At 62.9% G+C, this 110,181-nt stretch carries 115 protein-coding genes, 4 tRNA genes and 3 pseudogenes (2 of these 122 running past the window's edge); 27 read left to right on the forward strand and 95 right to left on the reverse strand.

The features are described 5' to 3' along the window. The 13 genes from lpdA to EJ078_RS30630 form a co-directional block, all read right to left on the reverse strand. Window positions 1–909, reverse strand: partial view of a dihydrolipoyl dehydrogenase gene (lpdA, locus tag EJ078_RS00305; RefSeq protein WP_095825431.1) — the 5' portion only. Its footprint begins 537 nt before the window's first position; 909 of the gene's 1,446 nt are visible here — the first part of the coding sequence; its start codon is at window positions 907–909; the stop codon falls past the left edge of the window. Window positions 910–935: 26 nt separating this feature from the next. Next, window positions 936–1,574: an SGNH/GDSL hydrolase family protein gene (locus EJ078_RS00310; protein WP_127217039.1), complete on the reverse strand. Its 639-nt coding sequence runs from the start codon at window positions 1,572–1,574 to the stop codon at window positions 936–938. Next, window positions 1,571–1,996 (reverse strand): hypothetical protein, encoded by a 426-nt coding sequence (locus tag EJ078_RS00315; protein ID WP_127217038.1) that lies wholly within the window; start codon window positions 1,994–1,996, stop codon window positions 1,571–1,573. Before EJ078_RS00315 ends, EJ078_RS00310 begins: the two co-directional genes overlap by 4 nt. A gap of 15 nt (window positions 1,997–2,011) precedes the next feature. After that, complete coding sequence (locus EJ078_RS00320) at window positions 2,012–3,376, reverse strand: pyruvate dehydrogenase complex dihydrolipoamide acetyltransferase (protein WP_067321380.1); 1,365 nt, start codon at window positions 3,374–3,376, stop codon at window positions 2,012–2,014. A gap of 18 nt (window positions 3,377–3,394) precedes the next feature. Continuing rightward, window positions 3,395–4,786, reverse strand: coding sequence for a pyruvate dehydrogenase complex E1 component subunit beta (locus tag EJ078_RS00325; protein WP_208721044.1), 1,392 nt, complete (start codon window positions 4,784–4,786; stop codon window positions 3,395–3,397). Window positions 4,787–4,799: 13 nt separating this feature from the next. After that, window positions 4,800–5,846: a pyruvate dehydrogenase (acetyl-transferring) E1 component subunit alpha gene (pdhA, locus tag EJ078_RS00330; RefSeq protein WP_067321386.1), complete on the reverse strand. Its 1,047-nt coding sequence runs from the start codon at window positions 5,844–5,846 to the stop codon at window positions 4,800–4,802. A 178-nt stretch (window positions 5,847–6,024) separates the two neighbouring features. Continuing rightward, window positions 6,025–6,348 (reverse strand): septum formation initiator family protein, encoded by a 324-nt coding sequence (locus tag EJ078_RS00335; RefSeq protein ID WP_066989670.1) that lies wholly within the window; start codon window positions 6,346–6,348, stop codon window positions 6,025–6,027. A gap of 167 nt (window positions 6,349–6,515) precedes the next feature. Next, on the reverse strand, window positions 6,516–7,790 hold the full coding sequence (gene eno / locus EJ078_RS00340; RefSeq protein ID WP_066989668.1) for a phosphopyruvate hydratase: 1,275 nt from the start codon (window positions 7,788–7,790) through the stop codon (window positions 6,516–6,518). 391 nt (window positions 7,791–8,181) lie between these two features. Further along, on the reverse strand, window positions 8,182–8,547 hold the full coding sequence (locus EJ078_RS00345; RefSeq protein WP_066989666.1) for a PRC-barrel domain-containing protein: 366 nt from the start codon (window positions 8,545–8,547) through the stop codon (window positions 8,182–8,184). Between the two features lie 79 nt (window positions 8,548–8,626). Continuing rightward, the gene (gene kdsA / locus EJ078_RS00350) at window positions 8,627–9,469 is read right to left on the reverse strand and encodes a 3-deoxy-8-phosphooctulonate synthase (protein ID WP_067321392.1); all 843 of its coding nucleotides are present in this window, start codon (window positions 9,467–9,469) and stop codon (window positions 8,627–8,629) included. Continuing rightward, window positions 9,466–10,341, reverse strand: coding sequence for a VOC family protein (locus EJ078_RS00355; RefSeq protein WP_067321395.1), 876 nt, complete (start codon window positions 10,339–10,341; stop codon window positions 9,466–9,468). Before EJ078_RS00355 ends, kdsA begins: the two co-directional genes overlap by 4 nt. 70 nt (window positions 10,342–10,411) lie before the next feature. Beyond that, window positions 10,412–10,702 carry a Dabb family protein gene (locus EJ078_RS00360; RefSeq protein ID WP_066989660.1) on the reverse strand — a complete coding sequence of 97 codons (291 nt, stop codon included), beginning with the start codon at window positions 10,700–10,702 and terminating at the stop codon, window positions 10,412–10,414. A gap of 105 nt (window positions 10,703–10,807) precedes the next feature. Beyond that, window positions 10,808–10,942: a hypothetical protein gene (locus tag EJ078_RS30630; RefSeq protein WP_259979787.1), complete on the reverse strand. Its 135-nt coding sequence runs from the start codon at window positions 10,940–10,942 to the stop codon at window positions 10,808–10,810. Between the two features lie 244 nt (window positions 10,943–11,186). Between EJ078_RS30630 and EJ078_RS00365 the strand changes: the two genes are divergently transcribed. Continuing rightward, window positions 11,187–11,522 (forward strand): hypothetical protein, encoded by a 336-nt coding sequence (locus EJ078_RS00365; protein ID WP_127217529.1) that lies wholly within the window; start codon window positions 11,187–11,189, stop codon window positions 11,520–11,522. On the opposite strand, the gene EJ078_RS00370 is transcribed toward EJ078_RS00365, so the two are convergent. Both EJ078_RS00370 and EJ078_RS00375 read right to left on the reverse strand, forming a co-directional pair. Continuing rightward, complete coding sequence (locus EJ078_RS00370; protein WP_127240739.1) at window positions 11,512–13,485, reverse strand: bifunctional 2',3'-cyclic-nucleotide 2'-phosphodiesterase/3'-nucleotidase; 1,974 nt, start codon at window positions 13,483–13,485, stop codon at window positions 11,512–11,514. The genes EJ078_RS00365 and EJ078_RS00370 overlap by 11 nt on opposite strands. A 129-nt stretch (window positions 13,486–13,614) precedes the next feature. Beyond that, window positions 13,615–14,880 carry an NAD(P)/FAD-dependent oxidoreductase gene (locus EJ078_RS00375; protein WP_127216617.1) on the reverse strand — a complete coding sequence of 422 codons (1,266 nt, stop codon included), beginning with the start codon at window positions 14,878–14,880 and terminating at the stop codon, window positions 13,615–13,617. 175 nt (window positions 14,881–15,055) lie between these two features. Here EJ078_RS00375 and EJ078_RS00380 point away from each other — a divergent pair, with 175 nt between their 5' ends. Next, on the forward strand, window positions 15,056–15,715 hold the full coding sequence (locus EJ078_RS00380) for a 5-formyltetrahydrofolate cyclo-ligase (protein WP_095800688.1): 660 nt from the start codon (window positions 15,056–15,058) through the stop codon (window positions 15,713–15,715). Between the two features lie 106 nt (window positions 15,716–15,821). On the opposite strand, the gene EJ078_RS00385 is transcribed toward EJ078_RS00380, so the two are convergent. Beyond that, a complete protein-coding gene (locus tag EJ078_RS00385) occupies window positions 15,822–16,295 on the reverse strand; it encodes an Lrp/AsnC family transcriptional regulator (RefSeq protein ID WP_059188527.1) in 474 nt (157 codons plus the stop codon). 213 nt (window positions 16,296–16,508) lie between these two features. On the opposite strand from EJ078_RS00385, the gene ald reads away from it, so the two are divergent. Further along, window positions 16,509–17,624 (forward strand): alanine dehydrogenase, encoded by a 1,116-nt coding sequence (gene ald, locus EJ078_RS00390; protein ID WP_095800687.1) that lies wholly within the window; start codon window positions 16,509–16,511, stop codon window positions 17,622–17,624. A gap of 508 nt (window positions 17,625–18,132) precedes the next feature. Here the strand turns inward: ald and EJ078_RS00395 are convergent. The 5 genes from EJ078_RS00395 to EJ078_RS00415 form a co-directional block, all read right to left on the reverse strand. After that, complete coding sequence (locus tag EJ078_RS00395; RefSeq protein WP_127216616.1) at window positions 18,133–18,600, reverse strand: DUF1203 domain-containing protein; 468 nt, start codon at window positions 18,598–18,600, stop codon at window positions 18,133–18,135. A 366-nt stretch (window positions 18,601–18,966) separates the two neighbouring features. Next, on the reverse strand, window positions 18,967–19,530 hold the full coding sequence (locus EJ078_RS00400) for a GNAT family N-acetyltransferase (protein WP_067321624.1): 564 nt from the start codon (window positions 19,528–19,530) through the stop codon (window positions 18,967–18,969). Window positions 19,531–19,535: 5 nt separating this feature from the next. Continuing rightward, entirely contained in the window at window positions 19,536–20,387 is an 852-nt protein-coding gene (gene sseA / locus EJ078_RS00405; RefSeq protein ID WP_127239787.1) for a 3-mercaptopyruvate sulfurtransferase, read from the reverse strand. A gap of 45 nt (window positions 20,388–20,432) precedes the next feature. Continuing rightward, window positions 20,433–21,176, reverse strand: a complete 744-nt coding sequence (locus EJ078_RS00410; protein ID WP_127239786.1) for an alanyl-tRNA editing protein — start codon at window positions 21,174–21,176, stop codon at window positions 20,433–20,435. Then, window positions 21,176–22,210: a cysteine synthase A gene (locus EJ078_RS00415; RefSeq protein ID WP_127403584.1), complete on the reverse strand. Its 1,035-nt coding sequence runs from the start codon at window positions 22,208–22,210 to the stop codon at window positions 21,176–21,178. The genes EJ078_RS00410 and EJ078_RS00415 overlap by 1 nt, the downstream gene beginning before the upstream one ends. A gap of 194 nt (window positions 22,211–22,404) precedes the next feature. On the opposite strand from EJ078_RS00415, the gene EJ078_RS00420 reads away from it, so the two are divergent. Further along, window positions 22,405–23,250, forward strand: a complete 846-nt coding sequence (locus tag EJ078_RS00420) for an SDR family oxidoreductase (RefSeq protein ID WP_066989643.1) — start codon at window positions 22,405–22,407, stop codon at window positions 23,248–23,250. A 163-nt stretch (window positions 23,251–23,413) separates the two neighbouring features. Further along, a complete protein-coding gene (locus EJ078_RS00425; protein WP_127403585.1) occupies window positions 23,414–24,403 on the forward strand; it encodes an alpha/beta fold hydrolase in 990 nt (329 codons plus the stop codon). 65 nt (window positions 24,404–24,468) lie between these two features. Here EJ078_RS00425 and EJ078_RS00430 read toward each other — a convergent pair whose 3' ends face one another. After that, entirely contained in the window at window positions 24,469–25,917 is a 1,449-nt protein-coding gene (locus EJ078_RS00430; protein WP_127403586.1) for a DEAD/DEAH box helicase, read from the reverse strand. A 398-nt stretch (window positions 25,918–26,315) separates the two neighbouring features. Between EJ078_RS00430 and EJ078_RS00435 the strand changes: the two genes are divergently transcribed. From EJ078_RS00435 to waaF, 3 genes are all read left to right on the forward strand, one after another. Further along, on the forward strand, window positions 26,316–27,848 hold the full coding sequence (locus tag EJ078_RS00435; protein ID WP_127403587.1) for an acyl-CoA carboxylase subunit beta: 1,533 nt from the start codon (window positions 26,316–26,318) through the stop codon (window positions 27,846–27,848). A 410-nt stretch (window positions 27,849–28,258) separates the two neighbouring features. Next, window positions 28,259–29,035, forward strand: a complete 777-nt coding sequence (locus EJ078_RS00440; protein ID WP_245322435.1) for a glycosyltransferase — start codon at window positions 28,259–28,261, stop codon at window positions 29,033–29,035. 12 nt (window positions 29,036–29,047) lie between these two features. Beyond that, on the forward strand, window positions 29,048–30,115 hold the full coding sequence (waaF, locus tag EJ078_RS00445; RefSeq protein WP_245459033.1) for a lipopolysaccharide heptosyltransferase II: 1,068 nt from the start codon (window positions 29,048–29,050) through the stop codon (window positions 30,113–30,115). 4 nt (window positions 30,116–30,119) lie between these two features. Here the strand turns inward: waaF and EJ078_RS30050 are convergent, their stop codons facing one another. From EJ078_RS30050 to EJ078_RS00455, 3 genes are read right to left on the reverse strand one after another with little or no spacing between them, the layout of a single operon-like run. Continuing rightward, window positions 30,120–30,290: a hypothetical protein gene (locus EJ078_RS30050; protein WP_245459035.1), complete on the reverse strand. Its 171-nt coding sequence runs from the start codon at window positions 30,288–30,290 to the stop codon at window positions 30,120–30,122. A gap of 52 nt (window positions 30,291–30,342) precedes the next feature. Continuing rightward, window positions 30,343–32,118 carry a hypothetical protein gene (locus EJ078_RS00450; RefSeq protein WP_245459038.1) on the reverse strand — a complete coding sequence of 592 codons (1,776 nt, stop codon included), beginning with the start codon at window positions 32,116–32,118 and terminating at the stop codon, window positions 30,343–30,345. Next, window positions 32,115–33,641: an NAD(P)H-hydrate dehydratase gene (locus EJ078_RS00455; RefSeq protein ID WP_127403589.1), complete on the reverse strand. Its 1,527-nt coding sequence runs from the start codon at window positions 33,639–33,641 to the stop codon at window positions 32,115–32,117. Before EJ078_RS00455 ends, EJ078_RS00450 begins: the two co-directional genes overlap by 4 nt. 345 nt (window positions 33,642–33,986) lie before the next feature. On the opposite strand from EJ078_RS00455, the gene EJ078_RS00460 reads away from it, so the two are divergent. Further along, window positions 33,987–34,325 (forward strand): P-II family nitrogen regulator, encoded by a 339-nt coding sequence (locus tag EJ078_RS00460; protein WP_006205430.1) that lies wholly within the window; start codon window positions 33,987–33,989, stop codon window positions 34,323–34,325. 60 nt (window positions 34,326–34,385) lie between these two features. Beyond that, entirely contained in the window at window positions 34,386–35,795 is a 1,410-nt protein-coding gene (gene glnA / locus EJ078_RS00465; RefSeq protein WP_066989632.1) for a type I glutamate--ammonia ligase, read from the forward strand. Between the two features lie 239 nt (window positions 35,796–36,034). Here glnA and EJ078_RS00470 read toward each other — a convergent pair whose 3' ends face one another. Next, complete coding sequence (locus EJ078_RS00470; protein ID WP_066989630.1) at window positions 36,035–37,075, reverse strand: glutamine synthetase beta-grasp domain-containing protein; 1,041 nt, start codon at window positions 37,073–37,075, stop codon at window positions 36,035–36,037. Window positions 37,076–37,383: 308 nt separating this feature from the next. On the opposite strand from EJ078_RS00470, the gene EJ078_RS00475 reads away from it, so the two are divergent. Then, a complete protein-coding gene (locus EJ078_RS00475; RefSeq protein WP_067321438.1) occupies window positions 37,384–37,578 on the forward strand; it encodes a DUF2735 domain-containing protein in 195 nt (64 codons plus the stop codon). Between the two features lie 77 nt (window positions 37,579–37,655). Here the strand turns inward: EJ078_RS00475 and EJ078_RS00480 are convergent, their stop codons facing one another. From EJ078_RS00480 to rpsL, 38 genes and pseudogenes are all read right to left on the reverse strand, one after another. Beyond that, window positions 37,656–39,545: an MFS transporter gene (locus EJ078_RS00480; protein WP_067321442.1), complete on the reverse strand. Its 1,890-nt coding sequence runs from the start codon at window positions 39,543–39,545 to the stop codon at window positions 37,656–37,658. A gap of 179 nt (window positions 39,546–39,724) precedes the next feature. Continuing rightward, the gene (locus tag EJ078_RS00485; protein WP_127216120.1) at window positions 39,725–40,516 is read right to left on the reverse strand and encodes an ATP12 family chaperone protein; all 792 of its coding nucleotides are present in this window, start codon (window positions 40,514–40,516) and stop codon (window positions 39,725–39,727) included. A 10-nt stretch (window positions 40,517–40,526) separates the two neighbouring features. After that, a complete protein-coding gene (locus EJ078_RS00490; protein WP_067321630.1) occupies window positions 40,527–41,402 on the reverse strand; it encodes a DMT family transporter in 876 nt (291 codons plus the stop codon). Between the two features lie 41 nt (window positions 41,403–41,443). Next, window positions 41,444–42,430 carry an RluA family pseudouridine synthase gene (locus tag EJ078_RS00495; protein ID WP_095830132.1) on the reverse strand — a complete coding sequence of 329 codons (987 nt, stop codon included), beginning with the start codon at window positions 42,428–42,430 and terminating at the stop codon, window positions 41,444–41,446. A gap of 122 nt (window positions 42,431–42,552) precedes the next feature. After that, complete coding sequence (locus EJ078_RS00500) at window positions 42,553–43,383, reverse strand: aspartyl/asparaginyl beta-hydroxylase domain-containing protein (protein WP_095780448.1); 831 nt, start codon at window positions 43,381–43,383, stop codon at window positions 42,553–42,555. Window positions 43,384–43,589: 206 nt separating this feature from the next. Then, window positions 43,590–44,897: a replication-associated recombination protein A gene (locus EJ078_RS00505; protein ID WP_066989617.1), complete on the reverse strand. Its 1,308-nt coding sequence runs from the start codon at window positions 44,895–44,897 to the stop codon at window positions 43,590–43,592. A 44-nt stretch (window positions 44,898–44,941) separates the two neighbouring features. Beyond that, a pseudogene (locus EJ078_RS00510) lies at window positions 44,942–46,434 on the reverse strand (DegQ family serine endoprotease). 190 nt (window positions 46,435–46,624) lie between these two features. Next, window positions 46,625–47,056 (reverse strand): 50S ribosomal protein L17, encoded by a 432-nt coding sequence (gene rplQ / locus EJ078_RS00515; RefSeq protein WP_066989613.1) that lies wholly within the window; start codon window positions 47,054–47,056, stop codon window positions 46,625–46,627. Window positions 47,057–47,160: 104 nt separating this feature from the next. Next, window positions 47,161–48,171 carry a DNA-directed RNA polymerase subunit alpha gene (locus EJ078_RS00520; protein ID WP_059188661.1) on the reverse strand — a complete coding sequence of 337 codons (1,011 nt, stop codon included), beginning with the start codon at window positions 48,169–48,171 and terminating at the stop codon, window positions 47,161–47,163. 99 nt (window positions 48,172–48,270) lie between these two features. Further along, on the reverse strand, window positions 48,271–48,660 hold the full coding sequence (gene rpsK, locus EJ078_RS00525) for a 30S ribosomal protein S11 (protein WP_006205444.1): 390 nt from the start codon (window positions 48,658–48,660) through the stop codon (window positions 48,271–48,273). 146 nt (window positions 48,661–48,806) lie between these two features. Continuing rightward, window positions 48,807–49,175 carry a 30S ribosomal protein S13 gene (gene rpsM, locus EJ078_RS00530; RefSeq protein ID WP_027170351.1) on the reverse strand — a complete coding sequence of 123 codons (369 nt, stop codon included), beginning with the start codon at window positions 49,173–49,175 and terminating at the stop codon, window positions 48,807–48,809. 223 nt (window positions 49,176–49,398) lie between these two features. Beyond that, window positions 49,399–49,989, reverse strand: coding sequence for an adenylate kinase (locus EJ078_RS00535; protein ID WP_208721045.1), 591 nt, complete (start codon window positions 49,987–49,989; stop codon window positions 49,399–49,401). Window positions 49,990–50,002: 13 nt separating this feature from the next. Further along, window positions 50,003–51,325, reverse strand: a pseudogene (gene secY, locus EJ078_RS00540) (preprotein translocase subunit SecY); the annotation flags it as partial. A 278-nt stretch (window positions 51,326–51,603) separates the two neighbouring features. Then, window positions 51,604–52,077: a 50S ribosomal protein L15 gene (gene rplO, locus EJ078_RS00545; protein ID WP_067321465.1), complete on the reverse strand. Its 474-nt coding sequence runs from the start codon at window positions 52,075–52,077 to the stop codon at window positions 51,604–51,606. 23 nt (window positions 52,078–52,100) lie between these two features. Further along, entirely contained in the window at window positions 52,101–52,298 is a 198-nt protein-coding gene (gene rpmD / locus EJ078_RS00550) for a 50S ribosomal protein L30 (protein WP_127216491.1), read from the reverse strand. Window positions 52,299–52,323: 25 nt separating this feature from the next. After that, window positions 52,324–52,893, reverse strand: a complete 570-nt coding sequence (rpsE, locus tag EJ078_RS00555; RefSeq protein ID WP_027046810.1) for a 30S ribosomal protein S5 — start codon at window positions 52,891–52,893, stop codon at window positions 52,324–52,326. A 127-nt stretch (window positions 52,894–53,020) separates the two neighbouring features. Continuing rightward, the gene (gene rplR, locus EJ078_RS00560) at window positions 53,021–53,383 is read right to left on the reverse strand and encodes a 50S ribosomal protein L18 (RefSeq protein WP_066989604.1); all 363 of its coding nucleotides are present in this window, start codon (window positions 53,381–53,383) and stop codon (window positions 53,021–53,023) included. An 88-nt stretch (window positions 53,384–53,471) separates the two neighbouring features. Further along, window positions 53,472–54,005: a 50S ribosomal protein L6 gene (gene rplF, locus EJ078_RS00565; protein WP_067321468.1), complete on the reverse strand. Its 534-nt coding sequence runs from the start codon at window positions 54,003–54,005 to the stop codon at window positions 53,472–53,474. 113 nt (window positions 54,006–54,118) lie between these two features. After that, window positions 54,119–54,517 (reverse strand): 30S ribosomal protein S8, encoded by a 399-nt coding sequence (gene rpsH, locus EJ078_RS00570; RefSeq protein WP_127404301.1) that lies wholly within the window; start codon window positions 54,515–54,517, stop codon window positions 54,119–54,121. A gap of 12 nt (window positions 54,518–54,529) precedes the next feature. Continuing rightward, on the reverse strand, window positions 54,530–54,835 hold the full coding sequence (gene rpsN / locus EJ078_RS00575; protein ID WP_059188495.1) for a 30S ribosomal protein S14: 306 nt from the start codon (window positions 54,833–54,835) through the stop codon (window positions 54,530–54,532). Between the two features lie 26 nt (window positions 54,836–54,861). Then, on the reverse strand, window positions 54,862–55,440 hold the full coding sequence (gene rplE, locus EJ078_RS00580; RefSeq protein WP_095777622.1) for a 50S ribosomal protein L5: 579 nt from the start codon (window positions 55,438–55,440) through the stop codon (window positions 54,862–54,864). Continuing rightward, on the reverse strand, window positions 55,433–55,747 hold the full coding sequence (gene rplX, locus EJ078_RS00585; protein ID WP_059188493.1) for a 50S ribosomal protein L24: 315 nt from the start codon (window positions 55,745–55,747) through the stop codon (window positions 55,433–55,435). Before rplX ends, rplE begins: the two co-directional genes overlap by 8 nt. A 12-nt stretch (window positions 55,748–55,759) precedes the next feature. Beyond that, window positions 55,760–56,128, reverse strand: coding sequence for a 50S ribosomal protein L14 (gene rplN / locus EJ078_RS00590; protein ID WP_006205457.1), 369 nt, complete (start codon window positions 56,126–56,128; stop codon window positions 55,760–55,762). A gap of 81 nt (window positions 56,129–56,209) precedes the next feature. Continuing rightward, entirely contained in the window at window positions 56,210–56,449 is a 240-nt protein-coding gene (rpsQ, locus tag EJ078_RS00595; protein WP_040970380.1) for a 30S ribosomal protein S17, read from the reverse strand. An 11-nt stretch (window positions 56,450–56,460) separates the two neighbouring features. Further along, window positions 56,461–56,661: a 50S ribosomal protein L29 gene (gene rpmC / locus EJ078_RS00600; protein ID WP_040970379.1), complete on the reverse strand. Its 201-nt coding sequence runs from the start codon at window positions 56,659–56,661 to the stop codon at window positions 56,461–56,463. Between the two features lie 12 nt (window positions 56,662–56,673). Then, window positions 56,674–57,087 (reverse strand): 50S ribosomal protein L16, encoded by a 414-nt coding sequence (gene rplP / locus EJ078_RS00605; RefSeq protein WP_027170364.1) that lies wholly within the window; start codon window positions 57,085–57,087, stop codon window positions 56,674–56,676. 27 nt (window positions 57,088–57,114) lie between these two features. Then, window positions 57,115–57,837, reverse strand: coding sequence for a 30S ribosomal protein S3 (rpsC, locus tag EJ078_RS00610; RefSeq protein ID WP_066989596.1), 723 nt, complete (start codon window positions 57,835–57,837; stop codon window positions 57,115–57,117). Then, the gene (gene rplV, locus EJ078_RS00615) at window positions 57,837–58,226 is read right to left on the reverse strand and encodes a 50S ribosomal protein L22 (RefSeq protein ID WP_066989594.1); all 390 of its coding nucleotides are present in this window, start codon (window positions 58,224–58,226) and stop codon (window positions 57,837–57,839) included. Before rplV ends, rpsC begins: the two co-directional genes overlap by 1 nt. Window positions 58,227–58,228: 2 nt before the next feature. Then, window positions 58,229–58,507, reverse strand: coding sequence for a 30S ribosomal protein S19 (gene rpsS, locus EJ078_RS00620; RefSeq protein WP_006205463.1), 279 nt, complete (start codon window positions 58,505–58,507; stop codon window positions 58,229–58,231). A gap of 16 nt (window positions 58,508–58,523) precedes the next feature. Then, window positions 58,524–59,357, reverse strand: a complete 834-nt coding sequence (rplB, locus tag EJ078_RS00625; protein ID WP_040970375.1) for a 50S ribosomal protein L2 — start codon at window positions 59,355–59,357, stop codon at window positions 58,524–58,526. A 22-nt stretch (window positions 59,358–59,379) separates the two neighbouring features. Further along, window positions 59,380–59,673, reverse strand: coding sequence for a 50S ribosomal protein L23 (locus EJ078_RS00630; protein ID WP_040983033.1), 294 nt, complete (start codon window positions 59,671–59,673; stop codon window positions 59,380–59,382). After that, window positions 59,670–60,290, reverse strand: a complete 621-nt coding sequence (rplD, locus tag EJ078_RS00635) for a 50S ribosomal protein L4 (protein WP_127217150.1) — start codon at window positions 60,288–60,290, stop codon at window positions 59,670–59,672. Before rplD ends, EJ078_RS00630 begins: the two co-directional genes overlap by 4 nt. Further along, window positions 60,290–61,006, reverse strand: coding sequence for a 50S ribosomal protein L3 (gene rplC, locus EJ078_RS00640; protein WP_067321479.1), 717 nt, complete (start codon window positions 61,004–61,006; stop codon window positions 60,290–60,292). Before rplC ends, rplD begins: the two co-directional genes overlap by 1 nt. 94 nt (window positions 61,007–61,100) lie before the next feature. Then, window positions 61,101–61,409, reverse strand: coding sequence for a 30S ribosomal protein S10 (gene rpsJ / locus EJ078_RS00645; RefSeq protein ID WP_006205468.1), 309 nt, complete (start codon window positions 61,407–61,409; stop codon window positions 61,101–61,103). A 66-nt stretch (window positions 61,410–61,475) separates the two neighbouring features. Next, the gene (gene tuf / locus EJ078_RS00650) at window positions 61,476–62,651 is read right to left on the reverse strand and encodes an elongation factor Tu (protein ID WP_066989565.1); all 1,176 of its coding nucleotides are present in this window, start codon (window positions 62,649–62,651) and stop codon (window positions 61,476–61,478) included. A gap of 100 nt (window positions 62,652–62,751) precedes the next feature. Further along, complete coding sequence (gene fusA, locus EJ078_RS00655) at window positions 62,752–64,842, reverse strand: elongation factor G (protein ID WP_067321482.1); 2,091 nt, start codon at window positions 64,840–64,842, stop codon at window positions 62,752–62,754. Between the two features lie 29 nt (window positions 64,843–64,871). Next, a complete protein-coding gene (gene rpsG / locus EJ078_RS00660) occupies window positions 64,872–65,342 on the reverse strand; it encodes a 30S ribosomal protein S7 (RefSeq protein ID WP_041003106.1) in 471 nt (156 codons plus the stop codon). 62 nt (window positions 65,343–65,404) lie between these two features. Further along, window positions 65,405–65,776, reverse strand: a complete 372-nt coding sequence (rpsL, locus tag EJ078_RS00665) for a 30S ribosomal protein S12 (RefSeq protein WP_006202128.1) — start codon at window positions 65,774–65,776, stop codon at window positions 65,405–65,407. A gap of 463 nt (window positions 65,777–66,239) precedes the next feature. On the opposite strand from rpsL, the gene EJ078_RS00670 reads away from it, so the two are divergent. Beyond that, window positions 66,240–66,521: a transcriptional regulator gene (locus EJ078_RS00670; protein ID WP_066989908.1), complete on the forward strand. Its 282-nt coding sequence runs from the start codon at window positions 66,240–66,242 to the stop codon at window positions 66,519–66,521. 98 nt (window positions 66,522–66,619) lie between these two features. Next, window positions 66,620–67,549 carry a Gfo/Idh/MocA family oxidoreductase gene (locus EJ078_RS00675; protein ID WP_127217324.1) on the forward strand — a complete coding sequence of 310 codons (930 nt, stop codon included), beginning with the start codon at window positions 66,620–66,622 and terminating at the stop codon, window positions 67,547–67,549. A 25-nt stretch (window positions 67,550–67,574) separates the two neighbouring features. On the opposite strand, the gene EJ078_RS00680 is transcribed toward EJ078_RS00675, so the two are convergent. The 15 genes from EJ078_RS00680 to tuf (EJ078_RS00750) all read right to left on the reverse strand — a co-directional run bounded on the left by EJ078_RS00680 (window position 67,575) and on the right by tuf (EJ078_RS00750) (window position 87,006). Then, complete coding sequence (locus tag EJ078_RS00680) at window positions 67,575–68,240, reverse strand: O-methyltransferase (protein ID WP_127217323.1); 666 nt, start codon at window positions 68,238–68,240, stop codon at window positions 67,575–67,577. Between the two features lie 75 nt (window positions 68,241–68,315). Next, the gene (gene rpoC, locus EJ078_RS00685) at window positions 68,316–72,512 is read right to left on the reverse strand and encodes a DNA-directed RNA polymerase subunit beta' (RefSeq protein WP_066989905.1); all 4,197 of its coding nucleotides are present in this window, start codon (window positions 72,510–72,512) and stop codon (window positions 68,316–68,318) included. Between the two features lie 145 nt (window positions 72,513–72,657). Continuing rightward, window positions 72,658–76,794 carry a DNA-directed RNA polymerase subunit beta gene (gene rpoB, locus EJ078_RS00690; RefSeq protein ID WP_066989583.1) on the reverse strand — a complete coding sequence of 1,379 codons (4,137 nt, stop codon included), beginning with the start codon at window positions 76,792–76,794 and terminating at the stop codon, window positions 72,658–72,660. A 265-nt stretch (window positions 76,795–77,059) separates the two neighbouring features. Further along, window positions 77,060–77,440 carry a 50S ribosomal protein L7/L12 gene (gene rplL, locus EJ078_RS00695; protein ID WP_066989581.1) on the reverse strand — a complete coding sequence of 127 codons (381 nt, stop codon included), beginning with the start codon at window positions 77,438–77,440 and terminating at the stop codon, window positions 77,060–77,062. Window positions 77,441–77,494: 54 nt separating this feature from the next. Beyond that, window positions 77,495–78,013, reverse strand: a complete 519-nt coding sequence (gene rplJ, locus EJ078_RS00700) for a 50S ribosomal protein L10 (protein WP_041003118.1) — start codon at window positions 78,011–78,013, stop codon at window positions 77,495–77,497. Between the two features lie 418 nt (window positions 78,014–78,431). Further along, a complete protein-coding gene (rplA, locus tag EJ078_RS00705) occupies window positions 78,432–79,130 on the reverse strand; it encodes a 50S ribosomal protein L1 (RefSeq protein WP_066989577.1) in 699 nt (232 codons plus the stop codon). Between the two features lie 4 nt (window positions 79,131–79,134). After that, the gene (rplK, locus tag EJ078_RS00710; protein WP_059189557.1) at window positions 79,135–79,563 is read right to left on the reverse strand and encodes a 50S ribosomal protein L11; all 429 of its coding nucleotides are present in this window, start codon (window positions 79,561–79,563) and stop codon (window positions 79,135–79,137) included. Window positions 79,564–79,722: 159 nt separating this feature from the next. After that, the gene (nusG, locus tag EJ078_RS00715) at window positions 79,723–80,247 is read right to left on the reverse strand and encodes a transcription termination/antitermination protein NusG (RefSeq protein ID WP_066989575.1); all 525 of its coding nucleotides are present in this window, start codon (window positions 80,245–80,247) and stop codon (window positions 79,723–79,725) included. Between the two features lie 27 nt (window positions 80,248–80,274). After that, window positions 80,275–80,478: a preprotein translocase subunit SecE gene (gene secE / locus EJ078_RS00720; protein WP_066989573.1), complete on the reverse strand. Its 204-nt coding sequence runs from the start codon at window positions 80,476–80,478 to the stop codon at window positions 80,275–80,277. 357 nt (window positions 80,479–80,835) lie between these two features. Beyond that, window positions 80,836–80,911, reverse strand: a tRNA-Trp gene (locus EJ078_RS00725). Between the two features lie 36 nt (window positions 80,912–80,947). Next, window positions 80,948–81,457, reverse strand: a complete 510-nt coding sequence (locus tag EJ078_RS00730; protein ID WP_127216766.1) for a metal-dependent hydrolase — start codon at window positions 81,455–81,457, stop codon at window positions 80,948–80,950. Between the two features lie 88 nt (window positions 81,458–81,545). Continuing rightward, complete coding sequence (locus EJ078_RS00735; RefSeq protein WP_127404133.1) at window positions 81,546–82,031, reverse strand: group II truncated hemoglobin; 486 nt, start codon at window positions 82,029–82,031, stop codon at window positions 81,546–81,548. A gap of 98 nt (window positions 82,032–82,129) precedes the next feature. Beyond that, window positions 82,130–83,674 (reverse strand): hypothetical protein, encoded by a 1,545-nt coding sequence (locus EJ078_RS00740; protein WP_127404134.1) that lies wholly within the window; start codon window positions 83,672–83,674, stop codon window positions 82,130–82,132. Window positions 83,675–83,925: 251 nt separating this feature from the next. Further along, window positions 83,926–85,719: a hypothetical protein gene (locus tag EJ078_RS00745; RefSeq protein WP_245457209.1), complete on the reverse strand. Its 1,794-nt coding sequence runs from the start codon at window positions 85,717–85,719 to the stop codon at window positions 83,926–83,928. A gap of 111 nt (window positions 85,720–85,830) precedes the next feature. Further along, complete coding sequence (gene tuf / locus EJ078_RS00750) at window positions 85,831–87,006, reverse strand: elongation factor Tu (RefSeq protein WP_066989565.1); 1,176 nt, start codon at window positions 87,004–87,006, stop codon at window positions 85,831–85,833. Window positions 87,007–87,289: 283 nt separating this feature from the next. On the opposite strand from tuf (EJ078_RS00750), the gene EJ078_RS00755 reads away from it, so the two are divergent. Beyond that, window positions 87,290–88,177, forward strand: a complete 888-nt coding sequence (locus tag EJ078_RS00755; RefSeq protein WP_095824693.1) for a DMT family transporter — start codon at window positions 87,290–87,292, stop codon at window positions 88,175–88,177. Window positions 88,178–88,203: 26 nt separating this feature from the next. On the opposite strand, the gene EJ078_RS00760 is transcribed toward EJ078_RS00755, so the two are convergent. Both EJ078_RS00760 and EJ078_RS00765 read right to left on the reverse strand, forming a co-directional pair. Next, window positions 88,204–89,010: a sulfotransferase family 2 domain-containing protein gene (locus tag EJ078_RS00760; protein ID WP_164757444.1), complete on the reverse strand. Its 807-nt coding sequence runs from the start codon at window positions 89,008–89,010 to the stop codon at window positions 88,204–88,206. Between the two features lie 120 nt (window positions 89,011–89,130). After that, on the reverse strand, window positions 89,131–89,388 hold the full coding sequence (locus EJ078_RS00765) for a GlsB/YeaQ/YmgE family stress response membrane protein (protein ID WP_067321514.1): 258 nt from the start codon (window positions 89,386–89,388) through the stop codon (window positions 89,131–89,133). Window positions 89,389–89,513: 125 nt separating this feature from the next. On the opposite strand from EJ078_RS00765, the gene EJ078_RS00770 reads away from it, so the two are divergent. Continuing rightward, window positions 89,514–89,966 (forward strand): YidB family protein, encoded by a 453-nt coding sequence (locus EJ078_RS00770; RefSeq protein ID WP_067321636.1) that lies wholly within the window; start codon window positions 89,514–89,516, stop codon window positions 89,964–89,966. A gap of 76 nt (window positions 89,967–90,042) precedes the next feature. Here the strand turns inward: EJ078_RS00770 and EJ078_RS00775 are convergent. Together EJ078_RS00775 and EJ078_RS00780 are read right to left on the reverse strand one after the other, a co-directional pair. Further along, window positions 90,043–90,116, reverse strand: a tRNA-Gly gene (locus EJ078_RS00775). Window positions 90,117–90,184: 68 nt separating this feature from the next. Then, window positions 90,185–90,269 (reverse strand) — tRNA-Tyr (locus EJ078_RS00780). Window positions 90,270–90,469: 200 nt separating this feature from the next. On the opposite strand from EJ078_RS00780, the gene EJ078_RS00785 reads away from it, so the two are divergent. Beyond that, window positions 90,470–91,333 (forward strand): RNA methyltransferase, encoded by an 864-nt coding sequence (locus tag EJ078_RS00785; RefSeq protein WP_095824695.1) that lies wholly within the window; start codon window positions 90,470–90,472, stop codon window positions 91,331–91,333. A 77-nt stretch (window positions 91,334–91,410) separates the two neighbouring features. Here the strand turns inward: EJ078_RS00785 and EJ078_RS00790 are convergent, their stop codons facing one another. The 3 genes from EJ078_RS00790 to gcl all read right to left on the reverse strand — a co-directional run bounded on the left by EJ078_RS00790 (window position 91,411) and on the right by gcl (window position 95,098). Then, window positions 91,411–92,295, reverse strand: coding sequence for a 2-hydroxy-3-oxopropionate reductase (locus tag EJ078_RS00790; RefSeq protein ID WP_095801329.1), 885 nt, complete (start codon window positions 92,293–92,295; stop codon window positions 91,411–91,413). A 195-nt stretch (window positions 92,296–92,490) separates the two neighbouring features. Continuing rightward, window positions 92,491–93,288 carry a 2-oxo-tetronate isomerase gene (otnI, locus tag EJ078_RS00795; protein WP_127217397.1) on the reverse strand — a complete coding sequence of 266 codons (798 nt, stop codon included), beginning with the start codon at window positions 93,286–93,288 and terminating at the stop codon, window positions 92,491–92,493. A gap of 28 nt (window positions 93,289–93,316) precedes the next feature. Beyond that, a complete protein-coding gene (gcl, locus tag EJ078_RS00800) occupies window positions 93,317–95,098 on the reverse strand; it encodes a glyoxylate carboligase (protein WP_127217398.1) in 1,782 nt (593 codons plus the stop codon). Window positions 95,099–95,300: 202 nt separating this feature from the next. Between gcl and bhcR the strand changes: the two genes are divergently transcribed. Continuing rightward, on the forward strand, window positions 95,301–96,122 hold the full coding sequence (gene bhcR / locus EJ078_RS00805; RefSeq protein WP_127404176.1) for an HTH-type transcriptional regulator BhcR: 822 nt from the start codon (window positions 95,301–95,303) through the stop codon (window positions 96,120–96,122). 163 nt (window positions 96,123–96,285) lie between these two features. Then, window positions 96,286–96,708: a hypothetical protein gene (locus tag EJ078_RS00810; RefSeq protein WP_127217555.1), complete on the forward strand. Its 423-nt coding sequence runs from the start codon at window positions 96,286–96,288 to the stop codon at window positions 96,706–96,708. Between the two features lie 116 nt (window positions 96,709–96,824). On the opposite strand, the gene EJ078_RS00815 is transcribed toward EJ078_RS00810, so the two are convergent. Next, window positions 96,825–97,187 (reverse strand): BA14K family protein, encoded by a 363-nt coding sequence (locus EJ078_RS00815; RefSeq protein ID WP_245457353.1) that lies wholly within the window; start codon window positions 97,185–97,187, stop codon window positions 96,825–96,827. A 233-nt stretch (window positions 97,188–97,420) separates the two neighbouring features. Next, entirely contained in the window at window positions 97,421–97,588 is a 168-nt protein-coding gene (locus EJ078_RS00820; protein ID WP_127217504.1) for a hypothetical protein, read from the reverse strand. 151 nt (window positions 97,589–97,739) lie between these two features. Here EJ078_RS00820 and EJ078_RS00825 point away from each other — a divergent pair. Continuing rightward, window positions 97,740–97,815, forward strand: a tRNA-Thr gene (locus EJ078_RS00825). Window positions 97,816–97,883: 68 nt separating this feature from the next. Continuing rightward, on the forward strand, window positions 97,884–98,087 hold the full coding sequence (locus EJ078_RS00830; protein ID WP_127217505.1) for a DUF2905 domain-containing protein: 204 nt from the start codon (window positions 97,884–97,886) through the stop codon (window positions 98,085–98,087). 56 nt (window positions 98,088–98,143) lie between these two features. On the opposite strand, the gene EJ078_RS00835 is transcribed toward EJ078_RS00830, so the two are convergent. Next, window positions 98,144–98,758 carry a TetR/AcrR family transcriptional regulator gene (locus EJ078_RS00835; protein WP_066989542.1) on the reverse strand — a complete coding sequence of 205 codons (615 nt, stop codon included), beginning with the start codon at window positions 98,756–98,758 and terminating at the stop codon, window positions 98,144–98,146. Between the two features lie 92 nt (window positions 98,759–98,850). Here EJ078_RS00835 and EJ078_RS00840 point away from each other — a divergent pair, with 92 nt between their 5' ends. The 7 genes from EJ078_RS00840 (at window position 98,851) to EJ078_RS00870 (ending at window position 106,342) form a co-directional block, all read left to right on the forward strand. After that, window positions 98,851–99,930, forward strand: a complete 1,080-nt coding sequence (locus EJ078_RS00840) for a spermidine/putrescine ABC transporter substrate-binding protein (protein WP_127217497.1) — start codon at window positions 98,851–98,853, stop codon at window positions 99,928–99,930. 7 nt (window positions 99,931–99,937) lie between these two features. Beyond that, complete coding sequence (locus EJ078_RS00845) at window positions 99,938–100,783, forward strand: ABC transporter permease (protein ID WP_208721046.1); 846 nt, start codon at window positions 99,938–99,940, stop codon at window positions 100,781–100,783. Between the two features lie 2 nt (window positions 100,784–100,785). Continuing rightward, the gene (locus EJ078_RS00850; RefSeq protein WP_095783289.1) at window positions 100,786–101,568 is read left to right on the forward strand and encodes an ABC transporter permease; all 783 of its coding nucleotides are present in this window, start codon (window positions 100,786–100,788) and stop codon (window positions 101,566–101,568) included. Next, window positions 101,565–102,629: an ABC transporter ATP-binding protein gene (locus tag EJ078_RS00855; RefSeq protein ID WP_127217312.1), complete on the forward strand. Its 1,065-nt coding sequence runs from the start codon at window positions 101,565–101,567 to the stop codon at window positions 102,627–102,629. Before EJ078_RS00850 ends, EJ078_RS00855 begins: the two co-directional genes overlap by 4 nt. 4 nt (window positions 102,630–102,633) lie before the next feature. After that, the gene (locus EJ078_RS00860; protein ID WP_127217311.1) at window positions 102,634–103,395 is read left to right on the forward strand and encodes an MBL fold metallo-hydrolase; all 762 of its coding nucleotides are present in this window, start codon (window positions 102,634–102,636) and stop codon (window positions 103,393–103,395) included. Window positions 103,396–103,817: 422 nt separating this feature from the next. Next, window positions 103,818–104,591: an NAD kinase gene (locus EJ078_RS00865; RefSeq protein WP_095801318.1), complete on the forward strand. Its 774-nt coding sequence runs from the start codon at window positions 103,818–103,820 to the stop codon at window positions 104,589–104,591. A gap of 191 nt (window positions 104,592–104,782) precedes the next feature. After that, window positions 104,783–106,342, forward strand: coding sequence for a DEAD/DEAH box helicase (locus EJ078_RS00870; RefSeq protein WP_164750574.1), 1,560 nt, complete (start codon window positions 104,783–104,785; stop codon window positions 106,340–106,342). A 108-nt stretch (window positions 106,343–106,450) separates the two neighbouring features. Here the strand turns inward: EJ078_RS00870 and EJ078_RS00875 are convergent, their stop codons facing one another. From EJ078_RS00875 to prfB, 6 genes and pseudogenes are all read right to left on the reverse strand, one after another. After that, window positions 106,451–107,059 carry a hypothetical protein gene (locus EJ078_RS00875; RefSeq protein WP_067321556.1) on the reverse strand — a complete coding sequence of 203 codons (609 nt, stop codon included), beginning with the start codon at window positions 107,057–107,059 and terminating at the stop codon, window positions 106,451–106,453. Between the two features lie 246 nt (window positions 107,060–107,305). After that, the gene (locus EJ078_RS00880) at window positions 107,306–107,956 is read right to left on the reverse strand and encodes an OmpA family protein (protein ID WP_095783284.1); all 651 of its coding nucleotides are present in this window, start codon (window positions 107,954–107,956) and stop codon (window positions 107,306–107,308) included. A 100-nt stretch (window positions 107,957–108,056) separates the two neighbouring features. Beyond that, window positions 108,057–108,425 carry a GFA family protein gene (locus EJ078_RS00885; protein WP_095801315.1) on the reverse strand — a complete coding sequence of 123 codons (369 nt, stop codon included), beginning with the start codon at window positions 108,423–108,425 and terminating at the stop codon, window positions 108,057–108,059. A gap of 172 nt (window positions 108,426–108,597) precedes the next feature. Further along, a complete protein-coding gene (locus tag EJ078_RS00890; protein ID WP_095801362.1) occupies window positions 108,598–108,975 on the reverse strand; it encodes a hypothetical protein in 378 nt (125 codons plus the stop codon). A 299-nt stretch (window positions 108,976–109,274) separates the two neighbouring features. After that, window positions 109,275–109,699 (reverse strand): annotated as a pseudogene (locus EJ078_RS00895) (GFA family protein). A 48-nt stretch (window positions 109,700–109,747) separates the two neighbouring features. Beyond that, window positions 109,748–110,181, reverse strand: a protein-coding gene (gene prfB / locus EJ078_RS00900; protein ID WP_127216475.1) for a peptide chain release factor 2; it runs 698 nt beyond the window's last position. Within the gene, window positions 109,748–110,181 belong to an annotated coding region that runs on past the window's edge; the region does not span the whole gene.

Raw genomic sequence — 110,181 nt, forward strand, 5'->3', positions numbered from 1 at the left:
CGTCTTGACGCCGAGCGCCTCGAGGCCGAGGCCCTCGATATTGCCTTGTACGCCGACGGCCGAGATCATGCGGTCGGCGGTGATCTTCTCGACCTTGCCGTCCTTCATCTCGACATGCGCGGTGACCGAGTTGGCGCCCTTCTCGACCTTGGTCACCTTGGCCTCGAGCAGGATCTTCATGCCCTGCTTCTCGAACTGTTTCTGCGCGAATTTCGAGACCTCGGCATCCTCGACCGGCATCACCGCCGGCAAAAGCTCGACCACGGTCACATCGGCGCCCATGGTGCGGTAGAAGGAGGCGAACTCGATGCCGATGGCGCCCGAGCCCATCACCAGCAGCGACTTCGGCATCTCCTTCGGAACCATGGCCTCGAAATAGGTCCAGATCAGCTTGCCGTCCGGCTCGATGCCAGGCAGCGCGCGCGGCCGCGCGCCGGTTGCGAGGATGATGTGCTTGGCGGTGTAGGTGCCCTCGCCCTTGACGCCTTTCGGCACCGGCGGCTGCGGCTCCATCGGCTTCTTGGCGGTCTTGGCGACGACGACCTCACCAGGCTTGGAAAGCTTAGCCTCACCCCAGATGACGTCGACCTTGTTCTTCTTCATCAGGAAGGCGACACCGCCATTCAGCCTGAGAGACACCTTTCGCGAGCGGTCGACGACGGCTGCGGTGTCGGGGCTGACCTTGCCGTCGAGCTTAAGGCCGTAATCCTTGAGGTGGTTCGAATAGTGCATGATCTCCGCCGAGCGCAGCAGCGCCTTGGTCGGGATGCAACCCCAGTTGAGGCAGATGCCGCCGAGATGCTCGCGCTCGACGATCGCCGTCTTGAAGCCGAGCTGGGCGGAACGCACAGCGGTGACATAGCCGCCGGGGCCTGAGCCGATGATAATGACGTCGTAGTTCTCAGCCACGGGTTTCTCCCTGATTTTTCTCGGAGTTAGAAGGAAAGCATCACACGCACGAGGGGCGCCAGCGCCTGACCGATCCGCCGCGTGTTTTCGGCATCGAGATGGACGCCGTCGAGCGGCGTGGTGACGGCGACGGAGCCGGCGTCGAAGAAGCCGCAGCCGGCCTCGTCGGCAAGCGAGGAATATTGCGGCGCCAGCCGCTTCGAGGCGTCATCGCCGCCGGCGAACATTTCCTTGAATTCGGCATTCTCGGTGCGCGTCACCGCGGGCGGCGCGACAATGAGGATCTGCGGAGCCGGCCAGTCGAACGGATAGTCGTGGCCGCGCACGATATCGATCAGGCGCTGCATACCCTGCTTTGCGGCTACGGGATTGCCGTGGATCCACGGCTTCATGTCGTTTGCGCCCAGCATGATGATGATCAGGTCGAGCGGCGCGTGCGTCGTGAGGATCGTCGGCAGCATTCTCGCGCCGTTGCGGTCGGCACCGGCGAGGTGATCGTCAAAGGCAGTGGTGCGGCCGTTCAGCCCTTCGGCGATGACCTCGATGCCGTCGCCCAGCGCCGTCTTGAGAACGCTCGGCCAGCGGTCCTCCAGCGCAAGGCGCCCGAGGCTGCCAGCGTCGTAGCCCCAGGTCACCGAGTCGCCGTAACAGAGAATTGTCTTCATGCGCTTGCCCCACCCCTGCCGAACGCTGCCGCCGCACGCTTGAGCCGCCAGCGCACGAATAGCCATTGCACGATGATGGTCACCAAACTCGGCAAGCCAAGGCCGGCGACTATCGGCATATCTTCTTTCGCAGCTGCCGGACTTTCTTCCCAGAAGCCTATCACTGCGACCAGCGCCACAAGAAGCACGGTGAACGCGATCAGTGTCCATTTCCCCACTTTGCCAACTGCAGCAAGCGGCTCTGTCATCAGCTGCGCTACAAAGAAGAGGATCGTGACGATAACTGTCGTCAGCACCACCAACATAAATACAAGGATATACTCATCGGTCGCGCCGGTGATGGCGGCCAGTTGCTGTGCAACCAAGCCGCCAGCCACACCGGAAAGAATGAAGGCGAAAAGGCTGGTGAAGAATTTCCGCACCGCCCTTTTCCTGTCCTAGACCAGCATGCCCATCGGGTTTTCGATCATGCGCTTGAAGGCGCCGAGCAGCTCCGCACCGAGCGCGCCGTCGACGGCGCGGTGATCGGTCGACAGCGTCACCGACATCATGGTCGCGATCTTGATCTCGCCTTTCTTCACGATGGCGCGCTCCTCGCCGGCGCCGACCGCAAGGATCGTGGCGTGCGGCGGGTTGATAACGGCGGCAAAATCCTTGACGCCGAACATGCCGAGATTGGACACGGCCGTGGTGCCGCCCTGGTATTCCTCGGGCTTCAGCTTGCGGCTGCGGGCACGGCTTGCCAGATCTTTCATCTCATTGGAGATGACGGACAGCGTCTTTTCGTCTGCGTGGCGGATGATCGGCGTGATCAGGCCGCCGGGTATCGACACGGCGACGCCGACATCGGCGTGCTTGTGCTTGACCATGGCGTTTTCGGTCCAGGAGGCGTTGGCGTCCGGCACCGCCATCAGCGCCATCGCCATCGCCTTGATCACCATGTCATTGACCGAGAGCTTGTAGGCCGGGACCTCGCCCTTCTCGGTTTTCCGCATCGGGGCCGCGGCGTTGAGCTGCGTGCGCAGCGCGAGCAGCGCATCGAGCTCGCAATCGAGCGTCAGATAGAAATGCGGAATGGTGCTCTTGGCTTCGACCAGGCGGCGCGCGATGGTCTTGCGCATATTGTCGTGCGGGACGAGCTCGTAGGAGCCTTCGGCGAAGAGTTTCAGCACCTGATCGTCCGACATCGGCTTCGGCGCGGGGGCAGGAGCGCCTGCAGGCGCACCGGCAGGAGCCTTGCCGGCAGGCGCAGCCTTGGCGCCGCCGGAAGCGATCGCCGCCTCGACATCGGCCTTCACCACGCGGCCATGCGGACCGGAGCCACTAAGCCCCTTCACGTCGACACCGGCATCCTTGGCGATGCGGCGGGCGAGCGGGGAGGCGAACACGCGCTCGCCGCCGGCGTGGCCGTTGGCGACCGGTGCAGGCTCGGCCTTCGCCGGCGCGGCCGCCGGCTTCGGCGCTTCCTTGGGGGCCTCGGCCTTCGCAGGGTCCGCTTTCGGAGCCTCCGCCTTGGGCGCCGCACCGCCATCGCTCTTTGCGGCAGCACCGGCGTCCTCGCCTTCGCCTGCCAGAATGGCGATCACCGCATTGACCTTGACGCCTTCGGTGCCTGCCGGAACGACCAGCTTAGCGACTGTGCCCTCATCGACGGCTTCGACTTCCATGGTCGCCTTGTCGGTCTCGATCTCCGCGATCACGTCACCGGGCGCAACATGATCGCCTTCCTTGACCAGCCACTTGGCGAGATTGCCCTCTTCCATGGTGGGCGAGAGAGCCGGCATGGTGATGTTGATTGGCATGTTGTCCTCCCGACCGGCTCAGCGATAGGTGACGGCTTTGACCGCCTCGACGACCTCGCCGACATTGGGCAACGCCAGCTTTTCGAGGTTCGCCGCGTAAGGCATCGGCACATCCTTGCCGGCGATGGTGATGACCGGCGCATCGAGGAAGTCGAAGGCGCGCTGCGAGACCTGGCTGGCGATGTGGTCGCCGACCGAGCTCTGCGGGAAGCCTTCCTCCACCACGACCAGCCGGTTGGTCTTCTTGACCGAGGCGATGATGGTATCGAAGTCGAGCGGACGGACGGTTCTCAAATCGATGATCTCGGCGTCAAGGCCCATGCCGCGCAGTTCGGCCTCGGCCTTGACCGCATAGGTCATGCCCATGCCGAAGGAGACGAGGGTGACGTCCCTGCCCTGCTTGTGCACACGCGCCTTGCCGATCGGCAGCACGAAATCGTCGAGCTTCGGCACGTCGAAGGACTGGCCGTAGAGAATCTCGTTCTCGAGGAAGATGACCGGGTTCGGATCGCGGATCGCGGCCTTGAGCAGGCCCTTGGCGTCGGCGGCCGTGTAAGGCATCACCACTTTCAGGCCGGGGATGTGGCTGTACCAGGCGGCGTAGCACTGCGAGTGCTGGGCGGCGACACGGGCCGCGGCGCCGTTCGGGCCGCGGAAGACGATCGGCGCGCCCATCTGGCCGCCGGACATATAGAGTGTCTTGGCGGCCGAATTGATGATCTGATCGATCGCCTGCATGGCGAAGTTGAAGGTCATGAACTCGACGATCGGCTTCAGGCCTGCCATCGCCGCGCCCACACCGACGCCGGCAAAGCCATGCTCGGTGATCGGGGTATCGACGACGCGGCGCGGCCCGAACTCCTGCAGCAGGCCTTGCGTGATCTTGTAGGCGCCCTGGTATTCGGCAACTTCCTCGCCCATGACGAAGACATCGCCGTCGCGGCGCATTTCCTCGGCCATCGCGTCACGCAGCGCCTCGCGCACCGTGGTCGAGACCATTTCGGTGCCGGCAGGGATGTCCGGATCGGCCGCGACTTCCGCCTTCGGCGCGGCGGCGACAGGCGCAGCCGCCTCGCTTTTGGCCGCGGCGGGCGCCGGTGCCGGCGCGGCCGCTTCAGCCTTGGGCTCTTCTTCGCCGATGCCTTCGCCGGCCTTGTCGACGTCTTCGCCGTCGACCGCAAGCACGGCGATCAACGCGTTGACCTTGACGCCTTCGGTGCCGGCCGGAACCACGATCTTGGCGAGCGTGCCTTCATCGACGGCTTCGACCTCCATCGTCGCCTTGTCGGTCTCGATCTCGGCGATGACGTCGCCGGCGACGACCTTGTCGCCTTCGTTCTTCAACCACTTGGAAAGATTGCCCTCTTCCATCGTCGGCGAGAGAGCGGGCATGAGAATTTCGATCGGCATGTCCGTGCCCTCCTTAGAGTACGATGTCGGTCCAGAGCTCGGACGGATCCGGCTCGGCGTCGTGCTGGGCAAATTCGGCGGCGTCGGCGACGATGTCGCGGACCTCCTTGTCGATGGCCTTGAGATCGTCTTCGCTCGCCCACCTCTTATCGATCAGGCGCGCCTTGACCTGTTCGATCGGGTCGTGCTCCGAGCGCATCTTCTGCACTTCTTCCTTGGAGCGATACTTCGCCGGGTCGGACATCGAATGCCCGCGATAGCGATAGGTCTGCATCTCGAGGATCAGCGGGCCGTTGCCGGCGCGGCACCATTCGGCGGCGACGTCGCCGGCTGCCTTGACCGCGCGAACGTCCATGCCGTCGACCTGCATGCCGGGAATCTTGAAGGAAGCGCCGCGGTTGGAGAAGTCGGTCTCGGCGGATGAGCGCGACACCGATGTGCCCATGGCGTAGCGATTGTTCTCGATGATGTAGATTACCGGCAGCTTCCACAGCGAGGCCATGTTGAAGCTTTCATAGACCTGGCCCTGGTTGGCGGCGCCGTCGCCGAAATAGGTCAGCGAGACATTCTTGTTGTCGCGGTAGCGGTTGGCGAAGGCCAGGCCTGTGCCCAGCGACACCTGCGCGCCCACGATGCCGTGGCCGCCATAGAAATGCTTCTCCTTGGAGAACATGTGCATGGAGCCGCCCTTGCCTTTCGACAGGCCGCCACGGCGCCCGGTGAGCTCGGCCATGACGCCGCGCGGCGACAGATCCATAGCCAGCATGTGGCCATGGTCGCGATAGGCGGTGATCATCTGGTCGCCCTCGATCAGCGCCATCTTCATGCCGGTAACGACGGCCTCCTGGCCGATATAGAGGTGGCAGAAGCCGCCGATAAAGCCCATGCCGTAAAGCTGGCCCGCCTTCTCCTCGAAGCGGCGAATAAGCAGCATGTGCCGGTAGGCGGAGAGCTCTTCTTCTTTGGTGAAGTCGGCTGGCTTGGGGGTGGAAAGGGCCGACGATTTGCCGTCGGATCTGGATTTGGACTTGGCAGGCGCTTTTCTGGCGGCGGTGGCCATACATCACTCCCTGTTGGCGTCTCTTCGCGGACATTCAAGGGAGAGCGACCCGTCTCCCCACCGATTTGAGCGAGGCTAACACGCAAGAATGCAATGCGCCATGCTGAAAAATGCATGGCTGACATGCATCCTAAGCGATTAGAATCATTGCTAATAAGTTTGATTAACCGAAATTCGGTTATTTTGCCGAAGCCGGCAGCATGATGGTGATTTCGTCCGGATGGGACAGATTGAGCGCCTTTCGGGCCTGCTCGTCAAGCATGTCCTTTTCCAGCGTGCCTTCATGCATGAGCTGGACACGACGTTCGAAGTCGATCCGGCGCGCCTTGACCGCGTCGAGCTGAGTCTGGAGTTCGGCCGCCTGTGCCTGCAGCCGATATTTGGAGTAGATGCCGAACTCACCGTGATAGGCATGGAAGCCGAAATAGGCGAGAAACAGCACGCAGAGCGACGGAACGATCAGCTTGCCGGTGTTTCTCTGCTTGTGCTGACGTGTCCACATGACCCGACCCCTTTCGGCCGCGAGCGCAAGCGGCTGTTCGAGTCTTTTTTCGCCCGATTGTGCTTAATGGACGGTTACGGCTGGCTGGACTGAGACCTGCCGAAACAAAAAGAGGCGGGGAAACCCGCCTCTCCGCCTCTTTCAACAACCAAGACAGTTTGTCCGGATCAGCCCTTGACCACCGACTTGCCGGCGTAGCGCGCCTGCCGGCCGAGCTCTTCCTCGATCCGGATGAGCTGGTTGTACTTGGCCATGCGGTCTGAGCGCGACAGCGAGCCGGTCTTGATCTGCCCGCAGTTGGTGGCGACGGCGAGGTCGGCAATGGTCGAATCCTCGGTCTCGCCCGAGCGGTGCGACATGACGGCGGTGTAGCCGGCCTTGTGCGCGGTCTCGACCGCGTCGAGCGTTTCGGTGAGCGAGCCGATCTGGTTGACCTTGACCAGGATCGAGTTGGCGACGCCCATGCGGATACCGTCGCGCAGTCGCGCCGTGTTGGTGACGAACAGATCGTCGCCGACCAATTGGGTCTTCTTGCCGATCAGATCGGTCAGGTATTTCCAGCCCTCCCAATCGTCCTCGGCAAGGCCGTCCTCGATGGTGACGATCGGATAATCGGAAGCGAGCTTGGCGAGGTATTTGGCCTGCGCCTTCGGATCGCGGGTCTTCTTCTCGCCCTCATAGACGTAGTTGCCGTCCTTGAAGAACTCGGTCGCCGCGCAGTCGAGGCCGAGCGCCACGTCCTCGCCCGGCTTGAAGCCGGCCTTCTCGATCGATTCCATGATGAAATCGAGGGCCGACGGCGCGCTCTTCAGGTTGGGGGCGAAACCGCCCTCGTCGCCGACATTGGTGTTGTGGCCGGCATCCTTCAGCTTCTTCCTCAGCGTATGGAAGATTTCAGAGCCCCAACGCACGCCGTCGCGCAGCGTCGGCGCGCCGACCGGCAGGATCATGAATTCCTGAAAGTCGATCGGGTTGTCGGCATGAGCGCCGCCATTGATGATGTTCATCATCGGCACCGGCAGGATGTGCGCCTTGGCGCCGCCGACATAGCGGTAGAGCGGCAGCCCGGCGGCCTCGGCGGCGGCCTTGGCCACCGCCAGCGACACGCCGAGGATGGCGTTGGCGCCGAGCCGGCTCTTGTTCGGAGTGCCGTCGAGCTCGATCATCGTCTGGTCGATATGGATCTGGTTCTCGGCTTCCATGCCGCCGATCGCCTCGAACAACTCGCCGTTCACGGCCTCGACGGCGCCCTGGACTCCCTTGCCGAGATAGCGCGGCCCGCCGTCGCGCAGCTCGACCGCCTCATGCGCGCCGGTCGAGGCGCCCGACGGAACGGCGGCGCGGCCCATCGAGCCGTCTTCCAGCACCACGTCGACCTCGACGGTCGGATTTCCACGGCTGTCCAGGATTTCACGCCCGACAATGTCGATGATGGCGGTCATTGCGATGTCCCCGATTGATCGATTGAAGCGTCGCGCCCCTCTTAGCCAAAGCCCGGCAAAAGGCAATTGGGCGGTCCGCAATAATTGCAGGCGACAAGATTCACGAAGCGCAAATCTTTGTCATCATTAGTCATGCGCGCGACTCGCCCTTCTGATTTATGGTCGTGTTTGCGCGGGGCGAAACACGAGGAGTTTCGCCATGTCTCAGTTGAGCGGTATCGTGAGTTTGTTCCTGATCGCGGCGGCGTTCCTAACGTCCTGCGACACCCAGAAGCCTCAGCAGAACTCCACGGAGCTATCCACCCTTCGGACCGCTGAATAGGTTCCTCAACGCTCGAAGGCCCCCGGACCCGGGGGCCTTCTCGATTCTGGAAGCAGCCGCTCAGGCCGATCAGTGCCAGTAAGGCTTCACGTGGTAGTATTCGAAGGATGCGTCGCGGGCCGCTTCACCATCGGCGCCGGTCAATTCCTCGATCGAGTAGGCCGGTGCCGCCTTGAGCTGTTCCTTGGTGAAAGGCACGACGTAGCCGCCCATGTTTTCATCATAGTCGAGGCTTGCCCACGGAATGGCGTGATACTTCTCGCCCATGCCGAGGAAGCCGCCGAAGCCGATAACCGCGAACATGATCCCGTTCGACATCTTGTCGAGCATCACGTCCTCAATGCTGCCGATGCTGTCGCCGGCGGTGTTGTAGACCGAGGTGCCGATGACGCGTGAGGCGGCGATGGCTTCGGTGTGGCCAGACGGAGTGGTCATTGCTGTGCTCCTCTCATTTGATTGTCCGTTGTGGACAATGAGGGGAGCGGGCGAAGGTTCCAGATTTTCGGCTGCCCTGCTACGGCCTCTTGGCGATCCGATCGAACGCCATCAGCCTTTCCAGCAATGCGGGAAGATTCTTCAAGGGCACCATGTTGGGGCCGTCCGAGGGGGCGTTGTCCGGATCCTGGTGGGTTTCGATGAACACGCCGGCAACGCCGATCGCCACGGCGGCGCGCGCGAGGGTCTCGACAAAGCGTCGTTCGCCACCGGTCGAGCCGCCCTGCCCGCCCGGCTGCTGCACGGAATGGGTGGCGTCGAAGATCACCGGCGCGCCGATCTCGGCCATGATCGGCAGCGCTCGCATGTCCGACACCAGTGTGTTGTAGCCGAAGGAGGCGCCGCGCTCGGTGACCAGCACGTTGGCGTTGCCGGAACCGGTGACCTTGGCGACGACATTCTTCATGTCCCATGGCGCCAGGAACTGACCCTTCTTGACGTTCACCACCTTGCCGGTGCGCGCCGCCGCAATCAGCAGATCCGTCTGCCGGCTGAGAAAGGCCGGTATCTGCAGCACATCCACATGCGGCGCGACCAATGCGCATTGCTCCTCGGTGTGGACGTCGGTCAGCACCGGCAGTCCGAACTCCTTGCGCAGGTCGTCGAAGATCGGCATCGCCGCCTCGATCCCGGCACCGCGCGCGCCGCCGAGCGAGGTGCGGTTGGCCTTATCGTAGCTCGTCTTGTACACCAGCCCGATACCGAGCCTTGTGGTTAGTTCCTTCAGTGCGCCGGCCATGTCGAAGGCGTGCTGGCGCGACTCGAGTTGACAGGGGCCTGCGATCAGCGACAAGGGCGCATTGTTGGCGAAAACCACCTTGCCGACGCTTACCGCGGCATTGGGCGCAAGGGGCTCGCTCATGGGATCTCCCGAAAGATGAAGGCCGCGCCCTGACCGGGTGCCGGCGGCACGACGACATCGTCGTCGCTCATGTTGTGCTCTATCGCGTTTGCCGCAAGTAGCTGGGTAGCTGCGGCGACGCTGCGAACCGCAAAGATGACGGCCGCAAATCGCAGGTCCGAAGGCTGCCTTGCCGAAGCACCGAACCGTGCGGCAAAAGCGTCGGGCGTCAGAACGGCCAGGGTCGCGTTTGGCAGGTCAGTCCTGTCGCCGTCGCTCGCGTCCTGGCCGGCAGCGATCGATATCAGTCCCCTCTGGCTCGAAGGCTCGTCGCTCACCGCCACGATCTCAACGATGCCGGTCACGCCATTGGCATGTGCCTGCAGTGCGGTGCGGTCGATCTGCGGCGCGTTGATGCGCTGGCAGGCGAACAGGAAGGCGTCCGGTGCTTTTCTATCGGCCGCGAATGCCAGTTTGAACGATGCCGTGTCGCTTTTGCCCGTGGTGTCGGTGAAGGCGCGCGAAAAGCTCAACATGTTGCCAGCCGACAGCCCCGCTTCGACATAGCGCGCGTGGTCGGCATCTGCATCGGCGGTCCCGAAGACGACCGCGGAGAAGCCCTCGTCGTCAAGCCTGCTGCGGTAAAGGCGGTCGCGCGCGACGAAGACGTTGCCTTCGCCCATCGCCCGATCGGCCGTTTTGTCATCGCCGACGGCCAGCGGTTCCAGATAGGTGCCGTCGGTGAAGAAGACACAAGCGTTCTCGGTCCCGAAAGGATGGACGCCGGTCGGGGCGACGACGAAGCCGAGCGACGAGAGGCGCTGCCTTGCAATGTGGAGGCTCCGCGTGGGCAGAACGAGATGGTCGAGCGGATGGGGCGGAGTTTTCGTCATGCCGGCGCGGTGTGCACCATTGCGGAAATCGGTTCAAGGCCTGGCGTCCAAGGCGAGCGGACGGCGCGGCTCAGGCGGCGGCCACGACGTCGGCCGAATAACGCAGCTCGCGCAACGGTTTAACCCTGCCTGTCGTCTCCGCATAGATCGGATGCGCCCTGTATGCTGCGAGCGCTGCCTCGTCCTCGAATTCGGCATAGACGACCACGTCGATCGCGTTTGAGAACAGATCGACCTTGGTATTGAGCGTCACCTCGAAGTGTTTCGAATGTGGAATCTTGCCCAGTTCCTGCAGCCCTGACCGGACGGCCTCCACATCCTCCTTGCGCCGCACGCTGAAGAAAACGATGTGCCGGATCAAACCCAGCCTCCTTGATCGACGGATGAACGCGTTTTGTGGGAGCAAGGCCGTCGCGTCAACCGGCAACGATGTCGCGCCCGCTATTTGAGCGGCAGCGTCGGGGCCTCAGGCAGCGCCGGTGACGTAACGCACGATGCGCGACATCTCCCTGACGGTCGCGTCGAGATATTGGCCCTGGTTGTAGAGGCCGTCCCAGATCAGGAAGAACGTGATGGCGACGATAACGATCACATAACGCATGGCTAAAGCTAGCGTATGTCCTCAAACCGAACCAGAGCGCCTTCACGGCAATCGTTCCAATTCACTGCTTTGTAATCGACGCACCTTTCCGGCGTCATGGGACCCAGCGCCGGCTACCTGGAGAGCTGCGGTGCGAGCACAAATGTCTCATGCGAACGTGATGCAACCGCATTTTTCCGACTGTCCGGCGCCCTCACTGCATCCTCGGGCGAGCGCCGAGCGTCGTTCGCAACAGGAGGCTTCCTTGAACCGCACCGTAGCCGTCGCCGTGCTGCTGCTTGCCGTGATCTCGGCAAGTGCCGCTGAAGCAAAAGTATCCTTGCCCACAGTCACCAATGACCCGCTGGGCGCGCTGACTGCCCCGACGCTGACACCGGGGGCCAGCGACCTTGTCAACAACACGCCGACATCGACCATCCAGGAGATTCGCCACCCGAGAGGAATGGCGCCGCTGACCGTGCCCAGCGATCCGCTCGGCACGTCGATCCAGCCGGCCTTCCCCGGGCCGCTACCACGCCCGCGACCACCCCTTCGCCTTAGCCAAATCAGGCCGGCCCGGCCGCGCAACATCAAAGGGTAATGCGGTATTTGGCAAACCCCGCCTCACCCTCGCCCGCCGGCTCGATCTTCAGCGACTTCACCTGACCGATGAAATCCTTGGCCCTGGGTCCGGTCTCGAAGACAACGCTGGTTCCAGGCAGCGGCGCGAACGACCAGTTGTCGTCCGCCGACGGATTGATCGTGCCCTCGCTGATGACGTAGCGCACGATCACGTCGCGGTTGGTGTCCGGCGCCTCATAGATGATCTTCGAAGCATTGATATCAGGGAAATTGCCGCCGCCGCCAGCGCGGTAGTTGTTGGTGGCAACCACGAATTTCGCTGCCGGATCGAGCGGCTTGCCGCCGAATTTAAGATCGACGATGCGACTGGAGCCGGCATTGGCGACGGCGCCCTTCGTATCGTATTTCGGTGGCTGCGACAGGTCGATCTTGTAGGTGATGCCATCGATGACGTCGAAATTGTAGGAGGGGAACTCGGTGTTGATCAGCGGCTGATCCGCCTTCCCGGGCTCGATCCTGTTGAAGATGCCGGCCGACATCTCCAGCCATTCCTTGACTTGCGAGCCGGTGATTTCGACCGCGCGCACGGTGTTCGGATAAAGATAGAGATCGGCGACGTTCTTGATGGCGATATCGCCGACAGGAACGTCGGTATAGTAGTCGGCGCCGTTGCGGCCGCCTGCTTTGAACGGTGCCGCCGCAGAGAGGAGCGGCACGTCCTTCCACTCTGTGCTCTTCAGAATATCCTTGAGATACCAGCTCTGCGCCTGATTGACGATCTGCACCGAGGGATCGTCGGCGACCAAAGCGAAATAGGAATAGAGCGGCGCGGACGTCTTGCCGACGGGGCGGCGGACATAGGCGAGCGTCGCCTCGTGATCCTGCTCGAGCGCCGCGATGATGCGTTTGTCGTCGCCGACCGTAGCCTTGTTCTTGCTGTCGACCCGCTCATAGATCGGCCGCGCCTCGGAGGTGGCCGAGACGACGCGCCATTTCGAGCCATCGCGCTCAAGAAGCAGGTCGATCAGGCCCATATGCGAGCCCCAGAAGCCGCCCATCACCGCCGGCTTGCCCTGCAGAGTGCCTTTTTCGGTGTCGACGCCTTCCAGCGCCTGGAAATCCTTCTTGCCGGGGAAGACGAGATGCTGGTGCCCGGTGAAGACCGCGTCGATGCCTTCGACGCCGGCGACGAAGAAGGAGGCGTTCTCCATCATGTCGCCCTGCTTGATATCGATGCCGGAATGCGAAAGCGCAATGACGATGTCGGCGCCCTCCTCACGGATTTGCGGTACCCAGGCCTTGGCCGCCTGGACAATGTCGCGGGTCTGGACGTTGCCTTCCAGGTTTTTCAGGTCCCAGACCATGATCTGCGGCGGCACGAACCCGATGACCCCGATCTTGATCGGCTGTTCGGCGCCGGAGCCGTCCTTGATCTTCTTGTCGAGGATAACATAGGGCTTGAGGTAGAGCTTGTCGTCGCGCGGGTTCGTGGCGAGCGTGGTGCCCCGGATCAGGTTGGCGCATACGAAGGGGAAATTGGCGCCGGCCAACACCTTGTCCATGAAGGACAGGCCGTAGTTGAATTCGTGGTTGCCGAGGGTCGAGCATTCATAGCCGAGCAGGTTCATGCCCTTCATGATCGGATGCAGGTCGCCGTCCTTCATGCCCTTTTCATAGGCGATGTAGTCGCCCATCGGATTGCCCTGCAACAGGTCGCCGTTGTCGATCAGCATCGCATTGGTGGCTTGCTTGCGCACCCCGTCGATCAGCGAGGCCGTGCGCGACAGGCCCATCGTGTCGTTCGCTTTGTCGGCGTAATAATCATAAGGCAGCAAATTCACATGGATGTCGGTCGTCTCCATGATCCTCAGATGCGCCTGATTGGCTGCGGCCCGGACGGAGAACGGATGCAGCATGATCAGCGCTCCGCTGGCGGCGGCTCCGGCCAGGAATTCGCGGCGAGAGACGGGCAAAAGTGACATTGTTTTCCTCCTCTTAGACAACGCGACATGCCCTGCCCCTCAATCGGAACATGCCGCCGAAGGCATTTCGAGTCCATGTCTGTTGGATGTCTGTTGATCACGACAAGGTGACGCGTCGATGAAAAGCAATCAGCTCTTGTCGTCGTCACCCTGAGTGATCAGGCGCGCGCTGCGCTGTCCGGTAAAATATATCCATAGCCAGCTGAGCGACACTGCGAGCCGATTGCGGAAATCGATCAGGAAATAAATGTGCGCTATCCCCCAGAGCCACCATGCGAGCCAGCCGGTGAGCTTGATCCAGCCGAAATCGATGGCGGCCGCGCGTTTGCCGATCGTCGCCAGGTCGCCAGCATGCTTGTAGCGGAAAGGGCGTGGCGTTGCGTCGCCATCGAGCCTCGCTTTGATCGTTGCAGCAACATGCCTGCCCTCCTGCTTGGCGGACGGCGCCACGCCCGGTACCGGCTTGCCGTCCGGTCGCAGCAGATGCGCCGTATCGCCGATAACAAATATCTCCGGGCTGCCCGGCACGGTGAGATCGGGCTCGACCAGCACCCTGCCCGCCCGGTCGGCGGGCGCTCCCAGCCATTCCGCCGCAGGCGAAGCGGCGACGCCGGCTGCCCATAAAATCGTCTTTGCCGGCAGGTAGGTATCGCCAAAGACGACGCCCTCGGCATCCAACTGCGTGACGGCACGGCCAAGCTCGACCGTCACGCCAAGCCGCTCCAGCGCCTTTTGAGCATAGGCCGAGAGCTCCGGTGCGAAATTTGCGAGCACACGGTCACCGGCTTCGATCAGCACAACGCGTGCCTGCCGCGTGTCGATGTTGCGGAATTCGCCGCGCAGCGTGTCATGCGCAAGCTCTGCAATGGTGCCGGCAAGCTCCACGCCGGTCGGTCCGCCGCCAACGATGACCAGCGTCAGCAATGCCTGGCGCCTGGCGGGATCGGTCTCGCGCTCGGCTTGCTCGAAGGCGAGCAGGATGCGGCGCCGGATGGTGGTGGCATCTTCCAGCGTCTTCAGCCCGGGCGCGAATGGCTCCCATTCGTCATGGCCGAAATAGGCGTGGCGCGCGCCGGTGGCGAGCACTAGCGTGTCGTAGCCGACTGCGCTCCCGTCATCGAGCAGCACGCGTTTGCCTGCGCGGTCAACACCGATGACCGTACCCAGAAGCGTCGTCACGTCCTTGCGCTTGCGTAACAGATGACGGATCGGCCAGGCGATCTCGGAAGTCGCCAGCGCGGTGGTCGCCACCTGGTAGAGCAGCGGCTGGAACAAGTGGTGATTGCGCTTGTCGATCATGGTGATGCGCACCGGTGCGCCGGCCAGCGCGCGGGTAAGTTCGAGACCGCCGAACCCGGCGCCGACGATCACGACATGATGCTTGGCTTCGTCCATTTTCAGCCACCTCGCCCAAAGCAACCCGATTGCCTAGATGTAAGCATTTTTGTGCACCGCAACAACGCCACCGCTGGCCATGTCAGTGCCCGGGAGTCGTCGCCCGGTGTCGTGTACGCGCATGTCGCCCCCGGAACGCCGGGTATAGCGTGGAGCAGAACGATAGGAGTGGAGCATGTCTGACAATCGCGATGACGACGGCCCGGCGCAATACGCTTCGCCGCCTTGTTTCATGCATGAGCTCGACCCGGCCTATCAGATGCCGCTGTCCGACTGGACCGATGTCCGGCGCTGGCGCAAGGCGGAGCGTGAGCGGCTGATCGGCGCGCGGCTTGCGGTTTCCGCCGATGCACGCGCGGCAATGTCACAGCGGATTGCCGAGGGCCTCGATATGCTGGTCGGCAAGGTTGCCGGCCTTATGGTCAGCCTCTACTGGCCGTTCCGCGGCGAGCCGGACCTGCGCGGCTTTATGGCGTCGATCAATGCGCGCGGCGGCCGCACCGCGCTGCCCGTCGTCATCGAGAAGGGCCAGCCTTTGGTGTTCCGCGCCTACGCGCCGGGCGACCGGCTGGAGAAGGGCGTCTGGAACATCCCGATCCCGGCCGAGGGTGATCCTGTCCTGCCCGATATCGTGATCTCGCCGGTAGTCGGCATCGATCCCAGCAACTACCGGCTGGGCTATGGCGGCGGTTTCTACGATCGTACGCTCGCCGCCATGCCGTTCAGGCCGCTGGTGATCGGCGTCGGCTACGAATTGCAGCGCATTCCCACCATCTATCCGCAACCGCACGACATCCCGATGACCAAGGTGGTCACCGAGGCGGCCGGAGCCTAATGCAGTTCCAAGAAAAGTGTGTAGCGGTTTTCCGTCCGTAATTGCGCAAAGCAAAGAAATGAGCGGTTCGGGGTTCCCGTGAAACGATGCAACGCTCTGACTTCAGCTAAGCCATTTCGGGCCTCAACCCCACCGCCGTCCTGTCGACGATCTCGCGCAGGGCGAAGGACGAGTTGATCTTCGTCACATGCGGCATCGCCGACAGCCATTCCTTGTGGATGCGCTCATAGTCGGCAAGGTCCTTGGCCGCTATACGCAGGATATAGTCGTATTCGCCCGACATCAGATGGCAGGAAAGCACGTTCGGGCAGCGTTTGATCGCCGCTTCGAAATCGGACAGCGTCTTCTCGAACTGCCCCGACAACGATATATGCACGATCGCCGTCATCTGATGGCCGAGCGCGGCATTCGACAGCCGCGCGTGATAGCCGCGGATGGTTCCGGATTTCTCCAGATTGTCCAGGCGCCTGGAGCAGGCCGACTGTGACAGCCCAACCTTTTCGGCAAGCGCTGCATTGGGGATCCGGCCATCCTTCTGCAAGGTCTCCAGAATGGCGATATCAATCCTATCGAGCGGCATTTTTCGAGATTCCTGCGAATAATCCGGCATTTTGCGCAAAGATTATCGAAGGCCGGACGCTGCAGCAAGTGCATTCGCAAACACATACGGAACGATTCATGCTTCACTGCGTCTCATGCATGTCGCCTCAAAACTGCGCGGCGGGTTGGGATTGGCGGCATGCCCGGAAATGTCAGGGAGAGCGCCCTTTCGAGGGCCGGACAGGAGAAGTAGATGCGCGTCGGCTGCCCCAAGGAAATCAAGAACCATGAATACCGTGTCGGTCTGACGCCCGGCTCGGTCCGCGAATATGTCGCGCACGGCCACGAAGTGCTTGTCGAGGCTGGCGCCGGCGCCGGAATAGGCGCCGACGATAACGCCTATCGCGCCGCCGGGGCCACGATCGCCAAGGCAGCGGCCGACGTGTTCGCCAAGTCGGACATGATCGTCAAGGTCAAGGAGCCGCAGCCCAACGAATGGGTGCAGCTGCGCGACGGCCAGATCCTCTACACCTACCTCCACCTCGCCCCGGATCCGGAGCAGACCAAGGGCCTGCTCGCTTCGGGCGTCACGGCGATCGCCTATGAGACGGTCACCGACGACCGCGGCGGTCTTCCCCTGCTCGCGCCGATGTCGGAAGTCGCCGGCCGCCTGTCGATCCAGGCCGGCGCGACCGCGCTGCAGAAGGCCAATGGCGGCCGCGGCGTGCTGCTCGGCGGCGTTCCCGGCGTGCTGCCCGGCAAGGTCACCGTGCTCGGCGGCGGCGTCGTCGGCCTGCACGCTGCCAAGATGGCTGCCGGCCTCGGCGCCGACGTCACCATCATCGACCGCTCGATCCCGCGCCTGCGCCAGCTCGACGACATTTTTGGCGGCCGTGTCCATACCCGCTACTCGACCGTCGAGGCGCTCGAAGACGAGTGCTTCTCGGCTGACATAGTCGTTGGCGCCGTGCTGATCCCGGGCGCCGCCGCACCCAAGCTGGTCACCCGCGAAATGCTCTCCGGCATGAAGAAGGGCTCGGTGCTCGTCGACGTCGCCATCGACCAGGGCGGCTGCTTCGAGACCTCGCACGCCACGACCCATGCCGACCCGACCTATGAGGTCGACGGCGTGATCCACTACTGCGTCGCCAACATGCCGGGCGCGGTTCCGGTTACCTCGGCGCATGCGCTGAACAACGCCACCCTGCATCACGGCCTGCAGCTCGCCGACAAGGGCCTGAAGGCGCTGGTCGACGACCATCACCTCCGCAACGGCCTCAATGTCCACAAGGGCAAGATCACCAATCGTGCAGTCGCCGAAGCGCTGGGTTACGAGATGGTCGAACCGAAGGCGGTGCTGGCCGCCTGAAATTATTTGTCACGCAATTCCGGACGGTACCGCTGCTACAGAGCTTTCCTGGAATTGCCCTCGATAAAAGCTTCCTTCTATCGCCCGCCGGTTCTTCCGGCGGGCGTTTTTTATCGTGTTTCCAACCGGTCCTTTGCGCGAAGAGTCCGGGCAACAAAAAAGCGGAGCCAGAGCCCCGCTTCCTCGATGTTGCGATGTGCCGCCGGTCCATCCGCGGTCGGCCATCGATCAACGACCGCCCTTCTAGCGCGGTTATGCGACGGGAGTACGACAGTTTGCGGGGGCATGCGGGCCGCCGCTCAGCCAGCGAGCGAATCCGGTGCCTCTTGTGTGAAATGCTTCACATTCGGGACCCGAGAAACCTGCCTAGAGAGATTTCGCTACCTGATGGCTACGGTCGCCCTCGGTTCCGGTGAAAACCGGCCCCGCCGGCGGCTCGGGCCGAAGGCTTCTGTCACAGACTTCCAACGGCCCGCCAGACCACCGGCGGGCATTTTTTTGCCGGCGATCAAGCTCGTTCGATGCGGCACTGGTAGCAATTGTTCCGTGCCGAACGGACGTGAATGTAGGCTATGTCGTCGCGCTCGAACAAAGTCTCGGCGCGGGCCGCGATATCGCCGGTCGGAACGACGGCGCCGCTGCCGTAGACGATGCGGTCGTCCTTGCCATAACCGCGCACTATGTAGTCGCTGCTTTGGAGCATCTCAGGCAGTGCATCCGCCTCCGCGGCGCGTTGGCATTCGTTCGCATGCAGGAAGATCGGTCCGATCTCCGCGTAAGGCTGAAGCTCCGGGAACGGCCGGTAGGCGAGGATGAGATAGCTATCGCCGGTTGCGACGTTCTTCATGCAATGCCGGCACGGCACGCCATCGCCGTCCGAAATCCTTCGCTCTGGCGTGTGGCCGTAAGCGTCGGGCCCTCCCCGCTGTAAGGCGCGCACGGCTTCGGTCGGCAGGGCGTTGAACTGGATGCTCATGGCAAAATTCTCCGGTGTCCTTGGCCGGAAACTATGCCGAGCCGACAGCGTCTCCCACCCGATTCCTGCCAAGCGCTTCGTGCGTCGCTCGAAGCGCAGTATCGAATTACGAACCCGAAATCACGATACTAGACTTATCGGTCTCGCCATGGACCGCGCTCCGCGCCATGATGATCGCAGAAGAAGGGTGCGGCGCGCGGCCGGCTGAGGTCGGGCGATGATCCGAGCATGATACGGCCCGCAGCGACGATCCGGACGACCAAGGCGCCCCGCTGGGCTTGCATCGACACGTGGCTGCCGAGGGCCAGCCGCCGCCCGTTGCGTAAGCGGCATCGAGGCAGCCGACTGCGCCGCGCTTCCCCTTAGCTACGGCCGCATGACGCTTGCGGAGCGCTCGGCGAAGGTCAGCGGATGCACGACCTCTTTCTTCTGCGCAACCGGCGTAAAGCCAAGCTTCTGGTAAAGCGGCAGCGCCGCCGGGTGGTCGAGCGTGCAGGTCTGCACGGTGATGCGCTTCGGCCCATACGACCATGCAGCCGAGATGGCCGCTCCCAGGAACCAGCGGCCGATACCCTGGCCGTGAGCATGTTCCATCATACCGAAATAGGCGAGTTCCACTTCCTCGGGCAGATGCGGCTTGAGGTCGAAGAAGCCGGCGGGAGAGCCGTCGAGGTAGAGCACGCTGATGTCGCGGTCCTCACGATGCAGGCCGGCGGCCAGTTCCTCGTCGCTCAGTCTAAGCACGTTGACCCAGTGCCATTTGCGCCCGACGCGATCCATCAGGTAGCGGTAGAAATGCAGCGGAATGTCCTTGGTCCTCAGCAAGGCGATCTGCCGGTTGTAGGGCAGCGGGGGAGATGAAGCCGGCGGTGCGTGCATTTCGAGGAATGTGACCGTGACATCGATATCCTTCGGTCCACCGTTTTCCATCGCCGTCATTCCTTGCCCGTCACCACGGGCGTGTCGCTCAGCCCACCCCATTCGGTCCATGAGCCGTCGTACAGCCTGTTGTCGGTATGGCCAAGCGTCTCCAGCGCCAACGTGATCGCCGCCGCGGTGATGCCAGATCCGCACGAGGTGACGACCGGCTTTGTAAGATCGATGCCGGCCTCCTCAATGACCATGCGCAAGCGGTCCTTGGGTAGCAGTTCGCCATTCTCGGCAAGCGCGGCAACCGGAACATTGCGAGCGCCCGGCATATGGCCGGAACGGACGCCGGGACGCGGTTCGGGATCGGTGCCGGCGAAACGCCCGGGTGAGCGCGCATCGGCGATCTGGCTTTCTCCGCTTCCAACGATCCGGCGCATTTCGTCGAGGCTGACAACCCGGCTTGCATCGAAATCGGCATAAAAGACGCAAGGTGCGATCCGGGTCTGCTCCGCCGTTACCGGCCGCCCTTCCGCCTTCCAGCGGTCGAAGCCGCCATTCAGGATATAGACCTGGAAGACGCCCATGACGCGGAACATCCACCAGGCGCGCGGCGCCGAGAAATAGCCTGGACCGTCATAGATGACGATCGTGTCGTCGGCCGAAACACCCATCGAGCCGACATATTGCGCGAAATATTGGGGCGACGCCAATGTGTGCGGCAGCTTGGAATCCGGGTCCGAAACGGCGTCCTGATCGAGGAAGCGCGCAGCTGGAATATGGGCGTCGTCATACTCGGCGCGGGCGTCGCGTTTCTGCGCCGGCAGGTACCAGGACGCGTCAATGATGGTCAGTCCTGGCGTTCCCAACCGCTTCTCGAGCCAATCCGCATCGACGATGAATGGGCTGTCTTCGGCCATTTTTCCTCTCCTGCCGCTCCTCGCGACTGTGGTAGGTGTTGCTCGTCAATTCGTCGGCATCGGCCCGAAGCGGATGCGGAAGCGCCTGTTCTCGCGGCCCTTCTTTTCGATCTTGCCGATATGGATCTCGCCGATTTCGCCGGTGCTCTTCACATGGGTGCCGCCGCAAGGCTGACTGTCGATTGAGGCATTCTCGCCGATGCAGACCAAGCGAATGCGGCCGGTGCCGACGGGCGGCCGCACGTTCTTCGATTTGACAAGCCCGGGATTGGCCGAAAGTTCCTCGTCGGTGATCAGCCGCGTGAAGACGGGATGGTTGGCCCGCACAAGCTCCATCAACCTCGCTGTCACGTCCTCCTTGCTGAAGCCGGCATCGGGAATGTCGAAATCGACGCGGCTGTCGTCCTCGGCGACCGCTGCCCCGGTGATCGGAAACGGGCAGACGACGGTGAGCAGATGACACGCGGAGTGCATACGCATCAGAAGATGCCGCCGCCGCCAGTCGATGTCGAGCTTCAGCTTTTCACCGACGGCCGGTAGGGCCTGTTCAGGCGCCGGCACATGGATGATCTCGTCCTTGGTCTCGCCGGTCATGGTGGCGGCGATCGCGATGCGGCTGCCGTCGGCGCGCTCCAACATGCCCGTATCGCCTGGCTGTCCGCCCGACGTGGCATAGAAGATCGTGCGGTCGAGAAGGATGCCGCCGCGGTCATTGATGGCGACGACTTGCGCCTCCGCCGTGCTCAGATAGGCGTCGTCGCGAAACAGCGCTTCGGTTCTCTGCGCCATCAGGCCACCTTTTCGAACGGCACCGGGATGCTGGTTTTTTCGTCCATCCAGCCTGGGACCGGCAGGTTCTTGCTTCGCAGGAACTCGGGATTGAACAGCTTCGACTGGTAGCGCGTGCCGTAGTCGGCGAGGATCGTCACGATGGTATGGCCGGGGCCAAGCTCGCGCGCCAGCCGAATGGCGCCGGCGATGTTAATGCCCGTCGAGCCGCCGACGCACAGTCCCTCTTCCTGGATCAGATCGAAGATGATCGGCAATGCCTCCTCGTCCGGTATCTGGTAGGAGAAGTCCGGCGTGAAGCCGTCGAGATTGGCGGTGATGCGACCCTGGCCGATGCCTTCGGTAATCGAGCTGCCGTCGGCTTTCAGCTCACCGCTGGTATAGAAGCTGTAGAGCGCAGCACCCAACGGATCGGCAAGTGCGATCTTGACGTGCCTGCTCTTGGCCTTGAGCCCGAGCGCAACGCCGGCGAGCGTGCCGCCGGAGCCGACGGCGGACACGAAGCCGTCGACCTTGCCGCCGGTTTGGGTCCAGATCTCCTCGGCAGTCGTGCGGATGTGGCCGTCGCGGTTCGCGACATTGTCGAACTGGTTCGCCCAGATCGCGCCGTTCGGCTCCGACCGTGCCATCTGCTCGGCGAGCCGCCCCGAAAGCTTCACATAGTTGTTCGGGTTCTTGTACGGCACGGCCGGCACTTCGATCAGCTCGGCTCCCAGGATCTTGATCGTGTCCTTCTTCTCCTGGCTTTGCGTGTCGGGGATGACAATGACTGTCCGGTAGCCGAGCGCCTTGGCGACCAGCGTGAGGCCAATGCCGGTGTTGCCGGCGGTCCCTTCGACGATGACACCACCGGGCCTCAGCAATCCGCGATGTTCGGCGTCCCTGATGATGAAGAGGCCTGCACGGTCCTTGACCGATTGTCCCGGATTCATGAATTCGGCCTTGCCCAGGATCTCGCAGCCGGTTGCGTCCGAAGCCTTGTTGAGCCGGATCAGGGGGGTGTTGCCGATCGCTTCGATCACATTACGGGGCATGGGGATTCCTTTATGCGTGCGGCGAGACCCTAAAAACCGGAAGCCGCGGTTTCAAGGCAAGATTTTGCCTGGTCCAGTCGCATTCGGGACGCTGCAATGCTCCCGAGCATTTCAACGATGTCATCCAAAAGCGCTCTTTTCATCCCATTTCTTCGCCGCTAGAGCACTAGCCCAGATAATTCGCAGGACTTCCAATGACACTCTACCGGGCCAACCCGAAAGACGGTGTCGCCTGGATCACGGGCGGCAGCAGCGGCCTCGGCCGGGCGCTGGCCAAGGACCTGGCGAGGCAAGGCTATGCCGTCGCGGTGACGGCGCTGGCCAGCGATCCAGCCGATACGCTGCTGGTTGAGACCGCGCAGATGGCCGGCCACGTGAAATCCTTTCCCTGCGATGTGACCGACGAAGAAGGGATGGCACGCACTGTCGCGGCGATCGAGAAAGACATGGGGCCGATCGTGCTCGCCGTCTTCAACGCCGGCAACTACATCGCCACCCCCGGTGAGCATCTCGTGGTGCGCGATTTTCATCGTTCCTTCGCCGTCAATTATTTCGGCATCGTCAACGGACTGGTGCCTGCGGTCGACTATATGCGCACGCGAGGACGCGGGCATGTCGTCCTGGTCGGGTCGGTCACGGCCTATTCCGGCTGGCCGACCACCGCCGCCTATGGCGGCACCAAAGCGGCAATCAACATCCTGGCGGAATCGCTAAAATACGACTTCGACAAGATGAACATCCGCATCCAGGTGATGAATCCGGGCTTCGTCGACACGCCGCTGACCGAGAAGAACATGCTGCCGATGCCGGGCCTGATGCCTGTTCACCGGGCATCGCGCCGCATGGCGCGCGGCATCCGGAGGGGAGGCTTCGAAGTCACCTTCCCCTATCACATAAGCTGGCCGCTGAAGCTGCTGGGCCTGCTGCCGCGACCCGTAGGCCGACTGGTGATCGGGCTGACCACCAGCTGGCGGGGACGGCCGTTGTATTTCGACCGCAAGACGCCGGGCGAAAAAAGTCCAACGGACAAAGCGGCGTAAAGCGCCTCGCGCTGAAACGCATTCAGGCAACGCGCTTTATGCCTTTCTATGCAAGTCGTTTCGCAAAACCCTCGCAGGCTTTTGCACGACATCCGCTGATCCGGGAGAGATTGCCTCTCGGTGGGCACCGCCATAGGTTGAGAATTGTTGCTTGGAGTCGGTCATGGGGCGACGGATCTTGCTTGCGGTACTGGGTCTCGTCGTTATCCTCCTCTCAGGCTTTTACCTCGGCCCACGCGTGGCGGTCGATACGACGATCCGTTTCGATCCTTCGGCGATCGGCGACGATCCGCAGGCCTATCTGGCGCGCGAAGAAGCGGCCGTACCCAATATCCGTGACGGGTTGGACAAGGAGATCATCTGGGCGAATCCGTTGGTTCACGCCAAGACCAAGCTTGCGATCGTCTACATCCACGGGTTTTCGGCATCCAAGGGCGAGATCCGGCCGCTGCCGGACGACGTCGCCGGGGAGATCGAGGCCAATCTCTTCTACACCCGCCTGACCGGCCACGGGCAGGACGGCGCGGCCATGGCCGAAGGCAGCGTGAATGCCTGGATCAACGACTATGAGGAGGCACTGGCGATCGGGCGCGCGATCGGCGAGAAGGTGATCGTTATCGCCACCTCGACTGGCGCCTCACTGGCGACATGGGCTGCAGCCCAGCCTGGTGCTCCCGACGGCGTCGCGGCAATCGCATTCATCTCGCCTAATTTCGGCGTCAAGGCGTCGGGCGCCGAGGTCCTTACACTGCCTTGGGGCAGAGAGATTGCCGAACTCGTCGGCGGCAGGGAGCGCAGTTTTCCGGCGCGCAATGCGCTGCACGAAAAATTCTGGACCACCAAATATCCGATCGCGGCGGCCTTGCCGATGGCTGCGCTCACCGAGCTCGCCTATCGCGCGCCGGTCGAGAAGGCGACCATCCCTGCCCTGTTCATCTTCTCGGATGCCGACAAGGTGGTCCGGCCGGACCGCACGCGCGAGGTCGCCGGCCGCTGGGGCGGTCCGCACGAACTGGTGCCGGTCGACGATACGGGCGATCCGGACAACCACGTCATTGCAGGCGATGCAATATCGCCGCAGACCACGGGCTTTCTGACAGAGCGGATCGTGGTGTGGGTGAAGGCGCTGATGCAGCAGCAATCAAGTCCGTGAGACGAGAAACGGCCGGAGCGTTGCTTCCGGCCGTTATGCGATTTCAATCAAACCTCGGTGGGACTTTAAGCGGCCCGGTTCGCCGGCCGCTTGCCGCCGAAGCGTCGCTTGTTGTTGCCCTTGAAGCGCTTGAAGCCGTCAGGCTTGTGCTCGCCATTCGGCTTGGCGCCCGCAGGACGTTCGCCTTGCGGCTTGGGCGCGAATTGGCGCTCGCCACCGGGCTTGCCGCCGAAGCGCTTCTTGCCGTTGTTGCCGCTGCCGGGACGGCTGCCATCACGACGGCCGCCATGGTGCTCGCGGTCATTGGCCGGCTCGAAATGACGCTCGGTCCTTTCCTTCGGATCGCGCTGCGGGTCGGGACTGCCGAGATGATCGGCAATGACCGGGAGCTTCATGCGGATGATGCGCTCGACCTGCCGCAGCTTGCCGTTCTCCGATGGATCGCAAAGCGTGATCGCGATGCCGTCCCTGCCGTTGCGGCCGGTACGGCCGATACGGTGGACATAGCTCTCCGCTTCGTCCGGCAAGTCGAAATTCACGACATGGCTGATGCCTGGGACGTCGATGCCGCGCGCGGCGATATCGGTCGCCACCAAAATACGCACCGAGCCGACGCGGAAATCGTTGAGCGCCTTCTGACGCGCGTTCTGCGACTTGTTGCCGTGGATCACTGCGGCGTCGAAGCCGTCGCGGGCAAGGTCCTTGGTGACGCGGTCGGCGCCATGCTTGGTGCGCGAGAACACGATGACCGAGCGCATCGCCTCGTCGGCCAGCATCTTGGACAGCACTTGGCGCTTCTGCTTGGTGCGGGCAAGCACCACGCTTTGCACGATCTCGGCCGCCGTCGTGCTCTGCGGGGAGACTTCGATGCGGACGGCGTCCTTCAGCAAGCCCTTGGCGAGTTCCGCGATCTCGTTCGGCATGGTGGCCGAGAACAGCGCGGTCTGGCGGTTCGGCGCGGTCGCCTTGGCGATGCGCTTGACGTCGTTGATGAAGCCCATGTCGAGCATGCGGTCGCCCTCATCGAGCACCAGCCATTTGGTATCGGCAAGGATGAGGTCGCCTTCCCGCACCAGGTCGGTCAGCCGGCCGGGCGTGGCGATCAGGATATCGACGCCGGGTGCGATCTTCTTCACCTGGCTGTAGCGGGAGACGCCGCCGAGCACGAGCGCGGTCGAGATGTGCGCGCCCTTGGCGAGCAGCTTGATGGTGTCCTCGATCTGCACCGCTAGCTCGCGTGTCGGCGCCAGGATCAGCGCGCGCGCCGTCTTTGGCCGGCGCTTCGTGCCGAGCCCGATGATCTTCGACAGGATCGGCAGCGCGAAAGCCGCCGTCTTGCCCGAACCGGTCTGAGCAATGCCGAATATGTCGCGGCCTTCGAGCTGCGGCGGGATCGCCTGCACCTGGATCGGCTTCGGATCCGTGAAGCCCGCGGCATTGGCGGCCTTGAGCAGCGCGCCGGTGATTCCAAGAGTAGCGAAACCGTTCTGGTCCGCCTGATTTTCATTGGTCAAAATAGTCTTCTTTCACGCGGCCCTGTGGCCGCAAACATCATGGCGGCAGGAGCGCAACCTGCCGTCGAAAAATTGTCAGGAAACGACAAGGCGGCGGACGGGGAGCGTCCGCGCGGCTGCGCTGTCGTGCCCGCAGGCGTCATGCCCCGGGGCTCTTTCGCCAGCTTGCCGATCGACGGGAGGGCCCACCGGAAAGAGGGAAAACAGACGCAACCAGTCTCAATTGGTGGAGAAAGCCGAAGTTCGGCCCAAGCGCCTATGCGACCGCATATGGCCGAGTCCGCCGCAAAATGCAAGGGTGGATGTTGCAGCGCAACAAAACGCCGATCGAAAAGCGACGCTTGCGCTGCGCTGCCCTCACGATTACCACAAACCACCTTTCTATTGTGGGGGCAGCGATGAAGGACGTGCTGAAGGAACTCGAGCGCCGCCGCGAGATCGCCCGGATGGGCGGCGGCAAGCAACGGATCGAGGCCCAGCACAAGAAGGGCAAGCTCACCGCCCGCGAGCGCATCGACGTCTTCCTCGACGAGGGTTCGTTCGAGGAGTTCGACATGTATGTCGAGCACCGCTCAACCGACTTCGGCATGGAGAAAACCAAGATCGCGGGCGACGGCGTCGTCACAGGCTGGGGCACCGTCAACGGCCGTCCAGTCTACCTTTTTGCCAAGGATTTCACCGTCTTCGGCGGCTCGCTGTCTGAGGCGCATGCCGAGAAGGTGGTCAAGGTGCAGGAGATGGCGCTGCGCAATCGCGCGCCGATCATCGGCCTCTACGACGCGGGCGGCGCACGCATCCAGGAAGGCGTGGCCGCGCTCGGCGGCTATGCCGAGATTTTTCAGCGCAACGTGCTCGCCTCCGGCGTCATCCCGCAGATTTCGCTAATCATGGGCCCGTGCGCCGGCGGCGATGTCTATTCGCCGGCCATGACCGACTTCATCTTCATGGTGCGCGACACCTCCTACATGTTCGTCACCGGGCCGGACGTGGTGAAGACGGTGACCAATGAGACGGTGACGGCCGAAAGCCTCGGCGGCGCCACGGTACACACGACCCGATCCTCCATCGCCGACGGCGCCTATGACAACGACGTCGAGGCGCTGCTGCAGATGCGCCGGCTGATTGACCTGTTGCCGGCGTCCAATACCGCAGAGATTCCCGAGATCAAATGCTACCAGTCGGTGACGGACCATGACATGTCGCTCGACCGGCTGATTCCGGACAACGCCAACAAGCCCTACGACATCAAGGAACTGATCCTGAAGGTTGCCGACGAAGGCGACTTCTTCGAGATCCAGGCGAGCTTCGCCAGGAACATCGTTACCGGCTTCGGCCGTGTGGAGGGGCGAACCGTCGGCTTCGTCGCCAACCAGCCGATGGTTCTGGCCGGCGTGCTCGACTCCGACGCCAGCCGCAAGGCGGCGCGCTTCGTGCGCTTCTGCGACTGCTTCTCGATCCCGATCGTTACCTTGGTCGACGTTCCAGGCTTTCTGCCAGGCACCGCGCAGGAATATGGCGGGCTGATCAAGCATGGCGCAAAACTGCTGTTCGCCTATGCCGAAGCCACCGTGCCGAAGATCACCGTGATCACCCGTAAGGCCTATGGCGGCGCCTATGACGTGATGGCGTCGAAGCACCTGCGCGGCGACATGAACTATGCCTGGCCGACGGCGCAGATCGCGGTGATGGGCGCAAGGGGCGCGGTCGAGATCATCTACCGCAAGGACATCGGCAACGCGGAGAAGATCGCCGCCCACACCAAAGCATACGAGGATCGGTTCCTGTCGCCCTTCGTAGCGGCCGAACGCGGCTATATCGACGAGGTGATCATGCCGCATTCGACGCGCCGCCGGATCGCGCGGGCGCTGCGCATGCTGCGCAACAAGGATATGCAGAACCCCTGGAAGAAGCACGACAACATTCCGCTGTGAGGCGGTGGTGTCGCGACTGGTCCTTGTAGCTGGCAAGCATTTCGGCAGGTCCGCCGTTATTCTCGTTGCTTAGCCCCTCTCCTTCCGCTTGGCCTCGCGACGGGGAGTCGCCGACCATCTCAATCGGTGGAACCTCGAAAGCCGGCCGGCGGCTGGAACTCTGGCTTACGCAATCCGTCGTCGGAGGTTGACAACTGGCAACCTCTAATCACATTGAAATCACATCAATGTGATGGCGGTAATGAATGCTAATAACCCTTGCAACAAAGGGCGTCGTTCCGTGCAAAGGCTACGGCGGGATAGAACGTCAGGTCGACTGGCTGGCCACTGAACTGGTCAGGCAGGGCCACCGTGTCGTCCTCGTGGCGGGCCCTGGATCGTCACATCCACTGTGCGAAGTCCGGCATGCTGTGAGCGATGCCGAGTGCCGCGCGGCGATCCCCAAGGACACCCAAATCGTCCACCTTCATGCGTGGAAGGTCGAGGTTGACTTCCCGACCCTCAACACCGAGCGGGGCCATTTACCGGATTATCCGCGGCCGCAACCGAACTGGAGCTTCATCAGCGCACGGCACGCCCAGCTGCACGGCCGCAAGACCTTCGTCTACAACGGCTTTCCGGTGGATGACTATCGGCTGGCCGAATCGAAGAGCGATCGCCTCCTCTTCATGGCGGCCATCGCACGCGCCGGAAAGGGCTTGAACCGGGCAGTCGAGCTCGCCAGGAAATTCGACTTTCCCCTCGATATCGCCGGCGGCTCGCGGTGGAAATTGCTCGGCCGAAGTCGGACCCGCCGCGAGGGCGTCTTTTTCAAGAGTCTTTCCCGCCGCTATCGCTTCAACGGCGTCGTCGACGGCGACGACAAGCTGCGCCTGCTGGGCGCATCGAAGGCCTTCCTCAATCCGATCGCCTGGGAAGAGCCTTTCGGCAATGCGCCGGTCGAGGCGATGCTGTGCGGCACGCCCGTTTTGACCACAGCGCGCGGCGCCCTGCCGGAGACGGTGGACACGGATACGGGCCGGTTCTTCGAGAGCGACGAGGAGTTTGCTGAAGGTCTTGCCGAGGTCGCCGACCTGTGCATGCGCAAATGCCGTGAATCTGCCGCGGACAGATTTCCGATCGCGAAAACCGCGAAGGCCTATCTGGAACTCTATGCCCGCATCCTTGATGGCGAAGCGCTTCCGTGACAAGGAACCGGCATGCTCGCCGTTCGCGGCGACTGCGTCGGATCGAAAAGGTATCGCGCGTTGCGCCCCATTCTCGTGTTCTGCTTGCCGGCAATCGGCGACTTCATCCGCTGCCATTCGGCAATTCAAATCATAGCAGCGACGTTTCCCGGACAGCCGATAGACGTCATCACCTCGCCGCTCGCCGCGCCCCTGGCGCGCTTGATGCCGCATGTCCGGAAGGCCTGGACCGTCGAGAGGCATTGGAACCCCGGTCTCAAGGAGCGGGTGCGGCTGGCGCGCGAACTCCGCCAGGAGAATTATCAGGCAGCCTATCTGCTCACCAGCAGCACCAAGGCGGCCCTGGTGCCGTGGCTGGCGGGCATTCCCGAGCGCATTGGATATCCGCGCGAGCTCCAGTTCGGCATCGTCAACCGGCTGCCGGCGGGATGGCTGAAAACCTTCGTGGCCTTCGGCCCGCGCAAGACAAGGCTCGTCGAACAGGTCTGTGCGATCGCGCTCCTCGGCAAGCAGCCCGCCGAGGAAAAACAGCTGCCGGCCCCGCGGCTGGCGATTTCGTCCGAAGACGTTGCCAAGTGGCGCCGGCGCAACGGCATCGATCCGGCAAGGCCGGTGCTTTCCCTCTATACTTCCGATTTCGAGAACATGCGCTCATGGCCGCCCGAGCGCTTCGTCTCGGTCGCACGAAAGCATATCGAACGGGGTTGGTCCGTCTGGCTTGTCGGCGGTCCGCGCGAACGCCAGGCTGCCGCCCAGATTCGCGCCTTGTTGCCTGAGGCGATCGACTTCACCTCGACGCCCGACATTGCAGAGGCCATGCACCAGATCGCGGCCTCCACCGTCTTTCTCGGTGTCGATGGCGGTGTGTCCCATGCAGCCGGCGCCTTGGGCATTCCAAGCGTGCTCATCTTCGGCTCGAACCGATCCTACGTGCATGGACCCTTGAACGAGCAGGTAACCTTCATCGAGCCTCCGATCTCGATACCGAGCTGGGTCCTGAACACGCGCGGTATCAGTGAGCAGCGTGTGCTCGAAGCGCTGGCGGCAAGCGTCGGAAAATACGCACCCCAACCGGTATGACCGCTTACTCCTCGGTGGCGCCAAAGCCCGCGCTCATGCTCGCGCGGGCGGTGTTCGTCCACGGCGTCGCATGATTGTCGATGCGCATCTGGAACAGGAAATAGGTCGGCGAGCAGAAGCCGATGCCCTTGACCCTGCCAGCACCCGGCGTGTCGGACGGCAGCGACTGGCACATATAATCCTCGCGGCAGAAACGATCGGCCGAGCAGGCCGGACGGTTACCGCGATTAACTGCGCCGCCGAGGCATTGGTCGAAATTGTTGGTCGCCACGCAAATATCGAACTTCTTGCCGCCGACCAAAGATTTCGCTCGGCATCGGCTTGCCAGCCTTGAAAGCGGAGAAGGCCAGATCCTTCGCGTCGCAGCCGCGATAGGCGAAGCCGCCTGGCACACCGATCTTGGGCGGCCGGCAGGTATAGGCGGTGCGTGAAATGGCGGGCGCGAACGCCGCGAACTGGCCGGTGACGTTGTAACGGTCGTTGAAGGGCTGCGCGGTGTCGCTGGCAATCATTCCGGTCAAGCAGGGATGGCCGGAAAAGATGTTCCGGCTCTCCTTCGGCAGCAGGCATTGCGCCAGTTTCGTCCTAACCCCTGTAGCGGTCGCGATCGGTGTGCAGACCGTGCCGGCTCCGCATTGCCAGCTGCTGCCGAAGCGGGCGGCGTCTTCCGGCACCAGGCACGGCATGGTCGTCTCGGCCGGCGTATAGGCGATCTCGCCGGTGTCTTTCCACGCGGCGGGTGGTGCGAAGGACAACGGGCGAAACCCGTTCGCTTCTCTGCCTTCCACAGTCGCCTGCAGCCACGCCTCGCGGCGCGGAATCTCGGCATGGAGATGCGGCGAGATGCCGACTTCGATGCGGTTGAGCGGCGAAGTCGTGCTATCGTCGAGGCCGATGAAATGGAATCCTGCGGTCGAGCCCGCCTGATGGCAGCCATGGCAGGCGCCGTTGTCGAGCCGCTCGATCAGGGCTTCAGCCGTGCGCGCTAATGTCAGTTTCGAATAGTCGACCCCGGCAAGCGCCTCCGGTTCGAACAGTGGCGTGAATGGATGATTGGCCTGCCTGGCACTGCCGAAGGTCGACCAGGAGATGACCTTCTTCGCTAGGAATTCATCCGGGATTTCGTAAACGCCGAGATCGATTGCACCGGCATTGGCGCGGACATAGTCCGTAAGCCTCGCCTTCAACCGCGCGTCTTGCGCAAGGCGGATGGTGTCCGGCGTATTTTCGAGCGGTTTCTGGCTGATTGTGGTGCCGTCGATACCGAAGATGCGCATGAGATAGGCGGCCTGACCGCCAAATTCGGTCTCCTGGCCGGATGGAAAGCGCACCACCTGAGCGTTGAGTTCGAGCTGCTTGAAGGAGAGGCTCGCTTTATCCAGCGGTCCGCCGGACAGCCACCCGGCATCCGCCGCTTCGTCGATCTGCGGCGTCCAGCGCCCGGCGACGCCGGTACAGCCGCCGTCGGCGTCGGGAGCTGCGCGGTAGATGGCACTGAAATTGAACGGCAGCCTCGAGGCCAACACCTTGCCGTTCTTCCTGAAACTATAGGCAAGGCGGTAGATGAAGCGCACCTCGCCGCAGCCCGCTTCCCCACCGAGCTTTGCGAAGTCACGCCGGTCGAGCCGGTTGACGACGCCGACCAGCCGGAAACGCGCAGCGTCGGTCTTCAGCCAGCGCATGTCGATGATGCGGCCGACATTGCCGTCGGTCACCTCATAGAGCGGCCGGCCGCCTGCTTTCAGGTCGGCGCGCAGTGCTGCGACATCGGCCGCTACGGTGTCGACGATGGCGTGGTAGGCCGGCGCCGCGTCATAGAGCGTTTTCAGATCATCCTTGCCGCTGATGCCAAAAATACCGGCGAATCCGAAGCCATCGGCGTCGAGCTTGGCGAGCACCTGCGGATCGTCCACGACCGTGACCGGACGACCGGCAGCATCAGCCGCCCGCACGCCAAGAACAGCGATGGCAGCGACCGCGACAAGGATCGCCAGCCTCATCATCGGGCAGCCATCCCATTCTCGACCAACGCGTGCAGCACAGGCACCATCGCCAAAGGCAAATCCTCGGCGATCAGGCCGGGTCCGAACCGGCTGCCGGCTTCGGCGTGTATCCAGACAGCCGCGCAGGCCGCTTCGAACGCCGGCATGCCTTGTGCCAGGAGCCCGGCGATGATGCCCGCCAGCACGTCGCCCGAACCCGCGGTGGCAAGCCACGGCGCGCCATTGCCGTTGATCGCGGCGCGGCCGTCTGGTGCTGCGATCACCGTGTCGGCGCCTTTGTAGACGATGACGGCGTTGGCTCGCGCCGCCGCCGCGCGGGCCTTGCCGAGTTTGGAAAGAGCCTTGTCGCCCGCGACCTTGGGCAACAGCCTGCCGAACTCGCCTTCATGCGGCGTCATCACCAGCGCCGGGGCGCCGGACTTTCGGGCAGCCTGGAAAAGCGTCTCAGCCACGTCGCGAAACGAGGTGATGCCGTCGGCGTCGAGCACCAGCCCTTCAACGCAGGTCTCCTGCGCGTGCCCGGCGCCGAGCAGCGCCAGGACAAAATCGCGCGCCTTTTCGCCGATGCCAAACCCCGGGCCGAGCACAAAGGACGAGGGGCGGCGGTCGGCAAGGAACGCACCGAGATCGGCAACTGCGTCGACCTTGCGCAGCATGATCGATGTCAGATGCGCGGCATTGACCTGCATGGCATTCGCCGGCGACAGCACCGTCACCGCCCCTGCCCCGCTTCTTGCGGCTGCGAGCGCCGACAGGCGCGCGGCACCGGTGGCCGCAGGACCGCCCGAAAAGACACTGACATGACCGCGCTTGTATTTGTGCGCATCGACGGCCGGAACCGGAAAGACAGGCAGCCAGGGCGCCGGCGCATTCTCGAAACTGCGCGGCGCGACTCGAGCGATGATGTCGTCACCGATGCCGATATCGGCGAGCACGATCTCGCCGCTCATTTCCCGCCCCGGCAGCAGCAGATGCCCCGGCTTCTTTCGCGCGAACGTCACGGTAACGACCGCCCGAAATGCGCTGCCGAGGATGGCGCCGCTTTCGCCGGAAACGCCCGAGGGCAGGTCCACGGCGACGACCGGCAAGCCGAGATCCGCAACGACCTGGACGGCCCGGCCGGCATCGCCCGACAGTGCTTTCGAGAGCCCCGCTCCGTACAGCGCGTCGACCACCAGCGATCCCGGTTCGGCCGCGAAGGCAGATAGCGGTCGTGGCTCCAACGGGCAATCGGCTGCAGCCAGCGCGGCATCGCTGCCCGCGCGCGGTTCGCCCGATCTCCACAACGCAACGTCGACACCGCTCTTCCGGAGCAGGCTCGCCACGACATAGCCGTCGCCGCCATTGTTGCCGGGTCCGCAAAGCACGTGCACCCGTGCCGCCGCCGGATAGCGCGCCATGAGCACGGCCGCCACGGCCTCGCCGGCCCGGCGCATCAATCCGCAGCCGTCGAGCGGGCCTTGGGCGATCGCCAGCCGGTCGGCTTCGGCCATTTCGGACGGGGAAAGAAGTTCATTGCGCATGGGATTGCCGATCTCCATGCGATCAAGCATTGTCCGATTTGCGGCTCGAAGCAAACAGCGGCGGCGTATGCATCCCAGAGCGGTGGGCGCCCGAAGGGGAATCTGCCTGCAAATTGCGCTATCTGCTCAAGTTTTGCGCAGACGGATGGAGGAGCGATGTATAGGCTTTGGGCGTCGATGACGCATCCGATGCAGCGGATGACGCGGATTTGCATTCGGGTGCGGCAAGGCATGGAAATCGCCCGATACCGCCCTCAACCTCTGGTAATTGGCACGCTTCGTGCTTGATGAAGGCGCAAGCGGGGCGCGCAACCCGTCTCTTTGGCAGTGGAGGCCACTTTCTACATGAAAAAGATCGAAGCGATCATCAAGCCATTCAAGCTGGACGAAGTGAAGGAAGCGCTTCAGGAGGCCGGGCTGCAAGGCATCACCGTCACCGAGGCCAAGGGTTTCGGTCGGCAGAAGGGCCATACCGAGCTTTATCGGGGCGCCGAGTATGTCGTCGACTTCCTGCCCAAGGTGAAGATCGAGGTCGTGCTCGGCGACGACGCCGTCGAAGGCGCCATCGAAGCCATACGCAAGGCGGCGCAGACCGGCCGCATCGGCGACGGCAAGATCTTCGTTTCCAACATCGAGGAAGTCGTCCGCATCCGCACCGGCGAGACCGGCATGGACGCGGTCTGACTCCACCCGTCTTCCTGAACCGTCATCATCAAAAAACGTCAGCACACAGGGATACATGACATGACGACAGCCAAAGACATCATGAAGCAGATCAAGGACAACGATGTAAAATTCGTCGACCTGCGCTTCACCGATCCGAGGGGCAAGCTGCAGCATGTGACGATGGACGTCGTCGAGGTCGAGGAGGACATGTTCGCCGACGGCGTCATGTTCGACGGCTCCTCGATCGCGGGCTGGAAGGCGATCAACGAGTCCGACATGGTGCTGATGCCGGACACGGATACGGTCCACATGGATCCGTTCTTCGCCCAGTCGACCATGGTGATCCTGTGCGACATCCTCGATCCGATCTCGGGCGAGGCCTACAATCGCGACCCGCGCGGCACCGCCAAGAAAGCCGAAGCCTACATGAAGTCGGAAGGCATCGGCGACACCATCTATGTCGGCCCGGAAGCCGAGTTCTTCGTGTTCGATGACGTCAAGTACAAGGCCGATCCCTATAACACCGGGTTCCGCCTGGACTCGACCGAGCTGCCGTCCAACGACGACACCGACTATGAGACCGGCAATCTCGGCCATCGGCCGCGCATCAAGGGCGGCTACTTCCCTGTGCCGCCGATCGACTCCTGCCAGGACATGCGTTCCGAGATGCTGACGGTGCTCGCTGAAATGGGCGTGCGCGTCGAAAAGCATCACCACGAGGTCGCGGCCGCCCAGCACGAACTCGGCATCAAGTTCGACACGCTGGTGCGCAACGCCGACAAGATGCTGATCTATAAGTATGTCGTGCACCAGGTCGCCAATGCCTATGGCAAGACGGCCACTTTCATGCCGAAGCCGGTGTTCGGCGACAACGGCTCGGGCATGCACGTGCACCAGTCGATCTGGAAGGGCGGCAAGCCGACCTTCGCCGGCAACGAATACGCCGGCTTGTCGGAAACCTGCCTCTTCTACATCGGCGGCATCATCAGGCACGCCAAGGCGATCAACGCCTTCACCAACCCGCTCACCAACTCCTATAAGCGTCTGGTGCCGGGTTACGAAGCGCCGGTGCTGCTCGCCTATTCGGCGCGCAACCGTTCGGCCTCCTGCCGCATTCCGTTCGGCTCCTCGCCGAAGTCGAAGCGCGTCGAGGTCCGCTTCCCCGATCCGGGCGCGAACCCCTATCTCGGCTTTGCCGCCATGCTGATGGCGGGTCTCGACGGCATCAAGAACAAGATTCATCCCGGACAGCCGATGGATAAGGATCTCTACGACCTGCCGCCGAAGGAATTGAAGAAGATCCCGACGGTCTGCGGCTCCCTGCGCGAAGCGTTGCAGAACCTCGACAAGGACCGCGGCTTCCTGAAGGCAGGCGGCGTGTTCGACGACGACCAGATCGACTCTTATATCGAGCTCAAGATGGCCGAGGTGATGCGCTTCGAAATGACCCCGCACCCGGTCGAGTACGACATGTACTATTCGGTGTAAGCGACTGCATTCCCGACAGAAAACAACCCCGGCGAAAGCCGGGGTTTTTCGTGAACAGCTCGCCAGAGGGCGGAAAGGCCGCAGGACGGGCCTCGTCAGAACAGCAGGCCAGCACTGTCGCGAGAGCGCGGATCTCATCGCCGCCAAGCAAGCCAGGCGTAAAAAAGCCCCGGCATTTCGCCGGGGCTTTTTTGATGTTCGCTGGCCTGGCGCGGACTGCCGCCCACGCCGTAGAAGCATCACGCCGCAGCCGAGACCTTTGCGTCGGTCGCGACCTCCGAGATCGTCTTCAGGACCTGCGAGGCGATCTGGTAGGGGTCGCCCTGGGAGTTCGGGCGGCGGTCTTCCAGATAGCCCTTGTAGTCGTTCTTGATGAAGGAGTGCGGCACGCGGATCGAGGCGCCGCGGTCGGCAACGCCATAGGAGAACTTGTTCCACGGCGCAGTCTCATGCTTGCCAGTCAGGCGCTTGTCGTTGTCCGGACCATAGACGGCGATGTGATCCATCAGGTTCTTTTCGAACTGGGCCATCAGCGCCTCGAAATAGGCCTTGCCGCCGACTTCGCGCATGTACTTGGTCGAGAAGTTGCAGTGCATGCCCGAGCCGTTCCAGTCGGTATCGCCAAGCGGCTTGCAGTGGAACTCGATGTCGATGCCGTACTTTTCGGTAAGGCGCAGCAGCAGGTAGCGCGCCATCCAGATCTGGTCGGCGGCCTTCTTGGAGCCCTTGCCGAAGATCTGGAACTCCCACTGGCCCTTGGCCACTTCGGCGTTGATGCCTTCATGATTGATGCCGGCTGCGAGACAGAGGTCGAGATGCTCCTCGACGATCTGGCGCGCGACATCGCCGACATTCTTGTAGCCGACGCCGGTGTAATAAGGTCCCTGCGGCGCCGGATAGCCGCTCTCGGGGAAGCCGAGCGGGCGGCCATCCTTGTAGAAGAAATATTCCTGCTCAAAGCCGAACCAGGCGTCCTCGTCGTCCAGGATGGTCGCGCGGCTGTTCGAAGCATGCGGGGTGACGCCATCGGGCATCATGACTTCGCACATGACGAGAACGCCGTTGGTGCGCGCCGGATCCGGATAGAGCGCGACCGGCTTCAGCACGCAGTCGGAGCTGCGGCCTTCGGCCTGGTTCGTGGAAGAGCCGTCGAAGCCCCACAGTGGCAGCTGCTCGAGCGTCGGGAACTCGGCAAACTCCTTGATCTGGGTCTTGCCGCGCAGATTGGGGGTCGGGGTGTAGCCGTCGAGCCAAATATACTCGAGTTTGTATTTGGTCATTCCAGTGCCTCTCGTTGCTTGGACGCCGGGGCGGCATCAACGCATGGCCGGACCGAGCCGGCCTGCCGTGCGCTAAAATGCAATTCGTATGCCACTCTCCTCGTCCAGGGTGCGGCAAAATGGTCATCGCAAAGCGTTGATTTTGCTGAGCCTGCGCAGCAATGCGCGGCGATCGTTCAGGCGCGCTTTCTGCATAAATATTGTGCAGCGACTGATCTTTTTGTGGGCATATTGCCTAAATGAATCGCAGAACCTATCTTGGGAACAGATTTGAATCGACTTGCTCCTGAAGAGGTAGGAGGGCGCCAATGGATGTCACCACGTCCCGTCCTTCGGCAAAGATCCTGATGTTCCCGCTTGCAGGCCGGGCGTCTGCCTCAAATTTAGGCGCAAAGGCGAAATTCGCGGCAGAGCTTGCCTCGTTGCGCAATACGCACGCAGATTTCGACGGCTGGTACCATCAGGCGGCAATCGAGGAAGAACACAAGCAGCGCAAGAGCTGACCAATTCTTTCCAGCTCGAGACGAGAAAAAGCCCGGCGCGATCGCTCGCGCCGGGCTCTTCATTTGCCGAGGATCGGCTACTGCTTGGCGTCCAGATCGGTGCCAAGCGTATCCCTGACGAAGATCATGCCGATGATAAGCGACATCGCGGCGATCACCACCGGGTACCAGAGGCCGTAATAGATGTCGCCCTTGTAGGCGCTGAGTGCGAACACCGTTGCCGGCAGCAGGCCGCCGAACCAGCCATTGCCGATATGGTAAGGCAGCGACATGCCGGTATAGCGGATGCGGGTCGGGAACATCTCGACCAGGATTGCGGCGATCGGCCCGTAGACCATGGTCACGAACACGACCAGGATGAACAGGATGCCGATCGTCACCGGCCAATTCACCGCCTCCGGATCGGCGACCATGGCAAAGGCACCACCGCCCGGGATGTTGTAGACGGTGACCTCGGGGGCGCCGGCCGCTTCCTCCTTGGTCAGCAGCTTGTCGGCCACCGCCTTGTCGGTCGGAACGGTCGTTTTCTCGCCGCCGCGGATCGCCGCGGCATCGAGCTTCAGTTCCGGATTGGCTGCGACGAAGGCGTCGAGCTTCTGGTCCGGCACCTTGGCCGCGGCCCGCTTCAGCGGATAGCCGCCATCCTGCAGGGACATGTTGACGGCCTTTTGGAAGGCGGCCTCCTTGGCCTTGGCCTGATCGCCGGCGGCGACGGCGTCATAGGACTGCACCGTCTCGTTGCCGATCTTGACCGTGGCGGCCGTGCCGGGTGCCGCGGTCGAAACGACGTCGTAAGGCACCGAGTTCTTGGTCAGGAACGAGGTCGCGATATCGCAGGATGTCGTGAACTTCGCCGTGCCGACCGGATTGAACTGGAACCTGCAGTCGCCGGGTGCCGCGGTCACCGTCGCGCGCGTGTTCTGCTGTGCGGTGGCCAGCGCCGGATTGGCGGCCCAGGTCAGCGCCTTGAACAGCGGGAAGGTGCAGACGATTCCCAAAGCAAGGCCGGCCATGATGATCGGCTTGCGGCCGATCTTGTCGGACAGCCAGCCGAACACGACGAAGAAGATCGAGCCGACGGCAAGCGCGATCGCGATCATGACGTTGACCGACCACGCGTCGACCTTCAGCACGTTCTGCAGGAAGAACAGCGCGTAGAACTGGCCGTTGTACCAGATCACGGCCTGGCCTGCGGTGAGGCCGAGCAGCGCCAGAAGCGCGATCTTGGCATTCTTCCACTGGCCGAAGGCTTCTGACAGCGGCGCCTTGGAGCCCTTGCCCTCCTCCTTCATGCGCTGGAAGGTCGGCGACTCCGAAAGCGACAGCCGGATCCAGATCGAAATGGCAAGCAGCAGGAAGGAGACGATGAAGGGAATGCGCCAGCCCCAGGCAGCGTAGGTTTCCTTGCTGAGCGAACCCTGGACGATGAGGATGACGATCAGCGACAGGAATAGGCCGAGCGTTGCCGTCGTCTGGATCCAAGAGGTGTAGAAGCCGCGGCGATCGTCCGGCGCGTGCTCTGCGACATAGGTTGCGGCACCGCCATATTCGCCGCCAAGCGCCAGCCCCTGCAGCATGCGCAGCCCGATCAGTATCACCGGCGCCGCGATGCCCCAGCTGGCATAGCCGGGCAGCAGGCCGACCAGGAAGGTCGACAGGCCCATGATTGTCATGGTGACGAGGAAGGTGTATTTGCGGCCGACGAGGTCGCCGATGCGGCCGAACACAAGCGCGCCGAAGGGACGGACGAGGAAGCCGGCGGCGAAAGCTAGCAGCGCGAAGATGTTGCGCGTCGCCTCGGGGATGGTCGGGCTGAAGAAGGTCGCGCCGATGAAGGCGGCCAGCGAACCGTAAAGATAGAAATCGTACCATTCGAAAACGGTACCGAGCGAGGAGGCGAAGATGACCTTCTTTTCCTCCCGCGTCATGCCGCGGCTTTTTCCGCCGGCGGTCGATGCCATTGCCATTGATATATCCTCCCGTGGATCCCGTCTGTCCTCGATGGCTGCGCGCCACCGTCCGCAATTCCTCCGAACGCGGACTCAAAAACGCGGCCAACGAAGGAAAAAATGGCAGAAAGCGCCCCGGAAAGGCACCGCGACGATGGGATTATGACTTTGGTATTAGATGCAATGCGAAGCGGCGCTCAGGCTTTGAGCGCCTCAAGCAGGCTGACTGCCGCCATCATGTCGCGCTTGCGGGCGGAGCGGCGCGCGACGGCTTCGGCATCCTGGCCCCAGTGCTCGATCTGCCAGTCTTCGTCGACATGGCCGGCGGCCCAGGCCTCCTCGCCGTCGAGCTCGCCGAAGTCGACGGCAAGCGCCAGCAGCGCTGAGCCGGTCAGCGAGGTCATGACGTGGATCGCGGCCAGACGCAGCGGCTCGGCGCGCTGGGCAAGATAAGCGCCAAGGACGGCGATCGTCTCGCGCGGCTGCTCGACATGGATGACACCTTCGGCGAGGTTGAAGCGCACGCCGAGGTTGCTTCTTGCCCAATCGAGAACCGGATCCCAGAGCCTGTTCTGACGGTCTACCAGCCCCTGCGGGCCATCGGCTCGGTAGCAAAGCAGGTCCGACGAAGCGAAGCGCAGGACATCCTCCAGCACCGCTTGCGGGTCGCTGGCCACACCGTCGAGTGCCGTGTTGGCAAGGCGCATCACCGGCATGGTCACAGGGTCGATGATCTCGCGCTGGGCGGAAAATTCGTCAGCAACCAGCGTCGCGGCTCCTTCAGTCGGCAACACCAGCAGCGCCTTTCCCGGCGTGCGGACCGGCCTGCCGTCCAGATGGACGGCAAAACCGCCTTCGACCGGCACTACCGAAACCGCCTTGTAGAAGCGCTTCGGCAGCGGCGTCTTCATCTGGATCTGGGCGCGGCGCACCGGATCGGGATCTGAAAGCTGCTTTCCCGCTTCGAGGTCGTTGAGGATGTCGCGCATCTCGAACTCCTTACGCTGGGACCTGCTTGCGCGACGGCCGATTGACGATGATCAGCCCGGCCGCGATCAGGCCCAGTGCCAGGAAGATCCTGATCGTCAGCGGCTCGCCCAAAAGCACGGCGCCGCACAGAACACCGAACACCGGCGACAGGAAGGCGAAGCTGGACAGGCCCGCCGCCGGATAGCGCGTGAGCAGCCAGAACCACAAAACATAGGTGAAAGCGACGATATAGAAAGACTGGAACATCAATGCCAGTGTCGGCAATGCAGCGATTTCGCGGATCGGCGGGCCGGCGAACGGCATCACAAGGGCACCGACGACGGCGGCGCCAGCGAGTTGATAGAGCAGAAGCTTCTCGGCGCTGGTCTCGACCAGCTTCGATCGCTTGATGACGATGCTGGTCAACGCCCACAGGATGCCCGAGCCAAGACTGAGCAGATCGCCCGTCAGCGTCGCGTCATTGCCGGCGAAGATGCCGTCTGAGAACACGGCCAGAAGCCCGCAGAAAGCAAGCACGAGGCCCCCAAGCTTGCGCGCGTTGATGCGCTCGCCGAGCAAAAAATGGCCGCCGATCAGGACCCAGAACGGCATGGTGTTGACCAACAGCGTGTTGCGAGCGACGGTCGTGTATTCCAGCCCGATATAGAGAAACAGGAACTCGACGCCGAAGAGCACGCCGACGACAATGCCGGCGCTGAGCGTCCCATCCGCTTCAAACAGCTTGATGCCGCGCAACCGGCACCAGCCGAGAACGCACAGCCCGCCGATGATCGAGCGCGCGATCGATACGAAGACCGGATCGTAGCCGGCATAGGAGACCTTGGCGGCGACGTAGTTCAGGCCCCAGGACAATGTCAGCCCGACCATCATGGCGGCCGCGGTCATGTCGACCGCGTCGCGTCGGCCGAATGTATCGGCAGCACCGCTCAATTGTCGTCCTCCGCGCTCTGCTCATCGAAGCCGAGCAAGTTCCAGCTTTGGCGCATATGCGGCGGCATCGGCGCGGTAACATCGATGACGCCCTGGTCTGGATGCGGGATAACGATGCGGCGCGCGTGAAGATGAAGGCGGTTCTGGATGCCGCCGGGAAACTCCCAATTGGTGTCGGCCTCGAAATATTTGGGATCGCCGATGATCGGGCAGCCGATATGGGCGGCATGGACGCGAAGCTGGTGGGTGCGGCCGGTATAAGGTTCCATTTCCAGCCAGGACAGCGACTGCGCCGCCTGCTCGACCACGCGGTAATAGGAAACGGCATGGTCGGCGCCCTTCTCGCCATGCTTGGCGATGCGCACGCGGTCGCCGTCCGGCGTCGCCTCCTTGACCAGCCAGGTCGAGATCTTGTCCTCGCGCTTCGGCGGCACGCCCTTGACCAAGGCCCAATAGGTTTTCTTCGTCTCGCGCGCCCGGAACGCTTCCGACAGCTTCATCGCGGCAAGGCGGGTGCGGGCAACGACCAGCACGCCGGAAGTGTCGCGGTCGAGGCGATGGACGAGGCGCGGCTTCTCGCCCTTCTGGTTGCGCCAGGCCTCGAGCATGTCGTCGACATTGCGCGTGACGCCGGAGCCGCCCTGCACGGCAAGCCCGGCAGGCTTGTTGAAGACGAAGACCTTCGGGTCCTCGTGCAGCAGCATCTTGGCCAGCACATCGGCATCGCCCTGGTTGCGGATCGAATGGCCAGTGAGCGCGGCGTCGCCCTTCTTGTCGACTTCGAGCGGCGGAATGCGCACGGTCTGCCCGGGCTCGACGCGCGTGTCGGCCTTGACGCGGCCGCCATCGACGCGGACCTGGCCCGAGCGCAAGAGCTTTTGCAGGTGACCGAAGCCGAGGCCCGGATAATGGACCTTGAACCAGCGGTCGAGCCGCATGCCCGCTTCGCCGGCCTCCACAGTGATTTGTTCGACACCTGCCATGGTTACGCTTTTCCGGTTGAAAGCGGCGCCATAGCACTAAGGCAAAGAGGTTGCGAGCCAAAGACCCAACAACGGACAAAGATCGCGCCAAAGAGCTTTGCGGAGCCGCAGGCGCGGACGCTTCAGTTTGCGGCGGCCTTCTTGGCCTTGGACGAGCCGATCATCTTCCAGTTCTTGTAGAACATGGAATTGATGCGCTCGACGCTGACCGAGACGATGGCGAGAAGGTTGGCGATCAGGCCGGGGAATGGCGATGGACGGATGATATCCATGAACACGCAGTAGCGGCGTCCGTCATATTCGTTCACCGAACGGTGCAGCAGCGTGTCGTCGAAAATGTAAAGCGGGTTGTCGTGCCAGTAGTTCCTGGCGCCGTTGCACTCGACGAAAATCTCAGCCTTGACCGGCAACAGGTTGTAGAGGATGCGCAGGCTGAGCCGCAGCGGCCCGAAATGCCAGGAAGTCGATTCCTTGCCTCTGAAGACTGAGACCGCGATGGTCTTGATGTATTTGAAGTCCTTGTTGAATTCCGCGACGTTGTCGATCTTGTGCTTGCCATACCACTGATAGACATACATGCCGCGCCGACCGGTGCCGAAATTGGCGTCGATATCGGCGATGATCTCGTCCTTGCGAGCCTTGAAGACGTCGAGAACCTCGTTGACCTCGCGCTGATAGTCTGCGGGGAACTGCTCCAGCTTCCATACGCCCGGGTTCCGATAGCAAAGCAGGTCGACCAAAAGGTTGAATGGCGACAGCAGCCAGGTGAAGATGCCGTTGCCCAGGAAATAGCCGCGGAACAACGACAGATCCTTGTTTGCATTGCGCATCACGTCGATCAGACCGCAGACGATCCAGATCGTGGTCAGGATCGGGATAAAATAAAAGCCAAGCGCGAGAAGCGGGACTGCGATAGCAGCCTGACGAAGAGTCTTACGGGTTTGCTTTGTCATAGTCTTTCGCTTGGGAGCGCGATCCTGTTCGCATGAGCCAAATCACGGCGACCTCCGCCAGCCGTGCGCCTTCATAGGATTTTTCATGACGCGGCACAATCTGGAACAGGTTTGCCCGCTCACGATCGCGCCAGCATCTCGACTTTGCTGTCATGCCGACGAAGCTTCGCCGCGAAGCACCCGAGCCCGCCGAGTCGCGGAAGCGGCTATTCCCGCTCTTTGCGCAGCTTTGCCCAGTATTCCAACCGCTTCTTGACCTCGCGCTCGAAGCCGCGCTCGGGCGGATCGTAGAAAGTGCGGCGGCCCATCTTTTCCGGGAAATAGTCCTGGCCGGAAAAGGCATCCGGCTCGTCGTGGTCGTAGCGGTAGCCGGCGCCGTAATCCTCTTCCTTCATCAGCTTGGTCGGCGCGTTGAGGATGTGCTTGGGCGGCAGCAGCGAGCCGAATTCCTTGGCCGCTTGTGTCGCCGCCTTGAAGGCGGTGTAGACGGCATTCGACTTGGGCGCGGTGGCGAGGTAGACGGTGGCCTCGGCGAAGGCGAGTTCGCCCTCGGGCGAGCCGAGATAATCGTAGGCGTCCTTTGCGGCATTGGCGACGACCAGGGCCTGCGGATCGGCAAGCCCGATATCTTCCACCGCCATGCGCACCAGCCGGCGGCCGAGATAGAGCGGATCCTCACCGGCATCGAACATGCGGGCGAGGTAATACAGCGCAGCGTCCGGATCCGAGCCGCGCACCGATTTATGCAGCGCCGAGATCAGGTTGTAATGGCCGTCCTGGCCCTTGTCGTAGATCGGCGCGCGACGCTGGATGACGCGCTGCAGGCCTTCGGGCCCAAACACCTCGCCCGGCTTGGCGGCGCGCCAGACCTCCTCGGCGAGCGTCAGCGAGGCACGACCGTCGCCATCGCTCATGCGGATCAGCATGGCCCGCGCCTCGTCGTCGAGCGGCAGCGCCCTGCCCTCGGTCGCCTCGGCCCGCTCCAGCAGCTTGGCGATGCTCTCCTCGTCCAGCGAGCGGAAGACGAGCACCCGCGCGCGGGACAGAAGCGCCGCGTTCAGCTCGAAGGATGGGTTCTCCGTCGTGGCGCCGACCAGCACCACCGTGCCGTCTTCCATGACCGGCAAAAAACCATCCTGCTGGGCACGATTGAAGCGATGGATCTCGTCGACGAAGAGCAGCGTCTGGCGGCCATTGGTCCGGCGCAGTTTTGCTGCCTCGAACACTTTCTTCAGGTCGGCGACGCCGGAAAACACCGCCGATATCTGCTCGAAGGCAAGGTGGGTTTCGCCGGCGAGCAACCGCGCCACCGTCGTCTTGCCGGTGCCGGGCGGGCCCCAGAAGATCATCGAGCCGAGCGTGCCGGAATTGATCAGCCGCGTCAGCGCGCCATCCGGGCCGGTCAAGTGCTCCTGGCCGACAACCTCGCCAAGGGTCTTCGGGCGCAACCGGTCAGCCAGCGGCCGGCCAGGCGGCGCCTTCTCCGGTTCATCGACGCTGAACAGATCGGCCATGCACTTTTATTTGGTTGGAACGCGGCCCCTTTTCCAGAGCCTGCTCAGTAACGCAACACCTGGCGCAGTATCTGCCCACCGCGCTCGACGGTAAACCGCCACCACCGCGTGTCCTGCTGCGCAATCTGTGCCAGCGTCGCCGCCTTATCGATGCTCGTGCCGTTCACTTCGCGCACGATGTCGCCCGGTTGGAAGCCGAAATCGGCGGCCGGTGAATCGCGGTTGATGTCGACCACGGTGACCCCTTCATGTCGGTGCGCAGCCCGAGACGCTGGGCAAGGCGCGGCGACAGCTCTGCCACCTTGGCCCCGGCGAAGGGGCTGCGGCCATGCAGCGTGACCTCGCTCGGCTTCGCGCCTTCGGGCGCGCGCTCCAGCGCAATCTCAAGCGTTGCCTGCTGGCCCTTGCTCAGCACGGCGAAGGTCGCCTTGGTGCCGATCGACAGCGTCGCCATGCGGTAATCCAGCGCCTCGATGCTTTCGACCGGGGTGTTGTTGAGCGACAGCACGACGTCGCCAGGCTTGAGCCCCGCCTTGCCGGCCGGTCCGGCCCCATCGACCGACGAGACCAGCGCGCCTGTCGGCTTTTCCATGCCAAGCGATTCCGCGATCTGGGGTGTCACGGCTTCAAACTCGGCGCCGATATAGGGCCGCTCGAAGAAATCCAGGCCGGCTTTGGCGGCGTCGGCGAAAGCCCTGACCATGTTCGACGGAATGGCGAAACCGATACCGATCGAGCCGCCGCTGCGGCTATAGATAGCCGTGTTAATGCCGACCAGCTGGCCGCCCATGTTGATCAGCGCGCCGCCGGAATTGCCGGGATTGATGGCGGCATCGGTCTGGATGAAATAGCCGGAGTCGGAAACGCCGATATGGCTGCGGGCAAGCGCCGAAACGATCCCGCTGGTGGTCGTCTGGCCGACGCCGAAGGGATTGCCGATGGCGAGCACCAGGTCGCCGACCTCGAGCGCGTCGGAATCGCCGATGGCGATCACCGGGAACGGCTTGTCGGCGGAGATTTTGAGCACGGCAAGATCCAGTGTCTCGTCCTTCAGCATCACCTTGGATGTGAACTCGCGCCCGTCGGCCGTCGCGACCTTCACCTCGTCGGCATCCTTGATGACATGGTAGTTGGTGACGATCACGCCGCTCGGATCAACCAGCACGCCGGAACCGAGCGAAGACTGCGCGCGCGGCTGCGCGCGGCCGAAGAACTCCTCGAAGAAGGGATCGCCCTCGAACGGCGAGGTCACCTTTGCGGTCTGCGAGGCGTAGACGTTGACCACGGCCGGCGCCGTCTGCTTGACCAGCGGCGCAAACGAAAGCTGCACCTCCTCGCGGCCGAACGGCACGCGCTTGTCGGGCCCGGAAGTGGAGTTCTCGCCCTCGACGCCATGCAAGAGATCGGTCAGCACGTCGGAAAGGCCAGGGTCGGCCGGCTTGGCGGCATCTTCTGCGAATGCCTGTCTGACGCTAGGAGCCGCGGCGAAAGCGGCAAGCGTGCAAACCGCAATAAGAAACAGCCGTTTGAGGTGCATTCCGAATCCTCCAGATCAGGCGCCATTGTCCCGACGATTGTGCAGAATGAAAGGCTAATGCACGGAAATACGATGCTTGTCGCGCAAAAGCGTGAGAACGAGAACGAAAATCCGCTCGCCCTGCTCGCTGGCTTCAGAACGAAAAAGGGGCCCCGAAGGCCCCTTGAATTCATTCGCTGAAAACCTGGCCTTATGCGGCCGCGGCTTCCTCTTCGCCGCCTTCGGCCTCGAGACGCGCGCGGTCGGCGGCGCCCTTGGCCGAGGTGTCGCGGTCGACGAACTCGATGACCGCCATGGCGGCATTGTCGCCGTGGCGGAAGCCCGCCTTCATGATGCGCAGGTAGCCGCCGTTGCGGCTGGCGTAGCGCGGTGCGATGGTTTCGAACAGGCGCTTGACGACGCCTTCATTGCCGATCTGCGCGATCACCTGGCGGCGGGCGTGCAGGTCGCCGCGCTTGCCGAGCGTCACCAGCTTCTCGACGATCGGACGCAGGTCCTTCGCCTTCGGCAGGGTGGTGACGATCTGCTCGTGCTCGATCAGAGACACGGCGAGGTTGGCGAACATCGACTTGCGGTGGCTTACGCTGCGGGCGAAGCGACGGCCTTTGAAACCGTGGCGCATGGCTCTTTTCCTTCTTTAGTTGTTCAAGAGGCCACGGCCTCTGATGGTTTTCCGCATGACCGTCGGATCGAGCGGCTCGCGCCGCCGATCCTTGGAATTCATGCTCAATACTGATCCTCGTAACGCTTGGCGAGGTCTTCGATGTTTTCCGGCGGCCAGTCCGGCACTTCCATGCCGAGGTGCAGACCCATCGCCGCCAGCACTTCCTTGATCTCGTTCAGCGACTTGCGGCCGAAATTCGGAGTGCGCAGCATCTCGGCTTCGGTCTTCTGGATCAGGTCGCCGATATAGACGATGTTGTCGTTCTTCAGGCAGTTGGCCGAACGCACCGAAAGCTCGAGCTCGTCGACCTTCTTGAGCAGCGCCGGGTTGAAGGCCAGCTCGGTGACGGCCTCGGTGGCGACTTCCTTCTGCGGCTCGTCGAAGTTGACGAACAGGCTGAGCTGGTCCTGCAGGATGCGGGCCGCGAAAGCCACGGCGTCCTCGCCCGAGATCGAACCGTCGGTCTCGATGGTCATGGTCAGCTTGTCATAGTCGAGAACCTGGCCCTCGCGGGTGTTCTCGACCTTGTAGGAGACCTTCTTGACCGGCGAGTAGAGGCTGTCGACCGGGATCAAGCCGATCGGCGCGTCCTCGGCGCGGTTGCGCTCAGCCGGCACATAGCCCTTGCCGGTGTCGACGGTGAATTCCATGCGGATCTCCGCGCCCTCGTCCAGCGTGCAGATCACGTGGTCGGGGTTGAGTATCTCGACGTCGCCGACGGTCTGGATGTCACCGGCAAGCACGGCGCCCGGGCCCTGCTTGCGCACGACCATGCGCTTGGGACCATCGCCTTCCATGCGGATGGCGATTTCCTTGATGTTGAGCACGATGTCGGTCACGTCCTCGCGCACGCCGGCGATGGACGAGAACTCATGCAGCACGCCGTCGATCTGCACGGCGGTGACGGCCGCACCGCGCAGCGAAGACAGAAGCACGCGCCGCAGCGCGTTGCCGAGCGTGAGGCCGAAGCCACGCTCGAGCGGCTCGGCCACAAGCGTGGTCAGCGTCTTCTTCTTCGACGAGAACTCGATCTTGTTCGGCTTGATCAGTTCCTGCCAGTTTTTCTGGATCATGGTGTCTTCCTTCCTTTGACCCGCCACCATCCAATCGTGGCGGGCAGCCTGGAATTGCCGCGGAGGAGCGCCCTGGCGCTCACGCGGCGTTCAAAAATATTAGACGCGGCGCTTCTTGCGCGGGCGGCAGCCATTGTGCGGGATCGGCGTCACATCGCGGATCGAGGTGATGGTGAAGCCGGCCGCCTGCAGGGCGCGCAGCGCCGATTCACGGCCGGAGCCGGGTCCGCAGACCTCGACCTCGAGCATGCGCATGCCGTGTTCCTGTGCCTTCTTGGCGACGTCCTCGGCGGCCATCTGGGCGGCGAACGGGGTCGACTTGCGCGAACCCTTGAAGCCCTGGGCGCCGGCGGACGACCAGGCGATCGAATTGCCCTGCGCGTCGGTGATGGTGATCATCGTGTTGTTGAAGGTCGAATTGACGTGGGCAACGCCCGACGAGATGTTCTTGCGTTCGCGACGGCGAACACGAGCGGCTTCCTTGGCCATGGTAGTCCTTTCAGTTGATCTCTACACCGCCGTAACGCCAGCGGCTCCACCTTCGTAAGGGAGTAGGGGAATAGGGCAGTAAGGGAGTGGGGAAATGAACGATCCGATTTCGGACTATTTACTCCCCTACCCCCTTATTCCCCTAATTACTTCTTCTTGCCGGCGATCGCCTTGGCCGGGCCCTTGCGGGTGCGCGCATTGGTATGCGTGCGCTGGCCGCGGACCGGCAGCGAGCGGCGGTGACGCAGGCCGCGGTAGCAGCCGAGGTCCATCAGCCGCTTGATGTTCATCGAGACCTCGCGGCGCAGGTCGCCTTCGACCTGGTAGTCGCGGTCGATCGTCTCGCGGATCTGCAGCACTTCCGCGTCGGTCAACTGGTTGACGCGGCGGTCTGCCGGGATGCCGACCTTGTCGACGATCTCCTGGGCAAACTTCTTGCCGATGCCGTGAATGTACTGAAGCGCAATGACGACGCGCTTGTTGGTCGGAATGTTGACGCCGGCTATACGAGCCATGTTCTTTCATCTCCATTTGGGCCGGCCATCCTTCAAAAAGGCAGGCCCGGCGCTATCTAAGTTGCCCCGCGTCCGGTGGAGGCCGGCCCTTGCGGGAGTTTCCTGGTTCAAAACAGATGCCCTGCCCTTGCGGGCAAGCAAAGTCCATGCCTGATAGGAAGACGGGCCGCCATACCCCAATGGCTTCTTCCAGTCAAGCCCAATCTTTGCTTGTCGGAGCGGCCTAGCTCACCGCCGCCGTGAGCACCTTCTCGATCTCCGCGGTCACCTCGTCGATGCTGGCCATGCCGTCAACGCTCTTCAGCCTGCCTTTGGCATAGTAGTAGCCGGTCAGCGGCGCCGTCTTCTTGTAATATTCTCGCAGGCGCTCCTCGAACACCGCCGGGTTGTCGTCCTTGCGCACCGGCTGGCCGGCCGCCTTGGCATCCTCGGCCCGCTTGACGATGCGCCCGACCAGCGCCTTGTCGTCGACGACGAGCTCGATGACGCTGTCGAGCGCGATGTTGCGCTCGGCGAGCATGGCTTCGACGGCATCGGCCTGCACCAGCGTGCGCGGATAACCGTCGAGGATGAAGCCCCTGGCGCAGTCGGGCTGGTCGATCCGCTCGGCAACGATCGCATTGACGATCGCGTCCGATACCAGCTCGCCGGCATCCATAACCGCCTTGGCCCGCTTGCCGACTTCGGTTCCGGCCTGGACGGCGGCACGCAGCATGTCTCCCGTCGAAAGCTGGGGTATGCCGTGTTTTTCTACCAGTCTCTGTGCTTGCGTCCCCTTGCCCGCTCCTGGCGGCCCAAGCAATATCAGCCTCATCTGCTCCTCTTACCCCGCGCAACTTCGACTTCTTGATCAGGCCCTCATACTGGTGCGCGATCAGGTGACCCTGAATCTGCGCCACCGTGTCGAGCGTGACACTGACCACGATCAGAAGCGATGTGCCACCGAGATAGAAAGGTACGCCAGTCGCTGAAATCAGGAACTCAGGCAGCAGACACACCAGCACCAGGTAGATGGCGCCGATGACGGTGATCCGCGTCAGAACATAGTCGATATACTCGGCGGTGCGCTCGCCCGGACGATAGCCCGGGATGAAGCCGGAATGCTTCTTGAGCTGGTCGGCCGTGTCCTTCGGGTTGAAGACGATCGCCGTGTAGAAGAAGGCGAAGAAAATGATCATCGCCGCATAGAACGCCATATAGAGCGGCTGGCCGTGGCCCAGCGCCGCAAGAACCGTGCTCGCCCAGGCAGGCAGGTTGGTGGTCTGCGAGAAGCCGGCAACCGTTGCCGGGAGAAGCAGCAGTGAGGAGGCGAAGATCGGCGGGATGACGCCCGAGGTGTTGAGCTTCAGCGGCAGATGCGAGGTGTCGCCTTGGAACATGCGGTTGCCGACCTGCCGCTTCGGATACTGGATGAGCAGGCGGCGCTGGGCGCGCTCGAAGAAGACGATGACGCCGATGACGACGACGGCGAGCACGATGATCGCGAGAATCAGGCTAGTGGACAGCGCACCGGTGCGGCCGAGTTCCAGCGTGCCTGAAATGGCGTGCGGCAGACCGGCGACGATGCCCGAGAAGATGATCAGCGAAATGCCGTTGCCGATGCCGCGCGCGGTGATCTGCTCGCCGAGCCACATGAGGAACATGGTCCCGCCGACAAGCGTGACGACGGTCGAGATGCGGAAGAACATGCCGGGATCGGTGACGATACCGTTGCCGCCCTCCAGCCCGACCGAAATGCCGTAGGCCTGCACCAAGGCCAGCAGCACGGTGCCGTAGCGCGTGTACTGGTTGATGATCTTGCGGCCCTGCTCGCCTTCCTTCTTCAGCGCTTCCAGCGACGGGATGACCGAGGTCATCAGCTGCATGATGATGGAGGCGGAGATGTAGGGCATGATGCCGAGCGCGAAGATCGCCATGCGCTGCACGGCGCCGCCGGCAAACATGTTGAACATGCCGAGCACGCCCTTGCTCTGCGAGGAGAAGGCCTGCGCGAAAGCGTCGGGATTGATCCCGGGAAGCGGGATGTAGGTACCGAGGCGGTAGACGAGCAGCGCGCCGACGGTAAACCAGATCCGCTTCTTCAGATCCTCGGCCTTGGCGAAGGCCGCAAAATTCAGATTGGAGGCTAGTTGTTCAGCAGCCGAAGCCATGCCTGATTTTCTCCGCTAGAGCATGATGCCGAAAAGTGTGAAGCGGTTTTCGGAAGACATCATGCTCTACTTCATTGATTATGCTCTACTTCATTGATTTCTATGTCGCGCTCGATGCCCGCAGCTCAGGCGGCGCGTGTCACCGAAGCTCACGAGATAAGCTCCGGACCGTCAACATGCAAGCGGCCGCGTTGACGCGGCCGCCTAATTGATCAGATCAAAGCGCGGACGGGCGGCAAAAATGAAATCATACCCGCCGGCCGCGCTTCAAATCGCCGTTACTCGGCGGCGGCCGCTTCCGGCAGCTTCACCGAACCGCCGGCCTTCTCGATCTTCTCGATCGCAGCTTTGGAGGCGCCGGCGACGTCGAAGCTGAGCTTGGCCTTGAGCTCGCCGTCGGAGAGCACGCGCACGCCGTCCTTGGCGCGGCGGATGACGCCGGCAGTGATCAGGGTCTCAGCCGTCACGGTCTCCTTCGCGTCGAGCTTCTTGGCATCGACGGCAGCCTGGATGCGAGCAAGCGACACGACGGTGAAGCTCTTGGCGAACAGGTTGTTGAAGCCGCGCTTCGGCAGGCGCCGGTAAAGCGGCATCTGGCCGCCCTCGAAGCCGTTGATGGCAACGCCCGAGCGTGCCTTCTGGCCCTTGACGCCGCGACCGGCGGTCTTGCCAGAGCCGGAGCCGATGCCGCGACCGAGGCGCTTCCTGGAGTGCGTGGCGCCGTCCTTGTCACGCAGATCGTTGAGTTTCATGTTTCTGTCTCCCGCGCTTCCGTTCAGGCCTCGTCCACAACGCGGACGAGGTGCTGGACGGCGGCGATCATCCCGCGCACCGAAGGGGTGTCTTCCAGCGTACGCCGCTTGTGCATCTTGTTGAGGCCGAGGCCGACCAGCGTCGCGCGCTGCTCCTTCGGCCGGCGGATCGGCGAACCGATCTGCTCGATGGTGATGGTCTTGGTAGCTTTCTTGGCCATGGTCGAAATCCCTGGTCAGCGTCGACTATTCTTCGGCCGCGACGGCGGTGCCGCGGCGGGCCTGAAGGGTCGAGTACTTGATGCCGCGCGCAGCGGCCACATCCTTCGGATGCATCTGGCTCTTCAGCGCGTCGAAGGTGGCGCGAACCATGTTGTATGGGTTCGACGAACCCATCGACTTGGCGACCACGTCGTGCATGCCGAGTGTCTCGAAGACGGCGCGCATCGGGCCGCCAGCGATGATGCCGGTACCCTGCTTGGCGGCGCGCAGCAGAACGCGTCCGGCGCCCCAGCGGCCCTCGACGTCGTGATGCAGCGTGCGGCCCGAACGCAGCGGCACGAAGATCATGTCGCGCTTGGCCGATTCGGTCGCCTTGCGGATCGCCTCCGGCACTTCGCGCGCCTTGCCGTGGCCAAAGCCGACGCGGCCCTTCTGATCGCCCACGACGACGAGCGCGGCAAAGCCGAAGCGACGGCCGCCCTTCACCACCTTGGCGACGCGGTTGATGTGGACAAGCTTGTCCACCATGCCGTCGTCGCGCTCTTCGCGTTCACGCTCGCGGCCGCGGCCGCCTTCCCTACGTTCCTGTGCCATATCCTAGTCCTTGTTCTTTTCCGGAAGCACGGGTTGCTGTTTGCCGGCGCCTCTATCGACCACCGGCGGTGAATTTCTCCTTTGCATGATCCTGTCCGAAAAGTCTGCAACTTTTCGGGATCATGCATTAGAAGCTCAGACCGCCTTCGCGGGCAGCCTCGGCCAGCGCCTTGACGCGGCCGTGATAGATGTACGGGCCACGATCGAAGACGACTTCCTTGACGCCGGCCTTCGACGCGCGCTCGGCGATCAGCTTGCCGACCGCGGCAGCAGCGGCGCTGTCGGCGCCGGTCTTGAGCGAGCCCTTCAGCTCCTTCTCCAGGGTCGAGGCGGCGGCCAGCGTGTGGCCCTTGGCGTCGTCGATGACCTGGACGTAGATGTGCTTCGAGGTGCGATGCACCGAAAGCCGCGGCCGCTCGCCGGCGACCTTCTTGAGCTGGCGGCGCACGCGCTGCGCGCGGCGCTGGGTGGTTTCTTTGGGGCTAGCCATGATTCTGTTCCTTGCCTTCAGAAAACGGGGGCAACCGTGTGCGGTAGGCCAAGCCTCCCGCGGTCGCGCCCCGCGGCGATTAAAAGTCTTACTTCTTCTTGCCTTCCTTGCGGACAATCCGCTCGTCGGCATAGCGCACGCCCTTGCCCTTGTAGGGTTCGGGACCGCGATACTCGCGGATCTCGGCCGCGACCTGGCCGACCTGCTGCTTGTCGATGCCGGAGACCGTGATTTCGGTCGGCTTCGGCACGGAGATCGTGATGCCCTGCGGCGTCTCATAGACCACGTCGTGGCTGAAGCCGAGCGCCAGCTGCAGGTTCTTGCCCTGCATGGCGGCGCGATAGCCGACGCCGGTGATCTCGAGCTTCTTCTCGAAGCCGTCCTTGACGCCCTGCAGGATGTTGACGATCTGCGTGCGCGACATGCCCCACTTGGCGCGGGCGGTCTTGGTCTGGTCGCGCGGCTCGACCGAAATCTCGGCGCCTTCCATCTTGACCAGCACTTCGTCGTTGACCACGAACTTCAGCTCGCCCTTGGGGCCCTTCGCCGTCACGGTCTGGCCGTTGACGGTCGCGGAGACGCCCTGCGGCAGCGAAACGGGTTTCTTTCCGATACGAGACATTGTTGTCTCCTCTTTCCTTTACTGCTGTGAATGGTGAATGGTGGAATGGCGAACGGCGCGGTCAAAGTCCCGTGCAGCCTCACCATTCACTATTCACCATTGACCATTCACCCTTAGAAAATCTGGCAGAGGATCTCGCCGCCGACATTCTGCTCGCGCGCTTCGTGATCGGCCATGACGCCCTTCGGCGTCGAAAGGATGGCGATGCCGAGGCCGTTGGCGACATGCGGGATCGACTTGGCCGAGACATAGACGCGGCGGCCGGGCTTCGAGACGCGCTCGATTTCGCGCACGACCGGAGCGCCGTCGAAATACTTCAGCTCGATCTCGATTTCCGACTTGCCGTTCTCGAAGTCAGTCTGGCTGTAGTCGCGAATATAGCCTTCCGACTTCAGCACTTCGAGGACGCGGGCGCGCAGACGCGAGGCCGGGGTCGAGACGCTCGACTTATTGCGGCCATAGGCGTTGCGGATGCGGGTCAGCATATCGCCGAGAGGATCGCTCAATGACATCTCAGTGTCTCCTTACCAGCTCGACTTGACCAGGCCCGGGATCTGGCCGTTGTTGCCCAGATCGCGAAGCGCGATACGCGAAAGCTTGAGCTTGCGATAGTAGGCGCGCGGACGCCCCGTCACTTCGCAGCGGTTGCGGATGCGGATCTTGGCCGAGTTGCGCGGCAGCGCCGAAAGCTTCAACTGGGCGCGGAAACGCTCTTCCATCGGCTTGGACTGGTCCATGACGATGTCCTTGAGCGCCTTGCGCTTGGCGGCGTACTGACCGGCAAGCTTGCGGCGCCGGTTGTTCTTCTCGACTGAGCTGGTCTTTGCCATTTCAGATTTTTCCTTTTTCGCTGCCGTTACTGGCGGAAGGGGAAGTTGAAGGCCTTGAGCAGCGCTCTGGCCTCGTCATCCGTCTTCGCCGTCGTACAAACGATGACGTCCATGCCCCAGACCTGATCAACCTTGTCGTAGTTGATCTCCGGGAACACGATGTGCTCCTTGATGCCCATGGCGTAGTTGCCACGGCCGTCAAAGCTCTTCGGGTTCAGTCCGCGGAAGTCGCGAACGCGCGGCAGCGCGATGTTCACGAGGCGGTCGAGGAACTCGTACATGCGTTCCTTGCGCAGCGTGACCTTGGCGCCGATCGGCATGTTCTCGCGCACCTTGAAGCCCGCGATCGAGTTGCGGGCGCGGGTGACGACAGCCTTCTGGCCGGCGATCAGCGCGAGGTCCTCGGCCGCGACCGAGGGCTTCTTGGAATCGCCGGTCGCTTCGCCGACACCCATGTTCAGCACGATCTTGTCGATGCGCGGAACCTGCATCTCGTTGTCGTAGCCGAACTGCTCCTGCAGCGCCTTGCGGATGGTCTCCTGATAGACCTTCTTGAGGCGCGGCTCGTTCTTGGCAGCTGCCTGCTTGGTTTCAGCCTTAGCCATTGATGACTTCTCCCGAACGCTTGGCGACGCGCACCTTCTTGCCGTCCTTCTGGATGGCGAAGCCGACGCGGGTCGGCTTGCCGTCCTTAGGGTCGGCCAGCGCGATGTTCGACAGGTGGATCGGCGCTTCCTTGGTGATGATCCCGCCCTCTTGGGACTGGGTCTGCTTCTGGTGACGGCGAATGAGGTTCACGCCGCGGACCAGCGCGGTGTCTTCCTTCGGCTGCACCGACAGGACTTCGCCCGAACGGCCCTTGTCCTTGCCGGCAAGCACGACGACCTTGTCGCCTTTTCTGATCTTTTGCATGGGTCCGGCTCCTTACAGCACTTCAGGCGCGAGCGAGATGATCTTCATGTGGTTCTTGGCGCGAAGCTCGCGCGGAACCGGCCCGAAGATACGTGTGCCGATCGGCTCTTTCTTGTTGTCGACGAGAACGGCCGCGTTCTTGTCGAAACGGATCACGCTGCCGTCCGGACGGCGGATGTCCTTGGCCGTGCGAACCACGACCGCCTTCATCACATCGCCCTTCTTAACGCGGCCGCGCGGGATGGCTTCCTTGATCGACACCACGATGATGTCGCCGACGGAGGCATACTTCCGCTTCGAACCGCCCAGCACCTTGATGCACATGACACGACGGGCGCCGGAATTGTCCGCGACGTCGAGGTTTGTTTGCATCTGAATCATGACTGGCCGCCTTCTTCTTTTCTAACGGGACGGGCTTTCACCCCTCCCCGGTCTGTCCAAAATTCGTTTCGTTCGCCCGGATCAAGCCTGATCCGCGGTGATGACGACCCAGCGCTTGTCCTTGGAGATCGGCTTCGATTCCTGGATGAACACCTGGTCGCCGACCTTGTGGGCGTTGTTCTCGTCATGCGCCTTGTACTTCTTGGTCAGGCGCACGGTCTTCTTCATCACGGGATGCGTGAAGCGCCGCTCGACCTTGACGACGACCGTCTTCTCGTTCTTGTCGCTGACCACGGTGCCCTGCAGGATGCGCTTTGGCATGGTTCTCGTCCTTAAGCCTTCTTGGCCGCGGCTTTTTCCGCGGCGATGGTCTTGATGCGCGCGATGTCCCTGCGGACCTGCTTCACGCGTGCGGTCTTCTCGAGCTGGCCGGTGGCCTTCTGGAAGCGCAGGTTGAACTGCTCCTTCTTGAGGGCGGCCAGGTCGTCGGCCAGCTGATCCTGGGTCTTGGTCCGGATATCTTCGGCTTTCATGATCGCCTGTCCTTATTCTGCGATGCGCTGCACGAAGCGCGTCTTGACCGAGAGCTTGGCGGCGCCGAGACGCAGCGCCTCACGCGCGGTTTCTTCGCTGACGCCGTCGATCTCGAACATGATGCGGCCAGGCTTGACGCGCGCCGCCCAGTAGTCGACGGCGCCCTTGCCCTTACCCATGCGCACTTCGGTCGGCTTCGAGGTGACCGGCAGATCCGGGAACACCCGGATCCAGACGCGGCCGGCGCGCTTCATCTCGCGGGTGATCGCGCGGCGCGCCGCCTCGATCTCGCGCGCGGTGACGCGGTTCGGCTCAAGCGCCTTCAGCCCGAAACCGCCGAAATCCAGATTGGTGCCGCCCTTGGCGGTACCGTGGATACGGCCCTTGAACTGCTTGCGGAACTTTGTGCGCTTTGGCTGCAGCATCGTTCTAACTCCAAATTCTCAAATTTCTCAGGCGTTCTCGCGACGGCGACCGCGCTCACGCTCGCCGGTCTGACCGCCGTGATCGCCTTCCGTGGCGCGACGCTCCGACGCCATCGGGTCGTGCTCGAGGATCTCGCCCTTGAACACCCACACCTTGACGCCGCAGATGCCATACGCCGTGTTCGCCTCGGCCGTGCCGTAGTCGACATCGGCGCGCAGCGTATGCAGCGGCACGCGGCCTTCGCGGTACCACTCCATGCGCGCGATTTCGGCGCCGCCGAGACGGCCGGAGCAGTTGATGCGGATGCCTTCGGCACCAAGACGCATGGCCGACTGAACGGCGCGCTTCATGGCGCGACGGAACGCGATGCGGCGCTCGAGCTGCTGGGCGATCGACTGGGCGATCAGCGTGGCGTCGATTTCCGGCTTGCGCACTTCAACGATGTTGAGGTGCGTCTCGGACTTCGTCATCTCCATCAGCTTCCTGCGGAGCTTCTCGATGTCGGCGCCCTTCTTGCCGATGATCAGGCCCGGACGCGCGGCATGGATGGTGACGCGGCACTTCTTGTGCGGACGCTCGATCACGACCTTGGAGATCGCGGCCTGCTTGAGTTCCTTCTCAAGATACTTACGGATCTTGATGTCCTCATGCAGCAGCTGACCGTATTCGCCGGTGTTCGCGAACCAGCGCGAATCCCAGGTGCGGTTAATGCCGAGACGCAGCCCGATCGGATTGACTTTCTGGCCCATTATGCGGCCTCCCCTTTTTCCTCGACTTCACGAACGACGATCGTGAGGTGCGAGAACGGCTTTTCGATACGGCTGGCGCGACCACGGCCACGCGCGTGGAAACGCTTCATGACGATCGACTTGCCGACATAGGCTTCCGATACGATCAGTGCGTCGACATCGAGGTCGTGGTTGTTTTCCGCGTTGGCGATCGCCGACTCCAGCGTCTTCTTGACCGTGCCGGAAATCCGCTTGGCCGAGAATTCGAGGTCGGAAAGCGCTGTCGCGACCTTCTTGCCGCGGATCAGCGCGGCAACCAGGTTCAGCTTCTGCGGGCTGATACGGATGGTGCGCAGAACGGCGCGCGCCTCGTTGTCAGCAAGCCTGCGCGGAGCTTTGGCCTTGCCCATGATTATTTCCTCTTCGCCTTCTTATCCGCGCCATGACCGTAATAGGTCCGGGTCGGAGCGAATTCACCGAACTTGTGGCCGACCATGTCCTCGTTCACGGAGACGGGAACGTGCTTCTGGCCGTTGTAGACACCGAAGGTGAAGCCGACGAACTGCGGCAGGATGGTGGAGCGACGGCTCCACATCTTGATCACCTCATTGCGACCGCCTTCACGAACCTTGTCCACCTTCTTGAGAAGGTAGCCGTCGATGAAGGGGCCTTTCCAAATCGAACGAGTCACTTGGCGTTACCTCTTCTTAGCTCTTGCGCTGATGGCGCGAGCGCACGATGAACTTGTCGGTCGCCTTATTGGACCGCGTCTTCTTGCCCTTGGTCGGCTTGCCCCAGGGCGAAACCGGGTGACGGCCACCCGAGGTGCGGCCTTCGCCACCACCGTGCGGATGATCGACCGGGTTCATGGCCACGCCGCGATTGTGCGGGCGCTTGCCGCGCCACACCGTGCGGCCGGCCTTGCCGTCATTGATGTTGCCGTGGTCGGGGTTCGACACGGCGCCGACGGTGGCCATGCAGGAGCCGTGCACGACGCGCTGCTCGCCCGAGTTGAGGCGCAGGATCGCCATGCCCTGGTCGCGGCCGACGAGCTGGGCGTAACCGCCGGCCGAACGGGCGACCTGGCCGCCCTTGCCCGGCTTCAGCTCAATATTGTGGACGATCGTGCCGACCGGCATCGAGGCCAGCGGCATCGCGTTGCCCGGCTTCACGTCGACCGCTTCGCCGGCCACGATCTTGTCGCCGGCAGCCAGACGCTGCGGCGCCAGGATGTAGGACAGCTCGCCGTCGTCATACTTGATCAGCGCGATGAAGGCGGTGCGGTTCGGATCGTATTCGATGCGCTCGACCGTGCCGACGACGTCGTACTTCTTACGCTTGAAGTCGATGATGCGGTACGAACGCTTGTGACCGCCGCCGATGAAGCGGGCCGTGATGCGGCCGTAATTATTGCGGCCGCCCGACTTGGTCAGGCCTTCGGTCAGGCCCTTGACGGGCTTGCCCTTGTAGAGGCCCGAGCGGTCGACGATGACCAGCTGACGGGTGCTCGGCGTTACCGGGTTGAATTTCTTGAGTGCCATTGTCCTGTCCTCGCGGCCTTGCTCAGAGACCCGTCGCGACGTCGATCGACTGGCCGTCGGCCAGCGTCACAACCGCCTTCTTGACGTCGCCCTGGCGGCCAACCGTGCCGCGGAAGCGCTTGATCTTGCCCTTACGGACGAGCGTGTTCACGGCCGTAACCTTGACCCCGAAGAGAGCTTCCACGGCGGCCTTGATTTCCGGCTTCGACGCCTTCTTGGCGACATTGAAGACGACCTGGTTCTGCTCGGAAGCCATGGTCGACTTTTCGGTGATCGCCGGCGAGACGATCACGTCGTAGTGACGGAGGTCGGTCATTTGAAGCGCTCCTCGAGAGCCTCGACGGCGGCCTTCGAAAGGACCAGCGTGCCGCGGCGCAGAATGTCGTAGACGTTGATGCCCTGGATCGGCAGCACGTCGATGTTGGGAATGTTGGTCGCCGCCAGCTTGAAGTTCTGGTCAAGCTCGGCGCCGCCGATCACCAGGGCGTTGGTGAGCCCGAGCGTCTCGAGGCTCGCAACCAGCGCCTTGGTCTTGGCTTCGGCGAGCTTCAGCTCGTCGACGATGATCAGCGAAGCGCTCTTGGCCTTGGCCGAGAGAGCGTGCTTCAAGCCCAGAGCGCGCACCTTCTTCGGCAGCTCGTGCTCGTGGCTGCGCACGACCGGGCCGTGCGCCTTGCCACCGCCGCGGAACTGCGGAGCGCGAGCCGAATGGTGACGGGCGCGGCCCGTACCCTTCTGCTTGTACATCTTGGCGCCGGTGCGCGCGATCTCGGCGCGGCCCTTGGCCTTGTGCGTGCCCTGCTGCTTCTTGGCCAGCTGCCAGCGCACGACGCGCTGCAGGATGTCCTCACGCGGGTCAAGGCCGAAGATCTCCTCGGAGAGCTGTACCTTGCCAGCGTCCTTGCCGCCGAGGGTTGTGATCTTGAGGTCCATTATTCCGCTCCCTCATTGGCCGGGGCATCGTTCTTGGCGGCAGCGGCACGGATCGCGGCTGGCTTCGGCGCGTTGGCCGGCAGCGCAACCTTGGCCGCGTCACGGACCAGGATCCAGGCGCCCTTCACCCCCGGGACGGCGCCGCGGATCAGGATCAGGCCGCGGTCGGCATCGGTCGAGACGACCTCGACATTCTGGGTGGTGACGCGAACGTCGCCCATGTGGCCGGCCATCTTCTTGCCCTTGAACACCTTGCCGGGGTCCTGGCGCTGTCCGGTCGAGCCGTGCGTGCGGTGCGAGACCGAGTTACCGTGCGTGGCACGGCCGCCACCCATGTTGTGCCGCTTGATCACGCCCTGAAAACCCTTGCCGGTCGAGGTGCCCGTCACGTCGACCTTCTGGCCGGCGACGAAGTGCTCGACGGTGAGCTCGGCGCCGACGTCGATCATGTTGTCGGCGGAGACGCGGAACTCGGCGAGCTTCGCCTTTGGCTCGACGGAGGCGGCAGCGAAATGGCCGCGCATCGCCTTCGACGTGTTCTTCACCTTGGCAAGGCCAACGCCGAGCTGGACGGCGGTGTAGCCGTTCTTCTCCTGCGTGCGCTGCGCCACGACCTGGCAGTTCTCCATCTGGAGAACGGTGACGGGAACGTGTTCCCCGGCATCGTTATAGATGCGGGTCATTCCCACCTTCTTTGCAATCACACCTGAACGCATCGGTTCAATTCCTTTAGAGTTCCCTGTCGGGGCTGACGCCCCTCCACGCCTCTTGCTTCCTTCAGAGTTCCGGGTCGCCCCGCCCTCTTGTTTCTTAGAGCTTGATCTCGACGTCGACACCGGCGGCCAGATCGAGCTTCATCAGAGCATCGACCGTCTGCGGGGTCGGATCGACGATGTCGAGCAGCCGCTTGTGGGTGCGCATCTCGAACTGCTCGCGGCTCTTCTTGTCGACGTGAGGCGACCGGTTGACCGTGAACTTTTCGATCCGCGTCGGCAGCGGAATGGGGCCGCGGACGTTGGCGCCGGTGCGCTTGGCGGTCGACACGATTTCGCGCGTCGAGGCGTCGAGCACCCGGTGGTCAAACGCCTTAAGGCGGATGCGGATATTCTGTCCGTTCATGCGTCAATTCCTTGTTCTGGCGCGGCGCGGGCAGCCCCGCGCCCGCGACAGATCCGTTTCGTCCAATTATTCTTTGATGGTGACGACGATGCCGGCACCGACGGTGCGGCCGCCTTCACGGATGGCGAAGCGCAGCTTCTCTTCCATCGCGATCGGCACGATCAGCTCGACATCGACGGTGATGTTGTCGCCGGGCATCACCATCTCGGTGCCGGCCGGCAGCGTCACGATGCCGGTCACGTCGGTGGTGCGGAAGTAGAACTGCGGACGGTAGTTGGTGAAGAACGGCGTGTGCCGGCCGCCCTCGTCCTTGGTCAGGATGTAGGCTTCGGCCACGAACTTCTTGTGCGGCTTCACCGAGCCCGGCTTGGCCAGAACCTGGCCACGCTCGACACCCTCGCGGTCGATGCCGCGCAACAGCGCGCCGATGTTGTCGCCGGCCTGGCCCTGGTCGAGCAGCTTGCGGAACATCTCGACGCCCGTGCAGGTGGTCTTGGCCGTCGGACGGATGCCGACGATCTCCAATTCCTCGCCGACCTTGACCACGCCGCGCTCGACGCGGCCGGTCACGACCGTGCCGCGGCCCGAGATCGAAAACACGTCCTCGATCGGCATCAGGAACGGCTTGTCCAGCGGACGGACCGGCGTCGGGATGTAGGCGTCGACCTGCGCCATCAGCTCGCGGATGGCGTCCTCGCCGATGGTCTTGTTCGAATCCTCAAGTGCTGCCAGCGCCGAACCCTTGACGATCGGAATGTCGTCGCCGGGGAACTCGTTCTTGGTCAACAGCTCGCGAACCTCGAGCTCGACCAGCTCGAGCAGCTCGGCGTCGTCGACCTGGTCGACCTTGTTAAGGAACACCACGATCGAGGGCACGCCGACCTGGCGGGCCAAAAGGATGTGCTCGCGGGTCTGCGGCATCGGGCCGTCGGCGGCCGAAACCACCAGGATCGCGCCGTCCATCTGGGCGGCGCCGGTGATCATGTTCTTGACATAGTCGGCATGGCCGGGGCAGTCGACATGGGCGTAGTGACGGTTGGCCGTCTCGTACTCGACATGCGCCGTCGAGATGGTGATGCCGCGCGCCTTCTCTTCCGGCGCCGCGTCGATCTGGTCATAGCGCTTGTATTCGCCAAAATACTTCGTGATCGCCGCCGTCAGCGACGTCTTGCCATGATCGACGTGGCCGATCGTGCCAATGTTCACATGCGGCTTGGTGCGCTCGAATTTACCTTTTGCCACTGTATTTCTCCGTCTTACTCATCCCGCTCGGGGAAATTGATATTCGCTCCAGCCGAACCGGAAACGCGTAAGAGCCGCGGTTCCGGTGGCACAGGCATTCTCACGCGTACTTTTTCTGGACTTCCTGGGCCACCGCCGTAGGGACCGGCTCATAGTGGTCGAACTGCATCGTGTACTGGGCGCGGCCCTGCGACATCGAACGCAGATTGTCGACGTACTTGAACATGTTGGCCAAAGGCACCATCGCGTTGATGACGACGGCCACGCCACGCGCTTCCTGGCCCTGGATCTGGCCGCGACGGCCGTTGAGGTCGCCGATAACGCCGCCGACATAGTCTTCCGGCGTCACGACCTCGACCTTCATGATCGGCTCCAGGAGCTGCACACCAAGCCGGGGTGCGGCTTCCTTGAAGCAGGCGCGGGAGGCAATTTCGAACGCCAGCACCGAGGAGTCGACGTCGTGGAAGGCACCGTCGATCAGCGTCGCCTTGACGCCGATCATCGGGAAGCCGGCAAACGGGCCGGAACCCATGACGCTCTGGATGCCCTTCTCGACGCCGGGGATGTATTCCTTCGGCACCGCGCCGCCGACGATCTTGGACTCGAACAGGAACTCTTCGCTCTCGGTGTTCGGCTCGAACACGATCTTGACGCGAGCGAACTGGCCGGTACCGCCCGTCTGCTTCTTGTGCGTGTAGTCCTGCTCATGGGTGCGGGTGATCGTCTCGCGATAGGCCACCTGCGGAGCGCCGACATTGGCTTCGACCTTGAACTCGCGGCGCATGCGGTCGACGATGATGTCGAGATGCAGCTCGCCCATGCCGGCGATGATGGTCTGACCGCTTTCCTCGTCGGTCTTGACGCGGAAGGACGGATCCTCTGCCGCCAGGCGATGCAGCGCGAGGCCCATCTTTTCCTGGTCGTTCTTGGTCTTCGGCTCGATGGCGATCTGGATGACCGGATCGGGGAATTCCATGCGCTCGAGGATGACCGGATGCAGTGGATCGCAGAGCGTGTCGCCGGTCGTCGTGTCCTTGAGGCCGGCCAGCGCGACGATGTCGCCGGCATAGGCTTCCTCGATATCGGCGCGCGAATTCGCATGCATCTGCAGCATGCGGCCGATGCGCTCCTTCTTGCCCTTCACGGTGTTGTCGAGCGAGGTGCCCTTGGTGAGCTTGCCCGAATAGATGCGAGCGAAGGTCAGCGAGCCGACGAACGGGTCGTTCATGATCTTGAACGCCAGCATCGACAGCGGCTCGTTGTCGTCGGCATGACGCTCGATCTCGGCGTCGGTCTTGGCGTCGACACCCTTGATGGCCGGCACGTCGATCGGCGACGGCAGGTATTCGACCACGGCGTCCAGCAGCGGCTGTACGCCCTTGTTCTTGAAGGCCGAGCCGCAGAACATGGGGAAGAACTTGACCGCGATCGTGCCCTTGCGGATCAGCGCGCGGATCTCGTCGTTCGACGGCATGTTGCCTTCGAGGTAATTCTCGAGCGCGGTCTCGTCCATCTCGACGGCGGCCTCGATCATCTTCTCGCGATACTGAGCGGCCTTGTCCTTGAGGTCGGCCGGGATTTCGACGACGTCCCAGGCAGCGCCCAGCGTCTCGTCGCGCCAGACAAGCGCGTTCATTTCGACGAGGTCGACGACGCCCTTGAACTCGGTCTCGGCGCCGATCGGCAGCTGCATGACGACGGCCTGCGCGCCGAGGCGCGAACCGATCATTTCCACCGAGCGGTAGAAGTCGGCGCCGATCTTGTCCATCTTGTTGCAGAAGATCATGCGCGGCACGTGGTACTTGTCGGCCTGGCGCCACACGGTCTCGGTCTGCGGCTCGACGCCGGCGTTGGCATCGAGCAGCGCGATGGCGCCGTCGAGCACGCGCAGCGAACGCTCGACCTCGATGGTGAAGTCGACGTGTCCGGGAGTGTCGATGATGTTGAAGCGGCGCATCTTGCCGTCACGACCCTTCCAGAAGGTCGTGGTCGCGGCAGAGGTGATGGTGATGCCGCGTTCCTGCTCCTGCTCCATCCAGTCCATGGTGGCAGCGCCGTCATGGACTTCGCCGATCTTGTGCGACTTGCCCGTGTAGTACAGGACGCGCTCGGTCGTCGTCGTCTTGCCGGCGTCGATATGCGCCATGATACCGAAATTGCGGTAGTCTTCGATTTTGTATTCGCGGGCCATGGGAGGTGCCTCTCAGTCTCGTTCGCGCTTTACCAGCGGTAGTGCGCGAAGGCGCGGTTGGCTTCCGCCATCTTGTGGGTGTCTTCACGCTTCTTGACGGCCGTGCCGCGGTTGTTGGCCGCGTCCATCAGCTCGCCCGAGAGGCGGTCGACCATCGTGGTCTCGTTGCGGTTACGTGCGGCGGCAATCAGCCAGCGGATGGCCAGCGCCTGGCGGCGCTCGGGGCGCACATCCACCGGAACCTGGTAGGTGGCGCCGCCGACGCGACGCGAACGCACTTCCACATGCGGCGCGACATTGTCGAGCGCCTGGTGGAAGACAGCGACTGGCTCCTGCTTGGTCTTGGCCTGGACCTGGTCCAGCGCGCCGTAGACGATGGTCTCGGCAACCGACTTCTTGCCGTCATACATGACGGCGTTCATGAACTTGGTGACGACCAGATCGCCGAACTTGGGGTCCGGATTGATCTCACGCTTTTCTGCACTGTGACGACGGGACATGGCTCTTGTCTCTCAATCTCGTGGCACGGCGCAGTCAAAAAAAGCGCCGAAGCCGGAAACCCTTACTTCGGACGCTTGGCACCGTATTTCGAACGGCGCTGCTTGCGGTTCTTCACACCCTGCGTGTCGAGCACGCCGCGGATGATGTGATAGCGGACGCCCGGCAGATCCTTGACGCGGCCGCCGCGGATCATGACCACCGAGTGCTCCTGAAGGTTATGGCCTTCGCCCGGGATGTAGCCGATCACTTCGAAACCATTGGTCAGACGGATCTTGGCCACCTTGCGCAGCGCCGAGTTCGGCTTCTTCGGCGTCGTCGTGTAGACGCGCGTGCAGACGCCCCGCTTCTGCGGGTTCTGCTGCATGGCCGGGACCTTGTTGCGCTTCACCGGCGCCAGGCGCGGCTTGCGGATCAGCTGGTTGACGGTAGGCATTAAACCCTCTTGTCTCTCAATTCCGTGTCTTGCCCTGTCAGGGCCGCTCAAAGCGTCATGTCCATACGCGAATTCGGGCAACACACCGCGCCTCGCGGTCCTGCCCGAACAAATTGCAGAGGAAGCGGAAGCCGCTTCATGCGCGCCGGAGATGTCTTTTCGCTCGTAAAACGAACCCTGTTTGAGGCAAACTCCAAGGCGCGTCGCCTCGGAAAAGCAAGTCTCACATCGGTTCTGACGTGGCGGCTTCTACTCGCAAGCCCCCTATCCGTCAACCCCGGAACGGCAAATATTGCGCCCGATCCGGAGCTTGGCAGCCATGCGGAAAACGCATGTAATTTTCTTGCGTCTTTTTTCAAGAGCGAGGAAGAAAGTGACCCGCTTTCGCCTGTCATCTCGGCCGGCTTCGTGCAAATAAGGCGGCATGAATGGCAAGACTCCACGCTTCCGGAGGAATCAGCCCGTGAACGACAACGAGGAGCGCCCGGTCACCATCATCACCGGCCGGGTGTGGCGGCGAAAAGGCGGCAAGCCGGAAGGCGTGCATGTGATGCTGGTCGCGCCCGACGATGATTCTGCCGTCCGCCGCGCGCTCGAATCGCTCGCCGCCGAAGGATTCGCCGAAGCCGAGCTCGACCAGATCGGCGACATGGAAGGCACCCCCGACGAAGAGCCGCATCTGTCCGCCTATCAGGGCGCGCTGGAGGGCGAAGTCTCGATCGTTACCTTCGACGAGCCGAGCTGATCCCGGACGGGAATCGCGAGATCACGATTTCGTCCAGGCTTGCCGGGCACCGTTGTCCTGCCTAAGAACACCTACTTCTTCCATCCCTCGGAGTCCCAATGACCAGCAACCCCATCAGGATCGGTATCGTCGGCGTGGGAAAGATCGTCCGCGACCAGCATCTTCCGGCACTGGCCAAGGACAGCAGTTATCGGCTTGCGGCCGCCGCCAGCCGCCACGGCAAGGTGGACGGCATCCCGAACTATCCGACGATCGAGGCGATGCTTAAGGCCGAGCCGGGCCTGGAAGCCGTCTCGCTCTGCATGCCGCCGCAGTTCCGCTATGACGCCGCGCGTACCGGGCTCGAGGCCGGAAAGCACGTCTTCATGGAGAAGCCGCCGGGCGCCACCGTCAGCGAGGTCGAGCACCTGAAGGCGATTGCCGCGAAGAAAGGCGTTTCGCTTTTCGCCAGCTGGCATTCGCGCTACGCGCCGGCGGTCGAGGCCGCGCGCGCCTTCCTGGCTTCGGCCAGAATCGACTCGGCGGCGATCAACTGGAAGGAAGACGTGCGCCGCTGGCACCCGAACCAGGAATGGATCTGGGCGCCGGGCGGTTTCGGCGTGTTCGATCCCGGCATCAACGCGCTATCGATCGCCACCCACATCCTGCCGCCGATGTTCATCACCTCGGCCGTGCTCGACTTCCCCGAGAACCGCGCCTCGCCGGTCGCGGCGCATGTCACCTTCCGCACCTCGAACGGGCTCCCGGTGACAATGGAGCTCGACTGGCTGCAGACCGGTCCGCAGAGCTGGGACATCCTGGCCGAGACCGACAAGGGCAAGATGGTGCTTTCGGGCGGCGGCGCAAAGCTCGCCGTCGACGGCAAGATCATCCATGACGAGCCGGAAGCCGAATATCCGATGCTCTACAAGCGTTTCGCCGAGATTGTCCGCGCCGGCATCTCCGACGTCGACCTGGCCCCGCTCCAGCACGTCGCCGACGCCTTCATGCTCGGCAAGCGCAATGTGGTCGAGCCTTTCTTCGATTAACAGCAAGCCCCGTGCAGCGCCGGCGTCAGTCCACGATCGCTATCGCAAAGCCGTCATAGCCCTTGGCGCCGACGGTCTGGATGGCGGTGCCGTCCAGCCGCTTCTCCTGCCCGATGAATGAGAGCGCCGCGCGGGCGCCGACGACGTTTTCGTCGCGGCCGTCGTCCTTCAGCACGGCGCCGTCGCGGATGACGTTGTCGCAGACTATCACCGTTCCGGAGCGCGACAGCCGCATGGCCCAGCTGAGATAATTCGGGTTGTTCGGCTTGTCGGCGTCGATGAAGATCAGGTCGAACGGACCGGCATTTTCGCTGACCAAGGCTGCTAGCGATTGAAGAGCTGGCCCGAGCCGCAGATCCACCTTGTCGGAAACCCCTGTCCGCTCGAAGTTCGAGCGCGCGACCTTGGCATGGTGCGGCTCAAGCTCCAGCGTCACTACTCTGCCATCGGCAGGCAGGCCCCTTGCCATCCAGATGGTCGAGTAACCACCGAGCGTGCCGATCTCGAGCACCTTCCTTGCGCCGCGAATTCGCACCAGAAGCGAAAGCAATTTGCCCTGTGCGGCCGAGACGTCGATCGCCGGCAGGCCCTGCTCGCGGTTGGCCGCAAGCACCGCGTCTAGCGCGGGATCCGCATCGAAAAGAGAGGAGACGATGTAGTCGTCGACAGCTGTCCAGGTCCTGGCGCTCATGGTTTTTCCTCGTTCATAACCCGAATGAAAAAGGGGCCACGCGGGCCCCTTTTCTTTCTCTCATTGCATCCGCGCTTACTGCGCGGCGTTGACCATGTTGGTCAGCATCGGCTCGGCGACCTCGACACCGGAGGCCTTGCGGCGCTCGTCGATGATGAGTTCGTCGCGCGAGGTGGCGATGCGCCTTATCTGGCTCATCGTGCCGCCCGTGCCCGCCGGGATGAGGCGGCCGACGATGACATTCTCCTTCAGACCCTGCAGCATGTCGGTCTTACCGGCGACCGCGGCTTCCGTCAGTACCCTGGTCGTCTCCTGGAAGGACGCGGCCGAGATGAAGGACGGCGTCTGCAGCGAGGCTTTGGTGATGCCGAGCAGCACCGGCTGACCTTCGGCCGGCTTCTTGCCGTCCTCGATCAACCGCTCGTTGACCTCTTCCAGCTCGATCACGTCGACGTGGTCGCCCGGAATGTAGGTCGAGTCGCCCTGCGTGGTGATCTCGACCTTCTGCAGCATCTGGCGAACGATCACCTCGATGTGCTTGTCGTTGATCGACACGCCCTGCAGGCGGTAGACCTCCTGGATCTCGTTGACGAGGTAGGACGCAAGCGCCTCCACGCCCTTGATCGCCAGGATGTCGTGCGGCGCCGGGTTGCCGTCGAGGATGTAGTCGCCCTTCTCGATGACGTCGCCGTCCTGCAGATGGAACGGCTTGCCCTTCGGGATCAGGTACTCGACCGGCTCCAGCGTCGAGTCGTGCGGCTCGATGATGATGCGGCGCTTGTTCTTGTAGTCGCGGCCGAAGCGGACCGTGCCATCGATCTCGGCGATGATGGCGTGATCCTTCGGACGGCGAGCCTCGAACAGTTCGGCCACCCGCGGCAGACCGCCGGTGATGTCCTTGGTCTTGGCGCTTTCCATCGGGATACGCGCAAGCACGTCGCCCGGACGGACATGCGCGCCCGGCTCGACCGAGAGAATGGCCTCGACCGAGAGCAGGAAGCGTGCATCGCCGCCCTTCGACAGCTTGCCCACCTTGCCCTTGGCGTCCTGCACGACGATCGCCGGCTTCAGGTCGCTGCCGCGCGGCGTCGAACGCCAATCGATGACCTCACGCTTGGTGATGCCGGTCGACTCGTCGGCGGTCTCCTGGACGGAGATGCCGTCGACCAGATCCTCGAACGCCACCTTGCCCTCGATTTCGGTGAGGATCGGGCGGGTGTAAGGATCCCACTCGGCGATGCGCTGCCCGCGCTTCACCTTGTCGCCGTCATCCACGAAGATGCGCGAGCCATAGGCGACGCGGTGCGTGGCGCGTTCCTTGCCGGCCTCGTCGAGGATCAGAACCGCCATGTTGCGGCCCATCACCATCTGCTGACCTTCGGAGTTGCGCACCACGTTGCGATTGCGGATCTCGACCTTGCCCTCATAGGAGGCTTCGAGGAACGAAGAATCCACCACCTGCGCGGTGCCGCCCATGTGGAAGGTGCGCATGGTGAGCTGGGTGCCCGGCTCGCCGATCGACTGCGCCGCGATGACGCCGACGGCCTCGCCCTGGTTGACGGGCGTGCCGCGGGCAAGATCGCGACCGTAGCAGACCGCGCAGACGCCGGTCCTGACCTCGCAGGTCAGCGCCGAGCGGATGCGGACCGACTGGACGCCGGCCTTCTCGATCTGCTCCACGTCACGCTCGTCCATCAGCTTGCCGGCCTTGACCAGCACTTCGCCGGAGACCGGGTGGTTGATGTCGTCGAGCGCCGTGCGGCCGAGCACGCGCTGACCGACCGAGGCGACGATCTGGCCGGCATCGACGATCGGCTGCATGGTGAGGCCCTTGTCGGTGCCGCAATCCAGCGAATTGACGATGCAGTCCTGCGCCACGTCGACCAGACGGCGGGTCAGGTACCCCGAGTTCGCCGTCTTCAAGGCGGTGTCGGCCAGACCCTTGCGGGCGCCGTGGGTCGAGTTGAAGTACTCGAGCACGGTGAGGCCTTCCTTGAAGTTCGAGATGATCGGCGTCTCGATGATCTCGCCCGAAGGCTTGGCCATCAGGCCGCGCATGCCGGCGAGCTGGCGCATCTGGGTGGGCGAACCGCGCGCACCCGAATGCGACATCATATAGATCGAGTTCATCGGCTTCTGACGGCCGTTTTCCTCGAACTCGACCGCCTTGATGCGGGCCATCATCTCGTCGGCGACCTTCTCCGAGCACTTGGCCCAGGCGTCGACCACCTTGTTGTACTTCTCGCCCTGCGTGATCAGGCCGTCATTGTACTGCTGCTCGTACTCCTTGGCCAAAGCCTCGGTATCGGAGACCAGCTTCAGCTTGGTGTCCGGAATCACCATGTCGTCCTTGCCGAACGAAATGCCGGCGCGGCAGGCATGCGCAAAGCCGAGAGCCATGATGCGGTCGCAGAAGATGACCGTCTCCTTCTGCCCGCAGTGGCGGTAGACGGTGTCGATCATCTTGGAGATGTTCTTCTTGGTCATCTCCTGGTTGGCGATGTCGTACGGTACGTTGACGTTCTTCGGCAGAAGCTCGCCGATGATCATGCGGCCGGGCGTGGTTTCATAGATCTTCGACACCGTCTTGCCTTCGGCATCGACGGTGCGGAAGCGGCCCTTGATCTTGGCGTGCAGGGTCACCGCCTTGGTCTCCAGCGCATGCTGGAGCTCGCCCATGTCGGCGAACACCATGCCTTCGCCCGGCTCGTTCTGGTTGACGATCGACAGATAGTAGAGACCGAGAACCATGTCCTGCGACGGCACGATGATCGGCGCGCCGGAGGCCGGGTGCAGGATGTTGTTGGTCGACATCATCAGCACGCGCGCTTCGAGCTGCGCTTCCAGGGACAGCGGCACATGGACCGCCATCTGGTCGCCGTCGAAGTCGGCATTGAAGGCCGTGCAGACCAGCGGATGCAGCTGGATCGCCTTGCCTTCGATCAGGATCGGCTCGAACGCCTGGATGCCGAGGCGGTGCAGCGTCGGCGCGCGGTTCAAGAGCACCGGATGCTCGCGGATAACCTCGTCGAGGATATCCCAGACCTCCGGACGCTCCTTCTCGACCAGCTTCTTCGCCTGCTTGACGGTCGAGGAGAAACCCTTGGCGTCGAGGCGGGCGTAGATGAAAGGCTTGAACAGCTCCAGCGCCATCTTCTTCGGCAGGCCGCACTGATGCAGCTTGAGTTCCGGACCGGTCACGATGACCGAGCGGCCGGAATAGTCGACACGCTTGCCGAGCAGGTTCTGGCGGAACCGGCCCTGCTTGCCCTTGAGCATGTCGGATAGCGACTTCAGCGGACGCTTGTTGGCGCCGGTGATGACGCGCCCGCGGCGGCCGTTGTCGAACAGCGCGTCGACGGCCTCCTGCAGCATGCGCTTTTCATTGCGCACGATGATGCCGGGCGCGCGCAGCTCGATCAGCCGCTTCAAGCGATTGTTGCGGTTGATGACGCGGCGATAGAGGTCGTTGAGGTCGGACGTGGCGAAGCGGCCGCCGTCCAGCGGGACCAGCGGGCGCAGGTCCGGCGGGATCACCGGAACGACCTTCATGATCATCCATTCCGGACGGTTGCCGGATTCCATGAAGTTCTCGACGACCTTGAGCCGCTTCAGAAGCTTCTTCTGCTTGAGCTCGGACGAGGTCGAAGCCAGCTCCGAGCGCAGGTCGCCGGCGATCTTCTCCAGATCCATGCCGGCCAACAGGTCATGGATGGCCTCGGCGCCGATCATGGCGGTGAAAGAGTCTTCGCCATACTCGTCGACGGCCAGCATGTACTCTTCCTCGCTGAGCAGTTGGTGCTCCTTCAGCGCGGTGAGGCCAGGCTCGGTGACGATGTAGTTCTCGAAGTAGAGGACGCGCTCGATATCCTTCAGCGTCATGTCGAGCAGCGTGCCGATGCGCGAAGGCAGCGACTTCAGGAACCAGATATGGGCGACGGGCGCGGCGAGCTCGATATGGCCCATGCGCTCGCGGCGGACGCGCGACAGCGTGACTTCGACGCCGCACTTCTCGCAGATAACGCCCTTGTACTTCATGCGCTTGTACTTGCCGCACAGGCACTCGTAGTCCTTGATCGGACCAAAAATGCGCGCGCAGAACAGACCGTCACGCTCCGGCTTGAAGGTGCGGTAGTTGATCGTCTCCGGCTTTTTGATCTCACCGAACGACCAGGACAGAATCTTCTCAGGGCTGGCGAGCGAGATCCGGATGGAATCGAACACCTGCGCAGGCGCCTGGGGGTTGAAGAGATTCATGACCTCTTGGTTCATGCCGTTCTCCTTTTCGGGGTCCTCGAAAACCCCTTGCATCGAGCGCGGGCCGAGTGCCCGCAGACTGGCCGGCCTGACCGGCCGAGAATTTGTTGGGCGCGCCACGTTGTTCGCGGCGCGCCATTACCCTTGTTCGGCCGCGCCCTTATTCGGCAGCATCGGGCAGCCGCACGGCAGCGTCTTCGAACTTGGTGTTCTCCAGTTCGACATTGAGGCCGAGGGAGCGCATCTCCTTGACGAGAACGTTGAAGCTCTCGGGAATGCCGGCTTCGAACGTATCGTCGCCGCGCACGATTGCCTCGTAGACCTTGGTGCGTCCGGCAACGTCATCCGACTTCACCGTCAGCATCTCCTGCAGCGTATAAGCGGCGCCGTAGGCTTCCAGCGCCCAGACCTCCATTTCGCCGAAGCGCTGGCCGCCGAACTGCGCCTTGCCGCCCAGCGGCTGCTGGGTGACGAGCGAGTACGGACCGATCGAGCGCGCGTGGATCTTGTCGTCCACCAGGTGGTGAAGCTTGAGCATATAGATGTAGCCCATCGTCACCTTGCGATCGAACGGCTCGCCGGTGCGGCCGTCATAAAGCTGCGACTGACCGCTGGTGTGCAGGCCCGCCTGCTGCAGCATGGTGTTGATGTCGGCTTCGTGCGCGCCGTCGAACACCGGAGTCGCGATGGAGACGCCGCGGCGCATCTGTTCGCTCAGGCGAATGATGCTCTCGTCGTCATAGTCGCGGACCGGCTCGTTGCGGTCGTTGGAAGGCATGAAGCTTTCCAGCGTCTTGCGCAGCGGCTTGATGTCGCCGCCAGCCTTGTAGGCGTCGATCAGCTCGCCGATCTTCCTGCCCATGCCGGCGCAGGCCCAGCCCAGATGCGTTTCCAGGATCTGGCCGACATTCATGCGGCTCGGCACACCCAGCGGGTTGAGCACGATATCGGCATGCGTGCCGTCCTCGAGGAAAGGCATGTCCTCGACCGGAACGATGCGCGACACCACGCCCTTGTTGCCGTGACGGCCGGCCATCTTGTCGCCCGGCTGCATCTTGCGCTTCACCGCCACGAAGACCTTGACCATCTTCATGACGCCCGGAGGCATCTCGTCGCCGCGCTGCACCTTCTCGACCTTGTCCATGAAGCGCTGCTCGAGCGCCTTCTTGGAGTCGTCGTACTGGCCGCGCAGGGCTTCCAGCTCGCTCTGCAGCTTTTCGTTCTCCACGGCGAACTGCCACCACTGCGAGCGCGGATACTCGTCGAGCGTGTCCTTCGACAGCTTCGAGCCCTTCTTGAAGCCCTTCGGCCCGGCAATCGCTTCCTTGCCGACCAGCATGTCCGACAGGCGCGAATAGACGTTGCGATCGAGGATCGCCTGCTCGTCGTCGCGGTCCTTGGCCAGACGCTCGATCTCCTCGCGCTCGATCGCCATGGCGCGCTCGTCCTTCTCCACGCCGTGGCGGTTGAAGACGCGCACTTCGACGACCGTGCCGAAGGTGCCCGGAGGCATGCGCATGGAGGTGTCGCGAACGTCCGAGGCCTTTTCGCCGAAGATGGCGCGCAGGAGCTTCTCTTCCGGCGTCATCGGGCTTTCGCCCTTCGGCGTGATCTTGCCGACCAGGATGTCGCCCGGCTGCACTTCCGCGCCGATATAGACGATGCCGGCCTCGTCGAGGTTCTTCAGCGCTTCCTCCGAGACGTTCGGAATGTCGCGCGTGATCTCCTCCGGTCCGAGCTTGGTGTCGCGGGCCATGACCTCGAACTCCTCGATGTGGATCGAGGTGAAGACGTCGTCGGCCACGATGCGCTCGGAGAGCAGGATCGAGTCCTCGTAGTTGTAGCCGTTCCACGGCATGAACGCGACCAGCACGTTGCGGCCGAGCGCCAGATCGCCGAGCTCGGTCGAAGGACCGTCGGCGATGATGTCGCCCTTGTTCACCCGGTCGCCGACACGCACCAGCGGACGCTGGTTGATGCAGGTATTCTGGTTCGAACGCTGGAACTTCATCAGCCGGTAGATGTCGACGCCGGACTTGCCCGGGTCGAGATCTTCGGTGGCGCGGATAACGATACGGGTGGCGTCCACCTGGTCGACCACGCCGCCGCGGCGGGCGCCGATGGCGGCGCCTGAGTCACGGGCGACGACCGGCTCCATGCCGGTGCCGACGAACGGCGCCTCGGCGCGCACCAGTGGCACGGCCTGACGCTGCATGTTCGAGCCCATCAGCGCGCGGTTGGCGTCGTCGTTCTCGAGGAACGGGATGAGGGCCGCGGCCACCGACACCATCTGCTTCGGCGACACGTCCATCAGGTCGACGTTCTCGCGCGGCGCCATCATCACCTCGCCGGCGTTGCGGCAGATGACGAACTCGTCGACGAAGCTGCCGTTCTTGTCGAGCTCGGCGTTGGCCTGCGCGACGTGGTGCTTGGCCTCTTCCATCGCCGACAGATAGACGACTTCATTGGTCAGCTTGCCGTTGACGATCTTGCGGTACGGGCTCTCGATGAAGCCGTACTTGTTGACACGCGCGAAGGTGGCGAGCGAGTTGATCAGACCGATATTCGGGCCTTCCGGCGTCTCGATCGGGCAGATACGGCCGTAGTGCGTCGGATGCACGTCGCGCACCTCGAAGCCGGCACGCTCGCGGGTCAGACCGCCCGGTCCAAGCGCCGACAGGCGACGCTTGTGGGTGATCTCCGACAGCGGGTTGGTCTGGTCCATGAACTGCGACAGCTGCGAGGAGCCGAAGAACTCGCGCACGGCGGCGGCCGCCGGCTTGGCGTTGATCAGGTCCTGCGGCATGACCGTGTCGATCTCGATCGAGGACATACGCTCCTTGATCGCGCGCTCCATGCGCAGCAGACCGACGCGGTACTGGTTCTCCATCAGCTCGCCGACCGAGCGGACGCGGCGGTTGCCGAGATTGTCGATGTCGTCGATCTCGCCCTTGCCGTCGCGCAGCTCGACCAGCGTCTTGACCACGGCCAGGATGTCTTCCTTGCGCAGCACGCGCACGGTGTCCTCGGCCTTGAGCTCGAGGCGCATGTTCATCTTGACGCGGCCGACAGCCGACAGGTCATAGCGCTCGCTGTCGAAGAACAGCGAGTTGAACATGGCTTCGGCGGTCTCGAGCGTCGGCGGCTCGCCCGGACGCATGACGCGGTAGATGTCGAACAGCGCGTCCTGGCGGCTCTCGTTCTTGTCGACGGCGAGCGTGTTGCGGATGTAGGCGCCGACATTGACGTGGTCGATGTCGAGGATCTGGATCTCGTCCTCGCCGGTGCCGAGCAGCACCTTCAGCGTCTTCTCGTCGATCTCGTCGCCGGCCTCGAGGAAGATCTCGCCGGTGGCGTAGTTGACAATGTCCTCGGCCAGGTAGTTGCCGAGCAGGTCCTCGTCGGTCGCCTTGATCGCCTTGAGACCCTTTTCGCCGAGCTGGCGGGCCTGGCGGGCGGTGATCTTCTTGCCGGCCTCGACGACGATCTCGCCCGTGTCGGCGTCGACCAGGTCGCCGACAGCCTTGAGGCCGCGGAAGCGCTCGACATTGAACGGGATGCGCCAGTGGTCGCCGGCACGCTTGTAGGTGATCTTGTTGTAGAAGGTCGACAGGATCTCTTCGCCGTCCATGCCGAGCGCCATCAGCAGCGACGTCACCGGAATCTTGCGGCGGCGGTCGATGCGGGCGTGGACCACGTCCTTGGAATCGAACTCGATGTCGAGCCACGAGCCGCGATAGGGGATGACGCGCGCGGCAAACAGAAGCTTGCCCGACGAGTGCGACTTGCCCTTGTCGTGGTCGAAGAAGACGCCCGGCGAACGGTGCATCTGCGAGACGATGACGCGCTCGGTGCCGTTGACGATGAAGGTGCCGTTCGACGTCATGAGCGGCATGTCGCCCATATAGACGTCCTGCTCCTTGATATCCTTGATCGACTTCGCGCCGGTATCCTCATCGATGTCGAACACGATGAGGCGCAGCGTCACCTTCAGCGGCGCAGCATAGGTCAGGTCGCGCTGACGGCATTCGTCGACGTCGAATTTCGGTCCTTCGAACTCATACTTCACGAATTCCAGCATCGAGGAGCCGGAAAAATCGGAGATCGGGAAGACCGACTTGAAAACAGCCTGCAGCCCCTCGTCCGGACGCCCGCCCTTGGGCTCGTCCACCATCAGGAACTGGTCATAGGATGCCTTCTGAACCTCGATTAGGTTCGGCATCTCCGCAACTTCCGGGATCTTCCCGAAGAACTTGCGTACGCGTCTGCGGCCATTGAAAGTCTGGGTCTGGGCCATCGTCGCTCCTTAGCTCAAAACTCGGGGCGAACCTCGCCGCGGTTCGCCTTGCACCAATGGGCCGCTCGCCGGCCGCCCCTGTCAGTTTTCCGGCCGCCCTTCCAATTGCTTGGCGGCTGCCGGTAAAAACGGGAGAAAACCCGTTTCCTGAAGGCCGCTTCCGGCCCTCAGGAAAGAGGTTTTCAAACGTCTCGCGCAACGAAGCCTCCCTTTCATCAAGGGAGGGGGCGGCCGGCGCGAGGCCGTCCGCCCTCAACCATAAGGCTTACTTCAGCTCGACCTTGGCGCCAGCTGCTTCCAGCTGAGCCTTGAACTTGTCGGCATCGGCCTTGGAAACGCCTTCCTTGACCGGCTTCGGAGCGGCCTCGACGAGGTCCTTGGCTTCCTTGAGGCCAAGGCCGGTGATGGCGCGGACTTCCTTAATGACGTTGATCTTCTGGGCGCCGGCGTCGGCGAGAACGACGTCGAATTCCGTCTTCTCTTCAGCCGGAGCAGCAGCAGCGGCAGCGCCACCGCCAGCAGCGGCAACCGCCACCGGAGCAGCAGCCGAAACGCCCCACTTCTCTTCCAGGAGCTTCGACAGCTCGGCCGCCTCGAGGACGGTCAGCTTCGAAAGGTCGTCTACGATCTTCGCGAGATCAGCCATTTTGATATTCCTTTAGTTGGTTCGAACGTGTGTTGTTGACAGCGAGGAACGGCCTCATGCCGCCTCGTCCTTCCGGGCGTAAGCGCCGATGACGCGCGCGACCGAAGCCGCGGGCGCATTGACGATCTGGGCGATCCGGGTAGCCGGCGTGGCGATCATGCCAACCAGCTTGGCGCGCAGCTCGTCGAGCGACGGCATCGTGGCGAGCGCCTTGACACCATCGGCGTTGAGCGAGGTCGAGCCCATCGCGCCGCCGAGAATGATCAGCTTGTCATTCCCCTTGGCGAAATCGGACGTGACCTTCGGCGCCGCAACCGGATCCTCCGAATAAGCGACCAGCGTCTGTCCCTTGAACAGATCGACGATCGATGCGGAGTCCGTGCCCTGAAGAGCGATCTTGGCGAGACGGTTCTTCGCGACTTTGACGGTGCCGCCGGCGGCGCGCATCTTCGACCGGAGGTCGTTCATTTGCGCCACGGTGATACCGGCGTAGTGGGCCACGACGACTGAACCCGCGCTCGAGAACGCTTCGTTCAGGCCCGTGACGAGTTCGCGCTTTTCCGCTCTGTCCACTGCCTATCTCCAGTTGACCCCTGCCTCTTCTCGAGGTCAGAAGTCGGGTTGCCTTTTGCCGGCCGGGCCATCCTAATCGTGGATCTCCCGAACGGCGCTCGAGGATCCTGCCCCCTTTTCGCCCACCGACGGCAAGCCGGCGATGTGCTGACAAAAGGCAAACACGGTTCGAACCTTTCATTGGAGCTTGTCGCTCCTTTGTCGGGTCTTCACCCGTCTCATGCAGGCCCAAGTGAATTAAGGCTTTTGGGCCGCCTGCAATCTCGGACAGGATATCCGGAACCTTTCGGCTTCCGGGGTACCGGGCCGCCGACGGATCGGCGGTCCGGAATTCTTCTTTGTTGGAGCATGATCTTTTCCGAAATCCACTTTTCGGGATCATGCTCTAGCGACCGGCCTGAAGCCGGCCAGACGACGCTTACGACGCGGCGAGCGTCGCGATGTCGAGCTTGAGGCCGGGACCCATCGTCGAGGTGACCGACACCTTCTTGACGTAGTTGCCCTTGGCGCCGGCGGGCTTGGCCTTGTTCACCGCATCGGCGAAGGCCCGCACATTCTCTTCCAGCGCCTTGACGTCGAACGAGACCTTGCCGACGCCGGCCTGGACGATGCCGGCCTTCTCGACGCGGAACTCGACGGCGCCGCCCTTCGAGGCCTTGACGGCGGCCGCGACATCGGGGGTCACGGTGCCGACCTTCGGGTTCGGCATCATGCCGCGCGGGCCGAGCACCTTACCCAGACGGCCGACCAGCGGCATCATGTCCGGAGTAGCGATGCAGCGATCGAAATCGATCGTGCCCTTCTGGACGATATCGACGAGGTCCTCGGCACCAACGATATCGGCGCCGGCGGCCTTGGCTTCTTCGGCCTTGTCGCCGCGCGCGAACACGGCGACGCGCACCGACCGGCCAGTGCCGTTCGGCAGGTTGACAACGCCGCGGACCATCTGGTCGGCATGGCGCGGATCGACGCCGAGATTCATCGCGACCTCGACCGTCTCGTCGAACTTCACCGTGGACCGGTCCTTCAGCAGCTGCAGCGCCTCAGAGAGCGCATAGGCCTTGTTCGGGTCGATGCCTTCACGGCTCTTGGCAACACGCTTTGCAATCTTTGCCATGATCTTAGCCCACCACTTCCAGGCCCATCGAGCGGGCGGAGCCCTCGACCATTCGCATGGCCGCTTCGACGTCGTTTGCGTTCAGGTCCTTCATCTTCTGCTCGGCGATCTGGCGCACCTTGTCGCGCGAGATCGTGCCGGCCTTGACCTTGCCCGGTTCCTTCGAACCAGACTTCAGGTTGGCGGCCTTCTTCAGGAAGTAGCTCACCGGCGGCGTCTTCATGACGAAGGTGAACGACTTGTCCTGGTAGTAGGTGATGACGACCGGGATGGGCGAGCCCTTCTCCAGCTCCTGGGTCTGCGCGTTGAACGCCTTGCAGAACTCCATGATGTTGATGCCGCGCTGACCAAGCGCCGGGCCGATCGGGGGCGACGGCGTGGCCGAGCCCGCGGCAACCTGGAGCTTGAGCTGGCCTGCAACTTTCTTAGCCATCTCTATTCCTGCCTTTTCTCATGCCGGGAAAACCGGCGGTTGCAGTCTGGTGGTGCGGTTCCAGCGGCCGGCTAAGCCGCATTCGCCTCCCACCCGCTCATGGCAGCGCCATTCCTTCGCGCCGCCGATCCCTTCGCCTCTCGGACGGGGACCTTCGGATCAGCCCTTTTCGACCTGTCCGAATTCGAGATCGACGGGCACCGCGCGCCCGAAGATCGAAACTTCCACCTTGAGGCGCGCCCGCTCCTCGTCCACTTCCTGGACGAAGCCGTTGAACGATGCGAACGGACCGTCCGAGACGCGGATCGCCTCGCCGATCTCGAAGGTGACCGACGGCTTCGGACGCTCGACGCCTTCCTGAACCTGGTTCAGGATGCGTTGCGCCTCGGCTTCAGTGATCGGCACGGGCTTGGAGTCACCGAGGAAGCCGGTGACCTTCGGCGTGTTCTTGACCAGCGAGAATACGGCGTCCGTCAGGTTGGCCTTCAAGAGCACATAACCGGGGAAGAACTTGCGTTCCGCATCGACCTTGCGGCCGCGGCGTATCTCGACGACCTTCTCCGTCGGCACCACGATCTGCTCGATCTCGCCCGACAGGCCCTTCTGCTTGGCCTTGTTCTCGATGTCCTCGGCGACCTTCTTCTCGAAGTTCGAATAAGCGTGGACGATATACCACCGCGTCATTTCACGACCTCTCCGTAATCGCCGAACTTAATGTCCGAGGCCCAGAATCCACTCGATCGCATAGCCCATGGCTATGTCGGCGGTGAAGAAGAAGATCATGGCGATGAGCGCAAAAACCAGGACCATTACCGTCGAGATCATAGTCTCGCGGCGCGAGGGCCATGTCACCTTGGCCGTCTCCGCGCGAACCTGCTGGAGAAAGGTGAAAGGGTTTGTGGTTTTCGAAGCCATCTGCCGCCTGTCTTCAAGACCCGTTGGCCGGGTCTCCTGGATGATCCCGCTGGCCGGGACGTGCCGCCTGGACTTCGTGCCGGCGCCGAATCAGCACCACCATTTCGCCCACGCAAATCAGACGCGTAAAGCCGGCTTCCCAGCTCCACGCGTCGCGTGTCTGTTCAGTCTACATAAAACCGATTCTTGGTCCACGCAAGTGGCAAGTGTTCCGCTTTATGTTTTAGCGCCGCCTCGGAACCATCCAGTCGTCCCGTCCCGGCTATGCGGGGCCTTATGCCCCAGTTTTCGCTAGATGGCAAGCCGCCCCCGGTTTTCAACGGCGGAGCGCACCCACCTTCAGTCTGCCATGGGAGGTGGCACGGGCAGCAGGGCTCGAACCTACGACCTGCGGTTTTGGAGACCGCCGCTCTACCAACTGAGCTATGCCCGTATACGGGCGCTGCTATTTCACAAAGCCGATGAGAACTCAAGAGCCCTTTTGAGACGCGTCGGCCGGAAGCGCCGATCGCAGCCATCCAAGCCCCAGGCCCCATGCGCAGATCACGAGTTCAAGCGCGAAAGTCCAATGCAGAACGAAGTTCAGGACCCAGTTCCCATGGCTGGCCGGAACCGCCACGAGCTCAAACGGGCGATGACTGAACGGCGCCAACCACATGATCGGCGATGCCACCGTGTCGAGCGCCATATGCACCATGGCTCCGGCTAAGAAGATGGCGATCGACGGCAGACGCCGCGACCCCAACAACCGACCGACCGACACGCCTACCGTCCCGATCGTGGCCCAGAACAACGGCCAATGCGTGATGTAGGCATGATGGTGCGTGCGACCGCCATCGATCAGGTAAAAATAGAGCATGTCGATGTCCGGGATGACGCTGCCGAGCATTGCGGCAGCCACCACATCGGATGCCTCCCGTCGCCGTCTTCGCGCGAGCCTTCCCAGAATATAGCCCGATGGGAGATGGGCAATCAGCATGCAAGGTCGTCTCACATTGATGCAACGACCCTGCGGTGTCTTTGCGGCGTCATCTTTTCGGAATTTTGCAGAAACCCAGCATCTTCGGCTACGATTTCCCGGCCGGCGGCTTGTAAGGCCCGCCCGGCACGCCCCAGCCCCAGCTTGGCATTGGCTCGGTCTCAGGGTCGCAAGTCTCGCCGAGATTGGAATTAATCTTGGCCAGCCGCGATCCCCACTCGACATAGCCCATCAAGGCGGAACGGAACTCGGGATCGTCCGGCAGGCCGGCTTCGTCCGCCGCGTCCGCCAGAAGGTTGATCCAGCGCCGGCGCTGCTCCTCGGTCAGATGCTTGCCGAGATGATGCCTGACCATCTCGCGGTGGCCACCATGCCGTCCGCTGTAGGTCTTCGGCCCGCCGAAAACCTCGCCGATGAAGGCGGCGACATGCGCCGGATGGTCCGGCGACATGTGCCTGAACACCGGACCGACGATCGGGTCCAAGGTCACTCTGTTGTAAAAGATCTGCGTCAGCCGGTTGAGCGCCTCGCTGCCGCCGGCCCATTCGAACAAAGTCGGGACGCCCTCGCTCATCTCCGGTCCTCCTACGTTTGAGCCTAGAAGGATAGCGGGAAGCTCGGAGCCGGCTCAACCCGCCTCCATGGCCAGTGCTGGCATGGCGCCGAATGCTGCTAAAGCTTGGCCGGCGATTCCGCTTCGGCGTTGGCGGACGGCAGAACCCGGCAGTTATCGGGTTTTGGCGAAGATTTGCAGATAGTGGCGCCCGTCAGAGCGTCTACCGACTGGCGGCTGGTGGTGAGCCCGAACCCCGCCAATTCGTCCTGGCTGAGCTCCCTGTGCTTGGCGGATTGGGCCGACTGCATCGCGACGAACAAGCCCGAGCCGATCGCCATCTCCTCAAGATACGACCGGACCTTGTCTTCCATGCCCATGGAATGCACCAGGAAACGCGTATCGGTGCCTACCAAGCGCCTGGTGCCACCGGCGATCATCAGCACGCAGGCTGTATCGCATTCGGCGCCGGCTTCAACGGTGAGACCATTATGAAGGTTGTCCTTGGAGACGCACCCTGCCGTGCCGGGATCGCAATCGAGAAAATCCGTCCGGGCGACCGCAACATCCAATCTGCGCTCGCGGATCAGCCGGCCGGCGGCGAGCGCGCCCTGGACATCGCCGCCCTGTGAGTTGAGGACGATGGGCAGCCTGCGCCCGCCGACCTTGTCCAGCAGCTCGCGCAGCCTGTCGGGCGTGCCGGCAACGATCGTTCCCTCCGCCGAAATCCATTCCGGACAATCGGGGTTGCAGAGCGGATTGCTGCCGCGAACGAGGATGAAACGCATTTCCTGCTGCGGCTTTGGCGGTGATGCTGCCTCCGCCGGCTGACTGTAGGCCTGTTTGACTGCGACCGTCGCCACCTCGGCCGGCTTGGCCTTGCCATTGGCCGGTATCTCGCGGCAGTTCGCTGGCACCGGATCGCGCCGGCATATGGCTGCTTCGGTCATCAGGTCGAGGGAATCGAGGCTGGTGACGAGCTTCATATCCAGCATATCGTCGGGCTCGATCTGCTTTATGTCGCTTGCCGGCGTCGCTTTCATCACGTCCAGCACGCCCTGCCCGATACCCATTTCTTTCAGATAGCCGGACAGCCGTTTCTCGACCGCCTTGCTCATCTCGTAGGTCTTGTAGCTGCCGGCATTCTTGCGGCTGACGACCTTGGTGCTGAGGACCTTCTTCTTGCCGTTCACAATTCTGTAGGTGGTGCGGTAGAGCAGCTTTTCCCTGTGATATGTCGTGGTGATCTGATGAACTCCGAGAAAAGCCCACTCGCCGACCACACGGCGGACGCCGCCGGCAAACATCAGGGGACATGCGGAATTGCACATGGCGCCGCTGTCGTAGGCGATGCCGGAATACGGCGTGTTCTTACTGTCATTGTCCCGGCAGTTCTTCATTTCGGGCGAGCAACCGGAAAACCCCGTAGTGCCCACGGCGATGTCGAGCTTGTTCTTACGGATCATACGGCCGAGTTGGAGCGCGGCGTCGACATTGCCTCCAGGAGAACTGACGACGATCGGCAGTTGCCGGCCGCCGAGCGTCTTCAAGAGGCGCTTGAACCGCGCCGGCGTGCCGGCCTCGATGCTGCCTTCGGCAGAAATCCATTCCGGGCAGTTCGGCTCGCAGCCTGGCGCGCTGCTGCGCACCACGACGAAGCGCATGGCAGGGCCGTAATCCGGCGGCGTTTCCTTCGCTGCGGCGGCAAACGCGGTAAGCCCAATAGCGATGGCCAGCCCGAGCCGAACCAGCCCTAGCGGCCACGAAATACCCTTTGAAAGGAACGCGGAAATCACGCCTGCCAAGCCCTCGGTCCAACCCATACTAGTTACGGCGACGATGCTTGCAATAGAATTGAAGAGGGTGCGAGCAATGCCAGCCTGACGGCTGCTGCCTCGACTTCGTCGCGACAACGCTAAAGTTCTGGCGGCGTCTTTGCCTGGGCGTTGGCGGAGGGCGGGAGCCGGCAATTGTCCGGCTTTGGCGAGGACCTGCAAATGGCGGGGCCAGTCAGCGTGTCCGACGTGTCCGGCCCGGTCACCAGCCCGACCTTGAGCATTACATCGGGTTCAAGCTGACGCTCGACCGAACTCTGATCTATCGCTGCGAACAGGCCTTGGCTGATCGCCATCTCGTCCAAATAGGCTTTGACAATCCGCTTCTGTCCCATTGAGGACACGCTGAGCCGCGCCTTGGGGTCGACCAGCCGCCTGGCGCCGCCGGCGAGCATGAGTGCGCAGGCTGAATCGCACTCCACTCCGAATTGGCTGATCAGCCCGACATAGGCGCCATTGTCGTCAAGACAGCCCGCCCCGGGCGGGTTGCAACCCAGGATATTGGTGCGGGCGACGACGACGTCTAGCTTGCGTTCGTGGATAAGCCGCCCTGCGGCCAAGGCGCCGAACAAGTCGCCGCCTCGTGAGCTGATCACAACGGGGAGCCACGGGTTGTCGAGCGCGGCGAGCAACTGGCGAAGTTTTTGCGGGGTTCGAGGGGTGATCGCGCCTTCCGCCGAAATCCATTCCGGGCAGTCGGGATCGCAGAGCGGATCACTGCCGCGAACGACCACGAAGCGCATCTCCGGCGCCGCATTTCCTGCCGCTCCTCGAAACGGCACGGCAGTCGGGGCTTTGGCTGGCTTGGAAGATGGAGCTTCCGCCTGTCGAGAAGGTGCCGGCTTTGCCGTCGTTACAGCGGCCGGCCGGGCATCCTCAGCTATTTCCCGGCAATTTGGAGCCGGTTTGTCACCCATGCACAGGATCACTCCGGTGAACAGCTCCACGGTGTCTGTGCTGGTGGCCAGTTTCATCGTTAGCATGTCGTGGAGGGTGATCCGCTGAATGTCGCTCGCCGGCGTGGCTTTCATTTTGTCGAGGACACCCTGCCCCACGCCCATCTCTGCCAAATAGGCCGAGATTTTCCGCGCGAACCCCTTGCTCATCTTATAGGTCTTGTAGCTTCGGCCTTCGGTGACGGTCTCCGTTGTGACCTGATATCTTTTGCCCCGAATGGTTTTATAGGTGGTTCGAAAATGCCTTGTGGACGGGAACCAAGTGGTGGTGATCTGATGAACACCCAGATAGGCCCAGCCACCGGCTACGCGGCGAACGCCACCTGCGAACATCAGGGGACATGCAGAGTTGCACATGGCGCCGCCATCAGACGCCACGCCGAAATAGGCAACGCCCTTGCCGAAGCTGGCCCCGCAGCCCTCCGTTCCCGGCCAACAATCGGAAAACTCGGTCTTGCCGATCGCGATGTCGAGCCCGTTCTTCCGTATGATGCGACCAAGTTGAAGTGCGGCGTCGACATCGCCGCCAGGGGAATTGACAATGATCGGCAGTTTGCGGGTGCCGAGCTTTTTCAGCACTCGCTTGAGCAGAGCCGGCGTGTCGGCAGTGATGGCGCCTTCCGCTGAAATCCATTCCGGACAATTGGTCTTACAGCCGACTGCACTGCTACGCGCAAAGATGAACCGCATGTCCGAAAAGCCGTCGGAAGACGGGCCGTTCAAAATGAACGTATCGGGCCATGCCCGTATGAGGACGTCATCGGCCTTTGCTGCAAAGGCCACCACCACAATAGCAAGCACCGGTGCCCGGCGAACCAGTATGCGAAACCATCTTGATGTGCAGTTTAAATGATGCCCCGAAATCATGATTGGCGACGCCCCCTGCCGCAATCGATAATAATTGCGGCAGTGGTGCATGCAATAGCTTCGAAGCAACCGTGCTGCATTTATGCTGCACTGTGCAAGTAAACGAAAAAGGGCGGCCCGAAGACCGCCCTTTCCTTGTCGAGCCGGCAAGTGCCGGATCGATCATTCTTTGATGGTGACGACGATGCCGGCACCAACGGTGCGGCCGCCTTCACGGATGGCGAAGCGCAGCTTCTCTTCCATCGCGATCGGCACGATCAGCTCGACGTCGACGGTGATGTTGTCGCCGGGCATCACCATCTCGGTGCCGGCCGGCAGCGTCACGATGCCGGTCACGTCGGTGGTGCGGAAGTAGAACTGCGGACGGTAGTTGGTGAAGAACGGCGTGTGCCGGCCGCCCTCGTCCTTGGTCAGGATGTAGGCTTCGGCCACGAACTTCTTGTGTGGCTTCACCGAGCCCGGCTTGGCCAGAACCTGGCCGCGCTCGACACCCTCGCGGTCGATGCCGCGCAAGAGCGCGCCGATGTTGTCGCCGGCCTGGCCCTGGTCGAGCAGCTTGCGGAACATCTCGACGCCCGTGCAGGTGGTCTTGGCCGTCGGACGGATGCCGACGATCTCCAATTCCTCGCCGACCTTGACCACGCCGCGCTCGACGCGGCCGGTCACGACCGTGCCGCGGCCCGAGATCGAGAACACGTCCTCGATCGGCATCAGGAACGGCTTGTCCAGCGGACGGACCGGCGTCGGGATGTAGGCGTCGACCTGCGCCATCAGCTCGCGGATGGCGTCCTCGCCGATGGTCTTGTTCGAATCCTCAAGTGCTGCCAGCGCCGAACCCTTGACGATCGGAATGTCGTCGCCGGGGAACTCGTTCTTGGTCAACAGCTCGCGAACCTCGAGCTCGACCAGCTCGAGCAGCTCGGCGTCGTCGACCTGGTCGACCTTGTTAAGGAACACCACGATCGAGGGCACGCCGACCTGGCGGGCCAAAAGGATGTGCTCGCGGGTCTGCGGCATCGGGCCGTCGGCGGCCGAAACCACCAGGATCGCGCCGTCCATCTGGGCGGCGCCGGTGATCATGTTCTTGACATAGTCGGCATGGCCGGGGCAGTCGACATGGGCGTAGTGACGGTTGGCCGTCTCGTACTCGACATGCGCCGTCGAGATGGTGATGCCGCGCGCCTTCTCTTCCGGCGCCGCGTCGATCTGGTCATAGCGCTTGTATTCGCCAAAATACTTCGTGATCGCCGCCGTCAGCGACGTCTTGCCATGATCGACGTGGCCGATCGTGCCAATGTTCACATGCGGCTTGGTGCGCTCGAATTTACCTTTTGCCATAGTCTCTTTCCTTGGGCGGCCTTGACCTTCAGTTCAGTCGAATGCGGGGCGATTAGCGACAACGGCCGCAAAACACAAGTGCCTTGTGGTTGAGCGTTGTCTCGCTCGAGCCGAACCAATGATCTGATTTCAGGGGTATGGTGCGGATATAGGATCGCGACAGGCGAATTCAAATCCGCGCGTCTTGCCTCGGCTAGCCCATCGACAGTTTCGCGCGGGTAGACGCCAGATCGGCCGGAACTGGCCCATTGCCGCCCCGATCGGCCTCTGATTTCTTCAGCCAATGCAATTCCTTCCGGCAAATATCCGCGGCCCGCTGTTCATGATCGTCTCGACGGGATCCTACCTCGTCAATGACACGATGATGAAGCTCGCGACCGCAGGGCTGCCGCCTTATGAGGTGCTGCTGCTGCGTGGCGCGGCCGCCACACTGTGGGGCATGCCGCTGCTTTTCATGCTGGGCTATGGCAGGCAGATCCCGCTGCTGTTCGAACGCAAGGTGCTGCGCCGGAACCTTTGCGAGCTGGCGGCGATCCTTTGCTACGTCGTGGCGTTGGCCAACATGCCGATCGCCGATTCGACGGCGCTCGGGCAGATCACGCCGCTCATCGTGCTGGTCGGGTCCTCGCTCCTTTTCGGCGAGAAGATCGGCGCCGTGCGAATGGCGCTGATTAGCCTAGGCTTTGTCGGCGCCGTCATGGTGGCGCAACCGACGATGCAGGGCATTTCCATCTATGCCTTGCTGGCGCTGGGCAACGCGGCCCTGGCCGCGGCGCGCGACCTCGCCGGACGTAAGGTGGGCGCCGAGGTGCCCGGCATGATCGTCGCCATCTCCGCCGTGGTTGTCGTGCTGCTCGGCTCAGGTGTCGCACACCTTGTCTCGGAACAGTGGGTGATGCCGGAGGGCCGTCATCTCCTTTTGCTTGCCGGCGCCGGCCTGTTCCTGATCTTCGGTCACTTCTTCATCTTCATGGCCTATCGCGTCGGACCGACAAGCGCGGTGGCGCCCTTCTACTATTGCTTCACCGTCTGGGCGGTGATTTCCGGCCTTTTGGTGTTCGGGCAGCTCCCCAACACGCTCGCCGTCTGCGGCATTCTCCTGGTGATCGGCAGCGGCCTCGCCATCGTCTCGCTCGACGAGCGAAGGAGGCGCTTGAGCGTTGTGGCCTGAGGTCGTCCGGACTGAAAAGCTGAACGCTACAGCCCCACCCTTTTCTTCAACGGACGTTTGGCAAGGAATCCGACGAGGTTGCGCAGCGTCCGCGGGTAGACCAGACGGCCGTTGCGAAAAGCGGTCAGATCGCCGGCGACATGCAGCGAGGACGTCTCATCGGGATCGCCTTGGGGGATGCCTCCCCATCGTGCCGGATCGTAATAGTCGACAAGGAAACCGTAGTCGTAGCGGCAGAAGCGCATCGCCTTTCTGAACGCCGCGGGGGACAGATCCGATGGACTGACCTTGCCCCGGGCTGCCTGCAGCCGCGGCATAGAGACTGTCCTGCCGCTGACCGTGGACAGGAAGGCGCCGACCTTGTCCATGTCCTCGAATTTGAAGACGTGCTCGAACAGGAACAGGCTGGAACCGATGAACCGGCGTGGCGAGGCGACGTGAAAGTGGATGTCCCCTGAGCATGCGCAGTATTTTTCGATGTTGAGGATGAAGGTATCGGGATCCGGGTTGGTCGGCAGCCCAAAGCTCTCGAGCAACTCGAGGTTGGGCGAGCGTGACCGTAGGACATCGGTGTCCAATATCCTGCTGGAATAAGCCGAGAGCAGCCGCTCCAGCGGATCACGAACGATCGTGAATTTGCCGCTGAGGCCGTCATAGACCGGCTCGAACGGATCGGCCCAATTGGTTGCAATTTGACTGTGGACGTCGTTGTCCGGGTCAAGCAGAGTGGCTTCCTTGCCGCCGAGCGCCATCAGCGCGTATTTGACGCTGCTGGTGCCGCTTTTCGGGATTGGATAATAGGTGACCGGAAGGCCTTGAATCTGGACCGCCATCGCCGTTCCGCCCCACGCCATCCAATGCCAATACGCAGCGCGGTCGCGTTCGACGACCAGCGCTCGGCTGACGATCCCACCACGGCGATCGAGCCGTGGTTCGCCGATCGTTCGACCGTTCTACAGCGTGCGCCTGCCGGAGAACTGGTGATAAGCCCAGAGCACGACGACCGAGCCGATGACGGCGACAATCAGGCTCCAGATGTTGAGGCCGGTGACGCCCGATGCGCCGAAGGCGCTGAAGATCACGCCACCGACGATCGCGCCGACGATGCCGAGCACGATGTCCATGATCATGCCCTGACCGGTCTTGTTGACGATCTTGCTGCCGATGAAGCCGGCGATCGCGCCGAGAATGATCCAGCTGATGATGCCCATTTCTTCCCTCCAATCCCCCGCTGCCAATCATTTTCATATGATTGTCAAAAGCTCAAGACAGCTTGAAAATCCCCCCGCTTGAGCCATTCTGGCGCCGGGTGGACTTGGTTGATAGGAGATCCATGATGGGCCTTTTTGACAACGCCGTTCCCGGCGGCAACATCACCAAACCCCTGATGATCGCGCTCGGCGCGCTGCTGGTCGGCAAGATGCTGAGCGGCAGAAGCGAGGAACAGCCGGCCGAAGCTCAGGCCCCCGCCCCAACTCCCGCCGGAACCTCCGCCGATGGCGGCCTGCTCGGCGGACTGGGCGGGCTGCTCGACAGACTGCGAGACGCCGGCCACGGCGGCGTAGCCGATTCCTGGGTCGGCACCGGCCAGAACCGGCCGATCAACGCCAACGATCTCGGCTCGGCGCTGGGGCCGGCGGTGATCCGCGAGATCGCGCAACGTACCGGTATGAACGAGCAGGAGCTGCTGCAGCAATTGTCCACGGCGCTGCCCGGCGTTGTCGACAAGCTGACGCCGAACGGCCAAGTCCCGCCGCAACATCAGGTGACATCGGCTTTCAACAGCTAAGCATAAGGCAGATCGAACACGCCGCGCGCCACGGGTGCTCGGCGTTTTTCTTTTGAGGCCTACGACGAAGAAAATCTGGAGCGGGTAGCGGGAATCGAACCCGCATATTCAGCTTGGAAGGCTGCTGCTCTACCACTGAGCTATACCCGCCTGCGCTAGCATCGGAAAACAGTGGCACACTTCCGGTGCTTTTCGTTTCAGGGCTTCCGGGCCGGCAGTGGTGGAGAGGGTTGGATTCGAACCAACGTAGGCTAAGCCAACGGATTTACAGTCCGTCCCCTTTAACCACTCGGGCACCTCTCCAGTCTGCCGCCGGAGCCATGCAACGAGGCATTTCAGCCGACCCGGAGCCCGAGTAAGGATCTTCTCCGAAATCAGCGATGCGCCTTATGGCGGCAAGGCCGGTGGGTGTCAACCGGCGCGGCCAGGGTTTTTCGAGGATGTTCGGCATTCGTCGCCGCAGCCCGTATCCTTAGCCGGCCGGGACGGTTATAGAGGCCGGCATGAGCGACAACAAAAGCAGCAAACCGGGCACCCCGAAGGACACCCACTACGCCAAGCTGAGGCGCGCGCATCGCGACCAGAAGGCGGGCGGCGCGCCGGCATTCCGGCCGCGCCAACCGGTGCTGCCGGGCGAAGGCCCCGCCGACGGACTGGTGCGGCTTTACGGCCTGCACACGGTGCGGGCCGCGCTCGACAATCCGCGACGCAAGATCAAAAGAATGCTGGTGACCCGCAATGCCGCCGAGAGGCTGGCGATCGGCGATCTTTCCGCCCTGTCCTTCATGACCGAGTTGGTCGAGCCCAAAGATATCGACAAAATCACCGGCTCGGACGCCGTGCATCAGGGCGTGCTGATCGAGGCGGAACCGCTTAAACCCAAGCGCCTTGACACGCTCGGCGACACAAAGCTGGTGCTGGTGCTCGACCAGGTCACCGACCCGCACAATGTCGGCGCTATCCTGCGCTCCGCGGTTGCTTTCGGCGCCGGCGCGCTGATCACGACGGCCCGCCACAGCCCGCAGGAATCGGGCGTGCTGGCGAAATCGGCCTCGGGCGCGCTGGAGCACATCGACCAGATCGAGGTGAAGAACCTGGCCGACGCACTGGGTCAACTGCACGATGCCGGCTTCCAGACGATCGGGCTCGATTCTGAGGGATCGGCGGAACTGGAAAAGAGCTTCGCCGGAGGAAAAATTGCGCTGGTTCTGGGCGCCGAGGGCAAGGGCTTGCGCCAGAAGACGCGCGAGACGGTGACCGCGCTTGCCCGCCTGGACATGCCCGGCGCCATCCGCTCGCTCAACGTGTCGAACGCCGCGGCGGTGAGCCTTTATGCGGCGCGAAAATTCATAGCGAATAGCGAATAGCGAATAGCGAATAGCCGAAACACGGCGGCCCGTCGGCCTGCAATCCCTATTCGCTACTCCCTATTCGCTATTCGCTTCTAGGCCACTTCGTGGCCCGCCATCCGCTCCAGCGCCCTGACCAGCGCCGAGTGATCCTCCTTCGCCCCACCATTGGCGGCGCAGGAATTGAACAGTTGCTGCGTCGTCGAGGTGTTGGGGAGCGCAACGCCGAGCGCCTTGGCGCCTTCCAGCGCGAGGTTGAGGTCCTTCTGGTGCAGTTCGATGCGGAAACCGGGCGCGAAGGTGCGCTTGATCATGCGCTCGCCATGCACTTCGAGGATGCGCGAGGCGGCGAGACCGCCCATCAGGGCTTGGCGAACCTTTGCAGGATCGGCGCCGGCCTTCGAGGCGAAGACCAGGGCTTCGCCGATCGCCTCGATGGTGAGCGCCACGACGATCTGGTTGGCGACCTTGGTGGTCTGGCCGACGCCGTTCGGCCCGACCAGCGTGATGTTCTTGCCCATCTTCTCGAACACCGGCCTGGCGCGCTCGAACGCCTCTTCCTCGCCGCCAACCATGATGGTAAGCGAGGCTGCCTTGGCGCCGACCTCGCCGCCGGATACCGGCGCGTCGAGATAGTCGCAGCCGAGATCGTTGATCTTCTTGGCGAAGTCCTTGGTGGCGATCGGCGAGATCGAGCTCATGTCGATGACGAGCTTGCCTTTCGACAGAGCTGAAGCGACGCCGTTTTCGCCGAACAGCACATCCGTCACCTGCGGCGTGTCGGGCACCATGGTGATGATGATGCCGGCGGCGCTGGCCACCGCATCATGGCCGGTGACGGTCTTCAGCCCCTTGGCCGCGAGAGCGGCCGGCGGCTTCGAGCGATGGTCGCTGGCGATGACCGGGTAGCCGGCGTCGAGCAGATGCCCCGCCATCGGCGCGCCCATGATGCCGAGGCCAATGAAGCCGATGGTTTCCATTTTGCGGTCTCCTGAAGGTCTTTGTCGGAATGGATCGAAGGCTGGCGCCGCCCCTCATCCGCCTGCCGGCACCTTCTCCCCGTGAAGGATGGGGAGAAGGGGGACAAGCTCCAGCGCTGGCGACCCCCCTCTCCCCCGTCTTTCACGGGGAGAGGGTAAGGGTGAGGGGCAGCGCCGAGGCTGGTTGAGAAGCGTCTAAGCCGCCGCACTCCCCTGCCCGGCGAACTGCCGGAACCAGCCGAGTCCCACCTCCGTGCCGGCCTTCGGTTTGTATTCGGCGCCGATCCAGCCGGAATAGCCGAGCCGGTCGATATGGCCGTAGAGGAAGGGATAATTGATCTCGCCCGTCCCCGGCTCGTGACGGCCGGGATTGTCCGCAAGCTGGATATGCGCGATGCGGCCAAGGTTTGCCTCGATGGTACGGGCGAGATCCCCCTCCATGATCTGCATGTGATAAATGTCGTATTGCAGGAACAGGTTCTTCGAGCCGATGCGGTCGATCAGCGCCAGCGCCTGATCGGTGTAATTCAGGAAGAAGCCCGGAATGTCGCGAGTGTTGATCGGCTCGATCAGCAGCTTGATGCTGGCCTGCTCCAGCTTTTCGGCCGCGAAAGCGAGATTTTCGGCAAAGACGTTTTCCAAAGTAGTGCGATCGGCACCCTGCGGCGCGATGCCGGCGAGGCAGTTGACCTGCTCGCAGCCAACCGCGTGCGCATAAGTGATCGCCTTGGCGACGCCCTGGCGAAATTCAGGCACGCGGTCGGGCAGCACGGCAATGCCGCGCTCGCCCTTTGCCCAGTCGCCGGCCGGCAGGTTGAAGAGAACCTGCGTCAGGCCGTTCTTCTTGAGGCGAGCGGCAACAACGTCCGGCGCATGGTCGTACGGCCCGATATATTCGACGCCCTTGAAGCCGGCGCGGGCAGCGGCATCGAAACGATCTAGGAATTCGTGCTCCCCGAAGAGCATCGAAAGATTGGCTGAAAAACGCGGCATTCTTTTTGCTCCTTCTTTCCGCCGGACCTCAATCGAGCATCACGATCGCCGTCGGCGCATCCTCGTGGCTTTCGGCAAGCTCCTCGAATTCGGTGATCTTGTCGATTTCGGTGCCCATGGAAATGTTGGTGACACGTTCAAGGATGAATTCGAGAACGACCGGGACCTGGTGGTCCTTCATCAGCCGCTCAGCCTCTTTGAAGGCGCCGGCGAACTCTTCCGGCTTGCGCACGCGAACCGCCTTGCAGCCCATCGCCTCGGCGACCGCGACATGGTCGACGCCGTAGCCGGCCTCGGGATCGTTTGCCCGGTTGACGTTCTCGAAGGCGAGGCTCACCTCGTAGTCCATCGAGAAGCCGCGCTGCGCCTGGCGGATCAGCCCGAGATAGGCGTTGTTCACGACGACGTGGATGTAAGGCAGGTTGTGCTGCGCGCCGACCGCCAGCTCCTCGATCATGAACTGGAAGTCGTAGTCGCCGGAGAGCGCGACGATGGCGCGATCGGGATCCGCGGCGCGCACGCCGAGCGCGGCCGGCAGCGTCCAGCCGAGCGGGCCGGCCTGGCCGCAGTTGATCCAGTTGCGCGGCTTGTAGACATGCAGGAATTGCGCGCCGGCGATCTGCGACAGGCCGATCGTGGTGACATAGGTGGTGTCGCGGGCAAAAGCCTTGTTCATCTCCTCATAGACGCGCTGCGGCTTCAGCGGCACCTGCTCGAAATGCGTCTTGCGCTTCATGGTTTTCTTGCGCTGCTGGCATTCCTTCGCCCAGCCCGACCAGTCGCGCAGCTTGCCGGCCGTACGCCACTCGGTGGCGACGTCGAGCAGCATCTTCAGCGCCGCGCCCGCATCCGAGACGATGCCGAGATCCGGCGCGAAGACGCGGCCGATCTGAGTGGGCTCGATGTCGACATGGATGAATTTCTTGCCCTTGGTGTAGACGTCGACCGACCCGGTGTGGCGATTGGCCCAGCGGTTGCCGATGCCAAAGACGAAGTCGGCTTCAAGCATTGTCGCGTTGCCGTAACGGTGCGAGGTCTGCAGGCCGCACATGCCGGCCATCAGCCGGTGATCGTCGGGGATCGCGCCCCAGCCCATCAACGTCGGAATGACCGGCACGCCGGTGACTTCGGCGAACTCGATCAGCAAATCGGAAGCATCGGCGTTGATGATGCCGCCGCCGGCGACGATCAGCGGCTTTTGCGCCTGGTTGAGCATTGCCAAACCCTTTTCGGCCTGGGCGCGCGTCATTGCCGGCCTGAAGGGAACCAGCGGCTCATAGGCCTCGATGTCGAATTCGATCTCGGCAAGCTGCACATCGAGCGGCAGGTCGATCAGCACCGGGCCCGGTCGCGAGGAGCGCATCAGGTGGAACGCCTTCTGCAGCGCCATCGGCACCAGATAGGGTTCCATGACGGTGACGGCCCATTTGGCGACGGGTGCTGCGATCGAAGCGATGTCGACGGCCTGGAAATCCTCCTTGTTGAGGCGAGCGCGCGGCGCCTGCCCGGTAATGCAGAGGATGGGAATGGAATCCGCCGAGGCGGAATAGAGCCCGGTGATCATATCGGTGCCGGCCGGACCTGAGGTGCCGATGCAGAGCCCGATATTGCCGGCCTTGGCGCGGGTAAAACCTTCAGCCATGTGCGAGGCGCCCTCGACATGGCGCGCGAGAACGTGGCGGATGGTGCCGCGCGCCTTCAGCGCCGAATAGAGCGGGTTGATCGCCGCGCCCGGCACGCCGAAGGCATTGGTGATGCCTTCCTTTTCTAGAACGAGAACCGCCGCGTCGACAGCGCGCATCCTGGCCATGTTCAGCCTCCACTTGGTTGGTTGGCTTTAGAATGCCAGCGCATTCTCGATTTTTCAATTTTTTCAGAATATTTTTTCATTTCTAGGAAACTGTTGTACCTTGCTGAATTCACTGAACTTTTCCTTTTCCAGAAAATCGCCACGGGGGGCCAGTGAAAAACTTTTTCATTGTGCTCCGCGCGAAATTGCGGAGAATGCGTGCATGGAAACCACGGAAAAACGCCAACGCGGCCGGCCGCGTGCCTTCAACGGCCCGCAGGAAGCGGCTTCAGTGCAGTCGCTCGACCGCGCGCTGCGCATCCTGGCGATCGTCGCGGACGCCAGCGGCTTGTCCTTGAGCGAGATCGCGGCGCGCAGCGGCATCGCCGCCTCAACGGCCTACCGCATGCTGACGACGCTGGAGAACCACGGCATGGTCGAGTTCGACTCGACCGACCAGCTCTGGTCGATCGGCGTCGAGACCTACCGCATGGGCGCCGCCTTCCTGCGCCGCCGCAAGCTGGTCGACCGCGCCCGCATCGTCATGCAGGAACTGATGGAAGAGACCGGCGAGACCGCCAATCTGGGCGTCGCCGAGGACGATTGCGTGGTTTTCGTCAGTCAGGTCGAGACGCATCAGGCGATCCGGGCCTTCTTCCGGCCGGGCACGCGCAGTTCCTTCCATGCATCAGGCATCGGCAAGGCGGTGCTGGCGCATCTCGAGCCGGAGCGGGTCGCCGCCATCCTGCGCAAGGCCGGCCTGCAGCGCTTCACCGACAAGACGCTCTCCGACATCTCGGCGCTGGCTCATGATCTGGCGACCATCAAGCATCGCGGCTGGTCGGTCGACGACGAGGAACGCCATCCCGGCATGCGCTGCGTCGCCGCTGCCATCTTCAACGAGTTCGGCGAGCCGATCGGCGGCGTTTCCGTGTCCGGCCCGACGGTGCGGGTGACGCCCGAGCGCCTGGCCGAGATCGGCCCGCTGGTGCGAGAGGCCGCGGCCGAGGTGACGAAGATGATCGGCGGCGTGAAAGCCTACTGACTGCGACAGCTTTTGTTTGCGCATGACCCCGGCGTCATGCGCCGGGCAGCGCGCTCTCGGCCGCCATCTCGGGACGGCCAGACTAAACGTATCGCTGTACACCCTCGGCTGCATGGGCCCTGCCGTCTTGCCGCGGCGTTCGAATGCATGCGAAAGGGCGTGGATGCGGAAAACGGTTCAACTCTTGCTCGCCGCTTCACTTTGCGGATGCGCTGCCACGACACCGGTGCCGGACTCGAACGGGCAGCGCGTCGATTCCATACCGATCTCGCTCGCCCTCGAGGAGATCATTACCGCCGGCGTCCGCCAGTACTTGAAGGATCCAGTCTCGGCGAAGTTCGGGACGATGCTTGCCGGTGAGCGGACGTTGAACGGCCGCCATGAGATCGTGGTTTGCGGCTTTGTCGACGACAAGCGCTCGGCCGGCGGCTCCAGCGACGGCAAAGCCTTCATTGCCAAGGTCAACCCGGATGCCGGAAACAGCTTCGAACTTGTCGCGATGAGCGGTGAAACGTCTAATGCCGGGCTTGCCGTTGCCGGCGCTTGCCGCAGCGCGGGATTGGCGATCGAGGCCAAGACTTCGTAGCACCAAACGAAAAAGGGGCCGCGAAGCCCCCTTTCCGGTTGCCGAGACGGTGGCTCTCCTCTTGTTTTACGCAATTCCGGACGGAAAACCGCTATGCGCTTTTCCTGGAACTGCTCTCAGAGGCGGCAATAATGCGGATAGCCGTCGTAGCCGATGTAGGTGTTCGAGCCCGGATCGTAGCTGGCATAGCGGGCCATGCAGCGGCGAACATGCCAGGAACCGTGGTAGCCATCCTCGACATAGACCGTCCGCGGCTGCTGAGCGAGCAGGTTGCCCAGGACGAAGCCGCCAACGCCGGCGGCGATGCCGATGCCGAGCTCGCGGCGGTGATGATGGTCGTGAGCGGCCGAAGGCTGGACGGTGCCGGCCAGCGTGCCGGCGGCAACAGAGGTGGCGATAAGGGTCGAAACGAGCGTGCGCTTGAACATGATGATCTCCTTGGTTTCCTGACCGAGGCGATCCATCCGCCTCTTGATCATCTGTCGTTGCAGCGCGGAAAAGGTTCGAAGTTTTTTTCTGATTTTTTTGAGTGGCCGGAAGCGGCTCAAATCTTTCGGAACTGCCCCTATCCTTGATCGAGGCGACCATTCGCCTCTGGCGATCAGTTGTGGCGGAGCGGCGGCAAAAGGTACGATGGATTGGGTAAATAGTGGATGGTGAATAGCGAATGGTCCAGAAAACGCCGCCTTTCACCATTCACCATTCACTCCCCTCACCCTATTCCCGTGACGTGCCGCAGCCAGAAGGCGAGCACGATGAAGCCGATGATCGTGGTGACGCCCGTCCAGTCGATGTTGGCCTTCTTCAGATCGCTGACGGCCTTCATCAGGAGAAGCCAGGTCACGACGATGAGCGGCAGGATGATGACGAATCTGATCATGCGACACCCCGTTCGACGCGATTGCACCCGACAGAGATGTAGGAAGCGGCGCGCCGCTTTTCAGCATGCCGACTAAGCCAAGCGGTCCATTAGCAACCCAAAACGGAGTTTTGTCTTTACTGGCGCACGAAATGTGCTACCGGAGCGCCGTGCCCTTGTAGCTCAGCTGGTAGAGCAGCGGTTTTGTAAACCGAAGGTCGCGGGTTCGATCCCTGCCGGGGGCACCATCCTTCGCTCTGCCAGCTTTCGAGCATCACTATATTCTGGCAATGCGCTATTTCCGGCAGGTGCTGCCATGTCGCGAACTCTGATCGTCATTGGCCTCAGCATAGTTGCCGCTGGCCTGCTGTGGCCATGGGTGACCAGGATCGGCATCGGCAGGTTGCCCGGTGATATCGTGATCGAGCGCGAGAATTTCAGGCTCTACGTTCCCATCACCACGGGAATTCTGATCAGTGTGGTTCTCTCGACCATTCTGTGGCTGATCAACCGTCAGTGAGTACGTTCGGCCGCGACGCTTTGCTGAAAGCCCTCTACCTGCTCGCTCTTGATCTTCTATACGCCGATCGCAGCCACCAAGATCCGGTTCTGCCGCCTTATCGCCGCGCGCAGCTCCGGGATTTTCGCCTCGTCGCGCTTCACGAACTCGATGAACATCATGTTCATGTTGTTGAAGATCAACTCGCCCACCGCCGGGCCATCGATGTCTGACCGAACCAGGCCGATCTCCTGCAGGCGGGCGATCAGCGCCCGGATCTGTTCGGTCAAGGCGCGGTCGAGCGCGGTATAGGCCTGGCCGAAAGGGCTGTCGGGCAATTGGGTCGAGATTGCCATCGCCTGCCGCCACATCTCCTTGCTCAGGTAATTCAGCGAGTGCTCGATATAGATGCCGATCAGCCTGTCGAGCGCGTCGCCGACATCGGCCGGCGGGCTGCCGACCACGCCTTGCCCGGCATTCAGCACCTCGTTGACCTCCATAGCGACGATGGCGCCGAGGATGTCACCCTTATTCTGGTAGTAATTGTAGATCGTACCGATCGAGACCTCTGCCTGCGCAGCTATGGCCTCGATCTTGGCGCCTTCATAGCCGGCCTCACGAAAAAGCTCCGTCGCCGCATCGATGATGCGGCGGTGCCTATCCGCCTTCTGCCGTGCGCGCAATCCGCTCATATCGGCCTCTCTGCCATAAAATCATAATTGACTCAATTTTAGAATTGGTTCAACTTTTCCTCAACAAGCCAGCAAGGCAGGGAGAACACTCGATGACCGTCAATGTCCGGAATCCGCTTTCCAGCCTCAAGTCCCGTCTCGGAGCCGCCTGCGCTGCTGTGGCGCTGCTCGCTACGAGTGGCGCTCAGGCCGCCGATCTCAACGCGCTGATCTGGTGCGACCACTCCGATCCGGCGCTGCTGCAGCCCTTCGAGGAGGCCAACAACGTCAAGGTCAACGTCAAGGAATTCGAGGGCACAGGCGCAGGACTTGCGATCGTCGATCAATCGCAGCCGGGCGATTGGGACGTGATGGTGATCGATTCCATCGACGTGCCGCGCGGTGTCGAGAAAGGCCTGTTCGAGCCGCTGCCGGAGAACAAGCTGCCTTTCGCCGACCTCTTTCCGGAAGTGAAAATGGACAAGTCCACCGTGGTCGACGGCAAGCGCTACGGCATCACCGAAAAGTTCGGCTACAACACGATCGGCTTCAACAAGACCAAGGTCGATCCGGCCGACATGCAGTCGCTGGCTTCGCTGACCAGCGACAAATACAAGGGCAAGATCGCGATCTACGACTATTACCTGCCGGTCATCGGCATGGCGGCTCTGGCGATCGGCAAGAAGACAGCCGACCTCACCGAGGCAGACCTGCCCGCTCTCAAGGCCGAGCTGCTCAAGATGAAGGCCAACGCCAAGCTGGTCGGGGAAGTCACCGCCAGCCAGACCGCGCTTGCGACCGGCGAGGTGGACGTCCTTGTCGGCGGCGGCGAGTGGGTAACTGCGGGGCTCGCCAAGGAAAACCCGGCGCTCGACTTCTCGATCCCCAAGGAAGGCGCGGTGCTGTGGTCGCAATCGCTTGCCATGTTCAAGGAATCCAAGAACAAGGACATGGCGCTAAAATTCATTCAGTACATCCTGAGCCCGGAAGGCCAGGCGCGCCTTGCCACCTCCTCCTGCTACTGGGGCATGCCGTCCAACAAGAAGGCAGCGCTCACCGACGAGCAGAAGAAGATCCTGCGCTTCGACGAGCAGCCCGGCTTTCTCGCCCGCGCCCAGGCCTATCCGGCGCCGAACGCCGATCTCGACAAGAAGATGCAGGACATGTGGACCGAAATGCTGCAGGCACAGTAATCGGCCGATGAGCGGTTCCGGAGGTAGCCCGCGTGCCCTGCCCTGGGCGCTGGTCACGCCGGCGTTGGCTTGGACGCTTCTGTTCTTCGTGCTGCCCTTCGTTGCCATGGGATTGTCGAGCCTGACGGCGCATGAAGGCGGCGGCTTCACTTTGGCCAATTACAGCCAGTTCTTCACCGATCCATCCTACTGGCGGGCGATGGTGAACTCGCTGCAGGTGACCGCAATCGTCACCGTGATTTCGATCGTGCTCGCCTACCCATTCGCCTGGATCCTCGCCGAACAAGTACCGGAGCGCTGGCAGCGATTGGCACTGATGCTCGCCGTGCTGCCGTTCTGGACGTCTTACGTCGTGCGCTCCTATTCCTGGCTGCTCGTGCTGGCGCAGAACGGCGTCATCAATCGGGCGCTCACCGGCATCGGCTTGGTCGCGGAGCCGCTGCAGCTTGCGAACACTCGGTTCGCTACCGTCACCGGCTTCGTCCACTTCTTCGTCATGCTGCTGACGCTCACCATCTTCGCCAATCTGAAACAACTCAGCCCGAGCTATCGCAAGGCGGCCGCCGACCTCGGTGCCGGGCCGGTGCGGACCTTCCTGCATGTCGTGCTGCCGCTGACCCTGCCCGGTATCATGATCGGGGCTTTCCTCACCTTCGTACTCTGCATCGGCGACTACATCACGCCGCAGATCCTCGGCGGCAACAACGAGCTGCTCATGCCGCAACTGGTCATGATGCAGATCGGCCGGCGCGGCGATTTTCCGCTGGCCTCGGCGCTTTCGATCATCCTGATGGCCGTCGTCACCGTCGCCTATCTCGCCTGCGCCCGCTGGCTGAAGATCGAGCGGGCTTGACCATGCGTGCTGCCGTCCGCCTCGCTGCCTGGCTCTACGCGATCGCCGTCTACGGCTTCATCTTCCTGCCGGTGGTCGTGCTGATACTGTTCTCGCTGCAGGCGACCTCTTTCCCCATCCCGCCTTTCACCGGCCCGTCGCTGCGCTGGTACCAGGCGGTGCTGTCCGATGCACGCCTCACCTCCGCGCTGGTCAATTCGCTGCTGGTGGCGGTGCTGTCCTCGCTCGCATCCGTCACGCTCGGCTTCCTTTCCGCCTGGGGTTTCGCGCGCTTCGTGCTGCCGGGCTCGGCCCTGCTGCGCGGGCTGATCACGCTGCCGCTCACCGTCAGCTATCTGATCATCGGCATGGGGCTGCTGGTGCTGTTCAACTGGGCCGGCGTGCCGAAATCGCTCATCGCCGCCGGCATCGGTCATGTGGTGATCAACCTGCCGCTCTGCTTCGCCATCATCTACAGCCAGATGGGCGACCACCAGATCAACATCGAGCGCGCCGCGCGCGACCTCGGCGCTCCCGAATGGAAGGTGCTGCTGATGATCACCGTGCCGGTCATGGCGCCGGCGATCTTCGCCGGCTTCTTCCTGTCGATGACCTTCTCCTGGGACGAGTTCGTCATCTCCTTCCTGCTCACTCGATTCGAGACGACGCTCCCGGTCGAGATCTGGAACCTCTTGCGCTCCGGCCTCAATCCCAAGACCAATGCCGTCGGCTCGCTGGTCTTTGCGGTCTCGATTGTGCTCGTGGTGCTGTTCGAATTGACCCTGCTGCGGAGAAAGCCGGCATGAGCGCCCCATTGGTCGACATCCGCAACGTCTCGCATCGTTTCGGCCTCCTCGCCGTTTTGAAGAACGTCTCGCTCGCGATCGAGCCCGGCAGCTACACGATCCTCCTCGGCCCGTCCGGCTCCGGCAAGACGACGCTGCTTTCGATCCTTGGCGGCTTCGTCACCCCCAGCGAAGGCGAGGTGTTCATTCGCGGCGCGGATTGCACCGCCGTGCCGCCGGCCAAGCGCCCGACGACGACCGTCTTCCAGGACTACGCGCTGTTCCCGCATATGAGCGTCGGTAAGAATGTCGGCTTCGGGCTGCGCATGCAGGGCGTCGATGGCGCGACGCGGACGGCAAAGGCACGCGAAGCGCTCGCCCTCGTCGGGCTTGCAGACTCCTCCGACAAGAAGCCGCACCAGCTCTCCGGTGGCCAGCGCCAGCGCGTCGCGCTGGCGCGCGCGCTGGTCATCGAGCCGGCGGTGCTGTTGCTCGACGAGCCGCTCGGCGCGCTGGATCTTAAGCTGCGCCGGCAGATGCAGGACGAGTTGAAAGCGATCCAGAAGCGGGTCGGCACCGCTTTCGTCCATGTCACGCACGACCAGGAAGAAGCGATGGCGCTGGCCGACCATTGCGTGGTGATGAATGATGGGCGCATCGAGGACGAAGGCGCGCCCGAGCGGGTCTATGCGCGGCCGAAGACTCGCTTCTCGGCGACCTTCATGGGCGAAAGCACGATTCTCGCAGGCAAAGCCGGCGAAACGCAGGATGGACGCGTCGAAGTCGCGACCAGGCTCGGGCCGATCTCGCTGCCCGGCACTGCGCCGGCTGGCGCGGCTGTGGCGCTTGCCATCCGGCCCGAGCACCTCATCCTTGCGGGAGCGAAAGGCGACGTCGCGCTCGGCACCGCCAAAGTGAGCGACGTCGTTTTCCAAGGGAGCTTCAAGCGGGTGCTCGCCACCTCGGCGCAGGATCCTACATTGCAGTTCATCGCCAAGGCACCAGCTCCCGCGACCGTCCAGGCCGGCGACACGGTCGCGGTTTCATGCAATGCTCAAGACATCATCCTGCTGGCGGACTGATCCAATGAGCATGCTTCCGGTCATCGAGGCTCCGGACTGGTACGAGGCCATCCGCATGGGCGACGACGTCACGCTCATCCATGAGCCATGGATAAAGCCGTTCTTCCGCTGCAACATCTGGCATGTGCGCGGCCGCGACCGCGATCTTTTGTTCGATACCGGCCTCGGCCATGTCAGCCTGCGGCGCCATGTGCCGCTGGTCACCGAACGCAAGCTTGTCTGCGTCGCCAGCCACACGCATTTCGACCACATCGGCTGCCACCACGAATTTCCGGATCGCTGCGTGCATTCGGCTGAAGCCAAAATCCTCGCGGATCCGCGCAACGAGTGGACCGTCGCCGACCGCTACGCGACAGACGAGATGTTCGACGGCATGCCCGACGGATGGGATACGGCCAGCTACCGCATCCCGCCTGCGCCGGCCAACCGGCTGCTTGAGCAGGGCGACGTTGTCGATCTCGGCGATCGTGCCTTCGAGGTCATCCACACGCCTGGCCACTCACCCGGCGGCATCGCGCTCTACGAGCGAAAGACCCGCATCCTCTTGTCCGGCGACATCGTCTATGACGGGCCGCTGATCGACGGCGTCTACCACTCCGATATCGGCGACTATGTCGAGACGCTGCTTGCCATGCGCGACCTCGACGTCTCGGTCGTGCATGGCGGCCATTTCCCGAGCTTCGGCAAGGTGCGCTACCGCCAGGTGATCGACGAGTATCTCGCGCAGAAGCGGCAGGCGGGCTGTCACCTGCTGCAGAACCGCTAGCGCTTTAAAGCGCCCTTTGCGGACAGGGCATCCCGGCGGCGTCGCCGCAGCGGGAGGCCGTCGGATGCGGCCGCTGGCTCATCTCCTCCGAGTGGCGCACAAGCTCGGCGAACATGAGGGCGAAACTTCCCATCATCAGGAAGACTATGATCAGACGCGTCACCGGCAATAGACAGGTCTCTCGACTGGCCAGCCCCCGCCAACCCATCCACTGCCGGCTAACATGATCGATCCGGCTTTACGAGTGTTTAAGCCTGGTCTTAACCATTACAGCCATCACATTCGTTGCATGGCTGTCACGAAGCGCGAGCGCCAACGCCTATCCGCATGGCGGGGCGCACCGCCCTTTGCAGATGCGGTCGGCGCATGCTACGCCGTCGCCTGCGCGACCGGCAGGCGGTAGCGGTCGCCGTTCGGGATCCATGAGCAAAGAAACCAGCCGTTTCGCCTTCGTCTCTTCCGACACCGACGACGCCCGCGCGGCGCTGGAAACCTTGTCGGCGCGCTATGGGCAAATACCTGTCGCCGAGGCGGAGATCATCATCGCGCTCGGCGGTGACGGCTTCCTGCTGCAGACGCTGCGCGACACGATGAGCACGGGCAAGAAGGTCTACGGGATGAACCGTGGCACCATCGGCTTCCTGATGAACGAATATCGCGCCGGCGGTCTCGATGAACGCATTTCGAAAGCGGTATCCGAGACGATCCGCCCACTGGAAATGCAGGCGGTGACTCACGAGGGCGAAACGATCTCGGCGCTGGCGATCAACGAAGTGGCGCTTTGGCGCCAATCCTATCAGACCGCGAAAATACGCATCACCGTCGACGAGCAGGTGCGGCTGGAGGAATTGAACTGCGACGGCGTCATGATCGCGACACCCGCTGGTTCGACAGCCTACAATCTGTCGGCGCACGGGCCGATCCTACCGCTCGACGCGCCGCTTTTGGCGCTAACGCCGGTGAGCCCCTTCCGGCCTCGGCGCTGGCGCGGCGCGCTGCTCTCCAACAGAGCGATCGTGCGCTTCGACATATTGGAGTCGGAAAAGCGCCCGGTGAACGCAGCCGCCGACCACACCGAGGTCAAAGCGATCGCCTCTGTCACGGTGCGGGAATCGCCGACCGCGACGGCGACGTTGCTGTTCGATCCCAATCATTCATGGAACGAGCGTATTCTTGCCGAGCAATTCCGCTATTGAGCCGGTAGAAGACAATAACCCCGATTAAGCATCGCAATTAAGGTTACGTGTTCACAATCCGCCGGATTCCCGGCCGTTTCTGTTGACAAATCGCGGACTTGCGCCTAACTGCAACCCGATCTTGCAGGCGCGCGGCGCCCGCCGCAACGCGTGTTGCGATTTTTCCCGAACCAGCCAAAGACAGCCACAACTTGTCCGCAGACACTCAGACCGCTCAAGAAGCGTTGACGTTCACAGACCTCGGCCTGTCGCCGAAGGTCCTCTCCGCAGTCACCGATGCCGGCTACACCAAGCCTACCCCGATCCAGTCCGGCGCCATTCCGCATGCGCTGCTCGGGAAGGATGTGTTGGGCATTGCGCAGACAGGCACCGGCAAGACCGCTTCCTTCGTGCTGCCGATGCTGACCCGGCTGGAAAAGGGCCGTGCGCGTGCCCGCATGCCGCGCACGCTGATCCTCGAGCCGACACGTGAGCTCGCCGCCCAGGTTGAGGAAAACTTCGTCAAATACGGCAAGAACCACAAGCTCAACATCGCGCTGCTGATCGGCGGCGTCTCCTTCGAGGAGCAGGACAAGAAGCTGGAGCGCGGCGCCGATGTGCTGATCGCCACGCCCGGCCGGCTGCTCGACCACCGCGAGCGCGGCAAGCTCTTGCTCAACGGCGTCGAGATCCTCGTCATCGACGAGGCCGACCGTATGCTCGATATGGGCTTCATCCCGGATATCGAGCGCATCTGCGAGATGATCCCGTTCACGCGCCAGACCTTGTTCTTCTCGGCGACCATGCCGCCGGAAATCACCAAGCTCACCGAGAAATTCCTGCATGCGCCGGTGCGCGTCGAGGTATCCAGAGCCGCTTCCACCGCGACCAGCATCACGCAGCGCCTGGTGAAGTCAGGCTCCAAGCCGTGGGACAAGCGCGAGACGCTTCGCAATCTCATGCGGGCCGAAGAGTCCGATCTGAAGAACGCCATCATCTTCTGCAACCGCAAGGTCGAAGTGTCGGAGCTTTTCCGCTCGCTGCTGAAGCATGATTTCGACGCCGGCGCGCTGCATGGCGACATGGATCAGCGCGCCCGCATGCAGATGCTTGCCAATTTCCGCGATGGCAAGCTGCGTTACCTCGTCGCCTCGGACGTCGCCGCCCGCGGCCTCGATATTCCAGACGTCAGCCACGTCTTCAACTACGACGTGCCGATCCATGCAGAGGATTATGTCCACCGTATCGGGCGCACCGGCCGGGCCGGCCGCTCCGGAAAATCCTTCACCATCGCGACGCGCTCCGACACCAAATATGTCGACGCCATCGAAAAGCTGATTGGCGCCAAGATCGAATGGCATGACGGCGACCTGTCAACGGTCGCCGAGAGCGAAGGCGAAGAAGCGCCTCGCCGTGGCCGCGGCGCGCCGCGGCGCGCCGGTCGCAAGGACGAGGACCGCAAGAGCCGTGGCGAGCGCAAGAAAAGCGCGGACCGCCACGCCAGGCACAGCGACGACGAGACGCCGGAGACACCACGCGAAGAGCAGCCGGTGGCCGAGATTGCCGATATTGCCGAGCGCCGCGCCCGCAAGGATGCGATCCGTTCCGAGAACGACCGCAAGGGTTTCGACAACCGCAACGAGCAGCGCGGGGCTTCCCGTCCTCAGCGCGACCACAGCCGCCCTGGCCGCCACCGCCATGAAGAGGACGACGCGACCGTCGGCTTCGGCGATGACGTGCCCGCCTTCATGCGCATCGTCGCGAAGGTCTGACCTCAATACCGCGTCGGCAACAACGAGGCGGCCCCGAATGGGGCCGTTCCTCTACTGCCGCTTCGCTTGAAGGATACAAGCGCTTTGCCGGGATTGTCCTGCTGCCGCTTACATCGGGCCGGGCATCATCTTGGTCGGCTTCTCCAGCATCGGAAACTCGGCGTCGCTGCATTTCACCTTCGGATTCGTCGGGCTGAACATGCCGTTCGGATTGTCCCTGAACAGCCAGGCGTGAAGATCGTAATGGACGAACTCCTTCGGGATGAGCGGATAATGCCCCTCCATCGGACCCATGAATTTCTGGCCGAATAGGCTCGGTGGTTCCTTGACATCCGGCGTCAAGGGCACCAGCCATTCTACGGCGACCAGCTTCAAGCCTTTCTTGGTCGGTTCGTAAATGAGCACGTTGGGCTTCATCGGGTCGAGCTTCTGGCCGACGCTCGGAACGTTGACGAAATGGATGCCCATGGCGCCCTTCGGATATTCCATCGTGCCCGGAATCTTCTCGCCCGAGTAATAGACGCAGCCGACGGTCGACAGATAGAGGTCGCGAACGGCGGCCGTGTAGTCCTCATATTTGGCCAGCGATTTTTTCAGAGCTTCGATGTCGGCCTTGTTGGCGTCTTCGGCTCGGGCCGTGTCGGCTCCAACCCATGCGCCCAAGAGCCCAGTTAAAACGAGGACGCCGCAGCGCCCAAGGCGAGTCGTTCTTGTCATGCATTCCTCCCAGATTCTTGAACTGGCCGTGCAAGACCGAGGCGGAAAAATGCTGATTGCGCGGCCGGTTGTACCGCCTCGTCCCCGCTGGACAGCGTCGATGCTAGTCCTTTCCAAGGCGATGGAAAGGCATCAATTAGAACTAGCTAAGGCCCCGATGCCTTTTCCCATCTCGAGGTCAAAAACAAAACGGCCCTCGCGGGGCCGTTTTGCATAGTAGAGTAGTTCTCCTGGCAGCAGCTTCTATCAGGTCAGCGGCGACAGCTGGATCTCGACGCGACGGTTCTGGGCGCGACCGGCAGCTGTCGCGTTGGAAGCAACCGGACGTGTCTTGCCGAAGCCGGTGACGGCGAAGCGGCGGGAATCGACGCCCTGGCCCGACAGGTAGTTGGCGACGGCCAGCGCACGGCGCTGCGACAGGTCGAAATTGTGCTCGTCGCCGCCGGTCGAGTCGGTGTGGCCGAAGACGTCGACGGTCGTCTGGCGGAACTTGTTCAGCACCAGCGCCACCGAGTTCAGCACCGGATAGAAGCCCGGCTTCACCGCGTCCTGGTCGACGTTGAAGGTGATGTCGGACGGCATGTTGAGAATGATCTGGTCGCCGCTGCGGGTGACGCTGACGCCGGTGCCCTGCAGCTGACGGCGAAGCTCGGCCTCGTTCTGGTCCATCGTCGCGCCGATCGCGCCGCCGGCAAGGGCGCCGATGCCCGCACCGATTAGCGCGTTGCGGCGGTCGTTGCCGCCGGCCAGCAGACCAAGGCTGGCACCCGCCAACGCGCCGAGGCCGGCGCCGGCCGCGGTGTTGGAGATCTTCTGGTCGCCGGTATACGGATCGGTGGTGGTGCAGGCGCTCACGAGCACAGCCGTCGCCACGGCGACGAGCACGGTCTTCTTCATAAGATTGTCCCTCTCCAAATCGCGGCCGTTGCAGCCGCGCCAAATCAGCCCTTCCGCACGCGTTGTACCATGAATTGCGGCAAAAAGCGGAACGGCAAAGCTACCAGAGGTTCTTGCCGTCGATCACCACCACTTCGACCCTGTCCAGGTCGAAGTCGTCGAACAGGCGAGAGTTGACGCTGATCCTCGGGTTGTCGAAGTCGGGCTGGCCCGTCGACCAGTCCGGCGTTTCGGTGAAGGTGCCGCAGCCGCAGGTCGAGCAGAAACCATGCTTTATGGTTTTCGAGCCCCAGCGGTAGAAGGAGACGTTCTTAGGTGGGCTGGTGAGCTTGAATTGCGACGGGACGTAATAGGCCCAGAGCGACCCGCGCTTGGAGCAGAATGAGCAGGTGCATTGCGTCACCGTCTGCGGCGCCTCGGAGACTTCGAAAGTCGTGGCCTTGCAGTGGCAGCTTCCCTTGATCATCATGGATCTCTCCCTTGTCCGCCTGCCCGCACAGTTCCGTGCGGAAGACGCCGCGGAACTTCTGTGGCAGCAAGGCAACATAAAGAAGTCGTCCTGACAACCGTCCGTCAACAGGCGCGGTAGCGCCCGGTCGAGAGGCTCACATTGCTTTCGGCACTGCCTGGCCGCGGCAATCCTAGTAAGAGGGCGGCGGCACGAACAGGCAGATGGTCTTGCCGGCGTCCAATCCGGCCTGGTGCGCGCACCAGTGATATTCGCCATCAGGCGAATCCTTGACCCGCTTGTCGCTGTAGGCGACCACCTCGCCCGTGCCTTTTATCACATAGCCTTCCGGCCGCTCGCCGATCGATGTCTGTGGCACCTCCTTGCAGTCGTAGTTGGCGCAGCAGGCAAAGGGATAGCTCCAGGCTTGCGGAAGCACCGCCGTAGGTTTGGCGTCGTGCGCGACGGCAGTAGCGGTCAGCATCATGGTCCCGAAGGTGGCGAACAGGGACAACAGGAGCCGGCCGGCCGGGCGAACGGCTCGGGCCGATCTTGACTTGGCAGCAGACATCGAAGCGTTCCTTTCGAGCATCAAGCGTTTTGTCGCTTGCCCGTTCCCGGAACGTGTCTTCCCAGTGGCCGGATCGTCAGTCGCAGATATGCCGCGTCCGGCCATACATGCTTCTATACCCAGCCCGAATGCTGGGCTGATTCCTTGGCCGGCGCAAGAACTGGGCGTGCCCTCGGAATCGCACCGGGGTTCAGCAGCGGCCGCAGAAAAGGGTGCGCCGACTTGGTTAACAATAACTACGACAAGCCTGCGACCAGGGGTGCCTAAGAACGAAATTCTGCCGACGGAAGTTCCGACCGTCAGCCGGTGACATGTTCACGATATTGCGGCAGGTCGTCCGTAATCGTGAACCATGGCGCCTGGAACCGACGAAGATATGTGCACTTGGGCGAATGCTCGGATCGCCTGTCAGGGTCCCCATGGCAACATGGACGTAGGCACCCTCCCGCACCAAGGAGTAGAGCAAGGAGCCGCACTGCCCGCAATGCGCATCGTGGCCGCCGGCATCGCCATAGATCAGCAGCCTGTCGTCGCCCGCGGTGAGATGAAACTTGTCGCGCGCGATGCCGGCAATGGGCTTGAAAGCCGACCCTGTAGTACGGCGGCAGTTCGAGCAATGGCAATTCACCGCGTAGGCGAATTCATCGGTCACCTCGTAGCGGACGAGGCTGCAGAAGCATTGCCCGGCAAGCGTACGAGCACCTGCCTTTTCCGGATTTGCCAAGGTCTCACCCCCTGCCAGCCGCCACCCGGCGGAAAGTTTTCGGAATACCTAGTCGAGGTCCGCCACCGCCTCACCTGCACCGCCCTCGATGCGATGCGACAGCGAGGCCTCCATGAATTCGTCGAGATCGCCGTCGAGCACGCTTGACGGGCTGGTGTTTTCGACGCCGGTGCGCAGATCCTTCACCAGCTGATAGGGCTGGAGGACGTAAGAACGAATCTGGTGGCCCCAGCCGATATCGCTCTTCGAGGCCTCGGTGGCGTTCGCCACGGCTTCGCGCTTCTTCAGCTCTTCCTCGTAGAGCCGCGAGCGCAGCATCTCCCAGGCCTTGGCCCGGTTCTTGTGCTGCGAGCGTTCGGCTTGGCAGGCAACTGCGATGCCGGTCGCGAGGTGGGTGATACGCACCGCCGAGTCGGTGGTGTTGACGTGCTGGCCGCCCGACCCGGATGAACGGTAGGTGTCGATGCGCACGTCGGATTCCG

The sequence above is a fragment of the Mesorhizobium sp. M1A.F.Ca.IN.022.06.1.1 genome (assembly GCF_003952605.1).
Taxonomy (GTDB): domain Bacteria; phylum Pseudomonadota; class Alphaproteobacteria; order Rhizobiales; family Rhizobiaceae; genus Mesorhizobium.

Excerpts from the sequence above, each read along its gene's own strand:
- EJ078_RS00630 (WP_040983033.1), bottom strand. The coding sequence starts at position 59,673 with ATGACCGACCTCCGTCACTACGACGTGATCGTCTCGCCGGCGATCACC.
- EJ078_RS00815 (WP_245457353.1), bottom strand. The coding sequence starts at position 97,187 with ATGATCAAGAGGCGGATGGATCGCCTCGGTCAGGAAACCAAGGAGATC.
- EJ078_RS00520 (WP_059188661.1), bottom strand. The coding sequence starts at position 48,171 with ATGATCCAGAAAAACTGGCAGGAACTGATCAAGCCGAACAAGATCGAG.
- EJ078_RS00500 (WP_095780448.1), bottom strand. The coding sequence starts at position 43,383 with ATGACAAAGCAAACCCGTAAGACTCTTCGTCAGGCTGCTATCGCAGTC.
- EJ078_RS00765 (WP_067321514.1), bottom strand. The coding sequence starts at position 89,388 with ATGGGCATCATCAGCTGGATCATTCTCGGCGCGATCGCCGGCTTCATC.
- rpsE (WP_027046810.1), bottom strand. The coding sequence starts at position 52,893 with ATGGCACAGGAACGTAGGGAAGGCGGCCGCGGCCGCGAGCGTGAACGC.
- waaF (WP_245459033.1), top strand. The coding sequence starts at position 29,048 with ATGCTCGCCGTTCGCGGCGACTGCGTCGGATCGAAAAGGTATCGCGCG.
- EJ078_RS00865 (WP_095801318.1), top strand. The coding sequence starts at position 103,818 with ATGAGCAAAGAAACCAGCCGTTTCGCCTTCGTCTCTTCCGACACCGAC.
- EJ078_RS00455 (WP_127403589.1), bottom strand. The coding sequence starts at position 33,641 with ATGCGCAATGAACTTCTTTCCCCGTCCGAAATGGCCGAAGCCGACCGG.
- rplK (WP_059189557.1), bottom strand. The coding sequence starts at position 79,563 with ATGGCTAAGAAAGTTGCAGGCCAGCTCAAGCTCCAGGTTGCCGCGGGC.
- EJ078_RS00755 (WP_095824693.1), top strand. The coding sequence starts at position 87,290 with ATGCAATTCCTTCCGGCAAATATCCGCGGCCCGCTGTTCATGATCGTC.
- rpsL (WP_006202128.1), bottom strand. The coding sequence starts at position 65,776 with ATGCCTACCGTCAACCAGCTGATCCGCAAGCCGCGCCTGGCGCCGGTG.
- rpsM (WP_027170351.1), bottom strand. The coding sequence starts at position 49,175 with ATGGCTCGTATAGCCGGCGTCAACATTCCGACCAACAAGCGCGTCGTC.
- EJ078_RS00370 (WP_127240739.1), bottom strand. The coding sequence starts at position 13,485 with ATGTCACTTTTGCCCGTCTCTCGCCGCGAATTCCTGGCCGGAGCCGCC.
- EJ078_RS00355 (WP_067321395.1), bottom strand. The coding sequence starts at position 10,341 with ATGACGAAAACTCCGCCCCATCCGCTCGACCATCTCGTTCTGCCCACG.
- EJ078_RS00470 (WP_066989630.1), bottom strand. The coding sequence starts at position 37,075 with ATGACCAAATACAAACTCGAGTATATTTGGCTCGACGGCTACACCCCG.
- EJ078_RS00675 (WP_127217324.1), top strand. The coding sequence starts at position 66,620 with ATGACCAGCAACCCCATCAGGATCGGTATCGTCGGCGTGGGAAAGATC.
- EJ078_RS00730 (WP_127216766.1), bottom strand. The coding sequence starts at position 81,457 with ATGCTGATTGCCCATCTCCCATCGGGCTATATTCTGGGAAGGCTCGCG.
- EJ078_RS00880 (WP_095783284.1), bottom strand. The coding sequence starts at position 107,956 with ATGAAGAAGACCGTGCTCGTCGCCGTGGCGACGGCTGTGCTCGTGAGC.
- rpoB (WP_066989583.1), bottom strand. The coding sequence starts at position 76,794 with ATGGCCCAGACCCAGACTTTCAATGGCCGCAGACGCGTACGCAAGTTC.
- glnA (WP_066989632.1), top strand. The coding sequence starts at position 34,386 with ATGACGACAGCCAAAGACATCATGAAGCAGATCAAGGACAACGATGTA.
- EJ078_RS00400 (WP_067321624.1), bottom strand. The coding sequence starts at position 19,530 with ATGGAAAACGGTGGACCGAAGGATATCGATGTCACGGTCACATTCCTC.
- otnI (WP_127217397.1), bottom strand. The coding sequence starts at position 93,288 with ATGCCGCGTTTTTCAGCCAATCTTTCGATGCTCTTCGGGGAGCACGAA.
- ald (WP_095800687.1), top strand. The coding sequence starts at position 16,509 with ATGCGCGTCGGCTGCCCCAAGGAAATCAAGAACCATGAATACCGTGTC.
- rplV (WP_066989594.1), bottom strand. The coding sequence starts at position 58,226 with ATGGGCAAGGCCAAAGCTCCGCGCAGGCTTGCTGACAACGAGGCGCGC.
- EJ078_RS00820 (WP_127217504.1), bottom strand. The coding sequence starts at position 97,588 with ATGATCAGATTCGTCATCATCCTGCCGCTCATCGTCGTGACCTGGCTT.
- rplQ (WP_066989613.1), bottom strand. The coding sequence starts at position 47,056 with ATGCGCCACGGTTTCAAAGGCCGTCGCTTCGCCCGCAGCGTAAGCCAC.
- EJ078_RS00375 (WP_127216617.1), bottom strand. The coding sequence starts at position 14,880 with ATGGACGAAGCCAAGCATCATGTCGTGATCGTCGGCGCCGGGTTCGGC.
- EJ078_RS00890 (WP_095801362.1), bottom strand. The coding sequence starts at position 108,975 with ATGTCTGCTGCCAAGTCAAGATCGGCCCGAGCCGTTCGCCCGGCCGGC.
- secE (WP_066989573.1), bottom strand. The coding sequence starts at position 80,478 with ATGGCTTCGAAAACCACAAACCCTTTCACCTTTCTCCAGCAGGTTCGC.
- EJ078_RS00835 (WP_066989542.1), bottom strand. The coding sequence starts at position 98,758 with ATGAGCGGATTGCGCGCACGGCAGAAGGCGGATAGGCACCGCCGCATC.
- rplE (WP_095777622.1), bottom strand. The coding sequence starts at position 55,440 with ATGGCTAAGGCTGAAACCAAGCAGGCAGCTGCCAAGAACGAGCCGCGC.
- rpmC (WP_040970379.1), bottom strand. The coding sequence starts at position 56,661 with ATGAAAGCCGAAGATATCCGGACCAAGACCCAGGATCAGCTGGCCGAC.
- rpsC (WP_066989596.1), bottom strand. The coding sequence starts at position 57,837 with ATGGGCCAGAAAGTCAATCCGATCGGGCTGCGTCTCGGCATTAACCGC.
- rplL (WP_066989581.1), bottom strand. The coding sequence starts at position 77,440 with ATGGCTGATCTCGCGAAGATCGTAGACGACCTTTCGAAGCTGACCGTC.
- rpsQ (WP_040970380.1), bottom strand. The coding sequence starts at position 56,449 with ATGCCAAAGCGCATCCTGCAGGGCACCGTGGTCAGCGACAAGAACGAG.
- eno (WP_066989668.1), bottom strand. The coding sequence starts at position 7,790 with ATGACCGCCATCATCGACATTGTCGGGCGTGAAATCCTGGACAGCCGT.
- tuf (WP_066989565.1), bottom strand. The coding sequence starts at position 87,006 with ATGGCAAAAGGTAAATTCGAGCGCACCAAGCCGCATGTGAACATTGGC.
- EJ078_RS00840 (WP_127217497.1), top strand. The coding sequence starts at position 98,851 with ATGACCGTCAATGTCCGGAATCCGCTTTCCAGCCTCAAGTCCCGTCTC.
- bhcR (WP_127404176.1), top strand. The coding sequence starts at position 95,301 with ATGGAAACCACGGAAAAACGCCAACGCGGCCGGCCGCGTGCCTTCAAC.
- EJ078_RS00885 (WP_095801315.1), bottom strand. The coding sequence starts at position 108,425 with ATGATGATCAAGGGAAGCTGCCACTGCAAGGCCACGACTTTCGAAGTC.
- EJ078_RS00735 (WP_127404133.1), bottom strand. The coding sequence starts at position 82,031 with ATGAGCGAGGGCGTCCCGACTTTGTTCGAATGGGCCGGCGGCAGCGAG.
- EJ078_RS00875 (WP_067321556.1), bottom strand. The coding sequence starts at position 107,059 with ATGACAAGAACGACTCGCCTTGGGCGCTGCGGCGTCCTCGTTTTAACT.
- EJ078_RS00855 (WP_127217312.1), top strand. The coding sequence starts at position 101,565 with ATGAGCGCCCCATTGGTCGACATCCGCAACGTCTCGCATCGTTTCGGC.
- EJ078_RS00860 (WP_127217311.1), top strand. The coding sequence starts at position 102,634 with ATGAGCATGCTTCCGGTCATCGAGGCTCCGGACTGGTACGAGGCCATC.
- rpsN (WP_059188495.1), bottom strand. The coding sequence starts at position 54,835 with ATGGCAAAGACCAGCTCAGTCGAGAAGAACAACCGGCGCCGCAAGCTT.
- pdhA (WP_067321386.1), bottom strand. The coding sequence starts at position 5,846 with ATGGCCACCGCCGCCAGAAAAGCGCCTGCCAAGTCCAAATCCAGATCC.
- rplA (WP_066989577.1), bottom strand. The coding sequence starts at position 79,130 with ATGGCAAAGATTGCAAAGCGTGTTGCCAAGAGCCGTGAAGGCATCGAC.
- rplN (WP_006205457.1), bottom strand. The coding sequence starts at position 56,128 with ATGATTCAGATGCAAACAAACCTCGACGTCGCGGACAATTCCGGCGCC.
- EJ078_RS00450 (WP_245459038.1), bottom strand. The coding sequence starts at position 32,118 with ATGATGAGGCTGGCGATCCTTGTCGCGGTCGCTGCCATCGCTGTTCTT.
- EJ078_RS00850 (WP_095783289.1), top strand. The coding sequence starts at position 100,786 with ATGCGTGCTGCCGTCCGCCTCGCTGCCTGGCTCTACGCGATCGCCGTC.
- nusG (WP_066989575.1), bottom strand. The coding sequence starts at position 80,247 with ATGACGCGGTGGTATATCGTCCACGCTTATTCGAACTTCGAGAAGAAG.
- EJ078_RS00770 (WP_067321636.1), top strand. The coding sequence starts at position 89,514 with ATGGGCCTTTTTGACAACGCCGTTCCCGGCGGCAACATCACCAAACCC.
- EJ078_RS00435 (WP_127403587.1), top strand. The coding sequence starts at position 26,316 with ATGAAGGACGTGCTGAAGGAACTCGAGCGCCGCCGCGAGATCGCCCGG.
- rplB (WP_040970375.1), bottom strand. The coding sequence starts at position 59,357 with ATGGCACTCAAGAAATTCAACCCGGTAACGCCGAGCACCCGTCAGCTG.
- EJ078_RS00345 (WP_066989666.1), bottom strand. The coding sequence starts at position 8,547 with ATGACCACTCCGTCTGGCCACACCGAAGCCATCGCCGCCTCACGCGTC.
- EJ078_RS00505 (WP_066989617.1), bottom strand. The coding sequence starts at position 44,897 with ATGGCCGATCTGTTCAGCGTCGATGAACCGGAGAAGGCGCCGCCTGGC.
- EJ078_RS00395 (WP_127216616.1), bottom strand. The coding sequence starts at position 18,600 with ATGAGCATCCAGTTCAACGCCCTGCCGACCGAAGCCGTGCGCGCCTTA.
- EJ078_RS00485 (WP_127216120.1), bottom strand. The coding sequence starts at position 40,516 with ATGCGCGACATCCTCAACGACCTCGAAGCGGGAAAGCAGCTTTCAGAT.
- EJ078_RS00385 (WP_059188527.1), bottom strand. The coding sequence starts at position 16,295 with ATGCCGCTCGATAGGATTGATATCGCCATTCTGGAGACCTTGCAGAAG.
- EJ078_RS00745 (WP_245457209.1), bottom strand. The coding sequence starts at position 85,719 with ATGCACCACTGCCGCAATTATTATCGATTGCGGCAGGGGGCGTCGCCA.
- EJ078_RS00415 (WP_127403584.1), bottom strand. The coding sequence starts at position 22,210 with ATGCCCCGTAATGTGATCGAAGCGATCGGCAACACCCCCCTGATCCGG.
- EJ078_RS00490 (WP_067321630.1), bottom strand. The coding sequence starts at position 41,402 with ATGACCGCGGCCGCCATGATGGTCGGGCTGACATTGTCCTGGGGCCTG.
- EJ078_RS00480 (WP_067321442.1), bottom strand. The coding sequence starts at position 39,545 with ATGGCAATGGCATCGACCGCCGGCGGAAAAAGCCGCGGCATGACGCGG.
- EJ078_RS30050 (WP_245459035.1), bottom strand. The coding sequence starts at position 30,290 with ATGTGCCAGTCGCTGCCGTCCGACACGCCGGGTGCTGGCAGGGTCAAG.
- rpsJ (WP_006205468.1), bottom strand. The coding sequence starts at position 61,409 with ATGAACGGACAGAATATCCGCATCCGCCTTAAGGCGTTTGACCACCGG.
- rplD (WP_127217150.1), bottom strand. The coding sequence starts at position 60,290 with ATGGACCTCAAGATCACAACCCTCGGCGGCAAGGACGCTGGCAAGGTA.
- rplO (WP_067321465.1), bottom strand. The coding sequence starts at position 52,077 with ATGAAACTCAACGATCTGCGTGACAAGGACGGCGCCACGCACTCCAGG.
- fusA (WP_067321482.1), bottom strand. The coding sequence starts at position 64,842 with ATGGCCCGCGAATACAAAATCGAAGACTACCGCAATTTCGGTATCATG.
- EJ078_RS30630 (WP_259979787.1), bottom strand. The coding sequence starts at position 10,942 with ATGCGTTATGTGATCGTTATCGTCGCCATCACGTTCTTCCTGATCTGG.
- rplP (WP_027170364.1), bottom strand. The coding sequence starts at position 57,087 with ATGCTGCAGCCAAAGCGCACAAAGTTCCGCAAGCAGTTCAAGGGCCGT.
- EJ078_RS00740 (WP_127404134.1), bottom strand. The coding sequence starts at position 83,674 with ATGCGCTTCGTCGTGGTGCGCAGCAGCGCGCCAGGCTGCGAGCCGAAC.
- EJ078_RS00535 (WP_208721045.1), bottom strand. The coding sequence starts at position 49,989 with ATGAGGCTGATATTGCTTGGGCCGCCAGGAGCGGGCAAGGGGACGCAA.
- EJ078_RS00335 (WP_066989670.1), bottom strand. The coding sequence starts at position 6,348 with ATGTGGACACGTCAGCACAAGCAGAGAAACACCGGCAAGCTGATCGTT.
- EJ078_RS00410 (WP_127239786.1), bottom strand. The coding sequence starts at position 21,176 with ATGGCGCAGAGAACCGAAGCGCTGTTTCGCGACGACGCCTATCTGAGC.
- EJ078_RS00320 (WP_067321380.1), bottom strand. The coding sequence starts at position 3,376 with ATGCCAATCAACATCACCATGCCGGCTCTCTCGCCCACCATGGAAGAG.
- rpsH (WP_127404301.1), bottom strand. The coding sequence starts at position 54,517 with ATGTCATTGAGCGATCCTCTCGGCGATATGCTGACCCGCATCCGCAAC.
- sseA (WP_127239787.1), bottom strand. The coding sequence starts at position 20,387 with ATGGCCGAAGACAGCCCATTCATCGTCGATGCGGATTGGCTCGAGAAG.
- EJ078_RS00495 (WP_095830132.1), bottom strand. The coding sequence starts at position 42,430 with ATGGCAGGTGTCGAACAAATCACTGTGGAGGCCGGCGAAGCGGGCATG.
- rplX (WP_059188493.1), bottom strand. The coding sequence starts at position 55,747 with ATGCAAAAGATCAGAAAAGGCGACAAGGTCGTCGTGCTTGCCGGCAAG.
- rplC (WP_067321479.1), bottom strand. The coding sequence starts at position 61,006 with ATGCGTTCAGGTGTGATTGCAAAGAAGGTGGGAATGACCCGCATCTAT.
- gcl (WP_127217398.1), bottom strand. The coding sequence starts at position 95,098 with ATGGCCAGGATGCGCGCTGTCGACGCGGCGGTTCTCGTTCTAGAAAAG.
- rpmD (WP_127216491.1), bottom strand. The coding sequence starts at position 52,298 with ATGGCCAAGAAAGCTACCAAGACCATCACCATCGAGCAGATCGGTTCG.
- EJ078_RS00475 (WP_067321438.1), top strand. The coding sequence starts at position 37,384 with ATGGATGTCACCACGTCCCGTCCTTCGGCAAAGATCCTGATGTTCCCG.
- EJ078_RS00790 (WP_095801329.1), bottom strand. The coding sequence starts at position 92,295 with ATGGAAACCATCGGCTTCATTGGCCTCGGCATCATGGGCGCGCCGATG.
- EJ078_RS00810 (WP_127217555.1), top strand. The coding sequence starts at position 96,286 with ATGCGGAAAACGGTTCAACTCTTGCTCGCCGCTTCACTTTGCGGATGC.
- EJ078_RS00760 (WP_164757444.1), bottom strand. The coding sequence starts at position 89,010 with ATGGCGGTCCAGATTCAAGGCCTTCCGGTCACCTATTATCCAATCCCG.
- EJ078_RS00680 (WP_127217323.1), bottom strand. The coding sequence starts at position 68,240 with ATGAGCGCCAGGACCTGGACAGCTGTCGACGACTACATCGTCTCCTCT.
- rpoC (WP_066989905.1), bottom strand. The coding sequence starts at position 72,512 with ATGAACCAAGAGGTCATGAATCTCTTCAACCCCCAGGCGCCTGCGCAG.
- EJ078_RS00785 (WP_095824695.1), top strand. The coding sequence starts at position 90,470 with ATGAGCGACAACAAAAGCAGCAAACCGGGCACCCCGAAGGACACCCAC.
- EJ078_RS00380 (WP_095800688.1), top strand. The coding sequence starts at position 15,056 with ATGTCTGACAATCGCGATGACGACGGCCCGGCGCAATACGCTTCGCCG.
- rplF (WP_067321468.1), bottom strand. The coding sequence starts at position 54,005 with ATGTCTCGTATCGGAAAGAAACCCGTTTCGCTGCCGCAGGGCGTCTCC.
- EJ078_RS00420 (WP_066989643.1), top strand. The coding sequence starts at position 22,405 with ATGACACTCTACCGGGCCAACCCGAAAGACGGTGTCGCCTGGATCACG.
- EJ078_RS00460 (WP_006205430.1), top strand. The coding sequence starts at position 33,987 with ATGAAAAAGATCGAAGCGATCATCAAGCCATTCAAGCTGGACGAAGTG.
- EJ078_RS00830 (WP_127217505.1), top strand. The coding sequence starts at position 97,884 with ATGTCGCGAACTCTGATCGTCATTGGCCTCAGCATAGTTGCCGCTGGC.
- rpsK (WP_006205444.1), bottom strand. The coding sequence starts at position 48,660 with ATGGCCAAGGAAGCCGCTCGTGTTCGCCGTCGCGAACGCAAGAACATC.
- rplR (WP_066989604.1), bottom strand. The coding sequence starts at position 53,383 with ATGGCTAGCCCCAAAGAAACCACCCAGCGCCGCGCGCAGCGCGTGCGC.
- EJ078_RS00845 (WP_208721046.1), top strand. The coding sequence starts at position 99,938 with ATGAGCGGTTCCGGAGGTAGCCCGCGTGCCCTGCCCTGGGCGCTGGTC.
- EJ078_RS00325 (WP_208721044.1), bottom strand. The coding sequence starts at position 4,786 with ATGCCGATCGAAATTCTCATGCCCGCTCTCTCGCCGACGATGGAAGAG.
- rpsG (WP_041003106.1), bottom strand. The coding sequence starts at position 65,342 with ATGTCCCGTCGTCACAGTGCAGAAAAGCGTGAGATCAATCCGGACCCC.
- kdsA (WP_067321392.1), bottom strand. The coding sequence starts at position 9,469 with ATGAGCGAGCCCCTTGCGCCCAATGCCGCGGTAAGCGTCGGCAAGGTG.
- EJ078_RS00425 (WP_127403585.1), top strand. The coding sequence starts at position 23,414 with ATGGGGCGACGGATCTTGCTTGCGGTACTGGGTCTCGTCGTTATCCTC.
- EJ078_RS00310 (WP_127217039.1), bottom strand. The coding sequence starts at position 1,574 with ATGAAGACAATTCTCTGTTACGGCGACTCGGTGACCTGGGGCTACGAC.